This window comes from Exiguobacterium acetylicum (assembly GCF_019890935.1).
GTDB lineage: Bacteria > Bacillota > Bacilli > Exiguobacteriales > Exiguobacteriaceae > Exiguobacterium_A > Exiguobacterium_A abrahamii.
The window spans coordinates 37,501-145,000 of the sequence record NZ_CP082333.1; the positions used below are offsets into that span (position 1 = coordinate 37,501).

Consider the following 107,500-nt stretch of genomic DNA (forward strand, 5'->3'; position numbering starts at 1 on the left):
TTTCCCTCCAGAGTGGATCCTGAGTACGGCGGGACACGTGAAACCCCGTCGGAATCCGGGAGGACCATCTCCCAAGGCTAAATACTCCCTAGTGACCGATAGTGAACCAGTACCGTGAGGGAAAGGTGAAAAGCACCCCGGAAGGGGAGTGAAATAGATCCTGAAACCGTATGCCTACAAGTAGTCAGAGCCCGTTAACGGGTGATGGCGTGCCTTTTGTAGAATGAACCGGCGAGTTACGATAACGCGCGAGGTTAAGCCGATGAGGCGGAGCCGTAGCGAAAGCGAGTCTGAACAGGGCGTTCAGTGCGTTGTCGTAGACCCGAAACCAGGTGATCTACCCATGTCCAGGATGAAGGTCAGGTAACACTGACTGGAGGTCCGAACCCACGCACGTTGAAAAGTGCGGGGATGAGGTGTGGGTAGCGGTGAAATGCCAATCGAACCTGGAGATAGCTGGTTCTCCCCGAAATAGCTTTAGGGCTAGCCTCGAGGTTGAGAGTTCTGGAGGTAGAGCACTGATTGGACTAGGGGCCCCCACAGGGTTACCGAATTCAGTTAAACTCCGAATGCCAGCAACTTATACTCGGGAGTCAGACTGCGAGTGATAAGATCCGTAGTCAAGAGGGAAACAGCCCAGACCGCCAGCTAAGGTCCCAAAGTGTATGTTAAGTGGAAAAGGATGTGGCGCTGCCTAGACAGCTAGGATGTTGGCTTAGAAGCAGCCACCATTCAAAGAGTGCGTAATAGCTCACTAGTCGAGTGGCGCCGCGCCGAAAATGTAACGGGGCTAAACATACCACCGAAGCTGCGGATTCCGTAAGGAATGGTAGGGGAGCGTTCCAAACCGCTGTGAAGCTGTACCGGAAGGAGCAGTGGAGCGTTTGGAAGTGAGAATGCCGGTGTGAGTAGCGAAAAGAGGGGTGAGAATCCCCTCCGTCGAAAGCCCAAGGTTTCCTGAGGAAGGCTCGTCCGCTCAGGGTTAGTCTGGACCTAAGCCGAGGCCGAAAGGCGTAGGCGATGGATAACAGGTTGATATTCCTGTACCGCCGATCCACCGTTTGAACAATGGGGGGACGCAGGAGGATAGTGACGCATGCGGATGGAAGTGCATGTGCAAGTTTCAAGACCGTCTGATTGGCAAATCCGTCAGGCATCAAAGTCAAGGAACGATGCGGAGTCCCGTAGGGACGTAGGTCACGATTTCACACTGCCAAGAAAAGCCTCTAGTGAGGGGGAAGGCGCCAGTACCGTAAACCGACACAGGTAGGCGAGATGAGAATTCTAAGACGCGCGGGATAACTCTCGTTAAGGAACTCGGCAAAATGGTCCCGTAACTTCGGGAGAAGGGACGCTCTACATGAGTAGAGCCGCAGTGAATAGGCCCAAACGACTGTTTAGCAAAAACACAGGTCTCTGCTAAATCGCAAGATGACGTATAGGGGCTGACGCCTGCCCGGTGCTGGAAGGTTAAGGGGATGGGTTAGCGCAAGCGAAGCTTTGAACCGAAGCCCCAGTAAACGGCGGCCGTAACTATAACGGTCCTAAGGTAGCGAAATTCCTTGTCGGGTAAGTTCCGACCCGCACGAAAGGCGTAACGATTTGGGCACTGTCTCAACGAGAGACCCGGTGAAATCATAGTACCTGTGAAGATGCAGGTTACCCGCGACAGGACGGAAAGACCCCATGGAGCTTTACTACAGCCTGATATTGAGGCTTTGTGCATGATGTACAGGATAGGCGGGAGACGTCGAGCCCGGAGCGCCAGCTTCGGAGGAGTCACCCTTGGGATACCGCCCTTCATGCATAGAGTCTCTAACTCGCAGCCGTGATCCGGCTGGAGGACCGTGTCAGGCGGGTAGTTTGACTGGGGCGGTCGCCTCCTAAACAGTAACGGAGGCGCCCAAAGGTTCCCTCAGAATGGTTGGAAATCATTCGTAGAGCGCAAAGGCAGAAGGGAGCTTGACTGCGAGACCTACAAGTCGAGCAGGGACGAAAGTCGGGCTTAGTGATCCGGTGGTTCCGCATGGAAGGGCCATCGCTCAACGGATAAAAGCTACCCTGGGGATAACAGGCTGATCTCCCCCAAGAGTCCACATCGACGGGGAGGTTTGGCACCTCGATGTCGGCTCATCGCATCCTGGGGCTGGAGTAGGTCCCAAGGGTTGGGCTGTTCGCCCATTAAAGCGGTACGCGAGCTGGGTTCAGAACGTCGTGAGACAGTTCGGTCCCTATCCGTCGTGGGCGCAGGAAATTTGAGGAGAGCTGTCCTTAGTACGAGAGGACCGGGATGGACGCACCGCTGGTGTACCAGTTGTTCCGCCAGGAGCATCGCTGGGTAGCTACGTGCGGACGGGATAAATGCTGAAAGCATCTAAGCATGAAGCCCCCTCCAAGATGAGATTTCCCTTTGAGTAATCAAGAAAGACCCCTCAGAGACGATGAGGTAGATAGGTCACGGGTGGAAGCATGGTGACATGTGGAGCTGAGTGATACTAATCGGTCGAGGCCTTGTTCTAGCAGATGCTTGTTGATGACTTCAGTTTTGAGGGCGCGAGCCCGATCGTCTGGTGACGATAGCCAAGTGGTCACACCCGTTCCCATGCCGAACACGGAAGTTAAGCACTTGAACGCCGAAAGTAGTTGGGGGCTTCCCCCTGTGAGGATAGGACGTTGCCAGGCACTTGACCGATCTGCAGATTGCAGGTCGGTCTTTTTGTGTAATCATTTTAGAGGAAAAGGAGTTTTTTCATGAAACACGAACTTCCTATTGTACATGCACTTCAACGTCACTTAGATCGAACGCCCATCTCATGGCATGTTCCTGGTCATAAGAATGGAACATTGACAGCTCTTCCTGACTTCTTTAAATGGGACGTCACAGAATTACCTGGTCTAGATGATTTTCATCATCCGGAAGAGGCCATTGCAGACGCGATAGCTTTGCTGCAAAAAGTCTATGGTGCAAATGCGAGTCATTTCCTTGTGAATGGTTCGACCGTTGGGAACTGGGCGATGCTTGCCGCTACAGCAACAAGAGGAGAGCGTGTTTATGTACAGCGTAATTCCCATAAATCGGTGTTCAATGCGTTAGAATGGCTGGGAATCGAACCGATCTTTCTTGAACCAGACCTCCATGAGGAAACGGGAATCAGTGGACATGTTTCACGTGAAACATTAAAGGAAGCGTTTACGAAATACCCAGGAGGAGTCGGCGTGTTTATCACTTCACCGACCTATTACGGGGAAGCAGCTGATATCACGTCACTCGTTCAGCTCACAGCGTCGCACGGGCTCCCTTTATTAGTGGATGAAGCACATGGTGCACACTTCGGTGAAGCATTTGGTGTACGCTCTGCATTTGAATTAGGAGCAACTGCTGTTGTCCAGTCTGCCCATAAAACACTTCCAGCACTGACAATGGGAGCATGGATGCATGAACGATTTTCGGAAAAGATGAGAAGGAAATTACAGCGAGCACTTCAAGCGTTTCAGACCTCGAGTCCTTCATATTTACTGCTGGCTTCATTAGACTACGCCCGTTCCTATCGTGAACAATGGACAGTTAAGGGTATGTCAGAGGTTCAAGCTAGTCATGATGCATTCATCGAAGCACTTCAACGGTTTGATCATATGACGGTTCTTCGCTTCGATGATTGGTCACGGATGACATTAACGTATGAGGGATATTCAGGAGATGCGTTGCTGCACGCGTTACGAGCTGTTCAACTCGATGCGGAATTTGCTCTAGGGAATCACGCCGTCTGTATTTTGCCACTTCGTCCGCTCACAAAGTCTGAGCAGAATGACTGGGTCCACCGTGTCGAACGAGCCATTCAAATGATGAAATCAGAAGGAATTCCTTTGAAAAGGTATATCGAGCAACCAATTATGGGTAAAATACAGGTATCTGCTTTAGCTTGTTCTTATGAACAGTTAGAACAAGCAACAGGTACGTTCCGTCAGCTGGATGAGTGTATCGGTCATGTTTCACTCGAAACGATTATTCCGTACCCGCCAGGCATTCCGTTGATTGTCAGAGGCGAACTCATTACGGCGGAACAGGTACTACGTTTACGACATTATCAAACCGTAGCCGTTCATTTGCAAGGGGGCGAACAATTGCAACGAGGAGCGTTACGCGTCATAGAGGAAGGGTTTGAAGGATGAAAGGTACGTTCATTACTGTCGAAGGACCAGATGGTGCCGGTAAAACGACACAACTACAATTGCTTAGTGATGTGTTAAAAGAAAAAGGCTATAACGTCATGACAACCCGTGAGCCAGGTGGCACACGCGTTGGGAACGAAATTCGTTCGTTGATTTTGAATCCTGATTTTGAAGAGATGAAAGAGATGACAGAAATTCTGTTGTATGCAGCGTCTCGTGCCCAGCATGTCGAGGAATTGATTCGACCGGCGTTAGAGGCAGGCACAATCGTCTTATGTGACCGATTCGTTGATGCGTCACTTGCGTATCAAGGGTATGGTCTTGGACATCCGATTGATCTCGTGCGTCAAATCAATGATTCTGCAACAGGTGGGTTAGCGCCAGACCGAACGTATTTATTTGATTTAACGGTAACGGATTCTAAAAAACGAATGATGGACCGGGGAGCACTTGATCGAATCGAGCAGCGAGATGATGCGTTTCGTGCCCGCGTTTATGAAGGTTTCCAACAGATTGCAGTATCGGATCCAGAACGGGTGCAGATCGTACAAGCCAATCGATCGATTGAAGCGATTCATCAGGACTTAGTGGAAGATGTCATTACGTATTTAGAAGAAAAGGAGAGATTCTCATGAAAATGGTCATTACGATCGTTCAAGATAAAGATAGCTTACGTTTGGCGGAAGCACTTGTCGAGCATGATTTCCGAGCAACGAAACTGGCAACGACAGGTGGTTTTCTTAAAGAAGGGAACACGACGTTCATGATTGGTGTACAGAGTGAGCGTCTCGATGATTTGTTGCGATTGATCAAAAAGAACTGTTCAAGCCGCGAACAGATGGTTTCTCCAATCTCACCAATGGGTGGTCATGCCGATTCGTATATCCCGTACCCTGTTGAAGTCCAGGTAGGCGGGGCAACGGTCTTCGTCTTACCAATCGAAGGGTTTCATCAATTCTGATGCAGACGTTTCATGAATTGGAACAGACACAATCGGTCATTTCGACGATTCTTCAAAATTCGTTACGAAACGATCGAATCAATCACGCTTATATCTTCACCGGAGACTATGAGCCGCTTCTACTTGAAGCGGCTCACTTGTTCGCGAAAAGCCTTTTTTGTGAGGCCCCGGTTGATGTAGAGCCATGTGGTGTCTGTCGTAGCTGTCGGCGGATGGAAAGTGGCAACTTGGTCGATTATTATGAAATCGAACCAGATGGCGCGACCATCAAAAAAGAACAGATTCAACAATTGATGCATGATCTCTCACTCCGAGGACTTGAAGGTGATCGTCAGATTTATGTCATTACCCAGTCCCATAAGATGACTCCCCAAGCAGCAAACAGTTTGCTGAAGTTCTTTGAGGAACCAGGAGAAGGAAAAGTGGCCTTATTGTTGACGAATCAACCCCAGCTCCTTTTACCGACGATTCGATCGCGGGGACAGTTATTAAGTTTTCGTCCGGCGGATCGTCAAATGATTGGCGAGGTTTTATCTGAAAAAACGGGACGGGACCACGAGTTGACGCAATTGGCAGCGCGTGTCTATCCAAAAGTCGAGGATGCAGAAGAAGCATTACTCGAAGACTGGTTTGTAAATGCGCGAGCGTCAGTGTTACAATTGATGGAGGAATTAGCGAATCGTCCGGCTGATTTACCACTGTTCGTACAAGAGAAATGGATGGGACAATTCAAGAACCGTCAGGATGTCCGAATCGGTCTTGAACTCGTCACCTGTTTCTTCGAGGATGTCTTACGTCTGAAACTGAATCCGGCGTGGGAAGGTATGACCTATACGAATAGTAAACCCCAACTTGAACAGATGGGGTCCAAGAGCCAGACGACGATCACCCGCTGGTTGCAAGCTGTGCTTGCCGCAGTAAGACGGGTCGAAGCGAATGTTAATCCCCAATTAACAGTTGAGCGTCTCATGTTTGACTTACAGAAAGGGTAGAGCGACATGCTAGAAGTAGTAGGCGTTCGCTTTAAAGAAGCGGGCAAAATTTATTATTTTGCACCTGGACAAGAGTCATTATCACGAGGACAAGCAGTCATCGTTGAGACGGTACGGGGCATTGAATATGGCGAAGTGGTCATCGCCGATAAACAAATGGACGAAGAAGATGTGGTGTTGCCACTGAAATCCATTCTTCGGATTGCTGACGATAAGGATGCAATGATCGTCCGCGAAAATAAAGTCGCAGCGCTTGATGCGCATGCGGTATGTGTCGAAAAAATCCGTGAGCATAAACTCGATATGAAATTGGTCGATGTCGAGTACACGTTTGACCGTAATAAGGTCATCTTCTACTTCACGGCAGAAGGACGTGTTGACTTCCGTGAGCTCGTCAAAGATTTAGCGGCGGTCTTCCGGACGCGTATCGAACTTCGTCAAATCGGTGTTCGGGATGAAGCGAAGTTACTGGGAGGCATCGGTCCGTGTGGTCGTGTCTTATGTTGTTCATCTTTCCTCGGTGAGTTCGAACCGGTTTCGATCAAGATGGCAAAAGATCAAAACCTGTCGTTGAATCCGACGAAGATTTCAGGAGTATGTGGTCGTTTGATGTGCTGTCTGAAATATGAGAACGATACGTATGAAGAAATGCGCCGTGATTTGCCGGACTACGGAAAACGTTTGACAGTACCTGAAGGCGAAGGACGCGTCGTTGGTTTGAACATCCTCGATCAAGTCGTTCAAATCGAACTGAAGGATCGTTCCCGCGTCTTGACGTATTCAATGGAAGAACTATTATCCGTTGGTGCCGTAAAACCAAAACGACCAAAAGAATAACGGGGTGCATACGCGTGGAGAGAGTCGATAAAAAAGAAATCATTACGCGTGTCGATGCGATTGAGCAACAGATTCATTTGCTGACTGAGCATCTGAGCGTGTTAAAGGATCAGCTGGCTTACATGATGGAAGAGAACCAACATCTGTATCTGGAGAATCATCATCTTCGGGAAAAAGTCGAACGTGATGAACAACAGCCGGTCACGGAAGCGGAAGAAGCGGAAGCGGGCGTCGGTGCAGGCTACGATAATCTCGGACGATTGTACCAGGAAGGGTTCCACATCTGTAACTTGCATTATGGACAAGTACGAAAAGACGGCGATTGTCTCTTCTGCTTATCCATGTTAACGAAACATTGAGAGGCTGACTTCTACATGAGTCAGTCTTTTTTTCGGAAAGGAAGGCACGACATGTTTGAACTATTACCAGACGAACGACTTGATTATCTCTTAGGACAGGAAGGGAAGATCATTCAAAGTCCATCCGTCTTCTCGTATTCACTCGACGCGGCACTGCTCGCACGATTTGCGTGGGTCCCGATTCAACAGGGACGGATTGCCGATCTCTGTTCAGGAAACGGTGCAATTCCACTCTTTTTATCCTACCGGACGAAAGGGCAGATCACGGGTCTTGAAATCCAGCCGCGACTAGCGGAGATGGCACGACGGAGCGTCACCTTGAATGAACTGAACGACCGGATCGAGATGATTGAAGGGGACGTCAAAGAGGCGGGTACGCGTCTTGGATACGGCATCTATGATGCTGTCACCTGTAATCCGCCTTATTTTTTAGCAAACGAGACATCGAACCAAAACCAAAGTGAACATTATACGATTGCAAGGCACGAAGTCCTCTGTACCCTTGAAGACTGCATTCGAGGTGCATCTGATTTGTTGAAACAAGGCGGGAAAGCAGCGTTCGTTCATCGACCGGAACGACTGCTCGATATCGTCACCTTGATGCGAACGTATCGCTTGGAACCGAAACGGATGCAGCTGATTTATCCGAAAGCAGGGAAGGAAGCAAACATGCTGTTGATCGAGGGGATCAAGGATGCAAAACCTGGACTGAAGGTGCTCCCCCCATTCATCGTCTATGAAGCGGACAACTCCTATGCGGCTCAGATGAAGGAACTGTTCAATGTCTGAGCATGCAGTCTATATCGTTCGTTGCCAAGATGACACGTATTATACGGGTTATGCGGTAGACGTCACGCAACGCATCGCGACACATAACGCAGGTAAGGGTGCGAAGTATACACGTGCCCGTCTACCGGTCGTCCTCGTTCATCAGGAAGTTTTTGCGACGAAGTCAGAGGCAATGAAGCGGGAATATGCGATTAAACAATTAACCCGTTCACAAAAAGAACGTTTGATTCAAGGAGGAACCTCATGAAAGCGACGAGTAGCTATCAACAGCAAGGAGCCGGTCTCTATATCGTTCCGACACCCATCGGCAATTTAGAAGACATGACGTATCGAGCCGTCCGGATCTTACAGGAATCCGATATCGTCGCAGCAGAAGATACCCGGCAGACGATGAAACTGTTTCGACATTTTTCGATTGAGACGAAGCTTGTCAGTTATCATGAACACAATAAACAAACAAGCGGCGAACGACTCCTCGCTGACTTAGAAGCAGGAAAGCAAATCGCCCTCGTCTCCGACGCCGGTATGCCCGGTATCTCGGACCCGGGAAGCGACTTGATCCGCCAAGCGATTGCAGCAGATATCCCTGTCATCGTTCTTCCGGGTGCGAACGCTGCCTTGACCGCTCTTGTCGCGTCCGGATTATCGACGGAACGCTTTTTATATTACGGCTTTTTGCCACGGAAGAAAAAAGAACGCCGTGAAGCGTTGGAGCAGTTGAAATACGAAACCGGAACACTCGTCTTTTATGAAGCACCGCATCGATTGAAAGAGATGTTACAAGGGATCGAGGAAGTGCTTGGTGATCGCCAGGTGACGTTAGCCCGGGAATTAACAAAACGGTACGAGGAGTACATTCGGGGAAGCGTGAGTGAATTACGTGCTTGGGCAGCAGAAGACGTTCGAGGTGAGTTCGTCGTTCTTGTCGAAGGGTCAAATGAAGAACGACCGGATGCGGTCATCCAAGACAGTGATCCACTCGAGCAAATCCGTCGGTATATCGAAGAAGGCGAAAAGCCGAACGCGGCGTTGAAGCGTGTCGCAAAGGAACGGGGACTGGATCGTCAGGAACTATACCTTGCGTTTCACGAAGCAGATTAAAAAAAGGAAGCCCCGTCAGGAGCTTCCTTTTTTGCTTATTCGTTGCTTGCGTAATGACGATCGAGGAAATCTTTTAATTCAACGAGAACGCGTTGTGCGCCATCTGGTGAAAGAATCAATTTACCATCAGCCAATTTGAAGTTATCTTCTGATACTTCTCCTGTTACTTGGCAAGTCATGTTTGGTTTATATTTTTTAAGGATGATCTGTTCGTTGTCGACATAAATCTCGAGGGCATCCTTTTCTGCAATTTGAAGTGTACGGCGTAATTCGATTGGAATTACGACACGACCGAGCTCGTCTACTTTACGTACAATACCTGTTGATTTCATTTTGTTGTTCCTCCTTTGATGTCATGGATCTCTTTTTCTTTTGAAAAATCGTCAAAATTCGACATCGTTTCTATAGAATGTAGAATACTAGACTTTCCAAAAGTAGTCAACCAATCTGAATAGCTTGAAATCAAAATGTCATTTATTTCTCAAAAACACCATATTTGAAACGATTTATTAATACATTTTCCCTTTTTAAAGGAAATGAAACTATAGAGTGTGTTTTTTTGTAATTTGATGTCTGATGTCAAAAAATGTTTCGATTCGACAAAAAGTGAGTTTCGACATCAGTCCCGTAACAGCGTATAATAGCCTATAATGAAGATGGAAATCAGAGAACGGAGGAATAACATGGCAAAGACATTTTATATCACGACCCCGATTTATTATCCAAGTGCAAAACTACATATCGGTCACGCGTACACGACGGTGGCTGGAGATGCGATGGCACGGTACAAACGACTTCAAGGATTCGACGTCCGGTATTTGACAGGTAGCGATGAGCACGGTCAAAAGATCCAGGAAAAAGCAGCAGAAGCAGGGATCTCGGAACAGGCATTCGTCGACGGTGTCGTCGAACAGATTAAAGTCTTATGGGATCGTCTCGACATCTCGTACGATGATTATATCCGGACGACAGAACCACGTCACAAGAAAGTCGTTGAAAAAGTGTTCGAAACACTTCTTGAATCGGGCGATATCTATTTAGGTGAATACGAAGGTTGGTATTCGATTCCGGATGAGACGTACTATACGGAATCACAACTCGTCGACGGGAAGAGCCCTGACAGTGGACACCCGGTCGAACTCGTTCGCGAAGAATGTTACTTCTTCCGGATCAGCAAGTACGCGGACCGTCTGCTTGAGTACTTTGAAGCGAATCCGTCATTCATCTTGCCAGAATCACGTAAACACGAAATGATCAATAACTTCATTAAACCAGGTCTTCAAGACTTAGCGGTCTCACGGACGACATTCAACTGGGGTGTACAAGTCCCGTCGAATCCAAAACACGTCGTCTATGTCTGGATCGATGCGTTGACGAACTACATCTCGTCACTCGGTTATGGTACGGACGATCACGGTAACTTCGATAAGTACTGGCCAGCAGATGTCCATCTCGTCGGAAAAGAAATCGTTCGTTTCCACACGATCATCTGGCCGGCACTCTTGATGGCGCTTGACCTCCCATTACCGAAGAAAGTCTTCGCACATGGTTGGTTGTTGATGAAAGACGGAAAAATGTCGAAATCAAAAGGGAACGTCGTCGATCCGATTCCATTGACGGATCGCTACGGTCTCGACGCTCTTCGTTACTACCTCTTACGGGAAGTGCCATTCGGTTCGGACGGTATGTTCACACCTGAAGCATTCGTTGAGCGGATGAACTATGATTTAGCGAACGATCTCGGGAACTTACTCAACCGGACGATCGCGATGGTCACGAAATACTTTGATGGTGAGATCCCAGCCTATACAGGTAACGTGACACCGTTTGATGTGACACTGTCGGATCTTGCAAAAGAAACGGTCACGAAAGTCGAAGCATCGATGGAACACATGGAATTCTCTGTCGTACTGTCGAATATTTGGCAATTGATCAGCCGTGCCAATAAATATATTGATGAGACACAACCGTGGGTGCTTGCAAAAGACGAATCCAAAACGGCGGAACTCGGTTCTGTCATGGTGCATCTCGTCGGCGTCTTGCGTCACGTGGCGATCATGTTGCAACCGTTCATGACGCGTTCACCAAAAGAGATCTTCGCGCAACTGGGTCTCTCTGGACAAGCGATGGACTGGGCAGCGCTCGAGAAATTTGCAGACATCACACCAGGAACAAAAGTCGGTACAGCGACACCGATTTTCCCACGTCTCGACGTCAAAGAAGAAGTCGAAGCAATCGTCGACATGATGCGTCAAGCTTCTGCAGCACGTGTTGAGGAAGAAGAAGTTGAAGAAGAAGACGAAGATATTCGTCCAGAAACGACAATCGATGTCTTTGACCAGATCGAATTACGTGTCGGTGAAGTCGTGACGGCTGAAAAGATCAAAAAGGCGAAAAAACTATTGAAGCTACAAGTCGATATGGGCAAGGAAACACGCCAAATCGTCTCTGGTATCGCTCAGTGGTATGAGCCGGAAGATTTAGTCGGACGAAAAGTCATCGTCGTAGCGAACTTAAAACCGGTCACGTTACGTGGCGAACTCTCACAAGGAATGGTCCTTGCTGCTGAAAAAGCAGGAAAACTTGAACTAGCGACGGTCCCGTCAACGATGGCGAACGGCGCAAGCGTAAAATAAAACCGATGCCTGTGGACTTCATGTCACAGGCATTTTTTTAAAGAAGGAGTCGAACAGCTATGTTAATCGATACACACACTCACTTGAATGCAGACCAATTTGCGGACGACGTCCACGAGACGATCGAGCGGGCACGCGCGAACGGTGTCTCACCGATGATCGTCGTCGGATTTGATCATAAGACGATCGATCGTGCGATGGAACTCGTTGAAGCGTACGATGATCTTTATGCGGTCATCGGCTGGCATCCCGTCGACTCGATTGATTTTGATGAGGAAGCTTATCAAAAGGTCGAACGGTTGATGGATCACGAAAAAGTCGTTGCGCTTGGAGAAATCGGACTCGACTATCACTGGGACACGTCACCGAAAGATGTGCAGCAGGAAGCTTTCCGCAAACAGATCCGGCTCGCGAAGCAGAAAAAGAAACCAATCGTCATCCATAACCGGGAAGCGACAGAAGATACGTTACGGATCCTTGAAGAAGAGGATGCAAAAGAAGTCGGCGGGATTCTGCATAGCTACAGCATGAGTGCTGAATTATTACCACGATGCCTGGCAATGAACTTCTACATTTCACTCGGAGGTCCCGTTACGTTCAAGAATGCGAAGATGCCGAAACGTGTCGCGCAGGAAGTCCCGCTCGATCGTCTACTCGTTGAGACGGATTGTCCGTACCTGACACCAACACCGCACCGCGGTAAACGCAACGAACCGGCTTACGTCCGATTCGTCGCCGAAGAGATCGCGCAGCTCCGTGGCATGATGTATGCTGACGTCGAAGCAGCGACGACGGAAAATGCAAAACGGGTCTTCCGTTTGCCATGATGCGTTCGTTGACGTTCATTACGATCGGGTGCAGCCTGCTACTTGCGGCTGCGCTCGTCTATGGGATGATGGATCATCCACAAACCGTGACTGTCTTGATTGATGGCCAAGAACAACAAATTGAAACGACAGCTGACTCTGTTTATGGAGCACTTGAAGAAGCCGGTATTACGACGCGTGACAATGATGTGATTGAACCGGCACTCAGTGCCGACCTGCCGGAAAAACGATTAATTGTCATTCAGCGGGCGAAAGAAATCACGCTGATCATGGGCTACGGTGAGTCCCGTCGCGTTCGAACGCAAGCACGCCAAGTGAAGGACTTGCTGGCAGAACGTGGTATCAAAAAAGCGGATACCGATGATATTTATCCGTCGTCTGACGCTGTGTTGACGAACGGAATGACAGTTCGGTACCGGGAAGCTTTTCCCGTTGATCTCGTCGTCGGCGGAAAAGCCCGACAAATCTACACGTATGAGACGTCAGTTCGGGAATTGTTAGCACGGGAAGGAATCCGTCTGCAAAAGGAAGACCGGGTCGCTCCGGATCCCGATACCCGCGTGACGGAAGGGACGTTGATCACGATCAACACGACACGTCGTGCGACGTTGACGCAAGAACAGCTCGTGCCGTTTGAGATTGAAGAAGTCGAGGATCCAACTCTACCGGAAGGTGAACAACTCGTGACGGCATCAGGTCGTCCGGGTGTCCGAACGAAAAAGTATCAATTGACGCTCGCTGACGGTCTCAGTAAAGAGAAAAAACTGATTGGTGATCAAGTGACGCAAAAACCGATCAAACAAGTCGTCAAAGTTGGAACCAAGCCGGTTGAGACACCTGTTGAAGCACCTGTCTTCAACGAAGAACAGGCGACGAATCCGTTAGCTGAAACACCGAAAGCTGATGCAGATCTTGATTTTTCAAGTGCGAAGAGCTTGATGGTCGAAGCGACAGCGTACACGAACGACCCAGCTTCGAACGGCAGTCGTTTGTACAACGGACGTGCCTTGACCGCGACCGGGTATGACGTGACGGATACGATCACCTATCAAGGGATGCCGATCATCGCAGTTGATCCGAAAGTCATTCCGCTCGGAACGAAAGTCTACGTCGAAGGAGTGGGGCTTGCGATCGCTCTCGATACCGGTGGAGCCATCAAAGGCAATAAGATCGATGTCTTGGTAGACGGAGAACAAACTGCGAAGACGTTTGGTCGAAAACAACTGCAAGTCTGGGTCATTCCTAGTGCAACGGAAGCGGACACGTGACGCTTCCTTGTTTTTTTCGTGGAAACAGGTACAATTACGAGAGTGTTTGAAGAAGGTGGAGAGATCATGCGGAAACGCTTAAAAGAAGTCATCGTCGTCGAAGGACGAGATGATACGACACGATTACAAGAAGTCTTTGATGTCGATACAATTGAAACGAACGGCTCAGCCGTTAATGAACAAACGATGCAACGCATCGAGAAGGCACTGGAACGACGCGGTGTCATCATCTTCACGGATCCTGATTTTCCAGGAGATCGTATCCGTGCCAGAATCAATGAGCGCGTACCAGGCTGTAAACATGCCTATCTTCCGCGTGCTCAAGCAAAAGATAAACGAGGGAAAATCGGTGTAGAACATGCCTCACCTGCCGCAATCGAAGAGGCGCTCGCTGCTGTCTATGAGACGGAAGAAGCACCGGTTGCCGAAGTGACACGTGAAATGATTCTAGCAGCCGATTTGATTGGTGGACCAGCAGCCTCGATCCGTCGTCGTCGTCTCGGTCAGATTCTTGCGATTGGTGAACCAAATGCAAAACAACTCGTCAAACGCGTCGCATCGATTCGGATCACGCGGGCAGAATGGGAAGCGGCGTTGAAACAATTAGAGGAGGAAGAAGTTTGAAAGACATTGCTACATTGCACCGGACGAAGGAAATTTTAGCGAAACATGGCTTTTCGTTTAAAAAATCGTTAGGACAAAACTTTTTAATCGATTTAAACGTATTAGGAAACATCGTCGGGGCAGCTGGATTAACACCTGAAAGCGGCGTACTCGAGATCGGACCAGGAATCGGCTCACTGACAGAACAATCAGCGAAACAGGCGAAAAAAGTCGTCGCTCTTGAAATCGATCAACGGTTGCTACCGATTCTTGACGATACACTTTCACCGTATCCTCATACGAAGATCATTCACGGCGATGCCCTTGAACTGGATCTTTCGACGATCGTCGCAGAAGAGTTCACAAAAGAAGGCATCACTGACATTGCCGTCGTCGCGAACCTCCCGTATTACGTCACGACACCGATCATCATGCGGATTCTCGAAGCGAAAGCACCGTTTCGGACGCTTGTCATGATGATTCAAAAGGAAGTCGCTGAACGAATCGGAGCAAAACCGGGCACAAAAGCATACGGTTCTCTATCGATCGCGATTCAGTATTATGCAGAAGCTGAAGTCTGCTTCACGGTTCCAAAACAAGTCTTCATTCCGGCACCAAACGTTGATTCAGCTGTCATCCGTTTGAACATTCGAAAAGAGCCAGCGGTACAGACACAGGATGAGGTCCTCTTCTTCGAAATCGTTCGAGCAAGTTTTGCACAACGTCGGAAAACGATTTTGAACAACTTGACGACACACTTCGGGAAGACGGAAAAGACAGCGGTCGAAGCGGCATTGTTAGAAGCTGGAATCGAACCACGTCGTCGCGGAGAAACGCTCAGCCTGCAGGAATTCGCACAGTTAGCGGATGCACTTTTGCCAATTAAAAAACGTTGACGGATACGATTAGAACAGATATAATATTTCCCCTTTCTAATATTTATTTAATATGCTATAATAAATATTAGTGAGGTGAAGCGTATGCCAAAGACGTTGAACGAAATCAGACATGTTTTCGAAACACATGTTGGTGAAAGACTGACGCTAAAAGCAAGCGGCGGTCGTAAAAAGGTCGTAACCCGAATCGGAACGCTCGTTGAGACGTATCCTTCGGTGTTTGTAGTCAAGCTAGACGCAGAGCGCCACAATGTCGAGCGAGTTTCTTATAGCTACGCCGACGTGCTAACAGACTCCGTACAAATCGAATTTGCGAATTCGTAAACTTACCTTCCGAAGCGGACAAAATGTTCGCTTCTTTTTTTGTGGAAAGGTTGATACAATTCCTACAGGAAACGAACTAGAGGAGGAACGGCACGATGACGATTATTGTAAAGGCTCCGGCCAAGATCAACCTAGTCCTGGATGCGACGGCAAAGCGCCCGGACGGCTATCACGATGTACATATGGTGATGACGACAGTCGATTTGGCAGACCGTCTAGAATTGACGGAGCTGCCGTCAGGAGAAATTCGAATGAATGCCCAGCATGCTTACGTTCCGAATGACGAACGTAATCTTGCGTATAAAGCAGCAGCAATCTTAAAAGAAAAATACGACGTCAAGACAGGGGTCGAAATCTTCTTAGAGAAACACATCCCGGTCGCAGCGGGACTTGCTGGTGGTTCTAGTGACGCGGCAGCGACGTTACGCGGTTTGAACGAGTTATGGCAACTTGGTTTGACGCTTGAAGAGTTGGCGGAAGTCGGCGCAGCGGTTGGCTCTGACGTTCCGTTTTGTGTTATGGGTGGAACAGCGATCGCAACGGGTCGCGGAGAGAAGCTAGAAAAACTTGTCTCACCACCCCCATGTTGGGTCGTTCTTGCTAAACCGACGATCGGTGTCTCAACGGCTGACGTCTATGGTGCTCTCGACTTGAACACGGCAAAACGTCCGAACGTTGAAGCGATGATTGATGCGGTGAAGGCACAAGATTTCCAAGGCATCTGCCAATCACTCGGAAATGTTCTCGAATCGGTCACGTTGCCGATGCACCCGGAAGTCGAGCAGATCAAGGAATTCATGGCGAGCTGTGGCGCGGAAGGTGTCTTAATGAGCGGAAGTGGTCCGACGGTCTTTGCATTGACGGAACACGAGAATCGAGCACAACGTCTCTATAATGGATTACGTGGCTTTTGTAACGAAGTCTACGTCGTTCGTCTTTTAGGCGAAAACCATTGATAATATCCGTATGAAAATGATATATTCACTATTGAATATTCGGAATTACGGAGAGGTGGAACAAAACAAATGAAAATTCGGAGAAGTGGTCGATTGGTCGACATGACGCGATACTTGCTTGACCATCCCCATCATCTCGTCTCATTGACGATTTTTGCAGAACGCTATAAATCGGCGAAATCGTCGATCAGTGAAGACTTAGATATCGTCAGTGAGATGTTAGAACATGAGGGAACAGGTCGTCTCGTCACAGTACCAGGTGCTGCGGGTGGCGTCATGTTCATCCCGACGTGGAGCAGTAAGAAGGCGTTACCGTTCATCGATGATCTATGTGAACGTGTCGCACTTCCAGATCGACTGTTACCAGGGGGATACCTTTATTTGACGGACTTACTCGGGGATCCGAAGATGGTCAAACAAATGGGGCAAGTGTTTGCATCTGTCTTTAGCCAAAAGAAAGTCGATGTCGTCATGACGATCGCGACGAAAGGGATTCCACTTGCTTATGCGGTCGCTGAGCAACTGGGTGTGCCGTTCGTCATCGTGCGTTCGGATAGTCGCGTCACAGAAGGATCAACAGTCAGCATCAACTATGTCTCAGGATCTTCAAAAGCGATCCGGACGATGGCACTCGCGCGCCGGAGTTTACCACGCGGAGCGAACGTCTTATTGATCGATGACTTCATGAAAGCCGGCGGAACGATTCGCGGAATGATGAGTCTCTTGAGCGAGTTCGAAGCAAAGGTCGCAGGTGTGGGTGTCTTGATCGAGGCAGAGGGTGCCGAGAAGAAGATGGTCAACGAATACGTCAGCTTAATGAAATTAGCGGACGTCGACGTCGATCTTGGTCAAATTCAAGTCAAGCGTGGAAACGTCGATCACTATTTCTCGGAAGCAGAGACTACCTGAAATTGACAGCCGCATGGATTGTAACTATACTGTAATTATCAAACTTTTGGAAATTATGCGTAAAAAGATTGGGAAAGACTAAACCTTTGTTTGTTTTAAGCCGTAAGTAGAAGTAGACAACGAAGAGTTGTGACAACGGTTAAAGGGGTGCGGACAAAATGAACGTTACGGACGTTAAAATTCGTCGCGTCGTGGCAGAGGGTCGAATGAAAGCACTTGCCTCTATTACGCTCGACCACGAATTCGTGGTACATGATTTGCGTGTGATCGAAGGGAACAGTGGTCTCTTCGTCGCCATGCCAAGCAAACGAACGCAAGAAGGTATCTTCCGGGATGTCGCTCATCCAATCAATGCATTAATGCGAAAAAAGGTCGAAGATTCAGTACTCGAAGCCTATGCGGCACGTGAGGATCAAGAAGAAGGTCTCGGTTACGAAGTCTCTTCTGCCCAAACGACAGATCAAGCATAAGAAAAGACAGGTTTTCTCTTCTTGGGAAAACCTGTCTTTTTTCTCGCTTTTTCCTCAATTCCGCTTCGTCCCATCATTGAATAACGATGTCATTTTCGTTATAGTTGGAACGAGTGTACTATTTCAGAACGAAATCAACACTAATTTACGTGGAGGAGCGACAAGGATGAATCATTTCGCGGTAATTCTAGCAGCGGGTAAAGGAACTCGGATGAAATCGAAGCTTTACAAAGTACTTCACCCAGTCGCTGGGAAACCTATGGTACAGCACGTCGTCGATCAATTAGCGACGCTCGGCGTCAAGCGACAGGTCGTCATCGTCGGTCACGGTGCGGAATCCGTCAAAGAAGTGCTTGGCACATCGGTGGAATACGCACTTCAAAGTGAGCAGCTTGGCACAGGACATGCTGTTCAAATGGCAGAACCCGTACTCGGGAACGAACAGGGAGCAACACTCGTCGTCTGTGGCGATACACCACTCTTGACGAGCGACACACTAGCTTCATTGTTACAACATCATACGGAGACGAACGCAAAAGTGACCGTCTTGACGGCACTCGCTGACGATCCGACAGGTTACGGACGAATCGTGCGTGGAGAAGACGGAAACGTCTCGAAAATCGTTGAGCATAAGGATGCGAATGCAGAAGAACTCGCGATTCGGGAAATCAATACCGGTACGTATGTATTCGATAATGAGATGTTGTTCGCGACGCTGAAGCAGGTCAAGAACGATAACGCGCAAGGTGAGTATTACTTACCAGACGTGATTGAGATTGCAAAGGCAGCAGGCGAAACGATTGCAGCGTACGCGGCACCTACGTTCGAAGAAACGATTGGTGTCAATGACCGCGTCGCACTTGCACAAGCAGAAACATCGATGCGCAAGCGGACGAATGAGTACTGGATGCGTCAAGGTGTCACATTCGTTGATCCGTCTTCGACGTATATCGGACCGGACGTCACGATTGGTTCAGATACGGTTCTTTATCCAGGAACGCAATTGCTCGGTCAGACGGTCATCGGTTCAGAATGTACGATCGGTCCGAACTCGGACATCCGTAACAGTGAAGTGGCAGATGGCGCCACTGTCCGTCAATCCGTCGTCACGGATAGCAAGATTGGTCCGGCGGCACAAGTCGGTCCATTCGCGCATTTACGTCAGCAAGCGGTTCTCGGTGCGAACACACGCGTCGGAAACTTCGTTGAGATCAAAAAATCAACATTTGGTGAAGGTAGCAAATCAGCCCACCTGAGCTATGTCGGAGATGCGACGATCGGAGAGAACGTCAACCTCGGTTGTGGATCGATCACGGTCAACTACGATGGAAAAAATAAATTCCAGACGATCATTGAAGACGATGCCTTCATCGGCTGTAACGTCAACTTGATCGCACCGGTCACGGTCGGCAAGAACGCCCTTGTTGCTGCCGGATCAACCGTCACGGATGATGTGCCGGAAAACGGTCTCGCGATCGCACGGGAACGTCAAACGACGAAACCCGATTATCGTTAATTCATTACTTGTCGCTCTACTCGTCTAAACCCAAACAAATGGAGGCCACCTACACATGTCTACTGTCTTAGAACATGAAATTCGTATTTTCGCACTCAACTCGAACAAACCACTGGCAGAGGAAATCGCTAAAGTCATCGGAATCCCGGTCAGCGAAAGTTCAGTCAAACACTTCAGTGATGGCGAAATTTCGATGAACATCGAAGAAAGTGTCCGAGGGGATGATATTTACATCATTCAATCGACAAGCCAACCAGTCAACGAAAACCTGATGGAACTTCTCATCATGATCGATGCACTGAAACGGGCGTCTGCACGGACAATCAACGTCGTCATTCCGTATTACGGTTATGCGCGCCAAGACCGCAAAGCACGTTCACGTGAGCCAATCACGGCGAAACTCGTTGCGAACTTGCTTGAAGTAGCAGGGGCGACACGCGTCGTGACGATGGATCTCCATGCAGCACAAATCCAAGGGTTCTTCGATATTCCAGTAGATCAATTGATGGGTGTACCGCTTCTCGCTTCATACTTCGAGAAAAAGAACATCGATCCAAACGAACTCGTCATCGTTTCTCCAGACCATGGCGGTGTCACACGGGCACGTAAATTAGCAGAACAATTAAAAGCACCGATCGCGATCATCGACAAACGCCGTCCGAAACCGAACGTCGCAGAAGTCATGAACATTGTCGGTCAAGTCGATGGCAAGATTGCCATCATCATCGATGACATCATCGATACAGCGGGTACGATCACACTTGCAGCGAACGCTTTGATCGAAAACGGAGCGAAACAAGTCTATGCATGTTGTACACACCCTGTTCTTTCGGGTCCAGCAATGGAACGGATCGAGAACTCAGCGATCGAAGAACTCGTCGTCTTGAACACGATCGACTTGACACAACGCGAATGTGCAAGCAAAATCAAACAAATCTCTGTGGCACGCTTGCTTGCAGAAGCAATCATCCGTGTACACGAACAGAAATCAATCAGCCCGCTCTTCAGCTGATTGCTTGATGCATACGAACGACGTGGTCCGGTTTATTGAAATCGGACCCTTGTTCGTTTACTTTTTTTAATAGAAATGAGGAATCGATATGAAATGTATCGTCGGATTAGGGAATCCTGGTGCGAAGTATGCGAATACGCGCCACAACATCGGTTTTCTTGCGATTGATGCCTTAGCGGAGAAGCACGGGATCAAGCTTTCAGAATCGAAGTTTAAAGCCCTCTTCGGAACGGGAATGATAAACGGAGAACGTGTCGTGCTCGTCAAGCCATTGACGTATATGAACTTATCAGGTGAAGCGGTGCGACCGTTACTTGATTTCTATAAAATCGCGGTCGAAGATGTGCTCGTCATCTATGACGATCTGGACTTGCCGCTTGAGAAATTACGGTTGCGTTCAAAAGGCAGTGCAGGCGGTCATAACGGCGTCAAGTCGTTGATCCAGCACCTCGGTACGCAGGAGATCAAGCGCCTTAAGCTCGGCGTCGGTCGACCACCGGCACCCATCCAAGTCATTGACTGGGTGTTAATGAATTTTTCGAAGGCGGAGCAAGGAAGTTTGCAACACGTACTCAATGCGTCTGTCGATGTAGCGACGGACTTCATAGACACACCGTTTCTCGCTTTGATGAATCGGTATAACTGAACGCAACGCTTTGGGGTTCCAAAGCGTTTTTGCTGTCGTGTTTTAGGAGGAAGAAGATGAAACAATTACAAGAACTCTTACTAGCGATTCCTGAAATCAAGACGGTTCGGGAACGCTTCCGGGACGGTGTCAACGCCCAGTTGATCACCGGTCTGATGAACAGTGGGAAAGCATTGTTCGTCGCCGGGATTTATCAGGAAACGAAACGTCGGTTCGTACTCGTGACACATAACATGTTCCAAGCACAAAAATTGTACGATGATTTGATTGAACTCGTACCGGAAGAAGACGTCATGCTCTATCCGGTTGATGAGACGTTAGCAGCGGAACTTTCCTATGGCGCAAGTCCAGAACTGCGGGCGACACGGATCGAGACCCGGCATCGTTTACTGACGACGGACGACGGAATCCTGATCATTCCGCTCGTCGGTTTACGTCGATATGTTCCGGATGCACAGACGTTCCTGTCACACGTCAAACAAGTGAAGCCGGGCGACATCTTATCGATTCCGGACTTCGTCCAGGATTTAGTCGATGCGGGGTACGAACGGACAGCGACCGTGACGACGCCTGGTGAGTTTGCTGTTCGCGGAAGTATCATCGATATTTATCCGCTTACGGTCGAACGCCCATACCGGCTCGATCTATTCGACGAGGAAGTCGACTCGATCTATACATTCGATGCGGAGACACAGCGTTCGCTTGGCGTCGTCGCAGAAGCATGTTTGATGCCAGCGGCGGAACACTTTGCGACGAAGGATCAGTTGAAGGACGCGGGTGAAAAAGTCCGTCGTCTTTATGAGGCGACGAAAGAGCGCGTTCAAAGTACGGAGGTCCTCGCGGCACTTGAAGAGGGAATTGCTTATGACGTCGAGTTGCTAGAAAACGGCGATCGTCCGAAACAGTTCGCGAAGTATGCACCGATTCTCTACACGTCGACGCTACGTCAAGACGTGACGGGAAGCGTCTTGATCGTTGATGAAGTCGCACGGGTCGAAGAAGCGGCGGAAGTCCAGGATGCAGAGGAAGCAGAATGGATGGCGTCGCTCATTGAACGCGGACAAAGTGTCAGTGATTACGTCCTGTCGGTTCCGATGGCACATGTCTTTGAAGGACAGCCCTTGTTATACCTCTCGCTCTTACCGACCCGCCGGAGTGGGGTACCGGAAAGTGCGGCAATCCATTTCAGCATTAAACCGATTGCACCGTTCCATGGTCAGATGGAACGCCTGAAGCAAGAAGTCGAGCGATATCGTCGCGCTGACATGTGGATGGTTTTCTTAGCGAGTAACCGAGAACGTGCCGAGCGGATGCGTCAGACGTTGTCCGATTATGGGGTCGAAGCCTCGATCGTAACAAAAGAAGGCATCACTCGTGGTCAACCCGCGATCCTGATTGGGGGAATTCATGGTGGATTCGAGATGACGAATGCGCGTCTCGTCGTCATCACGGAAGAAGAAGTCTTCAAGCAACCAGCGCGTCGCCGGAAGCAAACAACGAAGCTGACGAACGCTGAACGGATCAAGAGCTACCAAGAATTGAAGACAGGTGATTACGTCGTTCATATTCATCATGGGATTGGACGATACCACGGCATCAAGACGATTGATGTAGCCGGTAATCATCAGGATTATCTCCATCTCGTTTACGCGGGAGAGGACTCGTTGTATGTTCCTGTCGATCAGATCGACTTGATTCAAAAGTATGTCGGCGCTGAAGGAAAAGAGCCGAAGATCTATAAACTCGGTGGAACGGAATGGAAAAAGGTCAAAGCGAAGGTTCAGAAATCGGTCGAGGATATTGCTGATGAATTAATCAAGCTTTATGCGGCTCGCGAGGCTGCCGTCGGTTTTGCGTTCCCAGAGGACGACGATAACATGCAAGCATTCGAGGCTTCGTTCCCGTATGAGGAAACGGTCGATCAATTGCGATCGATTGCTGAAATCAAGAAGGATATGGAACGTCCGCGTCCGATGGATCGTCTATTATGTGGCGACGTTGGATACGGGAAAACAGAAGTTGCGATTCGAGCGGCGTTCAAGGCGGTCATGTCTGGAAAACAAGTCGCATTACTCGTACCGACGACCGTCCTTGCGCAACAACACTACGAAACGATGCTTGAGCGATTCAGTGAATGGCCGATTCGTGTGTCGGTCATGAGCCGGTTCCGTTCGCCAGCAGAATTAAAGGCGACGAAACAAGGACTAAAAGAGGGAACGATCGATGTCGTCGTCGGGACACACCGTGTGCTGTCGAAAGACGTCCAGTTTGCTGATATCGGATTATTGATCATTGATGAAGAGCAACGATTCGGTGTGAAACACAAAGAGCGTCTGAAACAGTTGAAGACGAACGTTGACGTCTTGACGTTGACGGCGACACCGATTCCACGGACATTGCACATGTCGATGATCGGGATCCGCGATCTCTCGGTCCTTGAGACCCCACCTGAAAACCGTTATCCGGTCCAGACGTATGTCATGGAATACGACGGAATCGTCATGCGGGAAGCACTTGAACGAGAACTCGGTCGAGGGGGACAAGCGTTCTTCCTTTATAACCGGGTCGAAGGCATCGAGCGAAAGGCAGAAGAGATTCGCGCGCTCGTACCGGAAGCACGGATTGTCACGGCGCACGGTCGGATGACGGAAACCGAACTCGAGAGTCAGTTGATCGCATTCTTCGAAGGAGACGCGGATGTTCTTGTCAGTACGACGATCATCGAGACAGGAATCGACATTCCGAACGTCAATACGTTGATCGTTCATGACGCGGATCAAATGGGCTTATCGCAGCTATATCAATTGCGCGGTCGTGTTGGTCGATCAAGTCGCGTTGCTTATTCGTACTTTACGTACCGTCCGCAAAAACGATTGACGGAAGTCGCAGAAAGTCGTCTACAGGCGATCAAGGAATTCACGGAGCTCGGTAGCGGCTTTAAGATCGCGATGCGCGACTTATCGATTCGTGGTGCGGGGAACTTACTCGGTTCCCAACAATCGGGCTTCATCGACTCCGTTGGTTTCGATCTTTATTCGCAGATGCTCGCAGAAGCGGTTGAAGAACGCAAAGAGCGGATGAAAGGTAAAAAACGTGTCCAGAAATTCGTTCCCGAGTTCACGTTCAGTCTTGATGCGTATATTCCATCGCACTACATGACGGACTCCGAGCTAAAAATCGAGTTTTATAAACGTTTGAAATATGTCGATACCGTCGACAGTCTCGAACAACTTGAAACAGAGATGCTCGAACGATTCGGTGAGTTCCCTGATGAGGTTGCGCGTTTGATCCAATTGACACGGATGCGGATTTTTGCCGAACGAGCGCGTGTCGAACGCGTCAAACAAACCGATCCGAAAATCGAGATCGTCTTGTCGCTCCAATCTACACAGCAGCTTGACGTGGCGGACTTCGTCAAGTGGACCGTTCCGCTTGGACGTGGTCTAGGGATGGGACAACAAGAACAGAAACTCGTCTTGACGCTGAACCGCAACAAGCAGTCGACGCAACAGATGACAATGCAAGCAGAACAGTTGCTAGCAGAGCTTGATCGTCGGCTCGTCGCACGATGAATAGACGAACGATTGCGCAAGGCGCAGCACTGCTTGCAATCTCTAGTTATATCTCGAAACTGCTCAGCTTCTTTTACCGGATTCCGTATCAGAACCTTGCTGGTGACTTCGGACTGTACGTCTATCAGACGGTTTATCCCTTATTCGCGATAGCGGCAGCGCTTGGAATTTATGCGCTGCCCGTCATCGTGGCGAAGTTGACGCTTCACCACCCGGATGAGAAACGGGAAGTCCTTTGGTCGATTTTTTATGTCTTACTTGCGATGACGGTCTTTTTTGGTCTGCTCGGATGGTGGATTGCCCCGACACTCGCAGGCTGGTTTGGGGACGACAAACTCGTTGTTCCGTTGCGAGCTGTCACGTGTACATTTTATTTACTACCGGTGATTGCCGTTCTTAGAGGCATGTTTCAAGCAGATCTCGAGATGCGACCGACGGCTGTATCCCAAGTCTCTGAAAATGCCGTCCGTGTCGGACTCTTGTTGCTCGTGACCTATATCGGCGTCTCGATGCAGGCAGATCCGTACTGGATTGGTGCCAGTGCCCATCTGACAGCAATCGGCGGCAGCATCGTTTCGTTATTCGTCCTGTTACGTTTTGCGAAAGGGAAGATCGGTCGCCCTGTGTTTTCAGGTATTCATGTACGTCGGGTTGGGAAAGTGCTCGTGACAAGCGGGGTGGCGGTCAGTATCGCCTCACTTGCTTTATTGCTGATGCAATTGATCGATGGATTGACGTTCGTCAATCTACTTGGTAATACGACGGAGACGAAAATTGAAAAAGGGGTGCTCGATCGTGGGTATCCGTTACTCCAATTCGCAATTCTCTTTGCAACGTCGATGAGTCTTGCGAGTGTTCCGTCCTTATCAACCGCATATCGAAAGCATGATCCGCAGATGATGCGCAAACAACTCGAGACATTACTCCGTTCCGGTCTGTTGATTGCCGCTGCAGCGACGATCGGACTAATGGGTGTGATGCGTCCGCTCAATATTGCGTTATATCAAGATGACCAGGGAACAGCAGGGTTGATTTGGCTCGCGGCGACGGCATTTGCTGCTTCGATTGCGATGATGATCATCTCTTGTCTCCAGTCGGTCGATGCTGAAAAATATGCGCTCGTTGGTGTTCTTGTCGGATTAGGGGCGAAGCTCGTTCTGAATCTCTATTTCATTCCCCGATATGGTATGATCGGGGCGGGTATGGCGACATTTGGCGGCTTTGCCGTCATGGCGGCAGCACAATGGACTTTATTGAACCGAAAGTTCGGTCGCGTATCGGCAGGAAACACGTTCTACCGACGACTGGTCTTACCTGTGCTCGCCATGGGTGTGTTTCTGTATCTGATCGAAACGTTCTTCCAGCTGTTTGAGCTTGAGACACGAATCGGTGCGGCACTCGAAGTCGGCGTCCTTGTCGTCGGTGGTGCCATCATTTATGGCAGTATGGCATTACGCGTCCGTGCATTAACAGAACAAGAGTGGGCGCTATTGCCTTTAGGAGATAAGTTATATCAGATGTACCAACGTAGGAGGAGTATATGACACACCGAATTACGATCGTCGGCCTTGGCGTCGGCGAACTCGAACAATTGCCGTTTGGCATCTATCGATTATTAAAAAACACGACACAACCCGTCTATTTACGGACAATGGATCATCCAGTCGTTTCAGAACTCGCAGCAGAGGGAATGAACTTTACATCATTTGACTCAGTTTACGAACGACATAGTCGGTTTGAAGACGTATACACAGAAATCGTTGAGGAATTGCTTCGCCTCTCAAAGACGACGGACATCATCTATGCCGTCCCAGGTCATCCACTGGTCGCTGAAAGTACCGTCCAACAGTTATTAGAGCGAACGGACGCGGTCGACGTTGTAGGCGGACAAAGTTTTCTTGATCCGATGTTCGCGGCGCTTGGTGTGGATCCGATTGAAGGATTCCAGTTGCTTGATGCGACGGCGTTTGCCGTCGATGAAGCACAGATCCGTCAACATCTGCTGATTGGACAAGTCTATGATGCGCTCGTCGCCGGTGACTTAAAGGTTCAGCTGATGGAACGTTATCCGGACGAACATCTTGTCACTTTGGTCACGGCAGCGGGTACAAGCAAACAAACTGTCCAAAGTGTGCCGTTATATGAACTCGATCATGTGACGACGCTCAGTAACCTGACGACAGTCTACGTGCCACCAGTCACGGATGAGCAGACGTTAAACCGTGACTTCGCGACATTAAAAGAGATCATCGCGCGATTACGTGGTGAAGGTGGTTGCCCATGGGATCAAGAGCAGACACATGAGTCCTTAAAACGTCATTTAATCGAAGAATCTTACGAATTACTGGAAGCGATCGACCTTCAGGACGATAACTTAATGATAGAAGAGTTAGGAGACGTCCTTTTACAGGTCATGCTCCACGCACAAATTGGTCTAGATGAAGGGTATTTCGACATTCGAGATGTCATCGGAAGCGTCAGTGATAAGATGATTCGTCGTCATCCACACGTCTTCGGAGAAACGATTGTCGATTCTTCAGCAGACGTCGTTTCGAACTGGCAAGACATCAAAGCACAAGAAAAACCGGAGCGAACTTCCTTGCTCGATGGCGTAACAAAAGGAGCACCTGCCTTGATGCGCGCAGAAGATATTCAAAAGAAAGTGGCGAAAGTCGGTTTTGAATGGAGTGACGTCGAGGGTGCACTTGAAAAAGTAATCGAAGAGTTACGTGAATTGAAGGAAGCCGCACCAGAAGAACGACTAGGTGAATTCGGAGACGTTCTGTTTTCGATGACACTCGTTGGGAAATACCTTGGTCTCTCGGCAGAAGAGGGGCTACAACAGACGAATGATAAATTCATCCGTCGCTTTACGCGAATGGAACAGCTGGCGGATCGACCGCTCGTTGAGATGACGCTTGAAGAGCAAGATTCACTCTGGCATCAAGCGAAGCAGGAGGAACAGTCATGAGACTTGATAAATTTTTAAAAGTATCGCGTCTGATCAAACGACGGACGCTTGCAAAAGAAGTAGCGGATCAAGGTCGGATTACGATCAATGGTAATGTGGCGAAAGCAAGTAGCACGGTAGCAGCTGGTGACGAGATGACGATCCGGTTCGGAAATAAGATTGTCACGGTTGCGATTTCGAGCATTAAAGAACATGCTAAAAAAGAAGAAGCGTCTGATATGTATGAGATCATCCGTGAAGAAAAGGTGAATTCCGAAGAATCGATGTAATTTACCGGAAAAAGGAAGTATACTAAAGAGTGTCAGGGATGACCACTCAGAAAGAGGAGGGATGATATGCCAACACCGCTCGAATCAGGGCGTCCAGCGCCAAAGATCAAGCCGCTCAATGACCGTAAGAAGCAGTTGAGTCAGAATGCCATCGAAAACCGTCGACGCCTCAAAAATCGCTTTTTCCTGTGTCTGACCGTCTTTTTGCTCATCTTTTCCCTCATGGGGTGGTCATACATGGAAAAACGGCAATTGATCGCTGAACAAAAGCAGTCGTTTCAAGTCGCCGAACAAGAGCAGACGAAAGCAAAAAAAGAGACCGCCCGTCTGAAGGAAGAAATCAATCGCCTCAATGATAAAGAGTATGTAGCGAACTTAGCTCGGAGCGAGTTGCTCTATTCGAAAAAAGGGGAAACGATCTTCTACTTTTCACCGGAAGACTAATTGAAGGTTGCCGATTGATTGAAAAAAGAATGAATCACTCGTATAATAAGAAACGAATCAACTAAAAAGGAGCAATACAATTTATGTCGATTGAAGTAGGCAGCAAAGTGCAAGGGAAAGTAACAGGCATCACGAATTTCGGAGCGTTCGTTGAGTTACCAACAGGGAAAACTGGTCTTGTTCACATCAGTGAAGTGGCAGATTCTTACGTTAAAGACATCAATGATGTGTTGACGGTTGGTCAAGAAATCACCGTCAAAGTCTTAAGTGTTGAAAACGATGGTAAGATCGGTCTTTCCATCAAAAAAGCCGTCGATCGTCCAGAAGGCGAACGTCCTCGTCCTGCACGTCAGTTCGACCGTGGACCACGTCCAGCAGGACAAGATCGTGGACCACGTTCGTTCGATAACAAAGGACCACGTGGAGGCGGTAACCGTGGAGGCTTCAACAAAGGCGGCCGTGGTACACCACCACCGCGCAAAGAACAATCGTTCGATACGCTGATGTCTAGTTTCCTGAAAGATAGTGAAGATCGTCTTGCTACATTGAAACGTCAAACGGATTCAAAACGTGGCGGACGCGGCGCAAAACGTCAATAACTTGCTGACCTGTTCTTTATAAGAATAGAGATGGAATGACGCCGTTCATTCCATCTTTTATTTTTTTGAAATTATTTTTAGAAAAAGCGTTGACTTTCATTTGACCTGCCCGTATTATAGAAAATGTGCTTAAGACGCACGAGTTAAAAATATGGCGGTGTAGCTCAGCTGGCTAGAGCGTACGGTTCATACCCGTGAGGTCGTGGGTTCGACTCCCTCCGCCGCTACCATATTTTTTTGGCCCGTTGGTCAAGCGGTTAAGACACCGCCCTTTCACGGCGGTAACACGGGTTCGAATCCCGTACGGGTCATTCTCAAAAGCTATCTCTATTATATAGAGATAGCTTTTTTTAGGTTTTAACGGAAAGGGGGAAGTCGCTATGGAAGGTGTGCCGTTCGAACCACTTTTAGTAGGTGTGTCGGGAGGTTGTGATTCGATGGTACTCGTTGATCGGTTGTACAAAGAGGGCTACGATATCGCGATTGCTCATGTACATCATGGATTACGAGAAGCGTCCGACGAAGAAGCGCGCTTTATTAAGGAGTGGGCAACGTCCCGAAAGATCTCCTTTTTCATGACACGTTTAGAATGGACTGGACGTACGAGCTCTCAAGCAGCTTGTCGCGAAGAGAGATACGCGTTTTTTAAACGAATCATGGAAGAGACCGGGCGCTCGCGTCTGGTTCTCGCTCATCATCAAGACGATCAAATCGAGACGCTACTCATTCAGCTCATTCGTGGAGAAGCGCAAATTGATGGGATTCCGACGGTTCGTCCGTTTGGTAACGGTTGGTTGCATCGACCGTTGCTACATGAATCGAAGCAAATGTTGCTTGATTATGCGTTGCAACATGAAGTCCCGTGGAGAGAAGATGCGTCAAATGCAGAAACTACTTATTTGCGCAATCAAATCCGGCATACGATTGTTCCGCCACTCCGAGAAATTCGTCCGGAGTTTGAACAAGCAACAGCAGCGGCAGCACATGCGCGACAGCAAATCATGCGTGAGCAGGCGACATTCGTCGCGACGTATCTCGACCGGTGTAAGGAGGCGAACGGAGTTCCGATCGCACGTATTTTAGAATTACCGACGGATTTACAGCGGCTTGTCTTGCCGACACTAACAGGAGAAACGTTTTCTTCAGAAACGATTCGTCACTTTGTTACATGGCTTCGGGTGGATAAGGGCTCGGACGAAGTGTATTATGGAAACTGGAGGATGCGACGTGCATATGGCTTTTTGATGCAGGATCGTGTGATACGGTCAATGAATGACGATTTATCGTTTCAAGTAGGGGAGAATTTGGGAACGTATCATTATGGTGAACAAATGGTTCGCTTCTCAATCGGAAACCAAGGTATCCCGCTGGACGCGATTGCGTTCCCGTTGACGGTGCGTCCGCCACGTCCAGGAGATCGGATTCAGCTTGCTGTAGGTTCGAAAAAAGTCAGTCGAATTCTGATTGATGCTAAGGTTCCACGTTATCTCCGAGAACAGGTTCCGGTCGTCGTCGATGCAAATGGAGTGATTTTAGCCGTCATTGGACATCGAATTGCAATATTCGGGTCATTTGAACTCCTCGCAAAATCTTATTTAATGATAGAATGGTAATGTAGTGTTTATTATGGAGGAGGAATACCTAGCATGACCTTGATGAACGATATGGAAAAAGTACTGATTTCAGAAGAAGAGATCCAAAATAAAGTGGGCGCACTCGCCGGCGAATTGACAGCGGATTATCACGATCGTTTTCCGTTGCTTGTGTGTGTCTTAAAAGGCGCAATGCCGTTCATGTCTGATCTTGTGAAAAAGATGGATATGCACCTTGAAATGGACTTCATGGACGTTTCAACGTATCACGGTGGGACAACATCAACAGGTGAAGTCAAGATTGAAAAAGATTTGAACACATCGGTAGAAGGACGCGACATCTTGATTGTCGAAGATATCATCGACAGCGGATTAACGCTTGGCTACCTCGTTGACCTCTTCAAGTACCGGAAAGCGAAGTCCGTTAAGATCGTGACGTTGCTCGACAAACCAACAGGACGGAAGAATGACTTGCACGCAGATTACAGCGGCTTCGTCATTCCACACGAATTCGTCGTCGGTTATGGTCTCGATTACGAAGAGAAATACCGTAACCTTCCGTATGTAGGTGTCTTGAAACCTGCAGTCTACGGCGGCTAATTATTTTTAATCTCGTCTGTCCCATGATAAGATGAAACCAATTACAAAGCGCGCCCTGTCGCGCCAGGATTCGTATTCATCCACTAGAAAAACGAGATGGATGCGGAGAGGAGGCATAAGATGAACCGAGCAGTGAAGAATACCCTCGTGTTTGGGGTCATTTTTCTAGCTTTGATCTTGTTTCTGCAATACTTGCAGAGTCCAGTGAACAAAAGCAAAGAAATCAATTACACACAGTTTGTCGAGTCTGTTGAAAAAGGTGAAATCAAGACGGCTACCTTCCAATATGAAGGGCAGACGTATAATGTGACAGGAGATTTGCGTGAAAAAGATTCAACGTATGAGACAGTCGTACCGGCTGTTGATACGGAACTAACGGATCTCTATACGCAACTCAGAAGCCAAGGAGTCAAATTGGACTTTAAGGCAGCAGAAACGAATGGTGGTTGGATCGCGTTACTGACGACGATCGTTCCATTCATCATCATCTTCATCCTCTTCTTCTTCTTGATTAATCAAGCACAAGGTGGCGGTGGTGGCGGTCGCGTCATGAACTTCGGGAAATCGAAGGCACGCCTCTATGATACAGAGAAGAAAAAGATTACGTTTGATGATGTAGCCGGTGCAGACGAAGAGAAACAAGAACTCGTCGAAGTCGTTGAATTCTTGAAAGATCCGCGTAAATTCGCGAAACTCGGTGCCCGTATTCCGAAAGGGGTCCTCCTCGTAGGTCCTCCAGGTACAGGTAAGACGTTGCTCGCACGTGCCGCAGCTGGTGAAGCTGGCGTACCATTCTTCTCGATTTCAGGTTCTGACTTCGTTGAGATGTTCGTCGGTGTCGGGGCATCACGTGTCCGTGACTTGTTCGAAAACGCGAAGAAAAATGCACCATGTATCATCTTCATCGATGAAATCGATGCTGTTGGTCGTCAACGGGGCGCAGGTCTCGGTGGTGGACACGATGAGCGTGAGCAAACATTGAACCAACTTCTCGTTGAGATGGATGGATTCAGTGAAAACGAAGGCATCATCATGATCGCAGCAACGAACCGTGCTGATATTCTTGACCCAGCCTTACTCCGTCCAGGTCGTTTTGACCGTCAAATCACGGTTGACCGTCCAGATGTCGTCGGTCGTGAAGCAGTCTTGAAAGTTCACGCGCGGAACAAACCGCTCGATTCAACGGTTGATTTAAAAGCCATCGCACAACGAACACCTGGATTCTCAGGTGCGGATCTTGAAAACCTTCTAAACGAAGCAGCACTTGTTGCCGCTCGTGCAGATCGTGATAAAGTCTCAATCGTTGACCTCGAAGAAGCGATTGACCGCGTCATCGCTGGACCAGCGAAGAAGAGCCGGATCATCTCGCCGAAAGAGAAAAAGATCGTCGCATGGCACGAAGCTGGACATACGATCATCGGTGTCACGCTAGACGATGCGGATGAAGTACACAAGGTAACGATCGTTCCTCGCGGAAACGCGGGCGGATATGTCGTCATGTTGCCAAAAGAAGATCGTTACTTCATGACGAAGCCGGAACTCGAAGATAAGATTACTGGATTGCTCGGTGGTCGCGTCGCAGAGGACATCGTCTTCGGAGAAGTCTCGACTGGGGCAAGCAATGACTTCCAGCGTGCGACAGGTCTTGCACGGAAAATGGTCATGGAGTTCGGGATGAGTGAAAAACTCGGACCACTTCAATTCGGATCAGGTCAAAGCGGTAACGTCTTCCTCGGCCGTGATTTCCAAAACGAACAGAATTACTCGGATGCAATCGCACACGAGATCGATACGGAAATCCAAGCGATCATCAACCGCTGTTACCAAAAAGCGAAAGATATCCTAACTGAGAAGCGCGATCAGCTCGACTTGATTGCAACGACGTTGCTTGAAGTTGAAACACTTGATCAAAAACAAATTCACCATCTCCTAGAGACAGGCGAATACAAAAAACATGAACCAGAAGCAACGACTCCAAAAGCAGAAGAGAAAGCACCGGAATCGACAGATGCAACTGTTGATCAACCGACAGAGTCTCCAACGCAAATGGGTTCAGTCGTTGACGAAGGGAAAAATGTAGATACGGATACACCAGATACGCCGCGTCGCGACGATCAAGTGTAAACGGATGGAACGGATTCGATTGATATCGAATCCGTTCTTTTTTGTGGCAGACCGAGCGAATACACATCGGTAGGTGTGACCATACGAGCATGGTATAATCACAACGTATATAGTTCCGATCGTGAAACAACGGAATACAATAGAAGCATGAAAATTGAGAAGAAGCGGGGAAATAAGCAAATGATTTTAGTCATCGATGTCGGAAATACGAATATCGTCTTAGGTGTCTATCAAGGACAAGAGTTGATTGAGCATTGGCGGATTGCGACAGACCGAACACGGACGACGGACGAATACGGTATGCTCGTCAAAGCGTTGTTCCGTGACGCAGAGCTAAACGTGGAAGAAATCGAGGGAATCGTGTTATCATCTGTCGTACCCCCCGTCGTGTTTCCACTAGAAAATATGTGTGTACGTTACTTTAAACGCCGTCCGTTCTTGATTGGACCAGGAATCAAGACAGGACTGGATTTAAAAGTCGATAATCCACGGGAAGTGGGAGCCGATCGAATCGTCAACGCAGTAGCGGCGACGGCGAAATACGAGGGACCGATGATCATCGTCGATTTCGGAACAGCGACGACGTATTGTTACATCGATGCACAAAAACGGTATTACGGCGGCATCATCTCACCTGGTGTGATGGTTGCAACCGAGGCACTCTATAATAAGGCAGCAAAATTACCGCGAATCGAAATCGCGAAACCGCAGTCAGCCATCGGACGGAATACGATCCATGCGATGCAGTCGGGGACCTACTTCGGATATGTGGCACAGGTGGACGGACTCGTTCACCGGATGAAAGAAGAAATGGGAGAAGCGAAGGTCATCGCGACCGGCGGCTTAGCCCGATTAATCAGCGAGGAATCCACGATGATTGAGGTCGTCGATCCATTCTTGACGTTAGATGGATTACGGATTATCTACGAACGAAATAAGTGAGGGAATCAAGATGAAACGTGAAGAATTATTAGCACAATTAAAAGATGACTATTTAGTACGGGCGTTAGGCTTCAATGGAGAAGTCCGTGCGTTTGCAATCCGTTCGACGAAGACGGTCTATGAAGCACAACTGCGCCACCAGACGACACCTGTCGTCACAGCAGCGCTCGGTCGGACACTGACGATCGGTGCAATGATGGGTACGATGCAAAAAGGCGATACACGTGTCACATTAAAAGTCGAAGGCGATGGACCGATTGGGAAAATCATCGTTGATGCCGACGCAAAAGGTGTCGTACGTGGATATGTGAGTCGTCCCCGCGTCGAGATGGATACGTATGTCAATGCAGATGGTCTGACGAAACTAAAAGTCGGTGAAGCGGTCGGTCGCGGAAACATCTCTGTCATCAAAGACCTCGGGTTGCGTGACTTCGTCGGTGGTCAATCGCCGATTCAAACAGGTGAGATCAGCGAAGACTTCACGTATTACTTCGCTGTATCGGAACAAAGCCCATCGGTCGTTGGGGCTGGCGTTCTCGTTTATCCAGAAGACGAATCAGTCATTGCAGCAGGTGGCTTGATCGTTCAATTGATGCCAGGTGCATCGGAAGAGACGATTGCAGCACTCGAAAAACGTGTCGGAGCCCTTAAACCGATCTCGATTCTCGTCGGTGAGGAAAAAACACCGGAAGAAATGTTAGAACTCGTTCTCGGTGATTACGAACATCTTGATACGATTCCGGTATCATTCGAATGTACGTGTGATCGTGACAAATTAGCGACAGCGATCATCGCTCTTGGACCAGATGAGATTCAAGCGATGATTGATGAAGATGGCGGTGCGGAAGCTGTTTGTCACTTCTGTTCAGAGCATTATCACTATGACGTTCCGGAATTAGAGGAACTTCGCGAAAAATCACTCGAAAGAGCATAAGAGGGATCTAATATGGGGAATGTACAACCTAAGTACTTGTGGATGTTGATCTTCATCTTAATGTTGACGAATTTCATGACCGGTGCTTACGCCTTTATGGGTGAGCTCCCAAAGGTCGATTCTCCTAAAATCGTTCAAGACAGCATCGGCGGTCCGCTCGAGGATGTCGTCGCCGAAGTCGGTGATGAGAAAATCACGCGCGCGATGGTCTATCAGACGATGCGAACGGAACAGGAAAAACAGACGATTGATCGTTTGATTCAAGAAGCGGTCGAACGCCAGACGAAGGATGGAAAAAAGCCGGAAGTCAAACGCTTTGATTGACAGATTTCATCCAGTCCGCTGATAATTAGTTTATCGGATTACTTGGAATTCAAGCGGTTCACTAATGAGGAGGAATGGTCATGCGTATTGCGAATTCAGTATTAGATTTAGTCGGTCGGACCCCGATCGTCAAGTTACATCATCTAACGGGTCCTGAGGATGCAGATGTGTATCTGAAATTGGAGTACATGAACCCTGGATCAAGCGTAAAAGACCGGATCGCGCTATCCATGATTGAGGCTGCAGAAGAAGCGGGTCAACTGAAAGAAGGAGACACGATCATCGAGCCGACGAGTGGAAACACAGGAATCGGACTCGCGATGGTCGCTTCGGCGAAAGGATACCGCGCCATCCTCGTCATGCCGGAAACGATGAGCATGGAGCGCCGGACGTTGCTTCGCGCCTATGGTGCGGAATTGATTCTGACTCCGGGTCCTGAAGGGATGAAGGGTGCGATCGCTCGCGCGACAGCGGAAGCGGAAGAACACGGTTACTTCATGCCACAACAATTCAATAACGGTGCCAATCCAGTCGTTCATGAAAAAACGACAGGTCCTGAAATCGTCGAAGCGTTCGAAGGCATGCAACTCGATGCGTTCATCGCGGGAATCGGAACGGGTGGAACGATCACCGGTGCTGGTAAAGTGTTACGTGATGCTTTCCAAGGGATTGAAATCATTGCCGTCGAACCAACGGATTCACCGGTCTTATCAGGTGGTAAACCGGGACCACACAAACTGCAAGGAATCGGTGCTGGATTCGTGCCGTCGATTCTCGATACAGAGATTTATGATGGTGTTGAGCAAATCACGACGGAAGAAGCATTCGATCACGCACGCCGAGCAGCGAAGACGAATGGTGTCTTAGGCGGTATCTCGTCAGGTGCTGCGATTGCAGCGGCGCTCAAGACAGCGAAACGTCTCGGTAAAGGGAAAAACGTTCTCGCGATCATTCCTTCGAATGGGGAGCGGTACTTAAGTACACCGCTGTATCAAATCGAGGAAGAAGCAGACCAATCAAAGTAATCAACTGGACGTACACGGAAGTCATTCGGCTTCCGTGTACTTTTTTGCGTATAATGAGAGCAGAATAGTGTGAAGTGAGGGACGCGTATGCGACAGACGAAATACAAAGCAGTACCATGGACGAAAGAACAATTCTACAATCGATATGTTGAACAGACGAATGGCACAACGGGACACGTCTGGCTCGAAAGCGGTCGAATCGGCCGGTATACGATGGCGGCGACTCGTCCTGTCGGATACGTCCGGACAAAAGACGGAACGACGACGATTGAGACAGATGGAAAAGTCGAGACATCGACGGCGAATCCGTTTGATGTACTCGAACAGCTCCGCGTCGACCGTGAATCAGTCCGACCGGATGGAATGCCACCGTTCTTTGGTGGGTTTGCCGGATACGTCAGTTATGATGCCATCCGTTATTTAGAAAAGCTACCGGAACAAGCGACGGATGATCTGCAAACACCTGATCTGTCATTTTACTGGTACGATGAAGTCGCCGTGTTTGACGAAGAAACGAAGCAGTTGTTCATTGCCGTGACACGAGACACGGCAGAAGAAGCAGAGCGAGTTCTTGAAACGGAAGTCGCGCGTTGGTGCATCGAGACGGATGCACCTCAATTTACAGCGACTGGTTCGTCCGGCGAGCGAGAACGGGCTTTCGGGCAGGAAGCGTTCATGACAGCGGCACACCGGATTAAATCCTATATTGAGGACGGTGACGTTTTCCAAGTTAATTTGTCCGTGCGTCAACAAGAACCGCTTGGGACGACAGCGGAACATTTGTATGATGTATTACGACAAGTCAATCCTTCTCCATACATGGGTTACTTTGCGGATGAAGATTTAACACTCGTGTCCGCCTCACCCGAGTTGCTCGTCGAAAAAATCGGTGATGCGTTAGCGACACGTCCGATTGCCGGAACACGGCCGCGCGGGAAGGATGAAGCGGAGGATTTACGACTTGCGAAAACCTTACTCGATAATGAAAAAGAACGGGCAGAGCATGTGATGCTCGTTGATTTAGAGCGGAATGATTTAGGACGTGTCAGTCGTTATGGTACGGTTCATGTCGATGAGCTGATGGTGATCGAGAAATACTCGCACGTACAACACATCGTCTCAAACGTCAGAGGGGAAGTAGCTCCGGAACACTCTGGGAGTCAGGTGCTCGCTGCGATGTTCCCAGGTGGTACGATCACTGGCGCACCAAAAATCCGGACGATGGAAATCATTGAAGAACTGGAACCGGTCCGGCGTGGCATCTACACTGGGTCGCTTGGCTTCATCAGTTGGGCGGATGATGCCATTTTCAACATCTTGATCCGGACACTCGTCGCAAAAGACGGGATGGCATATATTCAAGCAGGTGCTGGAGTCGTCACAGATTCGGACGCAACACGTGAATACGAAGAGTCACTTAGTAAAGCCAAAGCGCTGTGGGTGACAAAAGAAACAGCGGAGGGAACGCAATGATTGTATTGATTGATAACTATGATTCCTTTACGTACAACTTAGTCCAGTATTTCGGCGAACTTGGGCAAGACATCCGGGTATTTCGCAACGACGCGATCACGCTTGCGGAAATCGAAGCATTGCAACCGGATCATCTGGTCATCTCACCGGGCCCCTGTACACCGAATGAAGCGGGGATCAGTCTAGAAGCGATTGCTTATTTTGCTGGGAAGGTACCGATACTAGGGGTCTGCTTAGGTCATCAAGCGATTGGGCAAGTATTCGGTGGTAAAGTCGTCCGCGCGAAGGAATTGATGCACGGAAAAGTCTCGCCACTGACGCATGACGGACAAGGCATCTTTGAACGGATCCCACAAGCGACGCCGGTGACACGTTATCACTCGCTCGTCGTGGAACGCGAGACATTCCCGGAAGTGCTTGAAGTGACGGCGGAAGTCGGTGGAGAGATCATGGCACTCCGTCACCGGACGTTGCCGATTCTCGGTGTCCAGTTCCATCCGGAAGCGATTTTGACGCGAGACGGGAAACAGATGTTAAAAAATTTCTTGGAGTTGACGCATTATGTATCTCTGGCATGACGGAACCATTAAACGAGAAGAAGAAGTACGCATCTCCCCGCTCGATCACGGATTCGTCTACGGGATGGGTGTATTCGAGACGTTTCGGACCTATAACGGACATCCGTTTTTGTTCGATGATCATATTGAACGCTTACGGATGAGTTGTGTCGCACTCGGAATCCAGCTAGCATATGACCGGGAAGCCTTACGGCAAGCGATCCAAGATTTATATGCAGCATATGAGGCGAACGATTTATACATTCGGTTGAACGTCTCGGCTGGTCCCCGCGAGATCGGTTTATCAATCGATCCTTACGACACGCCGACCGTGTTGATCTATGCGAAACCAATCGCTCCGCGAAAACGGGCGGAACGTGCACTCGAGACGATTCGTTTACCGCGCAGTACGCCGGAGACAGCATATCGCTTGAAGTCACATCATTACATGAACAATCTAGTGGCGAAACGCCAATTGTTCAATCCGGAAGCAGAAGGGTTGTTTTTGACGAAGGAAGGTCATGTCTGTGAGGGCATTACGTCAAACATCTTTTGGCGTTACGGAAGTACATGGTATACGTCACCGCTTGAAACCGGTGCACTGAACGGGATTACCCGTCAGTTCCTCATGCAACATGTACCGGTCGAAGAACGCTTGGCTTATTTACCGCAGCTCGAAGAAGCAGATGAGATCATCTATACGAATTCCGTTCAGGAAGCGGTCGCGATTTCGTCACTTGACGGACGCCCTTTCCCTGGAATCAACGGAACAGGATATGCACAAATCATGACGCTGTTCGATCAATCCGTCGAACAGGCGACGACAAGGAGAGAACAACGATGACTTACATCATGGGTATCTTGAACGTGACACCGGACTCCTTTTCGGACGGTGGACAATATGTCGATGTCGAGCAAGCGATGCGGCAAGCGCGTCAGCTCGTCGCGGATGGAGCAGATGCGATCGATGTCGGTGGAGAATCGACACGACCGGGTGCAGCATTCGTATCAGTCGAAGAAGAACTCGCCCGTGTTTTACCGATCATCAAGCGCATCAAACGAGAGCTGAACGTCCTCGTATCGATCGATACGTACAAACCGGTCGTCGCAGAGGCTGCTATTGAAGCGGGAGCAGATATCATCAACGATGTTTGGGGCTCGAAGTGGGGCGACCGTTCGATGGTCAACGTTGCTGCGCAGTATAAAGTACCCATCATTTTGATGCATAATCGGGAGACGGCGCATGGGACAGATATGCTTGCAGAAGTCCGGGCTGACCTTGAGGAATCGATTCGGTTAGCGAAACAGGCAGGCGTAGCGGAAGAGCACATTTGGCTCGACCCGGGGATTGGATTCATGAAGACGCATGAAGAGAACTTGTACCTGATGCGTCATCTATCGATCGTAACGGACTTCGGGTATCCGGTTTTACTCGGAACGTCCCGTAAATCAATGATCGGACTTGCGCTCGGATTACCGACAGAAGAACGACTCGAAGGAACGATTGCGACGGTTTGTTACGGGATTCAACAAGGATGTGACTGGATGCGTGTGCATGACGTCAAAGAAGTCAAACGGGCAGCGCAGATGATGGACATCATGTTGGCTGCGACGAAGGGAGAATAACGATGGATCGAATTCATGTAACAGGCATGCGTTTTTATGGGTACCACGGTGTATTTGCAGAAGAGACGAAACTCGGTCAACGCTTTAATGTCGATTTATCGATCGGACTTGCATTGGCAGAAGCCGGTCGGACGGATGATTTGACGAAAAGTGTCAATTACGCCGAATTGTATGAAGCGACGAAACGTGTCGTCGAAGGAGAACCGCTCCAACTCGTCGAAGCCTTGGCGGACCGTATTGCAAAAGCAGTTTTTGCGTTAGATGAACGAATTCAAGAAGCGTCGATCAAGGTCATCAAGCCGGATCCGCCGATTGCCGGTCATTATGAACATGTGGCGGTCGAGATCAATCGCCTTCGGGAGGACTATGCATGAAGCAAGCTTACATTGCACTCGGCTCGAACATCGGCGATAAAGCGGCTCACTTAAGAGCAGCGATTACTCGCCTGAGAGCATTACCGTCCGTTCATGATGTGAAGACCTCTTCCATTTATGAGACGGTACCTGTCGGATATCTCGAGCAGGATTTATTCTATAATATGGTCGTCGCAATTCAAACGACGGATGAGGCATCTGTCTTACTTGGGCGACTGCAGGAAATTGAACAGCTAGAAGGACGCGAGCGTCTGTTCAAAAATGGGCCACGAACGCTTGACTTAGATATTTTGCTATATGAGGAAGAACGCATTGATCTCGAAGGATTAACCGTTCCGCATCCGCGGATGCAAGAGCGGGCATTCGTCCTCGCACCATTACGTGAACTTGCAGCAACATGCGTCATACCCGGTCTTGGACAAAGCGTCGAGCAGTTGTATCAGCAGTTACCAGAGACAGAACGAAACGGTGTACGACGGTTAGGTGGGCTTTTAGAAGCGGAGGAACAATAATGGAATTTAACATTGGTGATGTCAAACTGAAGAATCAAGTCATCTTGGCACCGATGGCAGGCGTCTGTAATCCGGCGTTTCGGTTAATTGCAAAGGAATTCGGTGCGGGACTCGTCTGTGCGGAGATGGTCAGCGATAAAGGGATCTTGTACGAGAACGAACGGACGCTACAGATGCTGTACGTGGATGAGCGGGAAAAACCGCTCAGTCTTCAAATCTATGGCGGTTCGAAAGAGACGCTCGTTCAAGCGGCGCGATATGTCGAAGCGAACACGAATGCCGATATCATTGACATCAACATGGGCTGTCCCGTTCCGAAAGTCACGAAAAGCGATGCTGGAGCGAAATGGTTGCTTGACCCGGATAAGGTGTACGAGATGGTCCATGCGGTGACGCAAGCGATCGATAAACCGGTGACGGTCAAGATGCGGACCGGCTGGGACAGTCATCACATCTATTGTGTTGATAATGTCAAAGCGGCAGAAGCGGGCGGTGCGAAAGCCGTTGCCATCCACGGGCGGACGCGTTCGCAAAAGTATGAAGGGGTCGCAGACTGGAATATCATTGGGGAAGCGAAAAAAGCGGTCAACATCCCGATCATCGGAAATGGAGATGTTCAGACTCCGCAAGATGCAAAACGAATGATTGATGAGATCGGCGTCGACGGTGTCATGATCGGACGGGCCGCTCTCGGGAACCCGTGGATGTTGTATCAGACGATCCAGTACCTCGAATCAGGAACGCTTCCGGCAGAACCAACGGCGCGTGAGAAGATTGATATCTGTCTCTTGCACGCCACACGACTAGTCGCGCTAAAGGGAGAGGAACTCGCCGTACGCGAAATGCGGACACATGTCGCCTGGTATTTGAAAGGAATGAAGGGGAACGGTCGCGTTCGCAATGCGTTATTCAATATCGACACACACGCGGGACTCGTTGAACTGTTACAGCAGTACTTGCAGACACTCGAAGAAGACGTAGCATATGCCTAACAGGTAAAGTATAGTCGGACAGAGTCGTTTTGTGGTACGCTAGTTGCATTGAAGATGAGCGTATCGGTTTTCTAAAAAGGGCTGTCGGTCATTCCGACAGCTTTTTATTCGAGAGAATCGTCGTGAACCATTATTAAAAGGAGTGAAGACAGTGAGTCAGGATATGGAAATGAACGATCAAATGCAGGTGCGTCTCGGTAAGATGAACGCCATGCGTGAACAAGGTCTCGATCCATTCGGCGCACGTTTTGAACGTTCGACGGATACCGCGAGCATTCGTGCATCGTTTGGTGAACATACAAAAGAAGAGTTGGCTGAACTGAAACCGGAAGTTGCCATCGCGGGTCGTGTCATGACGACACGTCGTAAAGGGAAGGTTGGTTTTACGAACGTTCAGGATGTACAAGGTCAAATTCAGTTGTATGTCCGTAAAGATGATGTCGGTGAAGAGGCGTATGAGATCTATAAGACATGTGACTTAGGTGACATCGTTGGGATCCAAGGATACGTGTTCAAAACGAATGTTGGTGAACTCTCTGTTCACGTCACAGCATTTACGTTATTAACAAAAGCATTACGTCCGCTTCCGGATAAATATCACGGATTAAAAGATATCGAGCAACGTTACCGTCAGCGTTACCTCGACCTCATTACGAACCAAGAATCACGTGAGACATTCATCGCGCGGAGTAAAGTCATTCGTGGAATTCGTCAATATCTCGATAACCTCGGATACTTGGAAGTCGAAACACCAATGTTGCACACGATTGCGGGTGGAGCATCGGCTCGTCCGTTCATCACGCATCATAATGCACTCGACATGACGCTTTACATGCGGATTGCGATCGAGCTCCATTTGAAACGTTTGATCGTCGGTGGACTTGAGAAAGTCTACGAAATCGGTCGCGTGTTCCGCAATGAAGGAATCTCAACACGCCATAACCCAGAGTTTACGATGATCGAACTCTATGAAGCGTATGCGGATTATAAAGACATCATGAACTTAACAGAGAACCTGATCGCTCACGTCGCACAAGAAGTACTCGGTACGACACAAGTCACTTACGGAGAAGACGTCATCGATCTATCTGTCGGTTGGAAACGAGCACACATGGTCGATCTCGTTAAAGAAGCGACAGGTGTCGACTTCTTTGAACAGATTTCAAACGAACGTGCCCTCGAACTAGCACATGAACACGGTGTTGAGGTCCAGTCACACATGACGACGGGACATATCTTGAATGAGTTCTTTGAACAAAAAGTAGAAGAAACACTCGTTCAACCAACATTCGTCTATGGTCATCCTGTTGAAGTATCACCACTTGCGAAGAAAAATCCAGAGGATCCACGCTTTACGGATCGCTTTGAATTATTCATCGTCCGTCGTGAGCATGCGAATGCCTTCACGGAATTGAACGATCCAATCGATCAACGTGAACGTTTCGAAGCACAACTCGTCGAAAAAGAAGCAGGAAACGACGAAGCACATGAAATGGATACAGACTTCATCGAAGCACTCGAGTACGGTATGCCGCCAACGGGTGGTCTTGGAATCGGGATCGATCGTCTCGTCATGTTGCTGACGAATGCACCATCGATTCGTGATGTATTACTCTTCCCAACGATGCGTCACCAACAAAATTAATGAGTAGAGCTCCGTTCTTTCTATACTGTATAGAAGGAACGGAGCGTTCTTTTTGAAGTCAATGTGGGGATAAACGAGTCAAAAAACGGGTAAATAAAAGTTTTTAAATGTTTTTCTAATAAAATGCTTGTAGGATTCAAAAAGCCATGGTATATTACTTCTTGTGCCGCGAATGGTCGTGACACACAAAAATAAATATCAAAAAAGTTGTTGACAATCGGGTTGATAACTTGTTAAGATATTAAAGTCGCTGAAAACGACACGACGAACTTTGAAAACTGAACGATGAGGCAAAAATCGTATTCTACGGAATACAAAAACGAATGAAGCGCAAGCTTCGTCAATCGTGACTTCGGTCACAACAACGAGCAAGTCAAACACTTCATGGAGAGTTTGATCCTGGCTCAGGACGAACGCTGGCGGCGTGCCTAATACATGCAAGTCGAGCGCAGGAAACTGACGGAACTCTTCGGAGGGAAGGCAGCGGAATGAGCGGCGGACGGGTGAGTAACACGTAAGGAACCTGCCTCAAGGATTGGGATAACTCCGAGAAATCGGAGCTAATACCGGATAGTTCATCGGACCGCATGGTCCGTTGATGAAAGGCGCTCCGGCGTCACCTTGAGATGGCCTTGCGGTGCATTAGCTAGTTGGTGGGGTAACGGCCCACCAAGGCGACGATGCATAGCCGACCTGAGAGGGTGATCGGCCACACTGGGACTGAGACACGGCCCAGACTCCTACGGGAGGCAGCAGTAGGGAATCTTCCACAATGGACGAAAGTCTGATGGAGCAACGCCGCGTGAGTGATGAAGGTTTTCGGATCGTAAAACTCTGTTGTAAGGGAAGAACACGTACGAGAGGAAATGCTCGTACCTTGACGGTACCTTACGAGAAAGCCACGGCTAACTACGTGCCAGCAGCCGCGGTAATACGTAGGTGGCAAGCGTTGTCCGGAATTATTGGGCGTAAAGCGCGCGCAGGCGGCCTTTTAAGTCTGATGTGAAAGCCCCCGGCTCAACCGGGGAGGGCCATTGGAAACTGGAAGGCTTGAGTACAGAAGAGAAGAGTGGAATTCCACGTGTAGCGGTGAAATGCGTAGAGATGTGGAGGAACACCAGTGGCGAAGGCGACTCTTTGGTCTGTAACTGACGCTGAGGCGCGAAAGCGTGGGGAGCAAACAGGATTAGATACCCTGGTAGTCCACGCCGTAAACGATGAGTGCTAGGTGTTGGGGGGTTTCCGCCCCTCAGTGCTGAAGCTAACGCATTAAGCACTCCGCCTGGGGAGTACGGCCGCAAGGCTGAAACTCAAAGGAATTGACGGGGACCCGCACAAGCGGTGGAGCATGTGGTTTAATTCGAAGCAACGCGAAGAACCTTACCAACTCTTGACATCCCATTGACCGCTTGAGAGATCAAGTTTTCCCTTCGGGGACAATGGTGACAGGTGGTGCATGGTTGTCGTCAGCTCGTGTCGTGAGATGTTGGGTTAAGTCCCGCAACGAGCGCAACCCCTATCCTTAGTTGCCAGCATTCAGTTGGGCACTCTAGGGAGACTGCCGGTGACAAACCGGAGGAAGGTGGGGATGACGTCAAATCATCATGCCCCTTATGAGTTGGGCTACACACGTGCTACAATGGACGGTACAAAGGGCAGCGAGACCGCGAGGTGGAGCCAATCCCATAAAGCCGTTCCCAGTTCGGATTGCAGGCTGCAACTCGCCTGCATGAAGTCGGAATCGCTAGTAATCGCAGGTCAGCATACTGCGGTGAATACGTTCCCGGGTCTTGTACACACCGCCCGTCACACCACGAGAGTTTGCAACACCCGAAGCCGGTGAGGTAACCGCAAGGAGCCAGCCGTCGAAGGTGGGGTAGATGATTGGGGTGAAGTCGTAACAAGGTAGCCGTATCGGAAGGTGCGGCTGGATCACCTCCTTTCTAAGGAAAACGTCCCTTACGGGACATGCCCATCGTTCAGTTTTGAGAGCTCGTCTCTCAGTCTCGATAGAGACACTCGCACCTTGAAAACTGAAGACATCAACAAGACATCAAACTTTTAATTAACCATGTCATTTAAGACGTGTGTTCTTAGAATACCAACGCTAGATCAAGGTATGAAGGGCGTACGGTGGATGCCTTGGCACTAGGAGCCGATGAAGGACGCGACGAACAGCGATATGCTTCGGGGAGCAGTAAGTATGCTTTGATCCGAAGATTTCCGAATGGGGGAACCCACCATCCGTAATGGGATGGGACATGTTACGTGAATACATAGCGTAGCGTGAGGCAGACCCGGGGAACTGAAACATCTAAGTACCCGGAGGAAGAGAAAGCAAATGCGATTCCCTGAGTAGCGGCGAGCGAAACGGGAACAGCCCAAACCGGAGAGCATGCTCTTCGGGGTTGTAGGACACTCTATACGGAGTCAAAAAGGAAGACAGTAGGTGAAGGACCTGGAAAGGTCGGCCGAAGAAGGTGACAGCCCTGTAGCTGAAACTGTTTTCCCTCCAGAGTGGATCCTGAGTACGGCGGGACACGTGAAACCCCGTCGGAATCCGGGAGGACCATCTCCCAAGGCTAAATACTCCCTAGTGACCGATAGTGAACCAGTACCGTGAGGGAAAGGTGAAAAGCACCCCGGAAGGGGAGTGAAATAGATCCTGAAACCGTATGCCTACAAGTAGTCAGAGCCCGTTAACGGGTGATGGCGTGCCTTTTGTAGAATGAACCGGCGAGTTACGATAACGCGCGAGGTTAAGCCGATGAGGCGGAGCCGTAGCGAAAGCGAGTCTGAACAGGGCGTTCAGTGCGTTGTCGTAGACCCGAAACCAGGTGATCTACCCATGTCCAGGATGAAGGTCAGGTAACACTGACTGGAGGTCCGAACCCACGCACGTTGAAAAGTGCGGGGATGAGGTGTGGGTAGCGGTGAAATGCCAATCGAACCTGGAGATAGCTGGTTCTCCCCGAAATAGCTTTAGGGCTAGCCTCGAGGTTGAGAGTTCTGGAGGTAGAGCACTGATTGGACTAGGGGCCCCCACAGGGTTACCGAATTCAGTTAAACTCCGAATGCCAGCAACTTATACTCGGGAGTCAGACTGCGAGTGATAAGATCCGTAGTCAAGAGGGAAACAGCCCAGACCGCCAGCTAAGGTCCCAAAGTGTATGTTAAGTGGAAAAGGATGTGGCGCTGCCTAGACAGCTAGGATGTTGGCTTAGAAGCAGCCACCATTCAAAGAGTGCGTAATAGCTCACTAGTCGAGTGGCGCCGCGCCGAAAATGTAACGGGGCTAAACATACCACCGAAGCTGCGGATTCCGTAAGGAATGGTAGGGGAGCGTTCCAAACCGCTGTGAAGCTGTACCGGAAGGAGCAGTGGAGCGTTTGGAAGTGAGAATGCCGGTGTGAGTAGCGAAAAGAGGGGTGAGAATCCCCTCCGTCGAAAGCCCAAGGTTTCCTGAGGAAGGCTCGTCCGCTCAGGGTTAGTCTGGACCTAAGCCGAGGCCGAAAGGCGTAGGCGATGGATAACAGGTTGATATTCCTGTACCGCCGATCCACCGTTTGAACAATGGGGGGACGCAGGAGGATAGTGACGCATGCGGATGGAAGTGCATGTGCAAGTTTCAAGACCGTCTGATTGGCAAATCCGTCAGGCATCAAAGTCAAGGAACGATGCGGAGTCCCGTAGGGACGTAGGTCACGATTTCACACTGCCAAGAAAAGCCTCTAGTGAGGGGGAAGGCGCCAGTACCGTAAACCGACACAGGTAGGCGAGATGAGAATTCTAAGACGCGCGGGATAACTCTCGTTAAGGAACTCGGCAAAATGGTCCCGTAACTTCGGGAGAAGGGACGCTCTACATGAGTAGAGCCGCAGTGAATAGGCCCAAACGACTGTTTAGCAAAAACACAGGTCTCTGCTAAATCGCAAGATGACGTATAGGGGCTGACGCCTGCCCGGTGCTGGAAGGTTAAGGGGATGGGTTAGCGCAAGCGAAGCTTTGAACCGAAGCCCCAGTAAACGGCGGCCGTAACTATAACGGTCCTAAGGTAGCGAAATTCCTTGTCGGGTAAGTTCCGACCCGCACGAAAGGCGTAACGATTTGGGCACTGTCTCAACGAGAGACCCGGTGAAATCATAGTACCTGTGAAGATGCAGGTTACCCGCGACAGGACGGAAAGACCCCATGGAGCTTTACTACAGCCTGATATTGAGGCTTTGTGCATGATGTACAGGATAGGCGGGAGACGTCGAGCCCGGAGCGCCAGCTTCGGAGGAGTCACCCTTGGGATACCGCCCTTCATGCATAGAGTCTCTAACTCGCAGCCGTGATCCGGCTGGAGGACCGTGTCAGGCGGGTAGTTTGACTGGGGCGGTCGCCTCCTAAACAGTAACGGAGGCGCCCAAAGGTTCCCTCAGAATGGTTGGAAATCATTCGTAGAGCGCAAAGGCAGAAGGGAGCTTGACTGCGAGACCTACAAGTCGAGCAGGGACGAAAGTCGGGCTTAGTGATCCGGTGGTTCCGCATGGAAGGGCCATCGCTCAACGGATAAAAGCTACCCTGGGGATAACAGGCTGATCTCCCCCAAGAGTCCACATCGACGGGGAGGTTTGGCACCTCGATGTCGGCTCATCGCATCCTGGGGCTGGAGTAGGTCCCAAGGGTTGGGCTGTTCGCCCATTAAAGCGGTACGCGAGCTGGGTTCAGAACGTCGTGAGACAGTTCGGTCCCTATCCGTCGTGGGCGCAGGAAATTTGAGGAGAGCTGTCCTTAGTACGAGAGGACCGGGATGGACGCACCGCTGGTGTACCAGTTGTTCCGCCAGGAGCATCGCTGGGTAGCTACGTGCGGACGGGATAAATGCTGAAAGCATCTAAGCATGAAGCCCCCTCCAAGATGAGATTTCCCTTTGAGTAATCAAGAAAGACCCCTCAGAGACGATGAGGTAGATAGGTCACGGGTGGAAGCATGGCGACATGTGGAGCTGAGTGATACTAATCGGTCGAGGCCTTGTTCTAGCAGATGCATTGTTGATGACTTCAGTTTTGAGGGCGCGAGCCTTTCAAAAAAACGAAAAAAAGTCTTGACGTTATGTGAACATAATGTTAAGATAATAAATGTCTGGTGGCGATAGCCAAGTGGTCACACCCGTTCCCATGCCGAACACGGAAGTTAAGCACTTGAACGCCGAAAGTAGTTGGGGGCTTCCCCCTGTGAGGATAGGACGCTGCCAGGCGATACATATGGAGGATTAGCTCAGCTGGGAGAGCACCTGCCTTACAAGCAGGGGGTCGGCGGTTCGATCCCGTCATCCTCCACCATTTTTATTACACTTGCCGGTGTAGCTCAGCTGGTAGAGCAACTGACTTGTAATCAGTAGGTCGCGGGTTCGACTCCTGTTGCCGGCACCATTTTCATCTTCAATGATCACCAGAATTCAATTATGAATGAAGGTTCTACCTTTTATATCCCTGCCGGGGTGGCGGAACTGGTAGACGCACAGGACTTAAAATCCTGCGGGGGTTTCCCCGTGCCGGTTCGATTCCGGCCCTCGGTACCATTTTCATTTTGATGTTTGCTGTTTGATCCTTATATTCCGCACCCTTAGCTCAGCTGGATAGAGTACTTGACTACGAATCAAGGGGTCGGGAGTTCGAATCTCTCAGGGTGCATTTTCGGGAAGTAGCTCAGCTTGGTAGAGCACTTGGTTTGGGACCAAGGGGTCGCAGGTTCGAATCCTGTCTTCCCGACCATCTTCAATTTCATCCCTTTAATGGGGCCTTAGCTCAGCTGGGAGAGCGCCTGCCTTGCACGCAGGAGGTCAGCGGTTCGATCCCGCTAGGCTCCACCATTTTTATGACGAACTTTGAAAACTGAACGATGAGGCAAAAATCGTATTCTACGGAATACAAAAACGAATGAAGCGCAAGCTTCGTCAATCGTGACTTCGGTCACACAACGAGCAAGTCAAACACTTCATGGAGAGTTTGATCCTGGCTCAGGACGAACGCTGGCGGCGTGCCTAATACATGCAAGTCGAGCGCAGGAAACTGACGGAACTCTTCGGAGGGAAGGCAGCGGAATGAGCGGCGGACGGGTGAGTAACACGTAAGGAACCTGCCTCAAGGATTGGGATAACTCCGAGAAATCGGAGCTAATACCGGATAGTTCATCGGACCGCATGGTCCGTTGATGAAAGGCGCTCCGGCGTCACCTTGAGATGGCCTTGCGGTGCATTAGCTAGTTGGTGGGGTAACGGCCCACCAAGGCGACGATGCATAGCCGACCTGAGAGGGTGATCGGCCACACTGGGACTGAGACACGGCCCAGACTCCTACGGGAGGCAGCAGTAGGGAATCTTCCACAATGGACGAAAGTCTGATGGAGCAACGCCGCGTGAGTGATGAAGGTTTTCGGATCGTAAAACTCTGTTGTAAGGGAAGAACACGTACGAGAGGAAATGCTCGTACCTTGACGGTACCTTACGAGAAAGCCACGGCTAACTACGTGCCAGCAGCCGCGGTAATACGTAGGTGGCAAGCGTTGTCCGGAATTATTGGGCGTAAAGCGCGCGCAGGCGGCCTTTTAAGTCTGATGTGAAAGCCCCCGGCTCAACCGGGGAGGGCCATTGGAAACTGGAAGGCTTGAGTACAGAAGAGAAGAGTGGAATTCCACGTGTAGCGGTGAAATGCGTAGAGATGTGGAGGAACACCAGTGGCGAAGGCGACTCTTTGGTCTGTAACTGACGCTGAGGCGCGAAAGCGTGGGGAGCAAACAGGATTAGATACCCTGGTAGTCCACGCCGTAAACGATGAGTGCTAGGTGTTGGGGGGTTTCCGCCCCTCAGTGCTGAAGCTAACGCATTAAGCACTCCGCCTGGGGAGTACGGCCGCAAGGCTGAAACTCAAAGGAATTGACGGGGACCCGCACAAGCGGTGGAGCATGTGGTTTAATTCGAAGCAACGCGAAGAACCTTACCAACTCTTGACATCCCATTGACCGCTTGAGAGATCAAGTTTTCCCTTCGGGGACAATGGTGACAGGTGGTGCATGGTTGTCGTCAGCTCGTGTCGTGAGATGTTGGGTTAAGTCCCGCAACGAGCGCAACCCCTATCCTTAGTTGCCAGCATTCAGTTGGGCACTCTAGGGAGACTGCCGGTGACAAACCGGAGGAAGGTGGGGATGACGTCAAATCATCATGCCCCTTATGAGTTGGGCTACACACGTGCTACAATGGACGGTACAAAGGGCAGCGAGACCGCGAGGTGGAGCCAATCCCATAAAGCCGTTCCCAGTTCGGATTGCAGGCTGCAACTCGCCTGCATGAAGTCGGAATCGCTAGTAATCGCAGGTCAGCATACTGCGGTGAATACGTTCCCGGGTCTTGTACACACCGCCCGTCACACCACGAGAGTTTGCAACACCCGAAGCCGGTGAGGTAACCGCAAGGAGCCAGCCGTCGAAGGTGGGGTAGATGATTGGGGTGAAGTCGTAACAAGGTAGCCGTATCGGAAGGTGCGGCTGGATCACCTCCTTTCTAAGGAAAACGTCCCTTACGGGACATGCCCATCGTTCAGTTTTGAGAGCTCGTCTCTCAGTCTCGATAGAGACACTCGCACCTTGAAAACTGAAGACATCAACAAGACATCAAACTTTTAATTAACCATGTCATTTAAGACGTGTGTTCTTAGAATACCAACGCTAGATCAAGGTATGAAGGGCGTACGGTGGATGCCTTGGCACTAGGAGCCGATGAAGGACGCGACGAACAGCGATATGCTTCGGGGAGCAGTAAGTATGCTTTGATCCGAAGATTTCCGAATGGGGGAACCCACCATCCGTAATGGGATGGGACATGTTACGTGAATACATAGCGTAGCGTGAGGCAGACCCGGGGAACTGAAACATCTAAGTACCCGGAGGAAGAGAAAGCAAATGCGATTCCCTGAGTAGCGGCGAGCGAAACGGGAACAGCCCAAACCGGAGAGCATGCTCTTCGGGGTTGTAGGACACTCTATACGGAGTCAAAAAGGAAGACAGTAGGTGAAGGACCTGGAAAGGTCGGCCGAAGAAGGTGACAGCCCTGTAGCTGAAACTGTTTTCCCTCCAGAGTGGATCCTGAGTACGGCGGGACACGTGAAACCCCGTCGGAATCCGGGAGGACCATCTCCCAAGGCTAAATACTCCCTAGTGACCGATAGTGAACCAGTACCGTGAGGGAAAGGTGAAAAGCACCCCGGAAGGGGAGTGAAATAGATCCTGAAACCGTATGCCTACAAGTAGTCAGAGCCCGTTAACGGGTGATGGCGTGCCTTTTGTAGAATGAACCGGCGAGTTACGATAACGCGCGAGGTTAAGCCGATGAGGCGGAGCCGTAGCGAAAGCGAGTCTGAACAGGGCGTTCAGTGCGTTGTCGTAGACCCGAAACCAGGTGATCTACCCATGTCCAGGATGAAGGTCAGGTAACACTGACTGGAGGTCCGAACCCACGCACGTTGAAAAGTGCGGGGATGAGGTGTGGGTAGCGGTGAAATGCCAATCGAACCTGGAGATAGCTGGTTCTCCCCGAAATAGCTTTAGGGCTAGCCTCGAGGTTGAGAGTTCTGGAGGTAGAGCACTGATTGGACTAGGGGCCCCCACAGGGTTACCGAATTCAGTTAAACTCCGAATGCCAGCAACTTATACTCGGGAGTCAGACTGCGAGTGATAAGATCCGTAGTCAAGAGGGAAACAGCCCAGACCGCCAGCTAAGGTCCCAAAGTGTATGTTAAGTGGAAAAGGATGTGGCGCTGCCTAGACAGCTAGGATGTTGGCTTAGAAGCAGCCACCATTCAAAGAGTGCGTAATAGCTCACTAGTCGAGTGGCGCCGCGCCGAAAATGTAACGGGGCTAAACATACCACCGAAGCTGCGGATTCCGTAAGGAATGGTAGGGGAGCGTTCCAAACCGCTGTGAAGCTGTACCGGAAGGAGCAGTGGAGCGTTTGGAAGTGAGAATGCCGGTGTGAGTAGCGAAAAGAGGGGTGAGAATCCCCTCCGTCGAAAGCCCAAGGTTTCCTGAGGAAGGCTCGTCCGCTCAGGGTTAGTCTGGACCTAAGCCGAGGCCGAAAGGCGTAGGCGATGGATAACAGGTTGATATTCCTGTACCGCCGATCCACCGTTTGAACAATGGGGGGACGCAGGAGGATAGTGACGCATGCGGATGGAAGTGCATGTGCAAGTTTCAAGACCGTCTGATTGGCAAATCCGTCAGGCATCAAAGTCAAGGAACGATGCGGAGTCCCGTAGGGACGTAGGTCACGATTTCACACTGCCAAGAAAAGCCTCTAGTGAGGGGGAAGGCGCCAGTACCGTAAACCGACACAGGTAGGCGAGATGAGAATTCTAAGACGCGCGGGATAACTCTCGTTAAGGAACTCGGCAAAATGGTCCCGTAACTTCGGGAGAAGGGACGCTCTACATGAGTAGAGCCGCAGTGAATAGGCCCAAACGACTGTTTAGCAAAAACACAGGTCTCTGCTAAATCGCAAGATGACGTATAGGGGCTGACGCCTGCCCGGTGCTGGAAGGTTAAGGGGATGGGTTAGCGCAAGCGAAGCTTTGAACCGAAGCCCCAGTAAACGGCGGCCGTAACTATAACGGTCCTAAGGTAGCGAAATTCCTTGTCGGGTAAGTTCCGACCCGCACGAAAGGCGTAACGATTTGGGCACTGTCTCAACGAGAGACCCGGTGAAATCATAGTACCTGTGAAGATGCAGGTTACCCGCGACAGGACGGAAAGACCCCATGGAGCTTTACTACAGCCTGATATTGAGGCTTTGTGCATGATGTACAGGATAGGCGGGAGACGTCGAGCCCGGAGCGCCAGCTTCGGAGGAGTCACCCTTGGGATACCGCCCTTCATGCATAGAGTCTCTAACTCGCAGCCGTGATCCGGCTGGAGGACCGTGTCAGGCGGGTAGTTTGACTGGGGCGGTCGCCTCCTAAACAGTAACGGAGGCGCCCAAAGGTTCCCTCAGAATGGTTGGAAATCATTCGTAGAGCGCAAAGGCAGAAGGGAGCTTGACTGCGAGACCTACAAGTCGAGCAGGGACGAAAGTCGGGCTTAGTGATCCGGTGGTTCCGCATGGAAGGGCCATCGCTCAACGGATAAAAGCTACCCTGGGGATAACAGGCTGATCTCCCCCAAGAGTCCACATCGACGGGGAGGTTTGGCACCTCGATGTCGGCTCATCGCATCCTGGGGCTGGAGTAGGTCCCAAGGGTTGGGCTGTTCGCCCATTAAAGCGGTACGCGAGCTGGGTTCAGAACGTCGTGAGACAGTTCGGTCCCTATCCGTCGTGGGCGCAGGAAATTTGAGGAGAGCTGTCCTTAGTACGAGAGGACCGGGATGGACGCACCGCTGGTGTACCAGTTGTTCCGCCAGGAGCATCGCTGGGTAGCTACGTGCGGACGGGATAAATGCTGAAAGCATCTAAGCATGAAGCCCCCTCCAAGATGAGATTTCCCTTTGAGTAATCAAGAAAGACCCCTCAGAGACGATGAGGTAGATAGGTCACGGGTGGAAGCATGGCGACATGTGGAGCTGAGTGATACTAATCGGTCGAGGCCTTGTTCTAGCAGATGCTTGTTGATGACTTCAGTTTTGAGGGCGCGAGCCCGTCGTCTGGTGACGATAGCCAAGTGGTCACACCCGTTCCCATGCCGAACACGGAAGTTAAGCACTTGAACGCCGAAAGTAGTTGGGGGCTTCCCCCTGTGAGGATAGGACGTTGCCAGGCACTTGACCGATCTGCAGATTGCAGGTCGGTCTTTTTGTGTTTTCTAAAAAGCCTTATCAGTTGCATTTCTTTTTTTAGATGATTACTATTAAATCAAACAATAGTCAAAGATGGTCAGAGAGGTGGTGCCAATGCAAAACATCACAGATATCATCGAAGCCTATTTAAAGCAAATTTTACACGACGAAAAGACGATTGAAATCAAACGTCAAGAAATTGCACAACGTTTTGACTGTGTTCCATCACAAATCAACTACGTCATTAATACTCGTTTTACGGTCGAGAAGGGCTATTTTGTTGAAAGTAAACGGGGTGGCGGTGGATACATTCGGATTCAAAAAATCGTTGTGCTCGATAGTCACGATCTATTAGACGAAGTCAGTTCATGGATTGGTGATCATTTGACGGAACAAGCTGCAGAAGATTATTTGATTCGTTTGATGAACGAACAATTACTGACGCGGCGGGAAGCTATTTTGATTCAATCGCTGTTGCAAAAAGAGAGTTTGCCAATGGCGGTCGAAGATCAACACCGGATGCGTGCCCACTTGATGCGGACGCTTCTTCAAACCATGAAGCGACTCTAGTCGTCGGACATTGGAGGAATGCATGATGCGTTGTCAACGATGTGGCGAACGAGAAGCAATCGTCCGTGTCAAACTTCCACAAGAATCGGAAACCGATGAGAAGTTCTTATGCTCGGTTTGTGTGCGGGAGTTAGCACGTGAATATCAAGGGACGGCGTGTCCGTCTTGTGGTATGACCCGTCAACAATTGCTTCATCTTCGTAAAGTCGGTTGCCCGACTTGTTATTCATTTTTTAAAGACGAAGTCGACGGCATGGTTCGTCAGTTCCAACACGGTCATACGCAACATTATGGCTCACGGCCTGATGAGGAATCCGTTGAAAAACGATTGAACCAGCAGCTCAGTCGATTGAAAGAACAACTTAACCGCAAAATCTTAGCAGAAGATTATGAAGAAGCAGAAATCATAAAACAACAGATTGAGAGTGTCGAGGAGGATTTGCGTCATGTTTGAAGAGTTGCTCCAACACCCTTTAAGCGAATCGATGAATCAATCTTCTCCCTTTGACGACATCGTCGTTTCGACACGGATCCGGTTGGCGCGTAATACGACACGTTATCCGTTCTCAACGATGTTGTCAGAAGCACAAGCGAATGCGCTCATTGAAGAGACAGAACGCCAACTAAACGGGATGAAAGGGTTCCGGTTTGGTCGCGTCGATCAAGCAGATGTCCTGACGCGAACCGCTTTAGTAGAAAAGCATCTGATCAGTCCAGCGTTAGCAAGTCATCCACGGACAGGACTCTTCATTAGTGAGGATGAGCAGATCAGTGTCATGGTAAACGAAGAGGATCATTTTCGAATCCAGACATTATTACCTGGGCTACAGCTTGAAGAAGCGTTTCGGATCGCAAAACAAGTCGATCGTTTGATCAGTGAACGATTTAAAATTGCTTTTGATGACACGCTTGGTTATTTAACGACGTGTCCGAGTAACGTCGGAACAGGTCTTCGTGCTTCCGTGATGTTGCACTTACCGGGACTGGTCCTGACGAATCAGATTCAAGGCTATATCAAACACTTACGACAGCTCGGATTCGCGATTCGTGGGCGTTACGGCGAGGGAAGCGATGCCTCTGGTCGCATGTTCCAACTTTCGAACCAACGGACGCTTGGGGCAAGTGAAGATATGCTGATCACGGACTATCAATTTGCCGTCGAAGCATTAATTGAAGCAGAACAGGCAGCACGAAAAGGATTATTGGAGATGTATCAAGAAGAACTAGAGGACAGACTATATCGTTCCTACGGTGTCCTGACATCAGCTCGACTGATTACAGCGCGGGAAGCAACGGAACGACTATCGGATGTTCGCTTAGCAGACAGTCTGGGACTAGAAGTCAATCTTCCTCCAAATCTTTTTCATCAACTGCTCGTTTCATTACAAACAGGTTTTCTACAAAAGCATTTCGGGAAACAATTAACATCTAGAGAACGGGACATTGAACGGGCGAAACGAATCCGGACGATGTTAACCGAACAGACAAACAGGGATCACACACAAGGAGGTTTTGCATAATGATGTTTGGACGATTCACAGAACGTGCACAACGTGTATTGGCACTTGCTCAAGAAGAGGCAGTACGGTTGGGGCACCACAATATCGGAACAGAACACATTTTACTCGGACTTGTACGTGAAGGAGACGGAATCGCTGCGAAAGCCTTAACAGCACTCGGTCTCAGTTCAGATAAAATTCAGATGGAAGTCGAAGCATTGATCGGTCGCGGACAAGATGGTGCAACGACGATTCACTATACACCACGTGCGAAAAAAGTCATCGAGTTATCAATGGATGAGGCACGTAAACTAGGTCACTCTTACGTTGGAACAGAACACCTCTTGCTCGGATTGATTCGAGAAGGAGAGGGCGTTGCTGCTCGTGTCTTGAATAACTTAGGCATCAGTCTTTCAAAAGCCCGTCAGCAAGTACTCCAGTTGCTCGGGAACAGCGAAACGACAGCAAACGCGTCGCAAGCAGGTTCAGGTGTCGCAACACCAACACTTGATGGTCTTGCTCGTGATTTGACACAACAAGCGCGCGAAACACGTCTTGATCCAGTTATCGGTCGTGCGAAAGAAATTCAACGTGTCATCGAAGTCTTGAGCCGCCGGACGAAAAATAACCCGGTCTTGATCGGGGAACCAGGGGTCGGTAAAACGGCTGTCGTCGAAGGTCTCGCTCAACAAATCATCAACAATGAAGTACCGGAGACGTTACGCAATAAACGCGTCATGGTACTCGACATGGGGACACTTGTCGCTGGTACGAAATACCGTGGTGAATTCGAAGATCGTTTGAAAAAGGTCATGGATGAGATTCGTCAAGCGGGGAACATCATTCTCTTCATTGATGAGTTGCATACATTGATCGGAGCGGGTGGAGCAGAAGGTGCGATCGATGCATCGAACATCCTTAAACCATCGCTCGCACGAGGCGAACTCCAGTGTATCGGAGCAACGACTCTTGATGAGTACCGGAAATACATCGAAAAAGATGCGGCACTCGAACGTCGTTTCCAACCGATCCAAGTCGCAGAGCCAACAACGGATGAAGCAACACAAATCCTATTTGGTCTTCGCGATCGTTATGAAGCACACCATCGTGTGACGATCACAGACGAAGCGATTCAAGAAGCCGTCACATTGTCAGATCGATACATTTCGGATCGTTTCCTTCCGGATAAAGCGATCGATTTGATCGATGAAGCGGCATCGAAAGTTCGGTTGCGTTCATACACAGCACCACCGAACTTAAAAGAAGTCGAAGCAAAACTCGAAGGTATCCGCAAGGACAAGGATGAAGCGGTCCAAAGCCAAGAGTTCGAAAAAGCAGCAAGCCTCCGCGACACGGAACAAAAATTACGCGATGAGCTTGAGCGTTTGAAAGAGGAATGGCAGAATAAACAAGGCAACGAAAAACTTGAAGTCACAAAAGATGACATCGCACAAGTCGTTGCCAACTGGACAGGTGTACCGGTCACGAAGATCGCGGAAGAAGAGACAGATCGTCTCCTTCGCCTCGAAGAAATCCTTCACGATCGTGTCATCGGTCAAAATGAAGCCGTTAAATCGATTTCAAAAGCCATCCGTCGCGCACGTGCTGGACTGAAGGATCCAAAACGTCCGATCGGTTCGTTCATCTTCCTCGGTCCTACTGGGGTTGGTAAGACAGAACTCGCTCGTGCGGTTGCCGAAGCGATGTTCGGAGATGAGGATGCGATCATCCGAATCGACATGTCAGAGTACATGGAGAAACATGCAACGAGCCGTCTCGTCGGTTCACCTCCAGGATATGTCGGTTACGAAGAAGGCGGTCAATTGACGGAAAAAGTTCGCCGGAAACCATACTCAGTCATCTTACTTGATGAAATCGAGAAGGCGCACCCGGAAGTCTTCAACATTCTCTTGCAAGTACTTGATGATGGACGCTTAACAGACTCGAAAGGTCGGACGGTTGATTTCCGTAACACGATCATCGTCATGACATCGAACGTCGGTGCAAGTGCCCTTAAACGGAATAAATATGTCGGATTCGCTGTTTCGGAAGATACGGATCGCGAATACAAAGACATGAAAGATAAAGTCATGGAAGAACTCAAACGGGCGTTCCGTCCAGAGTTCTTGAACCGGATTGATGAAACGATCGTCTTCCACTCACTCGAGAAACAACACATCGAAGAGATCGTGAAGTTGATGGCGAAAACCCTTGAAAAACGTTTGGCTGAACAGGAAATTCATTTCGAATTGACACCAGCTGCCCTCTCGAAGATTGCCGATATCGGATACGATCCAGAGTACGGCGCACGTCCAATCCGTCGTGCCCTTCAACGGGAAGCGGAAGACCGGTTGTCAGAAGCATTGCTCGCAGGCGATATCCAAAAAGGAGAACGTGTTGCGCTTGATGTCGAAGAGAACGAATTCATCGTTCGCCGGAATCACGTGAGTTCTGCCGCAACGGAATAAGCACTGAGCACAGGGCCAGCTTTCGCACTTTCTGAGCGAAGCTGGTTCTTTTTTTGAAACAGAAAGGATGAATCGATTGGCTAAGTTAAAAACAAAATTCGTTTGTCAAAGCTGTGGAACCGAATCACCGAAATGGATGGGACGTTGTTCTGGATGCGGAGAATGGAACACGATGGTCGAAGAAGTCGTCGAAGAGAAAAAAGGACGGCGCGGTGCCGCTTTCGTTCATACGACGACAAAACAATTGAAGCCAGAGCGCCTCGCGAACATCGTCTCGCAAGAGGAGAGTCGCGTCTTTACCGGAAGTGGTGAATTCGACCGTGTCCTCGGAGGCGGTATCGTTCCAGGTTCGATGGTGCTTGTTGGAGGAGATCCGGGGATCGGGAAGTCGACGATCTTACTGCAGACGAGCGCACGTCTTGCCCAACGCGGCGAAAAAGTGCTTTACATCTCAGGAGAAGAATCGCTCAAACAAACTAAATTGCGCGCGGAACGGCTTGGCTTACCGACTCAGGATTTGTTCGTCCTGAGTGAGACGGATATGAACATGATTGAACGTGTCGTCGATGAAGAACAGCCACGTTTTTTAATCATCGACTCGATTCAAACCGTTTATATTGATGAAATCCAGTCTGCACCCGGGAGTGTGACACAGGTACGTGAATGTACGGCGATGCTGATGAAAATTGCGAAGAGTCGCGGTATTGCGATCTTCATCGTCGGTCACGTCACGAAACAGGGTTCGATTGCTGGACCACGTTTACTAGAGCACATGGTGGATGCCGTCTTGTATTTCGAAGGCGAACGTCATCATACGTTCCGGATTCTGCGTGCCGTCAAAAACCGATTTGGTTCAACGAATGAGATCGGAATTTTTGAGATGCGGGAGTCTGGTCTTGAAGAAGTCTTGAATCCTTCAGAAATTTTCCTTGAGGAGCGGACGTCCGGTGTATCCGGTTCGACGATCGTCGCTTCGATGGAAGGGACACGGACGGTCCTTGTCGAACTGCAAGCGTTGATTTCACCGACGTCATTCGGAAATCCAAGACGGATGGCGACCGGAATCGATCAAAATAAGGTGGCTTTATTGATGGCTGTGCTTGAGAAACGATCGGGTCTTCTCCTTCAGACACAAGATGCGTACCTCAAGGCAGCCGGTGGTGTGAAGCTTGATGAACCGGCGATTGACTTGGCGGTTTGTGTCGCGATTGCTTCTAGTTTCCGTGACAAGCCGACGCGTCCGACGGATGTCGTGATTGGTGAAGTCGGATTGACAGGTGAGGTTCGCCGTGTATCGCGAATCGAACAACGTGTAGCAGAAGCAGCCAAACTCGGTTTCACACGGGCGATCATTCCGAAAAATAACTTAGGCGGCTGGACGTATCCGGACGGGATTACGGTCGTCGGTGTCGAGAGTGTGGACGAAGCATTACGTGAAACCATTCCGTTTTAAGCTGGAATGACGCAAAAAATGGGGGAACTGTAATGGATATGTAAACAGTTTCCCCTCCTTCCGGCGTAGGTAGTTCAAATCAGTACATGTTACAATGAACTTAAAATAAGCAAAGGAGGTGAGAAGATTGAAAATCGTCATTCGGGTATTTTTTGCATTACTCGGACTTGCCCTCGGGATTTTGTTGCTTCCTCAGTTCTTCCAATTAATTGAAACGGCAACGAATACGACATTCCCCGCGTGGTTGATGAGCGAATACGTAACTGGAACGATTGGTGCACTCATATTCTTATTAATTGGATTATTCATTACGGATTCGGTAATTCGACTTCTCCGATTTTTAGAAGAACGGCTCGTCAAAGCCCCGGTAGCAGATCTCTTTTTTGGAACATTTGGTTTGTTGATTGGGTTGGTACTGGCTTTCCTCGTCAGTACATTGATTGATTTAGTAGGTATTCCTGTCCTCAGTAACGTCTTAACGATCTTCGTGACCGCGTTGTTCGGATATCTTGGCTTTACGGTCGGATATCGTAAACGTCATGAATTGACGAAAATCTTCTTACGCAGCAACCAAAGTGAGAAAAAGGCGACGCCAGAAGTCGTCGTTCCAGTTAAATCAAACAGTAAGGTACTCGATACGAGCGTCATCATCGACGGACGGATCACGGATATCACGAAGACCGGTTTCGTCGAAGGAAAGCTGATCGTTCCGCAATTCGTCATCGGTGAGTTGCAGTACATCGCCGATTCTTCGGACACGTTGAAACGAAATCGTGGACGTCGTGGACTCGATGTCTTAAAAGAATTACAAGAGATTCCTGGAGTCGAGGTCGAAATTTATGATGGCGATTTCGAGGATGTACCGGAAGTCGATATTAAACTGATTAAACTCGCGGAACTCGTCAAAGGGATCGTCGTCACGAACGACTATAACTTGAACAAAGTCTGTGAAGTCCGACATGTTCCTGTTCTTAACATCAATGACCTGGCGAATGCCGTCAAACAAGTCGTCATTCCAGGAGAAGAGATGACCGTTCTTGTCATCAAGGAAGGAAAAGAACAAAAACAGGGCATCGCCTATCTCGAAGATGGGACGATGGTCGTCGTCGAAGGCGGAAAACATCTGATTTCGAAAACGATTGGCGTTGTCGTCACGAGCGTCTTGCAGACATCGGCTGGACGAATGATTTTTGCGAAACCACAAGAAAAATGAGACACTATGCCTAGAGAGACATCGAGAGGCATTCGGATAGACCCCGTAACGGATTCGATTTCATGATCGAGTCCGTTTTCGGTGTGATGGAATGGATCACGATGATCAGTGAGAGAGAAAAGAGGGAATGGGATGTCTACAGCCACATATCGCGTCGTCATCCCCGCTGCCGGTGCCGGTAAGCGGATGGGCGCAGATCGTAATAAATTGATGCTTGAACTAAGAGACCGTCCAATCATCGCTTGGACACTGGATGTCTTCGAGGCAGATCCGACATGTACGGAAATCGTCCTTGCGATCAATCCACTAGAACAGGAATGGTTTACAAGTATTATCGCGTCTTATAAGACATCGATTAGACTTGTCGCGGGTGGTGCCGAACGTCAGGAAAGTGTGCTCCGTGGTCTTGAGGCGTTAGAAGGCGAAGGGATCGTTTTAATCCATGATGGTGCCCGACCGTTCATTTCACAAGCAGCGATTCAGGCGGTCGTCCAGGCGGCAGTCCTAGATCAGGCGGCGATTCTTGCCGTGCCGATTAAAGACACGGTCAAAAGGATTGAAGCGAATCACATCAGCGAGACCGTCCCGCGGGAACACCTGATGGCAGCGCAGACACCACAAGCGTTTGATCTTGCGACGATTCGCACAGTTCATGAAAAAGCGGCAACGAAATACCTAGGAACCGATGATGCAAGTTTGATAGAATGGGACGGAGGAAAAGTAACGATCGTCCACGGTCACTACGAAAATATCAAGATGACGACACCGGACGATCTTTGGTTCGGTGAAGCGATTCTAATGAAACGAGGGAAATGACGATGATTCGAATTGGACAAGGTTTTGATGTACATGCCTTTGCAGAGGATCGGAAATTGATTTTAGGCGGCATCGAGATTCCGCACACGAAAGGATTGCTCGGTCATTCGGATGCAGACGTCTTGTTACATACGATTGCCGACGCGGCACTTGGTGCAATCGCAGCAGGGGATATCGGAAAACATTTTCCGGATACGGATCCGGAATTCAAGGATGCCGATTCAGCAAAATTGCTGCAGCATGTCTACGCGCTCGTTAAACAACAAGGGTATGAGCTTGGCAACCTAGATGCGACAGTCATCGCACAGGCACCAAAGCTCCGTCCGTACATCGATACGATGCGAGCGCGGATCGCGGAATTGCTCGAAGCGGACATTGAACAGATCAATGTTAAGGCAACGACGACGGAATGGTTAGGTTTTACGGGACGAGAAGAGGGAATCGCTTGTCAAGCAGTGATTCTACTGAAACGAATCGAAGAATAAGGTATACTAGATAAGCGAATTTTAGTCGAAGGAGTGATTGGCAATGGCAGAAGTACGAGTACGTTATGCCCCAAGTCCAACAGGACACTTGCATATCGGGAATGCCCGGACTGCATTATTTAACTATCTCTTTGCGCGCCACTTAGGCGGTAAGATGGTATTACGAATCGAGGATACGGACCAAAAGCGGAACATCGCAGGCGGTGTCGAGAGTCAAATGAAGAACCTCGAGTGGCTCGGTGTCGATTGGGACGAAGGTCCAGGTCGCGGTGGTGAGTACGGTCCTTATTCACAAATGGAGCGTCTCGATATCTACCAAAAGTACACGGACGAGTTACTTGAAAAAGGACTTGCTTACCGTTGCTACATGACATCGGAAGAGCTCGAAGCAGAACGCGAAGCACAAATCGCACGTGGAGAAGCACCGCGTTATTCAGGAGCACACCGTAACCTGACAGCAGAACAAGAAGAAGCGTTCCGCGCAGAAGGTCGCACGCCATCGATTCGGATTCGTGTACCGGAAGATGTTACGTATACATGGAATGATATCGTTAAAGACGACGTCTCATTCGAATCAAAAGACTTCGGTGACTGGGTCATCGTCAAAAAAGACGGCATTCCGACGTATAACTTTGCCGTCGTCATCGACGATCACTTGATGGCGATCAGCCATGTTCTTCGTGGAGATGATCATATTTCGAACACACCGAAACAAATGATGATCTATGATGCGTTCGGTTGGGAATACCCGACGTTCGGTCACATGACATTGATCGTCAACGAATCACACAAGAAACTCTCGAAACGTGATCACTCGATCATTCAGTATATCGAGCAGTATAAAGAGCTCGGTTATCTCCCGGAAGCATTGCTCAACTTCATCACGCTTCTCGGTTGGTCACCAGTCGGCGAACAAGAAATCTTCACGAAAGAAGAGTTCATCGAAATCTTTGACGCAGATCGTCTCTCGAAGAGTCCAGCTGTCTTTGACCAAAACAAATTGGCTTGGATCAACAGCCAGTACATGAAACATCAATCGTTCGAAGAAGTATTCGAAGCCAGTCTTCCGTTCTTACAAGAAGCAGGTCGCGTCGAAGCGTCACCTTCAGAAGAAGAGCTTGCTTGGGCACGTGATCTCGTTGCGTTATACCGCGAACAGATGACGCATGGCGCGGAAATCGTCAAGCTTTCAGAGATGTTCTTTGAGGACGAAGTGGTGTATGATGAAGAGGCAAACACTGTCTTGAGCGGCGAGACGGTTCCGACTGTACTTGCAGAATTCGCGAATCAGTTACGTGCTCTCGAAGAGTGGACACCAGAAGCAATTAAAGCATCGATCAAAGCGACGCAAAAAGCGACTGGTCAAAAAGGAAAGAATTTATTCATGCCAATTCGTGTCGCGACGACAGGACAGACGCATGGTCCAGAACTCCCGAACACGATTCAATTACTAGGAAAAGACCGTGTGCTTGCACGGCTTGAAGCAGAATAACGAAAGCGTAGACGAGGAAAGTAACGATGCGTCTTCTTCTCCAGAGACAAGCTCGAATGGTGCGAGGGCTTGAAGAAGCGAATCATGAAATGCCCCTCTGAGTGCTGCCCGAAATCCGTGAGAGTAGGCGCAGACGTATCTCCGGCGTTAACGGACGTCGAGAGGGACGAGTCAATCGTCCAAACAGAGTGGGACCGCGCTTCGTTAGCGTCTCTGTGCAGCAATGCATAGAGGCGCTTTTTCTTATGGAGAGGAGAACGTATATGACACGGATACGAGAAGATATCCGCAATGTGTTTGAGCAAGATCCAGCTGCCCGCAGCACGTTAGAAGTCATTTTGACATACCCGGGCTTACATGCGATTTGGATGCATCGTCTGGCCCATCGACTCTGGAACGCAAAGTTCCGCTTGCTCGGTCGATTGATTTCGCAATTCAGTCGCTTTTTGACAGGCATCGAGATTCATCCAGGAGCGACGATTGGACGCCGATTCTTTATTGATCACGGGATGGGTGTCGTCATTGGTGAGACAACGATCATTGGTGATGACGTCACGTTGTTTCAAGGCGTGACGCTTGGCGGAACAGGGAAAGAAACAGGAAAGCGTCATCCGACGATTGAAGACGGCGTACTTGTCTCAGCAGGTGCCCGTGTCCTTGGTGATATCACGATTGGGGCATACTCAAAAATCGGTGCCAGTTCCGTCGTCTTAAAACACGTTCCTCCCAATGCGACCGTCGTCGGCATTCCGGGACGTGTCGTCATTCAAGACGGCATGAAGGTCGAAGCACCACTTGATCATCGTTTCCCGGATCCGGTCAGCGAATGCCAGGAGCGGATTGAAATGGAACTAGAAGTATTAAAACAAGAAATTGAACGGATTAAAGGAGGGCGACGTCATGATTCAACTGTACAACAGCATGACCGGAAAAAAGGAACCATTTAAACCATTAGAAGAAGGAAAGGTCAAGATGTATGTCTGTGGTCCGACGGTTTACAACTACATTCATATCGGGAACGCACGTCCAGCCATCGTCTTCGATACGGTCCGCCGCTACTTCACATACCGCGGATATGAAGTCAAATATGTCTCGAACTTCACGGACGTCGACGATAAGATCATCCGGACAGCGAACGAACTCGGAGAAGACTATCATGCGTTGACGAAACGTTTCATCGAGGCGTATCACGCGGACACGGGCGCCTTGAATGTCCAAAAAGCGGACATCCATCCGCTCGTCACGGAAACGATGGACGATATCATCGCCTTCATCGAAGTTCTCGTCGAAAAAGGCAATGCCTACGCATCAAGCGGAGATGTCTACTTCCGGACGCGTAGCTTCGATGATTATGGACAATTGAGCCAACAGTCGATTGATGAATTGCGTGCAGGCGCACGAATTGAAGTTGGAGAGAAAAAAGAAGATCCACTTGATTTCGTGCTCTGGAAAGCAGCAAAACCAGGGGAGCCGGCATGGACGAGTCCATGGGGCGAAGGACGACCAGGCTGGCACATCGAGTGCTCGGCGATGGCGAAGAAATATCTCGGGGAGACGATCGACATTCATGCTGGCGGACAAGACTTGAAGTTCCCGCACCATGAAAATGAGATCGCCCAGTCGGAAGCATGCAACTCGAAGAAGTTCGCGAACTACTGGATGCATAACGGGTTCTTGAACATCGAAAACGAGAAGATGTCGAAGTCGCTCGGTAACTTCCTGACGGTCCATGAAGCGATCCAAGCGGTCGATCCGATGGTGTTACGGTTCTTCATGTTATCGGTTCAGTATCGTCACCCGATCAACTACAGTCGGGAACTGATCGATCAAGCCGCGAACGGTCTCGCACGGATTCGGGAGTCGGTCGCAAACATCGAACACCGTCTTGACATGACGGCTGATCTCGGAACAGGTGACGAGAAGTGGTTGAATCGTCTAGCGGCGATCAAGGAACATTTCATCACATCGATGGATGATGATTTCAATACAGCGAACGCTGTGACGGATTTATTCGATCTCTCGAAAGAAGCCAACTTGTACCTCGGAGAAGCACATGTGTCGAAACAGGTGCTCGAACAGTTCCTCGCACTCTTCTCGGAATTATCAGATGTCCTCGGTGTCACGTTGACAGTCGACAAAGGCTTACTCGATGAAGAAGTCGAACAGTTGATCGAAGAGCGGAACACAGCCCGTCAAAATCGTGACTTCGCACGAGCGGACGCAATCCGCGATCAGCTGCGTGATCAAGGCATCTTACTGGAAGACACAGCGCAAGGGATGCGGTGGAAGCGCGGATGAAGAACTATAAACAACTGAATGCACTCGCGTTAGCGTACATGGGCGATGTCGTCTATGAGATTCGTGTGCGGGAGCGATTGCTCGAACAAGGTTATGTGAAGCCGGGCGAGTTGCATAAAGCAGCTGTCCGGTATGTTCGGGCACAAGCACAAGCGACGGTCGTGACGCACTGGTTGAACACGGATGCGCTGACGGAAGAAGAGGCAGCGGTCGTTCGGCGCGGAAAGAACGCGAAATCCGGTTCTGTCCCGAAGAGCACGGACGTCCACACGTATCGCTACGCGACAGCATTTGAAGCATTGCTCGGTTATATTTATCTTTCAGAAGGAGGGGATCGCCTTGAAGAACTCATCGGACAAGCGTTCGAACTACTCGAAGCCGAAAAAACAGACGAATCCTAAGGCTACCGGTGCGAAGCCGAAAACGAAGGCACAGCGCCCAGCACAAGAGAAACGAAAAGCTACTCCAGTCAAGGAACAGCCCGTCGTGATCGAACCGCTTGAAGAAGGACAAGATTTCTTGTCAGGTCGTAATCCGGTCCTAGAGGCATTGCGGAGTGGACGAGAGATGAACAAGCTGTTCTTGCAGGAAGGACAACAAAAAGGACCGCTTGCCGTCATCCATGCGATGGCGCAGGAAGCGGGCATCCAAATCCAGCTCGTACCACGTTCACGGTTAACCGGTTTAGCTGGAACGGAAAATCACCAAGGTGTCGTCGCAGCGGTTGCTGCGTATGAGTACGCTGAGATGGAAGATATCTTCGAGCTTGCACGTCAAAAGGATGAAACACCGCTCTTGATCATGCTTGATGAGCTCGAAGATCCACACAATCTCGGATCAATCTTGCGGACGGCAGATGCTGTCGGGGCACACGGGATCATTATTCCGAAGCGTCGCTCAGTCGGATTGACACAAGTCGTTGCGAAAGCATCAACAGGCGCGATTGAACATATCCCGGTCGTTCGCGTGACGAACCTCGCTCGGACGATGGAGGATCTAAAGAAACAAGGCATCTGGTTCGTGGGAACGGATGCACGTGAAAGTGACGACTACCGGACACTCGATGGGACGATGCCGCTCGGAATCGTCATTGGAAGTGAAGGAAAAGGAATGAGCCGGCTCGTCCGTGAGAAATGTGACTTCCTCGTCCACCTCCCGATGGCAGGACATGTCACGTCGCTCAACGCATCGGTGGCGGCTTCGCTATTATTATATGAAGTCTACCGGACTAGAAAGCCGTATGCGCGATGAAATATGATCGTCTCATCGTAGATGGCTACAATATCATTGGCGCATGGCCAGAATTTCGGACGTTGCGGGAGCAAGACTTTGAATTAGCACGGGAACGGTTGATTCATGCGATGGCGGAGTACCAAGCCGTCACAGGGATCAGCGTTACGATCGTCTTTGATGCCTATCTGCAACCGGGCCGTGAGTCTCGGATGCAAAAAAGTGGAATCGAGATCGTCTATACACGGGAGAACGAAACGGCAGATGAATGGATTGAAAAGACAGCTGCTGATTGGTTACAGGATATCCGGGTTAAGCTAACAGTAGCGACGAATGATTACACGGAGCAGTGGGTCATCTTCACGCTTGGCGCACTTCGTATATCGGCGCAGGAACTTAGACGTGAATGGAAAGCGGCAGTTGCCGTCATCAAGCAACAGACGACGTCCGCGAAGACAGCAGCTCAACCGCGCTCGAAGATTGATTTACCGGAAGACGTCCTCGCGCGTCTCGAGGCGATTCGTCGCCGAAAGAATTCAGATACATGATATGAACCATTCGCATGAGCGATCCACCGTTCTCCTTTATTCGGGAGAACGGTGGTTTTTTTATAGAAAAGATACATTTTGGATACAACAAAAGGGGTCATGCCAATTTTCATTGTCGTGCGACAGGTAATTATTGTATAATTAAAAACAATTGAACTATTCGTCAATGATGCTTGGAGGGATACAGGATGAGTTTGGTTTCGTTCGACCAGTTTGAGTGCATGACCGATGAAGCGCTTGTAGAACAAGCGAAAGAGTTCGATAACAGCGATGCGCTCGAATTTTTGATCGAGCGGTATCGAAATTTCGTACGTGCTAAAGCCCGTTCTTACTTTTTGATCGGGGCAGACCGGGAAGACATCATTCAAGAAGGAATGATCGGTCTCTATAAGGCGGTACGGGATTACCGAACGGATAAGCTCGCCTCGTTTAAAGGATTTGCCGAATTATGCATCACGCGACAGATGATCACTGCGATCAAGACGGCGACACGTCAGAAACATATCCCGTTGAACTCGTACATCTCGCTCGATAAACCGATCTATGACGATGAATCGGAGCGGACGTTACTTGATATCATCACGTCGACAGCACCTTCTGATCCACAAATCTTGATCATCAACCGGGAAGAATACGCAGACATCGAATCGAAGATGGATGAGATTCTGAGCGACCTCGAACGCAAGGTCCTCGCGCTCTATCTCGACGGACGGACGTATCAGGAAATCTCTGACGATCTCGATCGTCACGTCAAATCGATCGACAATGCCTTGCAACGCGTCAAGCGCAAGCTTGAGCGATATCTTGAAGCACGAAAGATGACGGTCTAACAGAGAGGTAGATTGACCGTAATCCCTTCCTATGCTACTGTATAACTAGCGCCTTACTAGCGAGACGCCGCTCATAGGCGTTTTTTTTTACGCTCTTTTTCGGAAGGAAAGTACCTTAACAGAAGAGAAGAGTGGCAAAGAAGGAGGACTTTGAGATGGCGAAGAAAGTAGGCCTTGCTTGTGATAATTGCGGTGCCCGCGACTATACGACGATGAAAAAAGAGGACGTCACTGTCCGCTTGGAATTGAAGAAATTCTGCCGTCGTTGTAACGCGCATACGATTCATAAAGAAGCGAAATAAGGCTTCATCTGTCCCGATTTATTACATCCTGGAGGGAAAGTACGATGAAATTTTTGCGTGACGTATGGAATGAATTGAAAAAGACGAGCTGGCCAAAACGGAAAGAGCTGACGAAATACACATTGACGGTCATCGGTATGGTGATCTTCATGGGTGTCTTCATCTTCGGCGTCGATTCAGGGCTTAGCGCATTGATGAGCTGGTTGATTAAGTAAAAAGAAGAGGTGGCCTACCATGGAGAAACAATGGTTTGTCGTCCAAACGTATTCCGGATTCGAAAACAACGTCAAGGCGAACCTTGAACGTCGGATTGAATCCATGAACATGGACGAAAAAATCTTCCGTGTACTCGTTCCGATTGAAACGGTACAAGAAGAAGTAACGAACAAAAAGGGAGAAACGAAAATCAAGGAACGTGAAGTCAAGATCTTCCCGGGGTATGTCCTCGTCGAGATGGTCATGACGGATGATTCTTGGTATGTCGTCCGGAATACTCCGAACGTCACGGGCTTCCTCGGATCAGTCGGCGGCGGTTCAAAACCGACACCACTCCTTCCGGAAGAAGCAGAAAACATCCTTGGATCAATGGGTCTCGTCGATCTGAAGAGCCGTTACGACTTCTCACTCGGACAAATCGTTCGAATCAAAGAAGGAGCTTTCGAAAATCTCGAAGGTACGATCGAGGAGCTTGATACAGATGCTGAGAAAATGAAAGTCTCTGTTGATATGTTCGGTCGTGAAACGAAGGTCGAGCTTGATTTCGCACAGGTCGATAAAATCGATTAAGTTTCCTATTGCGAATGTTTTGTTTTAATGATACAATTTTTCGTGTTTGATGTTGTGCTTATTTCGATAAATAACTCGTCGAATAGAATGAGTGGGAGGACGCGCAACGTCCAATTAAACCACATTAAAGAATTAAGGAGGTGTGTCTCGTGGCGAAGAAGGTTATGAAACTCGTAAAACTTCAAATTCCTGCGGGCAAAGCAAACCCAGCTCCACCAGTTGGACCGGCACTCGGTCAAGCAGGTGTGAACATCATGGGCTTCTGTAAAGAGTTCAACGCTCGTACACAAGACCAAGCCGGCTTGATTATCCCTGTAGTCATCACGGTTTTTGAAGATCGTTCATTCACATTCATCACTAAAACTCCTCCAGCAGCAGTTCTCTTGAAGAAAGCAGCTGGAATTGAGAGTGGTTCAGGTGAACCGAACCGTAAGAAAGTAGCGACTGTCAAACGTGACAAAGTTCGTGAAATCGCTGAAACAAAAATGCCAGACCTTAACGCATCATCTGTTGAAACAGCAATGTTGATGGTTGAAGGTACTGCACGTTCTATGGGTATCGTAATCGAAGACTAATGTCTTTTTGATTACCATGAACAACGATGAGGGTCGCAGGCGGATAGTTTCTTGAAGCCTGCTACCCTTTCATTATGTGGGAGGATTTTCCGCACAACCACAAAGGAGGAACCTAAAATGGGTAAGAAGTACAAAGAAGCTGCTAAGCTTATCGATCGTACGGTTTCATACGAACTCGCAGAAGCTGTAGATTTGACTAAAAAATCTGCAACTGCGAAATTCGATGAGACTATCGAATTGGCTGTTCGTCTCGGAGTAGATCCGAAGAAAGCAGACCAACAAATCCGTGGAGCAGTCGTATTGCCACACGGTACTGGTAAAACACAAAAAGTTCTCGTCTTCGCGAAAGGTGAGAAATTAAAAGAAGCGGAAGCTGCTGGAGCAGATTACGCTGGTGATGCTGAGTACATCAACAAAATCCAACAAGGATGGTTCGACTTCGACGTTATCGTCGCGACACCAGACATGATGGGTGAAGTTGGTAAACTTGGTCGCGTTCTCGGACCAAAAGGCCTCATGCCAAACCCGAAAACAGGTACAGTTACATTTGACGTCACAAAAGCAATCAACGATATCAAAGCTGGTAAAGTTGAGTACCGTGTCGACAAATCAGGTAACATCCACGTTCCTGTCGGTAAAAAATCATTCGATAACGAGAAACTCGTTGATAACATCAACACAGTTATCGAAACTCTCGTAAAAGTTAAGCCTGCTACTGCTAAAGGTGTATACCTTAAGAACATCGCGATCGCTTCTACAATGGGTCCTGGTGTAAAAGTATCTTCAGCTGACTTCGCGAAATAATTTCGTCTAAAACGAACTTGACAACGTTCTAAGAACGCTGTTACAGTATAAAACGTTGATATATTTCGACATACCGTAGACAGAAGGTGCTCACATGGGCATAAATCCTTCCGAGGTGTTCTTGCTCAGAGAGCCTGTTTGTTCAGGTATCCTTTTTGACGATTACGCCTCCTCTGCTCTGCAGACGGAGGCTTTTTATTTGAAATCGAGCAGCCCCTCGCACCGGTACATTTCATCTACCAGGAGGTGCAACAGAAATGGCAAACGAAAAAGTTATCGCTGTCAAAGCGGATCTCGTATCTGAGATCGCTGAGAAACTCCAAGCGAGCGCAGGAACAGTTGTCGTCGACTACCGTGGTCTCACAGTAGAAGAAGTCACTGAACTTCGTAAACAACTCCGCGAAGCGGGCGTTGAATTCAAAGTTTACAAAAACGGTCTCCTCCGCCGCGCGGCAGTTCAAAGCAACCTCGAAGGTCTTGATGAAGTCTTCACAGGTCCTAGTGCGATCGCCTTCAGCAATGAAGACGTTATCGCGCCAGCTAAGATCTTGAACGACTTCGCTAAAACGCACAAGGCTCTCGAACTTAAAGGTGGTATCATCGAAGGCAAAGTCACTTCAGTAGAAGATGTCAAAGCCCTTGCGGAACTTCCATCACGCGAAGGTCTCCTTTCGATGCTCCTCAGCGTGCTTCAAGCGCCAATCCGTGGACTCGCGGTGGCAACGAACGCAATCGCAGAGCAAAAAGAAGAACAATCTGCTTAATTTCTGCTTAGCGGGATAGGCAACCAACACAATTTTCACACCCCAACGTGGGCTAAATCAAAGGAGGAAAACCATAATGGCTTTCAACAAAGAGCAATTTATCGAAGACCTCAAGGGCATGACTGTTCTTGAACTTAACGAACTCGTAAAAACAATCGAAGAAGAATTCGGCGTATCAGCAGCAGCTCCAGTAGCAGTTGCAGGTGCTGGCGCAGGCGCAGCAGCTGAAGAGCAAACTGAATTCGACGTTATCCTTACTAACGCTGGATCTGGTAAAATCAACGTCATCAAAGCAGTTCGCGAATTGACTGGTCTCGGTCTTAAAGAAGCGAAAGCTCTCGTAGACGGAACTCCAGCACCAGTTAAAGAAGGCGTTTCGAAAGAAGACGCTGAAGCAATGAAAGCTAAGCTTGAAGAAGCTGGCGCTACTGTAGAAGTTAAGTAATTTTCTTCTTCCGTAGAAACAAAAGAAGCTCGCATTGCGAGCTTCTTTTGTTTTCATCTTTTACATGAGAGGGGAAGGAAACATGGCGGATCATTATTATACGAATGACCCTTCATCGAAACGAGATCCGAAGACGTGGGAATATGTCCTGCGTGGTCAGACGCTCCGCTTTACATCGGACCATGGTGTCTTTTCGAAGAACGGAATCGATTTTGGTTCCCGTCTGTTGATCGAGGCATTCACGGAACCGGCTGTAGCGGGAGACATCTTGGATGTCGGCTGCGGATACGGACCGATGGGCATCGCGCTTTCGAAGTCGACGGGTCGTCCGGCACACTTGATCGATGTCAATGAACGGGCGCTCGAACTAGCGGCAGACAATGCGCGCGCGAACGGTGTTTCCGTGACGACCGGTGTGAGTGACGGGTATGATGGGGTAGGCGAATCGACATTCGCAGCGATCGTGACGAATCCACCGATTCGGGCGGGAAAAACGGTCGTCCATCGTATTCTCCGGGAAGCGTATGATCACCTTGTCGTCGGCGGCGAGCTTTGGGTCGTCATTCAAAAGAAACAAGGTGGACCATCAGCGAAGAAGTTGATGGAAGACGTATTCGGTATGTGTGAGACAGTTACCCGCGATAAAGGGTACTCGATATTTAAATCAATTCGGTCTTGACAAATCGAAGGATTTGTCGTTGACCGCATGTTGTGTCTATGATAGTATTATAAAATGCCATTGGAGTGATTTTTGGATAAGATGTTTGAAAGCAGCTGGCGTTCTCGACTACAGATGATTGAGTAGACAAGACGTCGCTTTTTTGCGCTTATCAATCAAAAAATGGCTTCAATGTTCGATATTACACCCGTCCTTCTCTATAAGAATAAGTGGGTCTGAGAGGTGAATCAGTTGACTGGTCAACTTGTTCAGTACGGTCGTCACCGTCAGAGAAGAAGCTATGCACGTATCAGCGAAGTATTGGAACTTCCAAACTTAATCGAGATTCAAACGAATTCGTATGAGTGGTTCCTGCGGGAAGGTCTTCGTGAGATGTTTCATGACATTTCGCCGATTTCCGATTTCACAGGGAATCTCGTATTAGAATTCATCGACTACTCGCTCGGAGAGCCGAAGTATTCGATCGATGAATCGAAAGAGCGCGACGTGACCTATTCGGCACCACTACGCGTTAAAGTCCGTCTTCAAAATAAAGAGACGGGTGAATTGAAAGAACAAGAAGTCTTCATGGGTGACTTCCCGCTTATGACGGAGTCGGGAACATTCATCATCAATGGAGCGGAGCGCGTAATCGTTTCGCAGCTTGTTCGTTCGCCAAGTGTTTATTACAACAATAAGTTAGATAAGAACGGTAAGCGTGGATTCTCCGCAACAGTCATCCCAAACCGTGGTGCATGGCTCGAGCTCGAGACAGACGCGAAAGACATCGTTTATGTTCGCATTGATCGCACGCGTAAGATTCCAGTAACGGTTCTTTTACGTGCTCTTGGTTTCGGTACGGATCAGGAAATCATCGATCTTCTCGGTGATGATGAGTACCTCCGGAATTCACTTGAAAAAGATAATACGGAATCAACGGAAAAAGCCCTCATCGAGATTTATGAGCGTCTACGTCCGGGAGAGCCGCCGACAGTCGAAAACGCAAAAGCGTTGCTCGTATCGCGCTTCTTTGACCCGAAACGTTATGATTTGGCAAACGTTGGTCGTTATAAAATCAATAAAAAGCTTCATCTTAAGAACCGTCTCTTCGGTCAAAAACTTGCGGAAACGCTTGTTGATCCTGAGACAGGTGAAGTCATCGCGGAAGCAGGAACGGTCCTTGATCGTCGTATGCTCGATAAAGTCCTTCCATTCCTTGAAGGATCCGTTGGTTACATCGAAGCGACGCCTACAGGCGGCGTGACGCAGGGTGAGGCTTTCAACTTACAGTCAATCAAGGTGTTCGCACCGGACGATGCTGAAGGTGAACGCATCATCAATATCATCGGTAACGGTAACATCGATCGTGACATCAAGCACATCACGCCTGCTGACATGATTGCTGCCATCAACTACTTCTTCAACTTGTTGCATGAAGTCGGTACGACAGACGATATCGACCACCTCGGTAACCGTCGTCTTCGTTCAGTCGGTGAGCTGCTCCAGAACCAATTCCGGATCGGTCTCTCACGGATGGAACGTGTCGTTAAGGAACGGATGTCGATTCAGGATCAGAATGCGATCACGCCACAGGCATTGATCAACATTCGTCCAGTTATCGCATCGATTAAAGAGTTCTTCGGTAGCTCGCAGTTGTCTCAGTTCATGGACCAAACGAACCCGCTTGCGGAATTGACGCACAAACGTCGTCTTTCAGCACTCGGACCGGGTGGTTTGACACGTGAGCGCGCTGGTTTCGAAGTTCGTGACGTACACTACTCGCACTATTCTCGTATGTGTCCGATCGAAACGCCAGAGGGACCAAACATCGGTTTGATCAACTCCTTGTCTTCGTACGCGAAGGTCAATGAGTACGGCTTCATCGAAGCGCCATATCGTCGTGTCGATCCGGAAACGGGCGTCGTCACGGATGAAATCCACTACATGACTGCTGACGAAGAGGATCTCTACGTCGTCGCACAGGCAAACATGTTGTTGACGGAAGAGAAGACGTTCAAAGATTCACACGTCCTTTCACGTTTCCGTGGACAAAACTTGTCTGTCGAACCAGCACGTGTCGATTACATGGACGTTTCGCCGAAGCAGGTTGTATCTGCCGCAACGGCTTGTATCCCGTTCCTTGAGAACGATGACTCGAACCGTGCCCTCATGGGAGCGAACATGCAGCGTCAGGCCGTCCCACTTCTGAACCCGGAATCTCCGATTGTCGGTACAGGAATGGAGTACGTGTCTGCGAAAGACTCAGGAGCCGCTGTCGTTGCGAAGCACGCAGGGATCGCTGAGCGTGTCACGGCGCGTGAAATCCTTGTCCGTCGTACGACGGAAGTCGATGGCAACATCGTTGAAGGTGAACTCGACCGTTACAAGATTCAAAAATTCATCCGTTCTAACCAAGGAACGTGTTATAACCAAAAACCAATCATCAAAGCAGGCGACCCAGTCGATAAAGGCGAGATCCTTGCAGATGGTCCATCGATGGACGGTGGGGAACTTGCGCTTGGTCGTAACGTACTCGTCGGTTTCATGACATGGGATGGTTACAACTATGAGGATGCTGTCATCATGAGTGAGCGTCTTGTTAAAGACGACGTCTACACATCGATCCACATCGAAGAATACGAATGTGAGTCGCGTGATACGAAACTCGGACCGGAAGAAATCACACGTGATATTCCGAACGTCGGTGATGATGCCTTGAAAAACCTCGACGATCGCGGAATCATCCGCGTCGGTGCGGAAGTCAAGGACGGCGATATCCTCGTCGGTAAAGTTACGCCGAAGGGTGTAACGGAATTGACAGCGGAAGAACGTCTTCTTCATGCAATCTTCGGTGAAAAAGCACGTGAAGTCCGTGATACATCTCTCCGTGTACCACACGGTGGTGATGGAATCATCCTCGACGTCAAAATCTTCGACCGCGATAATGGAGACGAGCTCTCACCTGGTGTCAACCAGTTGATCCGTGCTTACATCGTTCAGAAGCGTAAGATTCACGAGGGTGACAAAATGGCGGGTCGTCACGGTAACAAAGGTGTTATCTCGCGTATCCTTCCAGAAGAAGACATGCCGTACATGCCAGACGGTACGCCAATTGACATCATGTTGAACCCACTTGGGGTTCCATCACGGATGAACATCGGGCAGTTGCTCGAGCTTCACCTCGGGATGGCAGCACGTCAACTCGGCATCAAAGTCGCATCACCAGTATTCGATGGTGCGCGTGAGGAAGATGTTTGGGCAACGATTGAAGAAGCAGGTATGGATCGCGACGCGAAGACTGTCCTTTATGATGGTCGTTCGGGTGAAGCGTTCGATAACCGCATCTCTGTCGGTGTCATGTATATGATTAAACTTGCTCACATGGTCGATGATAAACTTCACGCACGTTCGACAGGACCATACTCACTCGTCACACAACAACCGCTCGGTGGTAAAGCCCAGTTCGGTGGTCAGCGTTTCGGTGAGATGGAAGTATGGGCACTTGAAGCATACGGCGCAGCCTACACGCTCCAAGAGATCCTTACAATCAAGTCGGATGACACGATCGGTCGTGTTAAAGCGTACGAAGCAATCGTCAAAGGTGAGAATGTACCACAACCGGGCGTACCGGAATCGTTCCGAGTCCTCATTAAAGAGCTTCAATCCCTCGGTATGGACGTCAAGATGATGTCTGCTGATGATGAAGAGATCGAAATGCGCGACGAAGACGAGGACAATATCCCGAACGCGACTCCAGCACTCGAAGAAGTTCAAGCGCCTGTCGCACCAGTTGTTACTGAAGAGGAATAAGCGAAAGGGAGGTCCACCCCTTGGTAGATGTTAATAGATTTGAATATATGCAAATCGGCCTCGCTTCCCCCGAAAAGATCCGTTCATGGTCTTTCGGGGAAGTGAAAAAGCCGGAGACGATCAACTATCGTACACTCAAACCAGAGAAAGACGGTTTGTTCTGTGAACGTATTTTTGGTCCAACAAAAGACTGGGAATGTTACTGTGGTAAATACAAACGGATCCGCTATAAAGGAATCATTTGTGACCGCTGTGGCGTTGAAGTCACGAAGTCGAAAGTCCGTCGTGAGCGCATGGGTCACATCGAGCTCGCAGCACCGGTTTCGCACATCTGGTACTTCAAAGGAATTCCTAGCCGTATGGGACTCGTCCTCGACATGTCACCGCGTGCGTTAGAAGAGATCATCTACTTCGCGTCGTACGTCGTCACAGATCCAGGCGAATCGACACTTGAGAAGAAACAACTCCTTTCAGAGAAAGAATACCGTGCATATCGTGAGAAGTTCGGTCGTTCGTTCACTGCTGAAATGGGTGCGGAAGCAGTTCGTAAATTGCTCCGTGACGTGGAACTCGATAAAGAAGTCGCTGCATTACGTGAAGAGCTTCGTATGATTCAAGGACAACGTCGTACGCGTGCGATCAAACGCCTTGAAGTCCTCGATGCGTTCCGTAACTCAGGCAACAATCCAGAATGGATGGTGCTTGAAGTACTTCCAGTCATCCCACCGGAACTTCGTCCGATGGTTCAACTCGATGGCGGACGTTTCGCGACGTCTGACTTGAACGACTTGTACCGCCGCGTCATCAACCGTAACAACCGTCTCAAGCGTCTTCTTGACCTTGGCGCTCCGAACATCATCGTTCAGAATGAAAAACGGATGCTTCAAGAAGCAGTCGATGCTTTGATCGATAACGGTCGTCGTGGTCGTCCAGTCACTGGACCAGGTAACCGTCCACTTAAATCACTTTCACACATGTTGAAAGGGAAACAAGGACGTTTCCGTCAAAACTTGCTCGGTAAACGTGTCGACTACTCTGGTCGTTCGGTTATCGTCGTTGGTCCAAACTTGAAGATGTATCAATGTGGTCTTCCAAAAGAAATGGCCCTTGAACTCTTCAAACCGTTCGTCATGAAAGAACTCGTCTCTCGTGGCATCGCACCGAACATTAAGAGTGCGAAACGGAAAATCGAGCGCGTTCAACCTGAAATCTGGGATGTCCTCGAAGAAGTCATCCGTGAGCATCCGGTTCTCTTGAACCGTGCACCGACACTTCACCGTCTCGGTATCCAGGCGTTCGAACCAACGCTCGTCGAAGGACGCGCGATTCGCCTTCACCCACTCGTATGTACGGCATACAACGCCGATTTCGATGGTGACCAAATGGCGGTTCACGTACCACTTTCGGCAGAAGCACAAGCAGAAGCACGTCTTCTCATGCTCGCTGCACAAAACATCTTGAACCCGAAAGACGGTAAACCTGTTGTTACACCATCGCAGGATATGGTCCTCGGTAACTACTACCTCACGCTCGAGCGCGAAAACGCGATCGGCGAAGGTAAACTCTTCTCGACAGTGAACGAAGCGCTCATCGCTTACCAAAACGGTTATGCGCACTTCCATACACGTGTTGCGATTCCAGCCGGCGTTCTCAAGAACCCGACATTCACGGAAGAGCAAAACGAGAAATTATTGATTACAACAGTCGGTAAGTTGATCTTCAACGAGATCCTCCCAACGACGTTCCCTTACTTGAACGAACCAACGATGACGAACCTTCAAGAAGCGACGCCAGACAAGTACTTCCTTGAAAAAGGAACAGATGTCGCGGCAGAACTGAAGAACCGTCCGATCATCGACCCGTTCAAAAAAGGATTCCTTGGAAATGTCATCGCGGAAGTCTTCAAACGGTTTGAGACGACAGAAACAAGCCGCATGCTCGACCGCATGAAAAACCTCGGATTCAAACACTCGACTCGTGCCGGTATCACGGTAGGGATCGCGGACATCATCGTTCTTCCAGATAAACAAGAAATTCTTGTTGAAGCGCAGGACAATGTCGACCGCGTCATGAAATCGTACCGTCGTGGTCTCATCACAGAAGACGAGCGCTATGAGCGCGTCGTTAAATCGTGGAATGATGCGAAGGATGAAATTCAGTCTCGTCTGATGAAATCCCTCAACCGTCTCAACCCGATCTTCATGATGAGTGACTCCGGTGCCCGTGGTAACGCGTCGAACTTCACGCAGCTCGCTGGTATGCGTGGACTCATGGCCGCTCCAAGTGGACGGATCATCGAGCTCCCGATCAAATCATCGTTCCGTGAGGGTCTAACGGTACAGGAATACTTCATCTCGACACACGGTGCACGTAAAGGTCTTGCCGATACAGCCTTGAAAACGGCTGACTCGGGTTACCTGACTCGTCGTCTCGTTGACGTTGCTCAAGACGTCATCATCCGTGAAGATGATTGTGGAACGGATCGTGGTATCCGCGTCACAGCACTCCGTGAAGGAACGGAAGAGATCGAAAGCCTCTACGACCGCCTCGTCGGCCGTACGGCATTCGAAAACGTCGTTCACCCTGAAACAGGAGAAGTCCTCGTTTCAACGAACGAACTCATCGATGAAGACATCGCGCGTGTCATCACTGACGCTGGTGTCGATAACGTTGAGATCCGTACTGCCTTCACATGTAACACAAGCCACGGTGTCTGTAAGAAATGTTACGGACGTAACTTGGCAACAGGCAACGACGTCGAAGTCGGCGAAGCTGTCGGTATCATCGCGGCACAATCAATCGGTGAGCCAGGAACGCAGCTTACGATGCGTACCTTCCACACAGGTGGGGTTGCCGGGGACGATATCACACAAGGTCTTCCGCGTATCCAAGAGTTGTTCGAAGCGCGTAACCCGAAAGGTCAAGCGGTCATCTCGGAAATCGATGGTCAAGTCATCGACTTCACGGAATCGCGTGACAAACGTGAATTGACGGTCCAAGGACTCAGCGAAACACGCACATACACGATCCCATTCGGTTCGCGTCTACGTGTTCAGCTCGGGGACGAGGTCAAAGCTGGTCAAGTCTTCACGGAAGGTTCGATCGATCCGAAAGAACTCTTGAACGTTAAAGGTGTATCCGGCGTTCAGAACTACTTGCTTCAAGAAGTTCAAAAAGTATACCGGATGCAAGGGGTTGAGATCGGTGACAAACACGTCGAGGTCATGGTTCGCCAAATGATCCGTCGCGTACGTGTCATCGAGTCTGGTGAGACTTCACTCTTACCAGGTTCGCTCGTCGATATCAGCACGTTCAAGGAAGCTTGTAAAGAAGCGCTCCGTAACGGGAAAGCTCTCGCTTCGGCGAAACCAGTTCTTCTCGGTATCACGAAAGCGTCACTTGAAACAGATTCATTCCTATCGGCTGCGTCGTTCCAAGAAACGACTCGTGTCCTTACGGATGCAGCGATTAAAGGGAAGAGCGACTACCTTCGCGGCTTGAAAGAGAACGTCATCATCGGTAAGTTGGTTCCAGCTGGTACTGGGATGTCACGTTACCGTCAGATCGATCTCGAAGTGGCTGGCGAAGCACCTGTAGAAGCCGATTCTCCGGTAGAATAAAACGCCTTGACACGCCGGTATGGCGGTGCTACTATGATATAGTGTTGCCAACCGGCTGTGTTATTTTGGAGGATATCTTCATGTCTTACAAAAAAGTAGTCGGCGCAGATTTGAAGTTTGTCGGTCAAAAGCAAACGCTCAAAGCATTGCGATCTGGCAAGGCGTCGGAAGTGATCATTGCGGATGACGCAGATGAACACGTAAAACAAGCATTGCTCGATGCGGCGAAACAAGCTAACGTTCCAGTCGTGAATGTTCCTTCTAAGCAAGAGCTTGGAAAAGCTTGTGGAATCGATGTCGCAGCAACCGCTGTTGCCATTAAGAAAGTTTGATAATGCGTTTTGTGTGGCGATGGAATGCCTGAGCCACGCAAAACGTTTCATTATGACTTTCGATGAACCACCCGGCTCGGTGGTTTTGAAATTTGTCATGAATTCAGGAAGGGAGGATCTCAAAGATGCCTACTATCAACCAATTAGTCCGTAAAGGACGTCAATCAAAAGTTGTGAAATCAGATTCGCCAGCGCTGAACAAAGGGTACAACAGCTTCATTAAAGCTCGTACTGACATCAGCTCACCACAAAAACGTGGTGTTTGTACTCGTGTAGGTACAATGACTCCGAAGAAACCGAACTCGGCTCTTCGTAAATACGCACGTGTACGTTTGACGAACACAATGGAAGTAACAGCTTACATCCCAGGTATCGGCCACAACCTTCAAGAGCACAGTGTTGTTCTTATCCGCGGCGGCCGCGTAAAAGACTTACCAGGGGTACGTTACCACATCGTTCGTGGTGCGCTTGATACAGCTGGTGTTGACGGCCGTATGCAAGGTCGTTCGAAATACGGTACTAAACGTCCTAAAGTTAAAAAATAATCTAGATATCTTAAGATATCACCTCACTATATGAAAGGAGGGACTCGGAATGCCACGTAAAGGTCAAGCAGAACGTCGTGATGTAATGGCTGATCCGATCTACAACTCTAAACTCGTTACCCGCCTTATCAACCGTCTTATGTTAGATGGTAAAAAAGGTACTGCTCAACAAATCTTATACAAAGCTTTCGAAACTATCGCTGAACGTTCAGGTCGCGATGCAATGGAAGTCTTTGAAGAAGCGATGAACAACATCATGCCAGTTCTTGAAGTTAAAGCACGCCGTGTAGGTGGAGCTAACTATCAAGTTCCTGTCGAAGTTCGCCCAGAGCGTCGTACGACACTTGCACTTCGTTACCTCGTGAACTACTCACGTCTCCGTAACGAAAAAACTATGGATGCGCGCCTTGCTAACGAAATCATGGACGCTGCAAACAACACTGGTGCTTCTGTTAAGAAGCGCGAAGATATGCACAAAATGGCGGAAGCGAACAAAGCGTTTGCTCACTACCGCTGGTAATTCCGAAAATCACCACCTCATGCATGCCATTTTTAATGGAATTATGAGGTGGCTTTCGGGTATAGTCATGACGTGTGGCAACACACGACCACTAAACTAAAATGCGAAAGGAGAATGTTTAAAGATGGCAAGAGAATTCTCCCTTAAGAACACTCGTAACATCGGGATCATGGCTCACATCGATGCTGGTAAAACAACAACGACTGAGCGTATCCTGTATTACACGGGTCGTATCCACAAGATTGGTGAAACGCACGAAGGTGCTTCACAAATGGACTGGATGGAGCAAGAGCAAGAGCGTGGGATCACGATTACATCGGCAGCAACAACTGCTCAATGGAAAGGTAACCGCGTAAACATCATCGATACACCTGGACACGTAGACTTCACAGTTGAGGTTGAACGTTCACTTCGCGTACTTGATGGTGCGGTAGCAGTACTTGACGCTCAGTCTGGTGTTGAGCCACAAACTGAGACAGTATGGCGCCAAGCTACAACTTACGGCGTACCACGTATCGTTTTCGTTAACAAAATGGATAAAATCGGTGCAGACTTCTTGTACTCGGTCGGAACGCTTCGCGAACGCCTTCAAGCGAACGCACACGCGATCCAAATTCCAATCGGTGCGGAAGATGAATTCAAAGGAATCATCGACCTCGTCGAACAGAAAACATACATGTACGGTAACGATCTCGGAACTGACATCGAAGTGACTGACGGTTTCCCAGCTGATCTCGCTGATCAAGCTGAAGAACTCCGTGGATCATTGATCGAAGCAGTTGCGGATTACGAAGAAGAATTGATGATGAAATACCTCGAGGGTGAAGAAATCACAATCGACGAGTTGAAAGCGGCTATCCGTAAAGCAACTCTGACAGTTGACTTCTATCCTGTACTCGTAGGTTCGGCATTCAAGAACAAAGGTGTTCAGCTTATGCTTGACGCAGTTCTCGATTACCTCCCATCACCAATCGACGTAAAAGCGATCTCAGGTATCGACATGGATACGGATGAAGAAATCGTGCGTGAGTCTTCGGACGAAGCACCATTCTCTGCACTCGCGTTCAAAGTCATGACTGACCCTTACGTCGGTAAATTGACATTCTTCCGTGTGTACTCTGGTACAGCTTCGGCAGGATCGTACGTTAAAAACTCAACAAAAGGCAAACGTGAGCGTCTTGGACGTATCCTTCAAATGCACGCAAACAGCCGTGAAGAGATCCCGATGGTATACGCGGGTGACATCGCTGCAGCTGTAGGTTTGAAAGATACAACTACTGGAGATACGCTTTGTGCAGAGAAAGACAACGTCGTTCTCGAATCAATGACATTCCCAGAACCAGTTATCTCGGTCGCTATCGAACCAAAAACGAAAGCTGACCAAGATAAAATGGGTCAAGCCCTCGCTAAGCTTGCTGAAGAGGATCCAACGTTCCGCACTGAAACAAACCCAGAGACTGGTCAAACGATCATCTCAGGTATGGGTGAGCTTCACCTCGACATCATCGTTGACCGTATGCGTCGCGAATTCAAAGTCGAAGCAAACGTTGGTGCTCCACAAGTAGCTTACCGTGAAACGATCCGCCAAGCGGCGAAGATCGATTCGAAGTTCGCTCGTCAATCTGGTGGTCGTGGTCAGTATGGTCACGTCGTCGTAGAATTCGAGCCGAACGAAGAAGGCGCTGGCTTCGAGTTCAACAACAAAATCGTCGGTGGTGTTGTTCCACGTGAATACATCCCAGCGGTTGAGAACGGAATCGAAGAAGCACTTCAAAACGGTATCCTTGCTGGTTACCCGGTCGTTGACGTAAAAGCTTCACTCGTCTTCGGATCGTACCACGATGTCGACTCAAACGAGATGGCATTTAAAGTTGCGGCTTCAATGGCAGTCAAACAACTTAAAGATAAGAGCGGCGCTGTTATCCTTGAGCCAATGATGAAAGTTGAAATCGTCATCCCAGACGAATACATGGGAGACATCATGGGTGATGTTACATCACGCCGTGGTCGCGTAGAAGGTATGGAAGCACGCGGTAACGCTCAAGTTGTCCGTTCAATGATTCCACTTTCTGAAATGTTCGGATACGCTACTGGTCTTCGTTCACGCACACAAGGTCGCGGAACGTACTCGATGCACTTCGATCACTACGAAGAAGTACCGAAATCAGTTGCGGAAGAAATCATCAAAAAAGCGAACGGCTAATCCTTCACAGGTTGTCACGCTTTTATGATTAGTGTAAGCTAAGGAAGGTGTACGTTATCTTACGACTCACCTTCCTAGTTATAAAAAATTATTAGACACATAGAGGAGGAATTCAGAATGGGTAAGGAAAAATTCGACCGTTCTAAACCGCACGTTAACGTTGGTACAATCGGCCACGTCGACCACGGTAAAACAACTTTAACAGCAGCTATCTCAGCTGTACTTGCAAAAGCACAAGGTAAAGCTGCAACTAAGTTTGACCAAATCGATGGTGCTCCAGAAGAGCGCGAGCGCGGTATCACAATCGCAACAGCTCACATCGAGTACGAAACAGAAAAACGCCACTATGCACACGTTGACTGCCCAGGTCACGCTGACTATGTTAAAAACATGATCACTGGTGCTGCACAAATGGACGGCGCGATCCTCGTTGTTTCTGCAACAGATGGTCCAATGCCACAAACACGTGAGCACATCTTGCTTTCACGTCAAGTAGGTGTTCCTTTCATCGTAGTATTCATGAACAAAGTTGACATGGTTGACGACGAAGAGCTTCTTGAGCTCGTCGAAATGGAAATCCGTGAGCTTCTTTCTGAGTACGACTTCCCAGGTGATGACCTCCCAGTTATCCAAGGTTCTGCTCTTGGCGCGCTTAACGGCGAAGCTAAATGGGAAGAAAAAATTCTTGAACTCATGTCAGCTGTCGATGAGTACATCCCAGAACCAACTCGTGACACTGAAAAAGACTTCATGATGCCAGTTGAGGATGTCTTCTCAATCACTGGTCGTGGTACAGTTGCTACTGGCCGCGTTGAGCGTGGAGTTCTTAAAGTCAACGACGAGATCGAAATCGTTGGTCTTCACGAAGAAACTAAAAAATCAGTATGTACTGGTGTAGAGATGTTCCGTAAGCTTCTTGACTATGCTGAAGCTGGCGACAACATCGGTGCTCTTCTCCGTGGTGTATCACGTGACGACATCGAGCGTGGACAAGTTCTCGCGAAACCAAACACAATCACACCACACAAAAAGTTCAAAGCGCAAGTTTACGTTCTTTCTAAAGAAGAGGGTGGCCGTCACACGCCATTCTTCGCGAACTACCGCCCGCAGTTCTACTTCCGTACAACTGACGTAACTGGTATGGTTCAACTTCCAGAAGGTACTGAAATGGTTATGCCTGGGGACAACATCGAAATGACTGTTGAACTCATCGCACCAATCGCTCTTGAAAAAGAAACTCGTTTCTCAATCCGTGAAGGTGGCCGTACAGTAGGCGCTGGATCAGTTACAGAAATCGTTGAGTAATTTTTAAGACAAAGGTCTTCCGTCTCCCGTGGCGGAAGACCTTTTTTCATTTCTTTGAAAACAGTCTTGCAACATGGTCTGACATCTTATATACTGAGGAAAGTGTTTGTGCGAGTGGTGAGAGACTTGAATACATATTCTATTTTATTAGTGCTTGCATTCTTGCTGGTGATTCAGTATGATAGAATATGTTGGTCACAAACACAACGCGATGAAGCGGGAGGTTATGACACACCAGGCGGCATTGCCATGGCTAGTGTGGAAATTTCCGCGGAGAATGTCTATTTACGAAATAGGCGAAAAGGAGGGAAATAACATGGCAAATGAAAAAATTCGGATCCGTTTGAAAGCATACGATCACCGCGTGCTTGATCAATCGGCTGAGAAGATTGTCGACACAGCAAAACGTTCAGGTGCTACTGTATCTGGTCCGATCCCACTCCCAACGGAGAAAGCGGTCTACACAGTACTTCGTGCCGTTCACAAGTACAAAGATGCTCGTGAGCAGTTCGAAATGCGTACACACAAACGTTTGATCGACATCGTTAACCCAACACCGAAAACTGTTGATGCGCTTATGCGTCTCGAACTTCCATCGGGCGTTGACATCGAAATCAAACTTTAATTTTTCTTCTATAGATAGTTGATACTAGCCAGAAGATCAAAATCATTCAATATTAGGAGGTGTATCTCATGGCTAAAGGAATCTTAGGAACTAAACTCGGTATGACACAAATCTTCAACGAGTCAGGCGAAGTCGTCCCTGTTACTGTCGTTTCAGTCGAAGGTAACGTTGTTCTTCAATTGAAAACAACGGAAGTTGACGGTTACGAAGCAGTCCAACTCGGCTTTGGTGATATCAAAGAAGGTCGTCAAAACAAACCGCAAAAAGGTCACGCTGCGAAAGCAAACGCGACACCTAAGCGCTTCATTAAAGAAATCCGTACATCAGTAGCAGATTTCGAAATCGGTCAAGAGATTAAAGCAGATACTTTCGCTGCAGGCGAAATGGTTGATGTAACAGGTACGTCGAAAGGTAAAGGTTTCGCTGGTGCAATCAAGCGTCACAACCAATCACGTGGTCCAATGGCTCACGGTTCGCGTTACCACCGTCGCCCAGGTTCAATGGGTCCTGTTGCTCCTAACCGTGTATTCAAAGGGAAATTGCTCCCTGGACGCATGGGTGGAGAGCAAATCACTGTTCAAAACCTTGAAATCGTAAAAGTTGATGCAGAACGCGGCTTACTCCTCGTCAAGGGTGCTATCCCAGGCGCACGTAAGAGCCAAGTTGTCATCAAATCTGCGGTTAAAGGCAACTAATCCGTTTGCAAGGAAAGGAGGAATAACGAATGCCTAAAGTAGCTTTGCTTAACCAAACAGGTACACAAGTTGGAGACATCGAGCTCGCAGATGCCGTTTTCGGAATCGAGCCAAATGAAGCAGTCGTATACGATGCAATCGTCATGCAACAAGCTTCACGTCGCCAAGGTACACATGATACAAAAGGTCGCTCGGAAGTTCGCGGTGGCGGCCGTAAACCATGGAAACAAAAAGGTACTGGTCGTGCACGCCAAGGTTCGATCCGTTCGCCACAATGGGTTGGCGGTGGAACAGTCTTCGGTCCAACACCACGTTCGTACGCTTACAAACTTCCTAAAAAGGTTCGTCGTCTCGCACTTCGTTCAGCACTTTCTTCGAAAGTCGCTAACAACGAGTTCATCGTTCTTGAAGGATTGACAATCGATGCTCCTAAAACTAAGGACATGATCGCAGTATTCGCTGCTCTTTCAATCGAACGTAAAGTTCTCGTCGTTACTGCTGATTACAACGAGTCAGTCGTTCTTTCAACACGCAACATCCCAGGTGTCACAGTCGTTGACGCTGCAGGTGTAAACGTCCTTGATCTTGTCGCTCATGACAAAGTCATCATTACGAAGGACGCTGTTGCGAGAGTAGAGGAGGTGCTTGCATAATGGCACACACACACGACATTATCAAACGTCCTGTCATTACTGAACGTTCAGTAAACCAAATGGCTGAGAAAAAGTACACATTCGAAGTAGACGTGAAGGCATCTAAGACTCAAATCAAAGATGCAGTTGAAGCGATCTTCGGAGTGAAAGTTGACAAAGTCAACACATTGATCTCAAAACCAAAAGCAAAACGCGTAGGTCGTCACGCTGGTTACACAGCACGCCGCAAAAAAGCGGTCGTCACGCTTACTGCAGATAGCAAAGAACTCGATTACCTCGGTTAATCGGAACTCTGTAGAAAAGGAGGGAACTCTCGATGGGAATTAAAAAGTTTAAACCGACCACTAACGGTCGTCGTAATATGACTGCACTTGACTTTGCTGAGATTACGGCTTCACGTCCTGAAAAATCGTTAACTGAAAAGCTTTCGAAAAAGGGCGGACGTAACAACCAAGGTCGCTTGACAGTACGTCACCAAGGTGGCGGACACAAACGTAAATATCGTATCATCGACTTCAAACGGAACAAGGATGGCATCGCTGGTCGTGTCGCTACAATTGAGTACGATCCAAACCGCTCTGCTAACATCGCATTGATCCACTACATCGATGGTGAAAAACGCTACATCCTCGCACCGAAAGGCTTGAAAGTAGACATGCAAGTCATGGCTGGACCAGAAGCTGACATTAAAGTCGGTAATGCTCTTCCACTTTCAAACATCCCAGTCGGTACGTTGATCCACAACATCGAACTTAAGCCAGGTAAAGGTGGTCAGCTCGTTCGCGCAGCTGGTACTTCTGCTCAGCTTCTCGGTAAAGATGGTAAATACGCGATCGTTCGTCTTCAATCAGGCGAAACTCGTATGATCCTTGCTACTTGCCGTGCAACAGTCGGCGCTGTCGGTAATGAAGAGCACGAGCTCGTCAATATCGGTAAAGCTGGTCGTTCACGCTGGCTCGGAAAACGTCCTACAGTTCGTGGTTCTGTCATGAACCCAGTCGATCACCCACACGGTGGTGGTGAAGGGCGTGCTCCAATCGGTCGTTCGGGCCCACTTACTCCTTGGGGTAAACCGGCACTCGGATACAAAACTCGTAAGAAAAACAAAGCGAGCGATAAATATATCGTCCGTCGTTCTAAAAAATAATTACATGATTTCTGGACGGTTCGTAGGAACCGTTCCTGAATCATGCCAAAGGGAGGTACAACTATGGGTCGCAGCTTGAAAAAAGGTCCATTCGCAGATCACCATCTGCTCGCTAAGGTTGATAAAGCCAACGAAGCTGGTGACAAACATGTCATCAAAACTTGGTCACGCCGCTCGACAATCTTCCCAGAGTTCATCGGTCACACGATCGCTGTCTACGATGGTCGTAAACACGTACCGGTTTACGTGACAGAAGATATGGTCGGTCACAAACTTGGTGAATTCGCTCCAACACGTTCTTACAAAGGACATGCTGGAAACGATAAGAAAACGAAACGTTAATCTGAGGGGAGGTACTCATTATGCAATCAAAAGCATCGGCTAATATGGTTCGCATTGCTCCTCGTAAGGCACGTCTCGTAGTAGACTTAATCCGCGGGAAGCAAATCGGCGAAGCACTTTCGATTCTTGCTTACACGAACAAGGCAGCAACGCCAATCGTTGAGAAAGTATTGAAATCGGCAATCGCGAACGCTGAGCACAACTTCGACATGAACATCGAAAACCTCGTAGTCACTGAGGCTTACGTAAACGAAGGTCCAACGCTCAAACGTTTCCGCCCACGTGCAATGGGTCGCGCAAGCCGCATCAACAAACGTACGAGCCACGTTCACATCGTGGTATCTGAAAAATAAGGAGGGATTACCGTGGGTCAGAAGATTAACCCAACTGGTCTTCGCGTAGGTATCATCAAAGACTGGGAATCACGTTGGTTCGCAGATAAAGACTATGCTGATCTCCTTCATGAAGACTACGTAGTTCGTGAATATATCGAAAAACGTCTTAAAGACGCTAGTGTCTCTAAAGTAGAAATCGAGCGCGCAGCTAACCGCTTGAACATCTCACTTCACACTGCTAAGCCTGGTATGGTTATCGGTAAAGGCGGTTCTGAAATCGAAACACTTCGTAAAGACATCACTAACCTTGCAAAAGGCAAACGCGTTCACGTTAACGTCGTTGAAGTGAAAAACCCGGATGCAGTTGCTAAGCTCGTCGCTGAGAACATCGCTCGCCAACTTGAAGGTCGCGTATCGTTCCGTCGTGCTATGAAGCAATCAATCCAACGCTCAATGCGTTCTGGTATCAAAGGAATCAAGACTGAAGTTTCTGGTCGTCTTGGTGGCGCTGATATCGCTCGTTCTGAGAAGTATTCGGAAGGAACAGTTCCACTTCATACACTCCGTGCAGACATCGATTACGGTACTGCAGAAGCTGATACAACTTACGGCAAAATTGGCGTAAAAGTATGGCTCCACCACGGTGAAGTGCTTCCTACGAAAAAAGCAGCAGCAAACGAAGAATAATCCACATCCGTCTAGGGAAGGAGGCAACACAACATGTTGTTACCAAAACGTGTAAAATATCGTCGTGTTCACCGCGGCAACATGCGTGGTAAAGCGAAACGTGGTACTACAGTACACTTCGGCGAGTTCGGTATCCAAGCTCAAGAAGCTAGCTGGATCACTAGCCGTCAAATCGAATCAGCGCGTATCGCGATGACTCGTTATATGAAACGTGGTGGTAAAGTGTGGATCAAGATCTTCCCACACAAGCCATACACTAAAAAACCTCTTGAAGTCCGAATGGGTTCAGGTAAAGGTGCTCCGGAGGGCTGGGTAGCAGTCGTCAAACCGGGTAAAGTAATGTTCGAAATCGCAGGAGTATCGGAAGAGATCGCACGCGAAGCTCTCCGTCTTGCATCACACAAACTTCCAGTAAAATGTAAGTTCGTAAAACGTGAAGAAAATGGTGGTGATACGAATGAAAGCAACTGATCTCCGTCAGCAAACAACTGAAGAGCTTAACGGTAAAGTCGGTTCGTGGAAAGAAGAGTTGTTCAACCTTCGTTTCCAACTCGCGACTGGTCAGCTTGAGAACCCTGCTCGTATCCGTGAAGTGCGCAAGTCGATTGCACGCGCGAAAACCGTTCTTCGTGAACGCGAACTCGGCATCAACAACGCATAATTCACTCGGATTCTGAGAGGAGGAACACTCAATGGAACGCACTAACAACCGCAAAGTGTTAACTGGACGCGTCGTTTCTGACAAAATGGACAAAACGATCGTAGTTACAGTTGAAACAAAAGTAAAGCACAAGCTTTACGGCAAACGCGTAAACTACTCTAAAAAGTACAAAGCGCATGATGAAAACAACACAGCTAAAATCGGTGATGTTGTACGCATTCAAGAAACACGTCCATTATCTAAGGACAAACGTTTCCGTCTCGTAGAAGTCATTGAAGAAGCAGTAATCATCTAAACTCTAATTAGTTCGGGTGAATAAACATCCGGAGGGAGGTACAATCGTATGATTCAACAAGAATCTCGCTTAAAAGTAGCAGACAACTCAGGAGCTCGTGAAGTCTTGACGATCAAAGTCCTCGGTGGTTCTGGTCGTAAAACTGCTAACATCGGTGACGTTATTGTTTGTACAGTAAAACAAGCAACACCAGGTGGCGTTGTCAAAAAAGGTGAAGTTGTACGCGCAGTAGTCGTTCGTACTAAACGTGGCGTTCGTCGTAAAGACGGTTCGTACATCCGTTTTGACGAAAACGCAGCAGTCATCATCAAAGATGACAAAAGCCCACGTGGCACACGTATCTTCGGACCAGTCGCACGCGAACTTCGTGAAAAAGACTTCATGAAGATCGTCTCGTTGGCACCGGAAGTACTTTAATTCCAAAGAATTCCTACAAGGAGGTGCTCTAACGATGCATGTCAAAAAAGGTGATAAAGTTCAGGTTATGACTGGTAAAGACAAAGGCAAACAAGGCGTTGTCCTTACAGCTATGCCTAAAAAAGATCGCGTAATCGTCGAAGGCGTTAACATGATCAAAAAACACTCAAAACCTTCTCAACTCAACCCGCAAGGCGGAATTGTCGAGAAAGAAGCACCGATTCACGTATCGAACGTTATGCTCATCGACCCTAAGACAGGTAACCCAACACGCGTTGGTTTCACTGTGGTTGACGGCAAGAAAGTACGTATCGCTAAAAAATCGGGCGAAGCTTTAGATAAATAAGAAGATTTAAAGAAAGGAGGTCCACTTTCTGATGAACCGTTTAAAAGCTAAATACCAAGACGAAATCGTCAAAGTAATGATGGAGAAATTCAATTACAGTTCTGTAATGCAAGCGCCGAAAGTCGATAAAATCGTAATCAACATGGGTGTTGGTGACGCTGTTACGAACTCTAAGGCACTTGACATGGCAGTTGAAGAGCTTCAGCTCCTCACTGGTCAGAAACCACTCATCACGAAAGCTAAGAAATCAATCGCTGGTTTCAAACTTCGTGAAGGTATGCCAATCGGTGCGAAGGTTACACTTCGTGGCGAGCGCATGTACGAATTCCTCGACAAGTTGATCAACGTGTCACTTCCACGTGTACGTGACTTCCGTGGCGTATCGAAAAAATCTTTCGATGGCCGTGGTAACTACACGCTAGGCGTGAAGGAACAATTGATCTTCCCAGAGATCGACTACGATCGCGTATCGAAAGTCCGTGGTATGGACATCGTTATCGTAACTACTGCTAACACGGATGAAGAGTCACGTGAGCTTCTCACTGCACTCGGCATGCCATTCCAAAAATAAGGGAGGTCGACAACATGGCTAAGAAATCAATGATCGCACGTGAAGTAAAACGTCAAGCACTCGTTGAGCGCTACGCTGAAAAACGCGCAGAATTGAAAGCACAAGGCGACTACATCGGCTTGAGCAAACTCCCACGTAACTCTTCAGCGGTTCGTTTACACAACCGTTGTAGTATCACTGGCCGTCCACACGGTTACATTGGTAAATTCGGTATCAGCCGTATTAAGTTCCGTGATCTTGCTCATAAAGGTCAAATCCCTGGTGTTAAAAAAGCAAGCTGGTAATTCATTAAAGTTGTGAAAGGAGGTACATCGCATGGTTATGACAGATCCGATTGCAGATATGCTTACACGCATTCGTAATGCAAACATGGTTCGCCATGAGAAGTTGGAAATGCCAGCTTCTACAATCAAACGTGAAGTCGCTGAAATCCTCAAACGTGAAGGTTTCATCCGCGATGTTGAATATCTCGAGGACAGCAAACAAGGTACGCTCCGCGTATTCCTTAAATACGGCGCAAGCAACGAGCGCGTCATCACTGGACTCAAACGTATCTCGAAACCAGGTCTTCGCGTTTACGCGAAAGCTGATGAAATCCCGAAAGTACTCGGTGGTCTCGGAATCGCTATCGTTTCAACATCTAAAGGTGTAATGACTGACAAAGAAGCTCGCCAACAAAAAGTCGGCGGCGAAGTGATCGCATACATCTGGTAATACACGCATAAAAAGAACGGAGGTGTCTTAAATGTCACGTATTGGTAAAAAGCCAGTCGTCATCCCAGCAGGCGTTACAGTAACAGTTGAAAACAACACGGTTACGGTAAAAGGTCCTAAAGGGGAACTCTCACGCGAGTTCAGCCCAGCTATGGCGATTAACGTAGAAGGTAATGAATTGACTGTCACTCGTCCGAACGACGAGAAAGCAAACCGTACGATCCACGGAACGACTCGTGCGCTTATCGCGAACATGGTCGAAGGTGTAAGCAACGGTTTCGCTAAGACACTCGATATCCAAGGTGTTGGTTACCGTGCACAAAAGCAAGGTAACAAAATCGTACTCAACCTCGGTTACTCACACCCAATCGAGTACACTCCGGAACAAGGCATCGAAGTCGAAGTTCCTACGAATACGCAACTCATCGTTCGCGGAATCAGCAAAGAACGTGTTGGTCACGTCGCTGCATTGATCCGTTCGTACCGTCAACCTGAGCCGTACAAAGGTAAAGGTATTCGTTACAGTGATGAAGTCGTTCGTCGTAAAGAAGGTAAAACAGGTAAGTAATTCGCGAATGCGAATTGACCGGAAAGGAGTGGCATAAATGATCTCAAAGGCAGATAAAAACGCTACGCGTAAAAAACGTCATGGTCGTGTCCGTCGTACAATCATCGGGACTGCAACACGTCCACGTATGAACGTATTCCGTTCGAACAAGAACATTTACGTACAAGTCATTGACGATGCAACACATGCAACACTCGCATCTGCATCATCACTCGACCTTGAAAAAGGCAACACGACTGACGCTGCGGCAGCAGTTGGTAAGCTCGCAGCTGAGCGCGCTCTTGAAAAAGGTATCGAAACAGTCGTTTTCGACCGTGGAGGATATCTCTATCATGGACGTATCAAAGCTGTAGCTGAAGCAGCTCGTGAAGCTGGTCTCAAATTCTAATAGAAAAGGAGGGAACCTCTACATGCGCCAGTTAGAAATTAACATGGATCAACTCGAAGAACGCGTTGTTACCGTAAACCGCGTCGCGAAAGTAGTAAAAGGTGGCCGTCGCTTCCGTTTTGCTGCCCTCGTCGTCGTTGGTGACAAGAATGGTCACGTAGGTTTCGGTACGGGTAAAGCTCAGGAAGTGCCTGAAGCGATCCGTAAAGCAATCGAAGATGCTAAGAAAAACATGGTTAACGTTCCAATCGTTAACACAACAATTCCACACGAAGTCAATGGTGTATTCGGTGCAGGTCACGTCTTCTTGAAGCCTGCTTCTGAAGGTACTGGAGTCATCGCTGGTGGTCCAGTTCGTGCGGTTCTCGAATTAGCGGGAATCAACGACATTCTTTCAAAATCACTTGGATCAAGCACTCCAATCAACATGGTTCGTGCGACTGTCGAAGGTCTCACATCACTCAAACGTGCTGAAGAAGTTGCGAAACTCCGCGGTAAAACCGTCGAAGAACTTCGCGGTTAAGAAAGGGAGGGAAAACAGATGGCGAAACTCGCAGTTACCCTCACACGCAGCATGATCGGTCGTCCGGAGAACCAACGCGTTACTACTCGTACGCTTGGTCTCCGTAAGATGCACCAGACTGTTGTCGTACCTGACAACGCTGCTATGCGTGGGATGATTAACCACGTGTCACACTTAGTGACAGTAAAAGAAATTCAAGAGTAATAGTTCGATATAATTTTATGAGGAGGTGCCCCACTATGAAACTCCATGAATTGAAACCAGCTGCTGGTTCACGTTCAGAACGCAACCGTGTAGGTCGCGGTATGTCTTCTGGTAACGGTAAGACTTCTGGCCGTGGTCACAAAGGTCAAAAAGCTCGTTCAGGCGGTGGTGTTCGTCCAGGTTTCGAAGGTGGACAAAACCCACTTTACCGTCGTTTACCAAAACGCGGCTTCAACAACCCAACTCGTAAAGAGTTCGCGGTCATTAACCTTGACACACTCAACCGTTTTGAAGAAGGAACTGAAGTCACTCCAGAACTTCTTGTCGAGACTCGTGCAGTCAAAGGCATGAAAGACGGCGTGAAAATTCTTTCTAACGGTAAGATCGAAAAGAAACTAACAGTCAAAGCTCATAAGTTCTCCGACGCTGCGAAGCAAGCAATCGAAGCTGCCGGCGGTACGGTTGAGGTGATCTAATGTTTCAAGCGATCTCCAATATGTGGCGCGTAGCTGACATTCGTCGGCGCATTCTCTTTACCTTGGCATTGGTTATCGTGTTCCGGATTGGTGCACATATCCCGGTGCCGATGGTAAACACGGAAGTGTTCAAGATTGACCAGAATGGTATTCTTGGTTTCTTGAACTCGTTCGGCGGGAATGCTTTGCAGAATTTCTCACTCTTTGCGATGGGAATCATGCCGTATATCACGGCCTCGATCGTTGTCCAACTCTTACAGATGGACGTTGTTCCAAAGTTTGCCGAATGGGCAAAACAAGGAGAGGCGGGCCGTAAGAAGTTAGCAACGGTAACGCGCTATGGAACGATCGTACTCGGCTTAGTCCAAGCGTTTGGAATCGCGCTTGGATTTAACCGTATCTACCCAGGTCTTGTCGACGAACAGTTCGGCACCTGGACATACGTTATGATTGCACTCGTATTGACAGCGGGAACAGCATTCTTGATGTTCATCGGTGAACTCATCACGGAGAAGGGCATTGGTAACGGGATATCAATGATCATCTTCGCTGGGATCGTCGCGGGCTTCCCGAATGCATTCCGCCAGATTTACGAAACGAAGCTCCAAAATGCAGGGGATGCTTTGTTTGTAAACGTGCTTTATATCGTACTCTTGCTTTTAATCATCATCGCGGTCATCGTCGGAGTCATCTATGTTCAGCAAGCTGCACGTAAGATTCCGATTCAGTACGCTAAGCGTACGGTGAACCGGACACCAGTTGGCGGTCAATCGGCACACTTGCCGATCAAATTGAACGCTGCCGGTGTTATTCCAGTCATCTTCGCGGTGTCGTTCATGGTGACGCCACCAACGATTGCGAGTTTCTTTGCAAGTCCGGAGACGGCAACGAAGATCCGTGACATCTTCGACTATACGAGTCCAATCGGTATGTCGATCTATGTGGCACTGATCATCGCGTTCTCGTACTTCTACACATTCGTTCAGGTTAACCCGGAACAAATGGCAGAGAACCTTCAAAAACAAGGCGGATACATTCCTGGTATTCGTCCTGGTAAGCAAACGGAGCAGTACATCACGAAGATTCTATACCGTCTGACATTCTTCGGTTCACTCTTCCTCGCTGTCATCGCGGTGACGCCGACATTCTTTATTAAGTTTGCTGGCTTACCGAACTCGGTGCAGATTGGTGGAACGAGCTTGTTGATCGTCATCGGTGTAGGACTAGAGACGATGAAACAGATTGAAAGTCAATTGGTTAAACGACACTACAAAGGCTTTATCCGATAAGGCGGGAGGAAGGGGACCATCCCTTTCCTTTCTGTTGTGTCTATAGAGCTATAGAAGTGGAGGCTACCGACATGAATCTAGTATTGATGGGTTTGCCGGGTGCTGGTAAAGGAACGCAGGCTGCGAAAATCATCGAAGACTATGCGATCCCCCACATCTCGACAGGCGACATGTTCCGCGCGGCGATCAAAGATTCAACGCCACTCGGACAAGAAGCGAAATCATACATGGATAAAGGGGAACTCGTTCCGGACGAAGTCACAATCGGCATCGTACGTGAGCGTCTCGCCAAAGAAGACTGTGCAAATGGTTTTCTCCTTGACGGTTTCCCACGCACAGTGAAACAAGCAGATGCTCTTGAAGCATTACTTGAAGATCTGGGCAAACAAATTGATCACGTCATCCACATCGGTGTAGACCCGGAGAAACTTGTCCCTCGTTTGACAGGTCGCCGGATTTGCCCAACTTGCGGAGCAACGTATCATGTTCTCTACAACCCACCAAAAGTGGAGGGGATCTGTGATATCGACGGATCAGCACTTGTACAACGTGAAGATGACCAAGAGGAGACAGTACGTCGTCGCTTGGAAGTCAACGTCGCTCAAGCGCAACCTTTGATTGACTTTTACGCAGAAAAAGGGTATCTTCGTAATTTGGACGGTGATCGTCCAATCAACGATGTATATTCCGATGTTCAGGCACTCCTTGGTGATCAGTAATGATCATCACGAAAGCGCCGCGTGAAATCGACATCATGCGTAAAGCAGGACAAATCGTCGCCCGGACGCATAAGGAGCTTCAAGCTCACATTCGCCCAGGTATCACGACGGGGCAACTCGACGCGATCGCTGAACGCTATATTCGAAGTCAAGGGGCAACACCATCGTTTAAAGGGTATAATGGTTTCACGGGTAGCATCTGTGCTTCCGTGAACGAAGAGCTTGTCCATGGTATTCCGGGAGATCGTGTACTTCAGGACGGTGACATCATCTCGATTGACATCGGAGCAGAGTACAATGGGTATCACGGAGATTCAGCCTGGACATATCCGGTAGGTACAATCTCTGAAGAGACGAAGCGGTTACTTGACGTAACTGAAGAATCTCTGTATAAAGGATTGGAGCGCGCCAAAGCTGGCGTGCACCTGACAGATATTTCGCATGCGATTCAGTCACATGTTGAAGCTGCGAATTTTTCTGTAGTCCGCGAATATGTGGGCCACGGCGTGGGACAAAATTTGCATGAAGATCCGCAAATTCCACATTATGGACCACCGGGGAAAGGGCCGCGCCTGAAAACCGGCATGACACTGGCAATTGAGCCAATGGTCAACGTCGGGAAACGCTATGTTCGCACACTATCCGACAATTGGACGGTAGTGACAGTGGACGGTAGCATGTGCGCCCACTTTGAGCACACCATCGCCATCACAGACGACGGCTACGAGATCTTAACGGTCGATGCAGAGTGAGCTGTGCGCGTTATTGGTGTCACCTTTCTATAAGCCAGTATCCACTCGTGTTTGTGACCGATGATCTCTCAATGGCTCTTGTAGAAAGCCCCTAGCGCTACAAATCGTCTGGGCTCCCAATCAACTTTATAGAGAAAGGGGTATAATTGATGGCGAAACAAGATGTAATCGAAGTGGAAGGTACGGTTATCGAGCCGCTTCCAAACGCGATGTTTAAGGTGGAGTTAGAAAACGGCCACACGGTCCTCGCGCACGTCTCAGGAAAAATTCGGATGCACTTCATTCGGATCTTGCCAGGAGATAAAGTAACGGTTGAGTTGTCACCATACGACTTGACTCGCGGACGGATCACATACCGTTTCAAATAAAAACTCCGATTTTTTCAGGAGGAGGTATTCACAATGAAAGTAAGACCTTCGGTTAAACCGATCTGTGAAAAATGTAAAGTTATCCGCCGTAAAGGCAAAGTAATGGTTATTTGCGAAAACCCTAAGCATAAACAAAAACAAGGGTAATTAAACAAGGAGGTGCACACATGGCACGTATTGCTGGTGTAGATATTCCACGTGAGAAACGCATCGTCATCTCACTCACTTACATCTATGGTGTTGGTAAAACGACTGCTCAAAAAGTCTTGAAAGAAACTGGTATCTCTGAAGATACTCGTACTCGCGACTTGACTGAGGAACAATTGAACCAACTTCGTGATGGTTTAGACAAAATCAAAGTTGAGGGTGACCTTCGTCGTGAAATCTCACTCAACATCAAACGTTTGATCGAAATCGGTTGCTACCGTGGTGTTCGTCACCGTCGTGGTCTTCCAGTTCGTGGTCAAAACACTAAAAACAACTCGCGCACTCGTAAAGGCCCACGCCGTACAGTAGCGAACAAGAAGAAGTAAGGGAGGGTAAACTAAGATGGCAAAACGCAAACAGAACGTTCGTAGTAAACGTAAAGTCAAAAAGAATATTGAATCTGGTATCGTGCATATCCGTTCAACATTCAACAACACGATCGTTACGATCACTGATATGCAAGGGAATGCAATCTCTTGGGCAACTGCAGGTAACATGGGCTTCAAAGGCTCACGTAAATCGACTCCTTTCGCTGCACAAATGGCATCTGAAACAGCTGCTAAAACAGCAATGGATAACGGTATGCGTACTGTAGAAGTTAACGTTAAAGGTCCTGGTGCAGGTCGTGAAGCAGCTATCCGTGCTCTTCAAGCAATCGGTCTCGAAGTCACTGCAATCCGTGACGTTACTCCAGTACCACACAACGGTTGCCGCCCTCCAAAACGTCGTCGCGTGTAACCCGTCTTGTACTGCAGAGCGGGGATTCGAGTAGACTTTTGTTGATCGTTTGACCAAGCAAGGCAGTAGAAACGTACACAAGGCGGTTGGCGATTGAACGCGATGGCCAACATGACGATATTCAAGGAGGGGTTCAGATGATCGAAATCGAAAAACCGAAGATTGAAACGATCGAGTTAAGCGAGAATGCTACGTTTGGTAAATTCGTAGTTGAGCCGCTTGAGCGTGGATTCGGTACAACGCTTGGTAACTCATTGCGTCGTATCCTATTGTCTTCACTTCCGGGTGCTGCAGTCACTGCAGTCCAAATCGATGGCGTTCTTCATGAGTTCTCGACGATTGATGGCGTTGTAGAAGACGTTACCCAAATCATCTTGAACCTTAAGAAACTCGCCCTCAAAGTGTACTCGGAAGAAGAGAAAACGCTTGAGATCGATATTCAAGGCGCTGGTGTTGTCACTGCTGCGAACATTACGCATGACAGCGACGTCGAAATCCTCAACCCAGAACTTCACATCGCAACGCTTGCAGAAGGTGCATCACTTCATATGCGTCTGACAGCACGCCGTGGTCGTGGGTATGTTCAGGCTGAAGATAACAAACGGGACGATATGCCAATCGGTGTAATCCCAATCGACTCGATTTACACGCCAATTCAACGTGTAAATTATCAAGTTGAAAAAACACGTGTCGGTCAAGATGCGAGCTTCGATAAGTTGACGCTAGATGTTTGGACGGACGGTTCAATCCGCCCTGAAGAAGCAGTGTCACTCGGTGCGAAAATCATGACAGAACACTTAAACATCTTTGTTGGTCTTACGGACGAAGCGCTCCATGCTGAAATCATGGTCGAAAAGGAAGAAGATCAAAAAGAAAAAGTACTCGAAATGACGATCGAAGAACTCGATCTCTCAGTTCGTTCGTACAACTGTTTGAAACGCGCTGGTATCAACACGGTTCAAGAACTCGCGAACAAGAGCGAAGACGAGATGATGAAAGTCCGTAACCTCGGACGTAAATCACTCGAGGAAGTTCAAGCGAAACTCGACGAACTCGGACTAGGCTTGCGCAAAGAAGACTAATACTATTAATTGCACGAAGGAGGGAATCCATCCATGGCATACTCGAAATTAGGCCGTACAAGCTCACAACGTAAGGCACTTTTGCGTGACCTTGCGACTGATCTCATCATCAATGAGCGTATCCAAACTACAGAACAAAAAGCGAAGGAACTTCGTCCAGTCGTAGAGAAACTCATCACTTTAGGTAAACGCGGTGATCTCCACGCTCGTCGTCAAGTTGCATCGTTCGTTCGCCGTGAAGCTGCTGGTCAAAACGCAGAGGGCAAAGCACAAGACGCGATCCAAAAATTATTCGCTGATGTGGCTCCACGTTTTGCTGAGCGTCAAGGTGGTTACACACGCATCATGAAAATGGGACCACGTCGTGGTGACGGCGCAGAAATGGTCATCATCGAACTCGTTTAATCCTCATTAAATGATTCGCCATAAAAGGGCAGTGCGTATCCCGCTTCTGCCCTTTTGCTACAAAATGAAAGTATTGATTTGATGAAGGAGGAGAGATCATGGACAAGCTGATTGAACTGGAACAGGTCACCTATCGGTATCCGGAACAGGAGCAAGCAGCCCTACACGAGGTCTCTCTGACGATTCGTTCAGGTGAATGGGTCGCCATCGTTGGTCACAACGGCTCTGGAAAATCAACGCTGACGAAATTGTTTAATGGATTGTTGTTACCGGAGACAGGGACCGTTACGGTTGCTGAGCGCTTTTCAAGTGCGAATCCGGAACAACTGTGGGAGATGCGTCGAGCGATCGGCATCGTCTTCCAAAATCCAGATAATCAATTCGTTGGCACGACCGTGCGCGACGACGTGGCATTTGCTCTAGAAAACTGGGGTGTGCCACGCGAGGAAATGGTTCGTCGTATCGACGACAGTCTAGCGCGCGTTGGCCTTACGGATTTTGTTGATCGGGAACCCCATCAACTATCCGGCGGACAGAAGCAGCGTGTCGCAATCGCTTCGGCGCTTGCGATGCGCCCTGATGTTCTCGTGCTCGATGAAGCCACATCGATGCTTGATCCATTAGCACGACAAGAGGTCATGTCGACCGTTCAAGAACTCCATGCGACCCACCCAATGGCGGTCATCGCGATTACACACGAATTAGACGAAGTATTACGGGCTAGTCGTGTCATCGTCATGGATGCCGGGAAAATCGTATTAGAAGGATCCCCTCAGGAAGTCTTTCGTCATGCATCGTTCTTAGAAGACATCGGACTCGATGTTCCATTCGTTGTTCGGGTACAAGAACGTTTACGGGCGCAAGGTCTCTCACTCGAGGAGACGATACTAGATGAAAGAGAATTGGTGAACCGTTTATGCCAATCTTAATCCAGGAATTAAATTATACGTATCAACTCAATAGTCCGTTCGAACGAGTCGCGCTACGTGATGTGAATCTTGAGATTCCGTCAGGGGCGCTTGTTGCGTTTGTAGGGCACACCGGATCCGGGAAATCGACGCTCGTGCAGCACATCAATGGGTTGCTCAAGCCGACAGCGGGGAAGGTACAAGTCGATGACATCATCGTCGAACCGAAGAAAAAACAGGACCTCAAGCCATTAAGACGTCGCGTCGGGCTTGTTTTTCAATATCCGGAATATCAATTGTTCGAAGAGACGGTCTTAAAGGATGTCATGTTCGGTCCGATGAACTTCGGTCATGATGCCGCGACGGCTGAGCAATTAGCGAAAGAGGCATTACGGACTGTCGGACTCGATGAAGTCTTTTGGAGTCGTTCGCCGTTTGACCTGTCTGGTGGGCAAATGAGGCGTGTTGCAATTGCCGGCGTACTCGCTAGTCAACCAGACGTGTTGATCGTCGATGAGCCGACGGCAGGACTCGATCCGCAAGGGCGCAAGCATATGCTGAGTCTGTTTGCCCGGCTCCATGCAGAGACCGGTATGACATTGCTCCTGATCACGCACGACATGGATCAGGTGCTTGAGTATGCAGAGCGTGTCATCGTCATGGAAAACGCCCAGGTGGCGTTTGACGGACTACCGCTTGATCTGTTTAAAGAAGAGACATTGCTCGAGCAATTCCACCTCGATCTTCCGCACGTCTTATCGCTTGCTTGGCAAGTCGCTGATCGGCGTGGACTGCAACGACCGGAGATCCGGACGGAGACCGAATTGATCGAGTGGTTGATGACGAAAGGGGTGAGCGAATGATCGTCGGACAACATATTCCCGGTCAGTCGTACTTGCACCGGTCGTCGGCACTCGCGAAGATCATCTTTGCCTTTTGTTTCATTCCGCTCGTCTTTCTTGCAAACAATGCAGCAACGAACATCTTTTTACTCATCTTTACGTTCTTAGCACTCATGAGTAGTCAGTTACCACTTCGTTATGTTCTAAAGGGACTGCGACCGATTCTTTTCCTGATTGTCTTTACGTTCGTCATCCAGCTGTTCTTCACACGCGAAGGGGCTGTCCTCTTTGAGTTCGGCTGGCTCCGGATCTATGAAGAAGGACTGCGACTCGCGATCATCGTCTCATTACGCTTCTTCTATCTCGTTTCGATCACGACACTCGTCACGCTGACGACCTCACCGATCGAACTGACGGATGCGATTGAGTTGTTGTTAAAGCCGTTCAAGGTCGTTCGTGTCCCGACGCATGAGATTGCGCTCATGTTATCGATTTCGCTTCGGTTCTTACCAACCTTAGCGGAGGAGACGGAGAAAATCATGAAGGCACAGCAAGCACGTGGTGTTGATTTATCGGCAGGACCAATCAAGGAACGTTTACGGGCGATCATTCCGTTATTGATTCCGTTGTTCATCTCCGCCTTTAAGCGGGCAGAGGATCTTGCGACAGCAATGGAAGCGCGGGGATACCGTGGAGGAGAGGGACGGACACGTCTACGGGAATCCAAGTGGACGATGCGGGATACAGGTCTGATGATCCTACTCGTCCTCCTAACGATCAGTTTAGTAGGATTGCGAGGGATCGGTTAATGCGTCGTTTAAAATGTACGATTCAGTATGACGGAACCGGCTACGCCGGGTATCAGGTGCAACCAAACGGATTGACGATTCAAGAAGTGATTGAAACGACACTTGCGCGGATGCACAAACATCCCGTCAAGATCATCGGGTCGGGACGGACGGATGCGAGGGTGCATGCCTACGGGCAAGTCATTCATTTTGATACGGAACTAGCGATTCCACCGGAGAACGTCGTCAAGGCACTGAATACGCTCTTACCAGCGGATATTCGTGTCCGGAGCTGCGAGGAGGTCGAACCGACCTTTGAAGCGCGTTACGATGTCGTAGGGAAGGAATACCGCTATTTCGTCCGCCGCGAAGAAAATGCGTTTCGTCGGAATCTATCGGTTCATATTCCGTATCCGCTCGATCTCGAGCGCATCCGTCAAGGGATGGCACATCTCGTCGGCACGCACGATTTCAGTTCGTTCTGTGTCGCGAAGACGGAAACGGATAACCGGGTCCGGACGATTTACGAGGCAGAGTTGATGACAGTCGGTGACGAACTCGTCTTTCGGTTCCAGGGCAGTGGGTTTCTCTATAATCAAATCCGGATCATGGTCGGGACGTTACTTGACGTCGGACGCGGTCGTTTTGCACCAGAGGACATTAAAAAAATGTTGCTGGCAAAGGACCGGAACGTCGCAGGCGTGACGGCGCCTCCCCATGGACTCTATCTATGGGAAGTTTTCTATCCGGAGTGAAAAAAGGCAATTGACATTGGCTATTAAAAAACATACAATGTTTATTGGCATTTCATTTATTATGAAACCACAATCTTAGCCCCGTACACCTAAGATTATGATAGATTCACCTAGTGAATAAATGAAAAATCAAAAACAGAACTTTTAATTCCTTAGGAGGTATTTTACATGCGCACAACTTTCATGGCGAAAGCTACTGATGTAGAACGCAAATGGCTCCTTATCGACGCTGAAGGTAAAACACTCGGTCGCCTTGCGAGCGAAGTTTCATCACTTCTCCGTGGTAAGCACAAGCCTACGTTCACACCACACGTTGACTGTGGGGATAACGTTATCCTCATCAACGTTGAGAAAATCGTTTTAACTGGTAACAAACTCGACAAAAAAGTCTACTACCGTCACTCTGGTCATCCAGGCGGCTTAAAGCAGACTGTTGCACGCGATATGCTTGCTAACAAACCTGAGCGCATGCTTGAACTCGCGATCAAAGGGATGCTTCCAAAAGGTAGCCTCGGTCGTCAAATGTTCAACAAACTCCACGTCTACGCTGGAGCTGCACACAAGCACGAAGCACAACAACCAGAAGTTTACGAACTTCGCGGTTAATACGAATTTAGGAGGAACTACACGATGGCAGATGTACGTTACTACGGCACTGGTCGCCGGAAACACGCGGCAGCGCGCGTTTTCCTCGTTGCTGGAGACGGTAAAGTCACAGTTAACGGTCGCGATATCAGCGAATACTTCGGTTATGAGACATTGATCATGACTGCAAAAGAACCACTCGTAATCACAGAAACAGAAGGCAAGTACGATGTAATCGTAACGGTCAAAGGCGGCGGCTTCACTGGTCAAGCAGGCGCTATCCGTCACGGTATCTCACGTGCTCTTCTTCAAGCGGATCCAGAATTCCGCGGCGCACTCAAAGCGAAAGGCTTCTTGACTCGTGATGCTCGTATGAAAGAGCGTAAAAAATACGGTCTTAAAGCAGCTCGTCGTGCACCACAATTCTCGAAACGTTAATTCTTTTCGAATCCCTCTCACCCTTGTGGTGGGAGGTTTTTTTGTGCACTAAAAAACCGCTCTCCTGACGAGGTGTCAGAACAGCGATTCAAGTCAAGTCGACGGAGTGGAGCGTAATCGGTGCAATACCGTCAGAAGAAGATAGAGGATGACGATCGTCAGCGGGATGCTCCAAACAAAGAGAGATTGTATGAATTGGGTAGGTGTATGTGCCATCATTTGACCGACATGTCCCGTAAAAGAGGTTTCTTCACTTAAGACGGTTGCATTGTCCGGTAACTCCGTCTTGGTAGCGACAGTCGGTTGCAGCGTCAGATACAGGACGAAGCTAAGATGTAAAAGACAGGTGACGCTAAGTGTCCAAATGATGCGTTTTTTCATAGGATGCTCCTTTTGATATGAGTTAAAATCATTCTGCATTCCATAAGTATAGCGGATTTTGTTTTCGGGAACAGGAGACAAAGGGAGTGAGCATAGATGGCATTATCGATCAGCTGGTTACTCGAGCGAGCGAATCGGAAGTTGAATGCTTCGGGACTGTCGCGAGAAGTCGCCAAACGGACGCAAGAGGTCATTCGGGAGATGCATGCGCAAGGGATTTATGTCGGTGTCGCACAAGGGTACCGATCGATTGCAGAACAGAATCGGTTGTACGCACAGGGACGGACACTACCGGGCCCAATTGTAACGAATGCACGTGGGGGACAATCCAATCATAACCGCGGAATTGCCGTCGACCTCTTTCAATATTCCAAAGACGGTACACAAGCGCTGTTTCGAAACGACCAAAGCTTTCAAAAGATTGTTGCTGCGATGAAACGACGTGGCTTTTCTTGGGGTGGGGACTGGACGAGCTTTAAGGATTATCCACACTTTGAATTACTAGGAGTGTCTGAAGAAACGACGAATCGCTCTCGTGCGATCGTTCCGTATCCAGGTCGTCCGTTATATCAAGGTGCAGCCAATATGAATCCGCGGGATATCGAACGGATCCAACGTGCAGTCAAAGCAACCGTGACTCGGCGCTTTGATGCAGAGACGGCTCAGAAGGTGCGTGCCTATCAAACACGTCAAGGACTTGACGTTGATGGTGTCGTGGGTCCTCGTACATGGAACCGAATGTTCTAAAACGAGCGAATGATCGAGTAAAATGATGAAAACCGACACTGGACATGGAAAAGTCATCCTTTCCGGTGTCGAAATGTGCAAGCGCTCTCTTATTTTTGTTATACTAATAAGGATTAAATCGAACGTTTTCAGGGGGAAGGCACTATGTTGAATGAACAAGAAATTCGCGAGGTAGTCGGAACGCTCGTCGATCCGACGATTGACCGCCCGCTTGCAGATACGAACGGCATTCGTGACGTCCGGATTAAAGGTGATTATGTCAGTCTGAAAATCGCTTTAGCTCAATCTGGTTCTGGGGAGCAACTCGTGCTCCAACAGCAAATCGTCAAGGAACTGAAAGAAAAAGGATTCAAGACAGTGGGACTTCGTTTTGAAGCACTTGGTGATCACGGGATTCAAGCAGCTACGACACCATCAATTCTCAAACCAGAATCTGGTACGACGTTCATCGCGATCGCTTCTGGTAAAGGGGGCGTCGGGAAATCAACGGTTTCCGTTAACTTAGCAGTCGCCCTCGCACGAGCAGGGAAGAAAGTCGGGTTGATTGATGCCGATATCTACGGCTTTAGTGTTCCAGACATGATGGGAATCGAAACACGTCCGACTGTCGTGAACGACCGAATCGTTC

Annotated in this window: 112 protein-coding genes, 8 tRNA genes, 8 rRNA genes and 2 other annotated features (2 of these 130 running past the window's edge); of the genes, 126 read left to right on the forward strand and 2 right to left on the reverse strand. The window is 49.0% G+C overall.

The window, feature by feature from the left end:
- From K7G97_RS00225 to rsmI, 11 genes are all read left to right on the forward strand, one after another.
- Positions 1 to 2,519 (forward strand): 23S ribosomal RNA (locus K7G97_RS00225); it begins 395 nt to the left of the window's first position.
- A gap of 47 nt (positions 2,520 to 2,566) precedes the next feature.
- Positions 2,567 to 2,682: ribosomal RNA gene (rrf, locus tag K7G97_RS00230) — 5S ribosomal RNA — on the forward strand.
- Positions 2,683 to 2,751: 69 nt separating this feature from the next.
- Positions 2,752 to 4,170 carry an aminotransferase class I/II-fold pyridoxal phosphate-dependent enzyme gene (locus tag K7G97_RS00235; RefSeq protein ID WP_223041092.1) on the forward strand — a complete coding sequence of 473 codons (1,419 nt, stop codon included), beginning with the start codon at positions 2,752 to 2,754 and terminating at the stop codon, positions 4,168 to 4,170.
- Positions 4,167 to 4,805, forward strand: coding sequence for a dTMP kinase (gene tmk / locus K7G97_RS00240; protein WP_149426590.1), 639 nt, complete (start codon positions 4,167 to 4,169; stop codon positions 4,803 to 4,805). Before K7G97_RS00235 ends, tmk begins: the two co-directional genes overlap by 4 nt.
- Positions 4,802 to 5,131, forward strand: a complete 330-nt coding sequence (locus K7G97_RS00245) for a cyclic-di-AMP receptor (protein ID WP_023466519.1) — start codon at positions 4,802 to 4,804, stop codon at positions 5,129 to 5,131. The genes tmk and K7G97_RS00245 overlap by 4 nt, the downstream gene beginning before the upstream one ends.
- On the forward strand, positions 5,131 to 6,123 hold the full coding sequence (locus tag K7G97_RS00250; protein WP_050677360.1) for a DNA polymerase: 993 nt from the start codon (positions 5,131 to 5,133) through the stop codon (positions 6,121 to 6,123). Before K7G97_RS00245 ends, K7G97_RS00250 begins: the two co-directional genes overlap by 1 nt.
- Before the next feature lie 6 nt (positions 6,124 to 6,129).
- Complete coding sequence (locus K7G97_RS00255; RefSeq protein WP_029343044.1) at positions 6,130 to 6,960, forward strand: PSP1 domain-containing protein; 831 nt, start codon at positions 6,130 to 6,132, stop codon at positions 6,958 to 6,960.
- 8 nt (positions 6,961 to 6,968) lie between these two features.
- Positions 6,969 to 7,319, forward strand: a complete 351-nt coding sequence (gene yabA / locus K7G97_RS00260) for a DNA replication initiation control protein YabA (protein WP_119182633.1) — start codon at positions 6,969 to 6,971, stop codon at positions 7,317 to 7,319.
- A gap of 51 nt (positions 7,320 to 7,370) precedes the next feature.
- Complete coding sequence (locus K7G97_RS00265) at positions 7,371 to 8,108, forward strand: tRNA1(Val) (adenine(37)-N6)-methyltransferase (RefSeq protein ID WP_223041093.1); 738 nt, start codon at positions 7,371 to 7,373, stop codon at positions 8,106 to 8,108.
- Positions 8,101 to 8,355: a GIY-YIG nuclease family protein gene (locus K7G97_RS00270; RefSeq protein ID WP_023466528.1), complete on the forward strand. Its 255-nt coding sequence runs from the start codon at positions 8,101 to 8,103 to the stop codon at positions 8,353 to 8,355. Before K7G97_RS00265 ends, K7G97_RS00270 begins: the two co-directional genes overlap by 8 nt.
- Positions 8,352 to 9,209: a 16S rRNA (cytidine(1402)-2'-O)-methyltransferase gene (gene rsmI, locus K7G97_RS00275; RefSeq protein ID WP_195866262.1), complete on the forward strand. Its 858-nt coding sequence runs from the start codon at positions 8,352 to 8,354 to the stop codon at positions 9,207 to 9,209. The genes K7G97_RS00270 and rsmI overlap by 4 nt, the downstream gene beginning before the upstream one ends.
- A 35-nt stretch (positions 9,210 to 9,244) precedes the next feature.
- Here rsmI and K7G97_RS00280 read toward each other — a convergent pair whose 3' ends face one another.
- Complete coding sequence (locus K7G97_RS00280) at positions 9,245 to 9,541, reverse strand: transition state genes transcriptional regulator AbrB (RefSeq protein ID WP_023466531.1); 297 nt, start codon at positions 9,539 to 9,541, stop codon at positions 9,245 to 9,247.
- A 324-nt stretch (positions 9,542 to 9,865) separates the two neighbouring features.
- On the opposite strand from K7G97_RS00280, the gene metG reads away from it, so the two are divergent.
- The 113 genes from metG to rpsI all read left to right on the forward strand — a co-directional run bounded on the left by metG (position 9,866) and on the right by rpsI (position 105,744).
- Positions 9,866 to 11,845, forward strand: coding sequence for a methionine--tRNA ligase (metG, locus tag K7G97_RS00285; protein WP_262415777.1), 1,980 nt, complete (start codon positions 9,866 to 9,868; stop codon positions 11,843 to 11,845).
- 59 nt (positions 11,846 to 11,904) lie between these two features.
- Complete coding sequence (locus tag K7G97_RS00290; RefSeq protein ID WP_023466535.1) at positions 11,905 to 12,672, forward strand: TatD family hydrolase; 768 nt, start codon at positions 11,905 to 11,907, stop codon at positions 12,670 to 12,672.
- Complete coding sequence (locus K7G97_RS17565) at positions 12,669 to 13,940, forward strand: 3D domain-containing protein (RefSeq protein WP_223041095.1); 1,272 nt, start codon at positions 12,669 to 12,671, stop codon at positions 13,938 to 13,940. The genes K7G97_RS00290 and K7G97_RS17565 overlap by 4 nt, the downstream gene beginning before the upstream one ends.
- Before the next feature lie 66 nt (positions 13,941 to 14,006).
- On the forward strand, positions 14,007 to 14,564 hold the full coding sequence (gene rnmV, locus K7G97_RS00300; protein ID WP_023466539.1) for a ribonuclease M5: 558 nt from the start codon (positions 14,007 to 14,009) through the stop codon (positions 14,562 to 14,564).
- Positions 14,561 to 15,439, forward strand: a complete 879-nt coding sequence (gene rsmA, locus K7G97_RS00305) for a 16S rRNA (adenine(1518)-N(6)/adenine(1519)-N(6))-dimethyltransferase RsmA (protein ID WP_223041096.1) — start codon at positions 14,561 to 14,563, stop codon at positions 15,437 to 15,439. Before rnmV ends, rsmA begins: the two co-directional genes overlap by 4 nt.
- An 84-nt stretch (positions 15,440 to 15,523) precedes the next feature.
- On the forward strand, positions 15,524 to 15,763 hold the full coding sequence (locus K7G97_RS00310; protein ID WP_012368950.1) for a Veg family protein: 240 nt from the start codon (positions 15,524 to 15,526) through the stop codon (positions 15,761 to 15,763).
- A gap of 95 nt (positions 15,764 to 15,858) precedes the next feature.
- A complete protein-coding gene (ispE, locus tag K7G97_RS00315) occupies positions 15,859 to 16,719 on the forward strand; it encodes a 4-(cytidine 5'-diphospho)-2-C-methyl-D-erythritol kinase (RefSeq protein ID WP_023466542.1) in 861 nt (286 codons plus the stop codon).
- A 69-nt stretch (positions 16,720 to 16,788) separates the two neighbouring features.
- Positions 16,789 to 17,628: a pur operon repressor gene (gene purR / locus K7G97_RS00320; protein ID WP_223041097.1), complete on the forward strand. Its 840-nt coding sequence runs from the start codon at positions 16,789 to 16,791 to the stop codon at positions 17,626 to 17,628.
- Between the two features lie 158 nt (positions 17,629 to 17,786).
- Positions 17,787 to 18,098, forward strand: coding sequence for a septation regulator SpoVG (gene spoVG / locus K7G97_RS00325; protein ID WP_064301046.1), 312 nt, complete (start codon positions 17,787 to 17,789; stop codon positions 18,096 to 18,098).
- Between the two features lie 166 nt (positions 18,099 to 18,264).
- The gene (glmU, locus tag K7G97_RS00330; RefSeq protein ID WP_223041098.1) at positions 18,265 to 19,614 is read left to right on the forward strand and encodes a bifunctional UDP-N-acetylglucosamine diphosphorylase/glucosamine-1-phosphate N-acetyltransferase GlmU; all 1,350 of its coding nucleotides are present in this window, start codon (positions 18,265 to 18,267) and stop codon (positions 19,612 to 19,614) included.
- A gap of 55 nt (positions 19,615 to 19,669) precedes the next feature.
- The gene (locus tag K7G97_RS00335) at positions 19,670 to 20,626 is read left to right on the forward strand and encodes a ribose-phosphate diphosphokinase (protein ID WP_012368955.1); all 957 of its coding nucleotides are present in this window, start codon (positions 19,670 to 19,672) and stop codon (positions 20,624 to 20,626) included.
- A gap of 88 nt (positions 20,627 to 20,714) precedes the next feature.
- A complete protein-coding gene (gene pth, locus K7G97_RS00340) occupies positions 20,715 to 21,272 on the forward strand; it encodes an aminoacyl-tRNA hydrolase (protein ID WP_023466549.1) in 558 nt (185 codons plus the stop codon).
- Positions 21,273 to 21,328: 56 nt separating this feature from the next.
- Entirely contained in the window at positions 21,329 to 24,844 is a 3,516-nt protein-coding gene (gene mfd, locus K7G97_RS00345; RefSeq protein ID WP_023466550.1) for a transcription-repair coupling factor, read from the forward strand.
- A complete protein-coding gene (locus K7G97_RS00350; RefSeq protein ID WP_223041099.1) occupies positions 24,841 to 26,388 on the forward strand; it encodes a putative polysaccharide biosynthesis protein in 1,548 nt (515 codons plus the stop codon). Before mfd ends, K7G97_RS00350 begins: the two co-directional genes overlap by 4 nt.
- Positions 26,385 to 27,815, forward strand: coding sequence for a bifunctional methyltransferase/pyrophosphohydrolase YabN (mazG, locus tag K7G97_RS00355; protein ID WP_064301050.1), 1,431 nt, complete (start codon positions 26,385 to 26,387; stop codon positions 27,813 to 27,815). The genes K7G97_RS00350 and mazG overlap by 4 nt, the downstream gene beginning before the upstream one ends.
- Positions 27,812 to 28,084 (forward strand): RNA-binding S4 domain-containing protein, encoded by a 273-nt coding sequence (locus K7G97_RS00360; RefSeq protein WP_023466556.1) that lies wholly within the window; start codon positions 27,812 to 27,814, stop codon positions 28,082 to 28,084. Before mazG ends, K7G97_RS00360 begins: the two co-directional genes overlap by 4 nt.
- A 66-nt stretch (positions 28,085 to 28,150) precedes the next feature.
- Positions 28,151 to 28,528: an FtsB family cell division protein gene (locus tag K7G97_RS00365; RefSeq protein ID WP_023466557.1), complete on the forward strand. Its 378-nt coding sequence runs from the start codon at positions 28,151 to 28,153 to the stop codon at positions 28,526 to 28,528.
- An 83-nt stretch (positions 28,529 to 28,611) separates the two neighbouring features.
- On the forward strand, positions 28,612 to 29,127 hold the full coding sequence (locus K7G97_RS00370) for a S1 domain-containing RNA-binding protein (protein ID WP_023466558.1): 516 nt from the start codon (positions 28,612 to 28,614) through the stop codon (positions 29,125 to 29,127).
- Positions 29,128 to 29,280: 153 nt separating this feature from the next.
- Positions 29,281 to 29,357: transfer RNA gene (locus tag K7G97_RS00375), tRNA-Met, on the forward strand.
- Positions 29,358 to 29,366: 9 nt separating this feature from the next.
- Positions 29,367 to 29,438, forward strand: a tRNA-Glu gene (locus tag K7G97_RS00380).
- 69 nt (positions 29,439 to 29,507) lie between these two features.
- Positions 29,508 to 30,740, forward strand: a complete 1,233-nt coding sequence (gene tilS / locus K7G97_RS00385) for a tRNA lysidine(34) synthetase TilS (RefSeq protein ID WP_223041100.1) — start codon at positions 29,508 to 29,510, stop codon at positions 30,738 to 30,740.
- A gap of 33 nt (positions 30,741 to 30,773) precedes the next feature.
- Positions 30,774 to 31,319, forward strand: coding sequence for a hypoxanthine phosphoribosyltransferase (gene hpt, locus K7G97_RS00390; protein ID WP_223041101.1), 546 nt, complete (start codon positions 30,774 to 30,776; stop codon positions 31,317 to 31,319).
- Between the two features lie 120 nt (positions 31,320 to 31,439).
- Entirely contained in the window at positions 31,440 to 33,443 is a 2,004-nt protein-coding gene (gene ftsH / locus K7G97_RS00395) for an ATP-dependent zinc metalloprotease FtsH (protein WP_223041102.1), read from the forward strand.
- Positions 33,444 to 33,623: 180 nt separating this feature from the next.
- On the forward strand, positions 33,624 to 34,385 hold the full coding sequence (locus tag K7G97_RS00400) for a type III pantothenate kinase (protein ID WP_029343061.1): 762 nt from the start codon (positions 33,624 to 33,626) through the stop codon (positions 34,383 to 34,385).
- 10 nt (positions 34,386 to 34,395) lie between these two features.
- Positions 34,396 to 35,319 (forward strand): Hsp33 family molecular chaperone HslO, encoded by a 924-nt coding sequence (gene hslO, locus K7G97_RS00405; protein ID WP_023466563.1) that lies wholly within the window; start codon positions 34,396 to 34,398, stop codon positions 35,317 to 35,319.
- 12 nt (positions 35,320 to 35,331) lie between these two features.
- Entirely contained in the window at positions 35,332 to 35,643 is a 312-nt protein-coding gene (locus tag K7G97_RS00410; RefSeq protein ID WP_023466564.1) for a SurA N-terminal domain-containing protein, read from the forward strand.
- 80 nt (positions 35,644 to 35,723) lie between these two features.
- On the forward strand, positions 35,724 to 36,668 hold the full coding sequence (gene cysK / locus K7G97_RS00415) for a cysteine synthase A (protein WP_023466565.1): 945 nt from the start codon (positions 35,724 to 35,726) through the stop codon (positions 36,666 to 36,668).
- 87 nt (positions 36,669 to 36,755) lie between these two features.
- Positions 36,756 to 38,141: an anthranilate synthase component I family protein gene (locus tag K7G97_RS00420; RefSeq protein WP_223041103.1), complete on the forward strand. Its 1,386-nt coding sequence runs from the start codon at positions 36,756 to 36,758 to the stop codon at positions 38,139 to 38,141.
- Entirely contained in the window at positions 38,138 to 38,719 is a 582-nt protein-coding gene (locus K7G97_RS00425) for an anthranilate synthase component II (RefSeq protein ID WP_223041104.1), read from the forward strand. Before K7G97_RS00420 ends, K7G97_RS00425 begins: the two co-directional genes overlap by 4 nt.
- The gene (locus K7G97_RS00430; RefSeq protein WP_223041105.1) at positions 38,703 to 39,542 is read left to right on the forward strand and encodes an aminotransferase class IV; all 840 of its coding nucleotides are present in this window, start codon (positions 38,703 to 38,705) and stop codon (positions 39,540 to 39,542) included. Before K7G97_RS00425 ends, K7G97_RS00430 begins: the two co-directional genes overlap by 17 nt.
- On the forward strand, positions 39,539 to 40,324 hold the full coding sequence (gene folP, locus K7G97_RS00435) for a dihydropteroate synthase (protein ID WP_149426600.1): 786 nt from the start codon (positions 39,539 to 39,541) through the stop codon (positions 40,322 to 40,324). Before K7G97_RS00430 ends, folP begins: the two co-directional genes overlap by 4 nt.
- A 2-nt stretch (positions 40,325 to 40,326) precedes the next feature.
- Complete coding sequence (gene folB / locus K7G97_RS00440; protein WP_023466572.1) at positions 40,327 to 40,698, forward strand: dihydroneopterin aldolase; 372 nt, start codon at positions 40,327 to 40,329, stop codon at positions 40,696 to 40,698.
- Complete coding sequence (gene folK, locus K7G97_RS00445; protein ID WP_223041106.1) at positions 40,695 to 41,210, forward strand: 2-amino-4-hydroxy-6-hydroxymethyldihydropteridine diphosphokinase; 516 nt, start codon at positions 40,695 to 40,697, stop codon at positions 41,208 to 41,210. Before folB ends, folK begins: the two co-directional genes overlap by 4 nt.
- Positions 41,210 to 42,202 (forward strand): tRNA dihydrouridine synthase DusB, encoded by a 993-nt coding sequence (gene dusB / locus K7G97_RS00450; RefSeq protein ID WP_023466575.1) that lies wholly within the window; start codon positions 41,210 to 41,212, stop codon positions 42,200 to 42,202. The genes folK and dusB overlap by 1 nt, the downstream gene beginning before the upstream one ends.
- A 163-nt stretch (positions 42,203 to 42,365) precedes the next feature.
- The gene (lysS, locus tag K7G97_RS00455) at positions 42,366 to 43,847 is read left to right on the forward strand and encodes a lysine--tRNA ligase (protein ID WP_087682563.1); all 1,482 of its coding nucleotides are present in this window, start codon (positions 42,366 to 42,368) and stop codon (positions 43,845 to 43,847) included.
- Positions 43,848 to 44,228: 381 nt separating this feature from the next.
- Positions 44,229 to 45,790: ribosomal RNA gene (locus K7G97_RS00460) — 16S ribosomal RNA — on the forward strand.
- Between the two features lie 167 nt (positions 45,791 to 45,957).
- Positions 45,958 to 48,871, forward strand: a 23S ribosomal RNA gene (locus tag K7G97_RS00465).
- Positions 48,872 to 48,973: 102 nt separating this feature from the next.
- Positions 48,974 to 49,089: ribosomal RNA gene (gene rrf, locus K7G97_RS00470) — 5S ribosomal RNA — on the forward strand.
- Between the two features lie 9 nt (positions 49,090 to 49,098).
- A tRNA-Val gene (locus tag K7G97_RS00475) sits at positions 49,099 to 49,174 on the forward strand.
- 14 nt (positions 49,175 to 49,188) lie between these two features.
- Positions 49,189 to 49,264 (forward strand) — tRNA-Thr (locus K7G97_RS00480).
- 62 nt (positions 49,265 to 49,326) lie between these two features.
- Positions 49,327 to 49,413, forward strand: a tRNA-Leu gene (locus tag K7G97_RS00485).
- Positions 49,414 to 49,451: 38 nt separating this feature from the next.
- Positions 49,452 to 49,525 (forward strand) — tRNA-Arg (locus K7G97_RS00490).
- Positions 49,526 to 49,529: 4 nt separating this feature from the next.
- Positions 49,530 to 49,606 (forward strand) — tRNA-Pro (locus tag K7G97_RS00495).
- Positions 49,607 to 49,628: 22 nt separating this feature from the next.
- A tRNA-Ala gene (locus K7G97_RS00500) sits at positions 49,629 to 49,704 on the forward strand.
- Positions 49,705 to 49,828: 124 nt separating this feature from the next.
- Positions 49,829 to 51,390 (forward strand): 16S ribosomal RNA (locus K7G97_RS00505).
- A 167-nt stretch (positions 51,391 to 51,557) separates the two neighbouring features.
- Positions 51,558 to 54,471 (forward strand): 23S ribosomal RNA (locus K7G97_RS00510).
- Positions 54,472 to 54,517: 46 nt separating this feature from the next.
- Positions 54,518 to 54,633 (forward strand): 5S ribosomal RNA (gene rrf, locus K7G97_RS00515).
- The 16S, 23S and 5S rRNA genes sit together here with 6 tRNA genes alongside, the layout of an rRNA operon.
- A gap of 131 nt (positions 54,634 to 54,764) precedes the next feature.
- Positions 54,765 to 55,220 (forward strand): CtsR family transcriptional regulator, encoded by a 456-nt coding sequence (locus tag K7G97_RS00520; RefSeq protein ID WP_023466578.1) that lies wholly within the window; start codon positions 54,765 to 54,767, stop codon positions 55,218 to 55,220.
- Between the two features lie 25 nt (positions 55,221 to 55,245).
- Positions 55,246 to 55,674 (forward strand): hypothetical protein, encoded by a 429-nt coding sequence (locus K7G97_RS00525; protein ID WP_029343073.1) that lies wholly within the window; start codon positions 55,246 to 55,248, stop codon positions 55,672 to 55,674.
- A complete protein-coding gene (locus tag K7G97_RS00530) occupies positions 55,667 to 56,740 on the forward strand; it encodes a protein arginine kinase (RefSeq protein WP_195866116.1) in 1,074 nt (357 codons plus the stop codon). The genes K7G97_RS00525 and K7G97_RS00530 overlap by 8 nt, the downstream gene beginning before the upstream one ends.
- On the forward strand, positions 56,740 to 59,187 hold the full coding sequence (clpC, locus tag K7G97_RS00535; RefSeq protein WP_023466588.1) for an ATP-dependent protease ATP-binding subunit ClpC: 2,448 nt from the start codon (positions 56,740 to 56,742) through the stop codon (positions 59,185 to 59,187). The genes K7G97_RS00530 and clpC overlap by 1 nt, the downstream gene beginning before the upstream one ends.
- Positions 59,188 to 59,263: 76 nt before the next feature.
- Entirely contained in the window at positions 59,264 to 60,640 is a 1,377-nt protein-coding gene (gene radA, locus K7G97_RS00540; protein WP_029343076.1) for a DNA repair protein RadA, read from the forward strand.
- A 127-nt stretch (positions 60,641 to 60,767) separates the two neighbouring features.
- Entirely contained in the window at positions 60,768 to 61,853 is a 1,086-nt protein-coding gene (locus K7G97_RS00545; protein WP_023466590.1) for a PIN/TRAM domain-containing protein, read from the forward strand.
- A gap of 132 nt (positions 61,854 to 61,985) precedes the next feature.
- Complete coding sequence (gene ispD / locus K7G97_RS00550) at positions 61,986 to 62,669, forward strand: 2-C-methyl-D-erythritol 4-phosphate cytidylyltransferase (RefSeq protein ID WP_223041107.1); 684 nt, start codon at positions 61,986 to 61,988, stop codon at positions 62,667 to 62,669.
- A 2-nt stretch (positions 62,670 to 62,671) separates the two neighbouring features.
- A complete protein-coding gene (gene ispF, locus K7G97_RS00555) occupies positions 62,672 to 63,154 on the forward strand; it encodes a 2-C-methyl-D-erythritol 2,4-cyclodiphosphate synthase (RefSeq protein WP_029343079.1) in 483 nt (160 codons plus the stop codon).
- Positions 63,155 to 63,197: 43 nt separating this feature from the next.
- A complete protein-coding gene (gene gltX, locus K7G97_RS00560; protein ID WP_023466595.1) occupies positions 63,198 to 64,646 on the forward strand; it encodes a glutamate--tRNA ligase in 1,449 nt (482 codons plus the stop codon).
- Positions 64,646 to 64,864 (forward strand) — a binding site (T-box leader). Its footprint overlaps the gene before it by 1 nt.
- 9 nt (positions 64,865 to 64,873) lie before the next feature.
- Complete coding sequence (gene epsC, locus K7G97_RS00565) at positions 64,874 to 65,593, forward strand: serine O-acetyltransferase EpsC (protein WP_255343794.1); 720 nt, start codon at positions 64,874 to 64,876, stop codon at positions 65,591 to 65,593.
- Positions 65,547 to 66,944, forward strand: coding sequence for a cysteine--tRNA ligase (gene cysS, locus K7G97_RS00570; RefSeq protein ID WP_223041108.1), 1,398 nt, complete (start codon positions 65,547 to 65,549; stop codon positions 66,942 to 66,944). Before epsC ends, cysS begins: the two co-directional genes overlap by 47 nt.
- A complete protein-coding gene (locus K7G97_RS00575; RefSeq protein WP_023466600.1) occupies positions 66,941 to 67,345 on the forward strand; it encodes a Mini-ribonuclease 3 in 405 nt (134 codons plus the stop codon). Before cysS ends, K7G97_RS00575 begins: the two co-directional genes overlap by 4 nt.
- An 85-nt stretch (positions 67,346 to 67,430) precedes the next feature.
- A complete protein-coding gene (gene rlmB / locus K7G97_RS00580) occupies positions 67,431 to 68,195 on the forward strand; it encodes a 23S rRNA (guanosine(2251)-2'-O)-methyltransferase RlmB (protein ID WP_035399377.1) in 765 nt (254 codons plus the stop codon).
- Positions 68,192 to 68,722 (forward strand): NYN domain-containing protein, encoded by a 531-nt coding sequence (locus tag K7G97_RS00585; RefSeq protein WP_035399363.1) that lies wholly within the window; start codon positions 68,192 to 68,194, stop codon positions 68,720 to 68,722. Before rlmB ends, K7G97_RS00585 begins: the two co-directional genes overlap by 4 nt.
- A 188-nt stretch (positions 68,723 to 68,910) precedes the next feature.
- The gene (gene sigH, locus K7G97_RS00590; protein ID WP_029343084.1) at positions 68,911 to 69,552 is read left to right on the forward strand and encodes an RNA polymerase sporulation sigma factor SigH; all 642 of its coding nucleotides are present in this window, start codon (positions 68,911 to 68,913) and stop codon (positions 69,550 to 69,552) included.
- Positions 69,553 to 69,707: 155 nt separating this feature from the next.
- Entirely contained in the window at positions 69,708 to 69,854 is a 147-nt protein-coding gene (rpmG, locus tag K7G97_RS00595; RefSeq protein ID WP_023466603.1) for a 50S ribosomal protein L33, read from the forward strand.
- Positions 69,855 to 69,898: 44 nt separating this feature from the next.
- Positions 69,899 to 70,069, forward strand: coding sequence for a preprotein translocase subunit SecE (secE, locus tag K7G97_RS00600; protein ID WP_023466605.1), 171 nt, complete (start codon positions 69,899 to 69,901; stop codon positions 70,067 to 70,069).
- Between the two features lie 19 nt (positions 70,070 to 70,088).
- Positions 70,089 to 70,640 carry a transcription termination/antitermination protein NusG gene (gene nusG / locus K7G97_RS00605; protein ID WP_023466607.1) on the forward strand — a complete coding sequence of 184 codons (552 nt, stop codon included), beginning with the start codon at positions 70,089 to 70,091 and terminating at the stop codon, positions 70,638 to 70,640.
- 149 nt (positions 70,641 to 70,789) lie between these two features.
- The gene (gene rplK, locus K7G97_RS00610) at positions 70,790 to 71,215 is read left to right on the forward strand and encodes a 50S ribosomal protein L11 (protein ID WP_023466609.1); all 426 of its coding nucleotides are present in this window, start codon (positions 70,790 to 70,792) and stop codon (positions 71,213 to 71,215) included.
- 117 nt (positions 71,216 to 71,332) lie between these two features.
- Complete coding sequence (gene rplA, locus K7G97_RS00615) at positions 71,333 to 72,019, forward strand: 50S ribosomal protein L1 (RefSeq protein ID WP_064300983.1); 687 nt, start codon at positions 71,333 to 71,335, stop codon at positions 72,017 to 72,019.
- Positions 72,020 to 72,074: 55 nt separating this feature from the next.
- Positions 72,075 to 72,226 (forward strand) — a sequence feature (ribosomal protein L10 leader region).
- Between the two features lie 50 nt (positions 72,227 to 72,276).
- On the forward strand, positions 72,277 to 72,783 hold the full coding sequence (rplJ, locus tag K7G97_RS00620) for a 50S ribosomal protein L10 (protein WP_023466611.1): 507 nt from the start codon (positions 72,277 to 72,279) through the stop codon (positions 72,781 to 72,783).
- Between the two features lie 76 nt (positions 72,784 to 72,859).
- The gene (gene rplL, locus K7G97_RS00625) at positions 72,860 to 73,228 is read left to right on the forward strand and encodes a 50S ribosomal protein L7/L12 (RefSeq protein WP_023466613.1); all 369 of its coding nucleotides are present in this window, start codon (positions 72,860 to 72,862) and stop codon (positions 73,226 to 73,228) included.
- An 82-nt stretch (positions 73,229 to 73,310) separates the two neighbouring features.
- Positions 73,311 to 73,907: a class I SAM-dependent methyltransferase gene (locus K7G97_RS00630; protein WP_023466614.1), complete on the forward strand. Its 597-nt coding sequence runs from the start codon at positions 73,311 to 73,313 to the stop codon at positions 73,905 to 73,907.
- A gap of 231 nt (positions 73,908 to 74,138) precedes the next feature.
- Positions 74,139 to 77,696, forward strand: a complete 3,558-nt coding sequence (gene rpoB, locus K7G97_RS00635) for a DNA-directed RNA polymerase subunit beta (RefSeq protein ID WP_058705179.1) — start codon at positions 74,139 to 74,141, stop codon at positions 77,694 to 77,696.
- Between the two features lie 20 nt (positions 77,697 to 77,716).
- Positions 77,717 to 81,316: a DNA-directed RNA polymerase subunit beta' gene (gene rpoC, locus K7G97_RS00640; RefSeq protein ID WP_316499630.1), complete on the forward strand. Its 3,600-nt coding sequence runs from the start codon at positions 77,717 to 77,719 to the stop codon at positions 81,314 to 81,316.
- Positions 81,317 to 81,396: 80 nt separating this feature from the next.
- The gene (locus K7G97_RS00645; RefSeq protein WP_023466620.1) at positions 81,397 to 81,648 is read left to right on the forward strand and encodes a ribosomal L7Ae/L30e/S12e/Gadd45 family protein; all 252 of its coding nucleotides are present in this window, start codon (positions 81,397 to 81,399) and stop codon (positions 81,646 to 81,648) included.
- Positions 81,649 to 81,773: 125 nt separating this feature from the next.
- Positions 81,774 to 82,193 carry a 30S ribosomal protein S12 gene (gene rpsL / locus K7G97_RS00650; protein WP_023466621.1) on the forward strand — a complete coding sequence of 140 codons (420 nt, stop codon included), beginning with the start codon at positions 81,774 to 81,776 and terminating at the stop codon, positions 82,191 to 82,193.
- A gap of 49 nt (positions 82,194 to 82,242) precedes the next feature.
- Positions 82,243 to 82,713: a 30S ribosomal protein S7 gene (rpsG, locus tag K7G97_RS00655; protein WP_023466623.1), complete on the forward strand. Its 471-nt coding sequence runs from the start codon at positions 82,243 to 82,245 to the stop codon at positions 82,711 to 82,713.
- A gap of 124 nt (positions 82,714 to 82,837) precedes the next feature.
- Positions 82,838 to 84,916: an elongation factor G gene (fusA, locus tag K7G97_RS00660; protein ID WP_035413156.1), complete on the forward strand. Its 2,079-nt coding sequence runs from the start codon at positions 82,838 to 82,840 to the stop codon at positions 84,914 to 84,916.
- 117 nt (positions 84,917 to 85,033) lie between these two features.
- On the forward strand, positions 85,034 to 86,221 hold the full coding sequence (gene tuf / locus K7G97_RS00665) for an elongation factor Tu (protein ID WP_058266098.1): 1,188 nt from the start codon (positions 85,034 to 85,036) through the stop codon (positions 86,219 to 86,221).
- 316 nt (positions 86,222 to 86,537) lie between these two features.
- On the forward strand, positions 86,538 to 86,846 hold the full coding sequence (gene rpsJ / locus K7G97_RS00670) for a 30S ribosomal protein S10 (RefSeq protein WP_029343090.1): 309 nt from the start codon (positions 86,538 to 86,540) through the stop codon (positions 86,844 to 86,846).
- A 68-nt stretch (positions 86,847 to 86,914) separates the two neighbouring features.
- A complete protein-coding gene (gene rplC, locus K7G97_RS00675; RefSeq protein ID WP_058705174.1) occupies positions 86,915 to 87,541 on the forward strand; it encodes a 50S ribosomal protein L3 in 627 nt (208 codons plus the stop codon).
- 29 nt (positions 87,542 to 87,570) lie between these two features.
- A complete protein-coding gene (rplD, locus tag K7G97_RS00680; protein WP_023466630.1) occupies positions 87,571 to 88,194 on the forward strand; it encodes a 50S ribosomal protein L4 in 624 nt (207 codons plus the stop codon).
- Positions 88,194 to 88,478 carry a 50S ribosomal protein L23 gene (gene rplW, locus K7G97_RS00685; protein ID WP_023466631.1) on the forward strand — a complete coding sequence of 95 codons (285 nt, stop codon included), beginning with the start codon at positions 88,194 to 88,196 and terminating at the stop codon, positions 88,476 to 88,478. Before rplD ends, rplW begins: the two co-directional genes overlap by 1 nt.
- A 32-nt stretch (positions 88,479 to 88,510) precedes the next feature.
- A complete protein-coding gene (gene rplB / locus K7G97_RS00690) occupies positions 88,511 to 89,341 on the forward strand; it encodes a 50S ribosomal protein L2 (RefSeq protein ID WP_023466632.1) in 831 nt (276 codons plus the stop codon).
- 63 nt (positions 89,342 to 89,404) lie between these two features.
- Positions 89,405 to 89,683, forward strand: a complete 279-nt coding sequence (gene rpsS, locus K7G97_RS00695) for a 30S ribosomal protein S19 (RefSeq protein ID WP_012369013.1) — start codon at positions 89,405 to 89,407, stop codon at positions 89,681 to 89,683.
- Between the two features lie 20 nt (positions 89,684 to 89,703).
- Positions 89,704 to 90,036, forward strand: coding sequence for a 50S ribosomal protein L22 (rplV, locus tag K7G97_RS00700; protein WP_012369014.1), 333 nt, complete (start codon positions 89,704 to 89,706; stop codon positions 90,034 to 90,036).
- A gap of 12 nt (positions 90,037 to 90,048) precedes the next feature.
- Entirely contained in the window at positions 90,049 to 90,705 is a 657-nt protein-coding gene (rpsC, locus tag K7G97_RS00705; RefSeq protein WP_023466633.1) for a 30S ribosomal protein S3, read from the forward strand.
- A gap of 33 nt (positions 90,706 to 90,738) precedes the next feature.
- Complete coding sequence (rplP, locus tag K7G97_RS00710; RefSeq protein ID WP_012369016.1) at positions 90,739 to 91,176, forward strand: 50S ribosomal protein L16; 438 nt, start codon at positions 90,739 to 90,741, stop codon at positions 91,174 to 91,176.
- Complete coding sequence (gene rpmC / locus K7G97_RS00715) at positions 91,163 to 91,366, forward strand: 50S ribosomal protein L29 (RefSeq protein ID WP_012369017.1); 204 nt, start codon at positions 91,163 to 91,165, stop codon at positions 91,364 to 91,366. The genes rplP and rpmC overlap by 14 nt, the downstream gene beginning before the upstream one ends.
- 31 nt (positions 91,367 to 91,397) lie before the next feature.
- On the forward strand, positions 91,398 to 91,661 hold the full coding sequence (gene rpsQ, locus K7G97_RS00720; protein ID WP_023466634.1) for a 30S ribosomal protein S17: 264 nt from the start codon (positions 91,398 to 91,400) through the stop codon (positions 91,659 to 91,661).
- 48 nt (positions 91,662 to 91,709) lie between these two features.
- Entirely contained in the window at positions 91,710 to 92,078 is a 369-nt protein-coding gene (rplN, locus tag K7G97_RS00725) for a 50S ribosomal protein L14 (protein WP_012369019.1), read from the forward strand.
- 34 nt (positions 92,079 to 92,112) lie between these two features.
- The gene (gene rplX / locus K7G97_RS00730; protein ID WP_012369020.1) at positions 92,113 to 92,424 is read left to right on the forward strand and encodes a 50S ribosomal protein L24; all 312 of its coding nucleotides are present in this window, start codon (positions 92,113 to 92,115) and stop codon (positions 92,422 to 92,424) included.
- A gap of 31 nt (positions 92,425 to 92,455) precedes the next feature.
- A complete protein-coding gene (rplE, locus tag K7G97_RS00735) occupies positions 92,456 to 92,995 on the forward strand; it encodes a 50S ribosomal protein L5 (RefSeq protein WP_023466635.1) in 540 nt (179 codons plus the stop codon).
- A gap of 14 nt (positions 92,996 to 93,009) precedes the next feature.
- Complete coding sequence (rpsN, locus tag K7G97_RS00740) at positions 93,010 to 93,279, forward strand: 30S ribosomal protein S14 (RefSeq protein WP_023466636.1); 270 nt, start codon at positions 93,010 to 93,012, stop codon at positions 93,277 to 93,279.
- Between the two features lie 31 nt (positions 93,280 to 93,310).
- On the forward strand, positions 93,311 to 93,709 hold the full coding sequence (rpsH, locus tag K7G97_RS00745; protein WP_012369023.1) for a 30S ribosomal protein S8: 399 nt from the start codon (positions 93,311 to 93,313) through the stop codon (positions 93,707 to 93,709).
- Between the two features lie 31 nt (positions 93,710 to 93,740).
- The gene (gene rplF, locus K7G97_RS00750) at positions 93,741 to 94,277 is read left to right on the forward strand and encodes a 50S ribosomal protein L6 (protein WP_058705173.1); all 537 of its coding nucleotides are present in this window, start codon (positions 93,741 to 93,743) and stop codon (positions 94,275 to 94,277) included.
- 37 nt (positions 94,278 to 94,314) lie between these two features.
- On the forward strand, positions 94,315 to 94,665 hold the full coding sequence (gene rplR, locus K7G97_RS00755) for a 50S ribosomal protein L18 (protein ID WP_023466638.1): 351 nt from the start codon (positions 94,315 to 94,317) through the stop codon (positions 94,663 to 94,665).
- 22 nt (positions 94,666 to 94,687) lie between these two features.
- The gene (gene rpsE / locus K7G97_RS00760) at positions 94,688 to 95,188 is read left to right on the forward strand and encodes a 30S ribosomal protein S5 (protein ID WP_023466639.1); all 501 of its coding nucleotides are present in this window, start codon (positions 94,688 to 94,690) and stop codon (positions 95,186 to 95,188) included.
- An 18-nt stretch (positions 95,189 to 95,206) separates the two neighbouring features.
- A complete protein-coding gene (rpmD, locus tag K7G97_RS00765) occupies positions 95,207 to 95,392 on the forward strand; it encodes a 50S ribosomal protein L30 (protein WP_023466640.1) in 186 nt (61 codons plus the stop codon).
- A gap of 35 nt (positions 95,393 to 95,427) precedes the next feature.
- Complete coding sequence (rplO, locus tag K7G97_RS00770) at positions 95,428 to 95,868, forward strand: 50S ribosomal protein L15 (protein ID WP_035399353.1); 441 nt, start codon at positions 95,428 to 95,430, stop codon at positions 95,866 to 95,868.
- Positions 95,868 to 97,157 (forward strand): preprotein translocase subunit SecY, encoded by a 1,290-nt coding sequence (secY, locus tag K7G97_RS00775; RefSeq protein ID WP_023466642.1) that lies wholly within the window; start codon positions 95,868 to 95,870, stop codon positions 97,155 to 97,157. Before rplO ends, secY begins: the two co-directional genes overlap by 1 nt.
- Positions 97,158 to 97,228: 71 nt before the next feature.
- On the forward strand, positions 97,229 to 97,876 hold the full coding sequence (locus tag K7G97_RS00780) for an adenylate kinase (protein ID WP_023466643.1): 648 nt from the start codon (positions 97,229 to 97,231) through the stop codon (positions 97,874 to 97,876).
- Positions 97,876 to 98,628 carry a type I methionyl aminopeptidase gene (map, locus tag K7G97_RS00785; RefSeq protein WP_023466644.1) on the forward strand — a complete coding sequence of 251 codons (753 nt, stop codon included), beginning with the start codon at positions 97,876 to 97,878 and terminating at the stop codon, positions 98,626 to 98,628. The genes K7G97_RS00780 and map overlap by 1 nt, the downstream gene beginning before the upstream one ends.
- 149 nt (positions 98,629 to 98,777) lie before the next feature.
- Complete coding sequence (gene infA, locus K7G97_RS00790) at positions 98,778 to 98,996, forward strand: translation initiation factor IF-1 (RefSeq protein WP_012369032.1); 219 nt, start codon at positions 98,778 to 98,780, stop codon at positions 98,994 to 98,996.
- A 33-nt stretch (positions 98,997 to 99,029) separates the two neighbouring features.
- A complete protein-coding gene (rpmJ, locus tag K7G97_RS00795; RefSeq protein ID WP_003156543.1) occupies positions 99,030 to 99,143 on the forward strand; it encodes a 50S ribosomal protein L36 in 114 nt (37 codons plus the stop codon).
- Positions 99,144 to 99,163: 20 nt separating this feature from the next.
- Complete coding sequence (gene rpsM / locus K7G97_RS00800; protein WP_023466646.1) at positions 99,164 to 99,529, forward strand: 30S ribosomal protein S13; 366 nt, start codon at positions 99,164 to 99,166, stop codon at positions 99,527 to 99,529.
- 16 nt (positions 99,530 to 99,545) lie between these two features.
- Positions 99,546 to 99,941, forward strand: a complete 396-nt coding sequence (rpsK, locus tag K7G97_RS00805; RefSeq protein ID WP_023466647.1) for a 30S ribosomal protein S11 — start codon at positions 99,546 to 99,548, stop codon at positions 99,939 to 99,941.
- A gap of 137 nt (positions 99,942 to 100,078) precedes the next feature.
- Entirely contained in the window at positions 100,079 to 101,023 is a 945-nt protein-coding gene (locus tag K7G97_RS00810) for a DNA-directed RNA polymerase subunit alpha (protein ID WP_023466648.1), read from the forward strand.
- Positions 101,024 to 101,056: 33 nt separating this feature from the next.
- Positions 101,057 to 101,428, forward strand: a complete 372-nt coding sequence (rplQ, locus tag K7G97_RS00815) for a 50S ribosomal protein L17 (RefSeq protein ID WP_023466649.1) — start codon at positions 101,057 to 101,059, stop codon at positions 101,426 to 101,428.
- Between the two features lie 98 nt (positions 101,429 to 101,526).
- Positions 101,527 to 102,357 (forward strand): energy-coupling factor ABC transporter ATP-binding protein, encoded by an 831-nt coding sequence (locus tag K7G97_RS00820; RefSeq protein ID WP_029343095.1) that lies wholly within the window; start codon positions 101,527 to 101,529, stop codon positions 102,355 to 102,357.
- Positions 102,345 to 103,199, forward strand: a complete 855-nt coding sequence (locus tag K7G97_RS00825) for an energy-coupling factor transporter ATPase (RefSeq protein WP_223041110.1) — start codon at positions 102,345 to 102,347, stop codon at positions 103,197 to 103,199. The genes K7G97_RS00820 and K7G97_RS00825 overlap by 13 nt, the downstream gene beginning before the upstream one ends.
- Positions 103,196 to 103,987, forward strand: coding sequence for an energy-coupling factor transporter transmembrane component T family protein (locus K7G97_RS00830; protein ID WP_223041111.1), 792 nt, complete (start codon positions 103,196 to 103,198; stop codon positions 103,985 to 103,987). Before K7G97_RS00825 ends, K7G97_RS00830 begins: the two co-directional genes overlap by 4 nt.
- Positions 103,987 to 104,721: a tRNA pseudouridine(38-40) synthase TruA gene (gene truA / locus K7G97_RS00835; RefSeq protein WP_035399345.1), complete on the forward strand. Its 735-nt coding sequence runs from the start codon at positions 103,987 to 103,989 to the stop codon at positions 104,719 to 104,721. The genes K7G97_RS00830 and truA overlap by 1 nt, the downstream gene beginning before the upstream one ends.
- A gap of 168 nt (positions 104,722 to 104,889) precedes the next feature.
- Positions 104,890 to 105,327, forward strand: a complete 438-nt coding sequence (gene rplM / locus K7G97_RS00840; RefSeq protein ID WP_023466654.1) for a 50S ribosomal protein L13 — start codon at positions 104,890 to 104,892, stop codon at positions 105,325 to 105,327.
- A gap of 24 nt (positions 105,328 to 105,351) precedes the next feature.
- On the forward strand, positions 105,352 to 105,744 hold the full coding sequence (gene rpsI / locus K7G97_RS00845) for a 30S ribosomal protein S9 (protein WP_023466655.1): 393 nt from the start codon (positions 105,352 to 105,354) through the stop codon (positions 105,742 to 105,744).
- 93 nt (positions 105,745 to 105,837) lie between these two features.
- Here rpsI and K7G97_RS00850 read toward each other — a convergent pair whose 3' ends face one another.
- On the reverse strand, positions 105,838 to 106,125 hold the full coding sequence (locus tag K7G97_RS00850; RefSeq protein WP_223041112.1) for a hypothetical protein: 288 nt from the start codon (positions 106,123 to 106,125) through the stop codon (positions 105,838 to 105,840).
- A 96-nt stretch (positions 106,126 to 106,221) separates the two neighbouring features.
- Here K7G97_RS00850 and K7G97_RS00855 point away from each other — a divergent pair, with 96 nt between their 5' ends.
- Entirely contained in the window at positions 106,222 to 106,872 is a 651-nt protein-coding gene (locus tag K7G97_RS00855) for a M15 family metallopeptidase (RefSeq protein ID WP_223041113.1), read from the forward strand.
- A 144-nt stretch (positions 106,873 to 107,016) separates the two neighbouring features.
- A protein-coding gene (locus K7G97_RS00860; RefSeq protein WP_035413182.1) for an Mrp/NBP35 family ATP-binding protein crosses the window boundary here: on the forward strand, positions 107,017 to 107,500 show its beginning. 548 nt of this gene lie beyond the right edge of the window; the window shows 484 of its 1,032 coding nt (coding positions 1–484); it begins with the start codon at positions 107,017 to 107,019; the stop codon falls past the right edge of the window.

What these genes read in the sequence shown, in the direction of transcription:
- K7G97_RS00235 (WP_223041092.1), top strand. Translation starts at nt 2,752, where the DNA reads ATGAAACACGAACTTCCTATTGTACATGCACTTCAACGTCACTTAGAT.
- tmk (WP_149426590.1), top strand. Translation starts at nt 4,167, where the DNA reads ATGAAAGGTACGTTCATTACTGTCGAAGGACCAGATGGTGCCGGTAAA.
- K7G97_RS00245 (WP_023466519.1), top strand. Translation starts at nt 4,802, where the DNA reads ATGAAAATGGTCATTACGATCGTTCAAGATAAAGATAGCTTACGTTTG.
- K7G97_RS00250 (WP_050677360.1), top strand. Translation starts at nt 5,131, where the DNA reads ATGCAGACGTTTCATGAATTGGAACAGACACAATCGGTCATTTCGACG.
- K7G97_RS00255 (WP_029343044.1), top strand. Translation starts at nt 6,130, where the DNA reads ATGCTAGAAGTAGTAGGCGTTCGCTTTAAAGAAGCGGGCAAAATTTAT.
- K7G97_RS00265 (WP_223041093.1), top strand. Translation starts at nt 7,371, where the DNA reads ATGTTTGAACTATTACCAGACGAACGACTTGATTATCTCTTAGGACAG.
- K7G97_RS00270 (WP_023466528.1), top strand. Translation starts at nt 8,101, where the DNA reads ATGTCTGAGCATGCAGTCTATATCGTTCGTTGCCAAGATGACACGTAT.
- rsmI (WP_195866262.1), top strand. Translation starts at nt 8,352, where the DNA reads ATGAAAGCGACGAGTAGCTATCAACAGCAAGGAGCCGGTCTCTATATC.
- K7G97_RS00280 (WP_023466531.1), bottom strand. Translation starts at nt 9,541, where the DNA reads ATGAAATCAACAGGTATTGTACGTAAAGTAGACGAGCTCGGTCGTGTC.
- metG (WP_262415777.1), top strand. Translation starts at nt 9,866, where the DNA reads ATGGAAATCAGAGAACGGAGGAATAACATGGCAAAGACATTTTATATC.
- K7G97_RS00290 (WP_023466535.1), top strand. Translation starts at nt 11,905, where the DNA reads ATGTTAATCGATACACACACTCACTTGAATGCAGACCAATTTGCGGAC.
- K7G97_RS17565 (WP_223041095.1), top strand. Translation starts at nt 12,669, where the DNA reads ATGATGCGTTCGTTGACGTTCATTACGATCGGGTGCAGCCTGCTACTT.
- rnmV (WP_023466539.1), top strand. Translation starts at nt 14,007, where the DNA reads ATGCGGAAACGCTTAAAAGAAGTCATCGTCGTCGAAGGACGAGATGAT.
- K7G97_RS00310 (WP_012368950.1), top strand. Translation starts at nt 15,524, where the DNA reads ATGCCAAAGACGTTGAACGAAATCAGACATGTTTTCGAAACACATGTT.
- ispE (WP_023466542.1), top strand. Translation starts at nt 15,859, where the DNA reads ATGACGATTATTGTAAAGGCTCCGGCCAAGATCAACCTAGTCCTGGAT.
- purR (WP_223041097.1), top strand. Translation starts at nt 16,789, where the DNA reads ATGAAAATTCGGAGAAGTGGTCGATTGGTCGACATGACGCGATACTTG.
- spoVG (WP_064301046.1), top strand. Translation starts at nt 17,787, where the DNA reads ATGAACGTTACGGACGTTAAAATTCGTCGCGTCGTGGCAGAGGGTCGA.
- glmU (WP_223041098.1), top strand. Translation starts at nt 18,265, where the DNA reads ATGAATCATTTCGCGGTAATTCTAGCAGCGGGTAAAGGAACTCGGATG.
- K7G97_RS00335 (WP_012368955.1), top strand. Translation starts at nt 19,670, where the DNA reads ATGTCTACTGTCTTAGAACATGAAATTCGTATTTTCGCACTCAACTCG.
- pth (WP_023466549.1), top strand. Translation starts at nt 20,715, where the DNA reads ATGAAATGTATCGTCGGATTAGGGAATCCTGGTGCGAAGTATGCGAAT.
- mfd (WP_023466550.1), top strand. Translation starts at nt 21,329, where the DNA reads ATGAAACAATTACAAGAACTCTTACTAGCGATTCCTGAAATCAAGACG.
- K7G97_RS00350 (WP_223041099.1), top strand. Translation starts at nt 24,841, where the DNA reads ATGAATAGACGAACGATTGCGCAAGGCGCAGCACTGCTTGCAATCTCT.
- mazG (WP_064301050.1), top strand. Translation starts at nt 26,385, where the DNA reads ATGACACACCGAATTACGATCGTCGGCCTTGGCGTCGGCGAACTCGAA.
- K7G97_RS00360 (WP_023466556.1), top strand. Translation starts at nt 27,812, where the DNA reads ATGAGACTTGATAAATTTTTAAAAGTATCGCGTCTGATCAAACGACGG.
- K7G97_RS00365 (WP_023466557.1), top strand. Translation starts at nt 28,151, where the DNA reads ATGCCAACACCGCTCGAATCAGGGCGTCCAGCGCCAAAGATCAAGCCG.
- K7G97_RS00370 (WP_023466558.1), top strand. Translation starts at nt 28,612, where the DNA reads ATGTCGATTGAAGTAGGCAGCAAAGTGCAAGGGAAAGTAACAGGCATC.
- tilS (WP_223041100.1), top strand. Translation starts at nt 29,508, where the DNA reads ATGGAAGGTGTGCCGTTCGAACCACTTTTAGTAGGTGTGTCGGGAGGT.
- hpt (WP_223041101.1), top strand. Translation starts at nt 30,774, where the DNA reads ATGACCTTGATGAACGATATGGAAAAAGTACTGATTTCAGAAGAAGAG.
- ftsH (WP_223041102.1), top strand. Translation starts at nt 31,440, where the DNA reads ATGAACCGAGCAGTGAAGAATACCCTCGTGTTTGGGGTCATTTTTCTA.
- K7G97_RS00400 (WP_029343061.1), top strand. Translation starts at nt 33,624, where the DNA reads ATGATTTTAGTCATCGATGTCGGAAATACGAATATCGTCTTAGGTGTC.
- hslO (WP_023466563.1), top strand. Translation starts at nt 34,396, where the DNA reads ATGAAACGTGAAGAATTATTAGCACAATTAAAAGATGACTATTTAGTA.
- K7G97_RS00410 (WP_023466564.1), top strand. Translation starts at nt 35,332, where the DNA reads ATGGGGAATGTACAACCTAAGTACTTGTGGATGTTGATCTTCATCTTA.
- cysK (WP_023466565.1), top strand. Translation starts at nt 35,724, where the DNA reads ATGCGTATTGCGAATTCAGTATTAGATTTAGTCGGTCGGACCCCGATC.
- K7G97_RS00420 (WP_223041103.1), top strand. Translation starts at nt 36,756, where the DNA reads ATGCGACAGACGAAATACAAAGCAGTACCATGGACGAAAGAACAATTC.
- K7G97_RS00425 (WP_223041104.1), top strand. Translation starts at nt 38,138, where the DNA reads ATGATTGTATTGATTGATAACTATGATTCCTTTACGTACAACTTAGTC.
- K7G97_RS00430 (WP_223041105.1), top strand. Translation starts at nt 38,703, where the DNA reads ATGTATCTCTGGCATGACGGAACCATTAAACGAGAAGAAGAAGTACGC.
- folP (WP_149426600.1), top strand. Translation starts at nt 39,539, where the DNA reads ATGACTTACATCATGGGTATCTTGAACGTGACACCGGACTCCTTTTCG.
- folB (WP_023466572.1), top strand. Translation starts at nt 40,327, where the DNA reads ATGGATCGAATTCATGTAACAGGCATGCGTTTTTATGGGTACCACGGT.
- folK (WP_223041106.1), top strand. Translation starts at nt 40,695, where the DNA reads ATGAAGCAAGCTTACATTGCACTCGGCTCGAACATCGGCGATAAAGCG.
- dusB (WP_023466575.1), top strand. Translation starts at nt 41,210, where the DNA reads ATGGAATTTAACATTGGTGATGTCAAACTGAAGAATCAAGTCATCTTG.
- lysS (WP_087682563.1), top strand. Translation starts at nt 42,366, where the DNA reads ATGGAAATGAACGATCAAATGCAGGTGCGTCTCGGTAAGATGAACGCC.
- K7G97_RS00520 (WP_023466578.1), top strand. Translation starts at nt 54,765, where the DNA reads ATGCAAAACATCACAGATATCATCGAAGCCTATTTAAAGCAAATTTTA.
- K7G97_RS00525 (WP_029343073.1), top strand. Translation starts at nt 55,246, where the DNA reads ATGCGTTGTCAACGATGTGGCGAACGAGAAGCAATCGTCCGTGTCAAA.
- K7G97_RS00530 (WP_195866116.1), top strand. Translation starts at nt 55,667, where the DNA reads ATGTTTGAAGAGTTGCTCCAACACCCTTTAAGCGAATCGATGAATCAA.
- clpC (WP_023466588.1), top strand. Translation starts at nt 56,740, where the DNA reads ATGATGTTTGGACGATTCACAGAACGTGCACAACGTGTATTGGCACTT.
- ispD (WP_223041107.1), top strand. Translation starts at nt 61,986, where the DNA reads ATGTCTACAGCCACATATCGCGTCGTCATCCCCGCTGCCGGTGCCGGT.
- ispF (WP_029343079.1), top strand. Translation starts at nt 62,672, where the DNA reads ATGATTCGAATTGGACAAGGTTTTGATGTACATGCCTTTGCAGAGGAT.
- gltX (WP_023466595.1), top strand. Translation starts at nt 63,198, where the DNA reads ATGGCAGAAGTACGAGTACGTTATGCCCCAAGTCCAACAGGACACTTG.
- cysS (WP_223041108.1), top strand. Translation starts at nt 65,547, where the DNA reads ATGATTCAACTGTACAACAGCATGACCGGAAAAAAGGAACCATTTAAA.
- K7G97_RS00575 (WP_023466600.1), top strand. Translation starts at nt 66,941, where the DNA reads ATGAAGAACTATAAACAACTGAATGCACTCGCGTTAGCGTACATGGGC.
- K7G97_RS00585 (WP_035399363.1), top strand. Translation starts at nt 68,192, where the DNA reads ATGAAATATGATCGTCTCATCGTAGATGGCTACAATATCATTGGCGCA.
- sigH (WP_029343084.1), top strand. Translation starts at nt 68,911, where the DNA reads ATGAGTTTGGTTTCGTTCGACCAGTTTGAGTGCATGACCGATGAAGCG.
- rpmG (WP_023466603.1), top strand. Translation starts at nt 69,708, where the DNA reads ATGGCGAAGAAAGTAGGCCTTGCTTGTGATAATTGCGGTGCCCGCGAC.
- secE (WP_023466605.1), top strand. Translation starts at nt 69,899, where the DNA reads ATGAAATTTTTGCGTGACGTATGGAATGAATTGAAAAAGACGAGCTGG.
- nusG (WP_023466607.1), top strand. Translation starts at nt 70,089, where the DNA reads ATGGAGAAACAATGGTTTGTCGTCCAAACGTATTCCGGATTCGAAAAC.
- rplA (WP_064300983.1), top strand. Translation starts at nt 71,333, where the DNA reads ATGGGTAAGAAGTACAAAGAAGCTGCTAAGCTTATCGATCGTACGGTT.
- rplJ (WP_023466611.1), top strand. Translation starts at nt 72,277, where the DNA reads ATGGCAAACGAAAAAGTTATCGCTGTCAAAGCGGATCTCGTATCTGAG.
- rplL (WP_023466613.1), top strand. Translation starts at nt 72,860, where the DNA reads ATGGCTTTCAACAAAGAGCAATTTATCGAAGACCTCAAGGGCATGACT.
- K7G97_RS00630 (WP_023466614.1), top strand. Translation starts at nt 73,311, where the DNA reads ATGGCGGATCATTATTATACGAATGACCCTTCATCGAAACGAGATCCG.
- K7G97_RS00645 (WP_023466620.1), top strand. Translation starts at nt 81,397, where the DNA reads ATGTCTTACAAAAAAGTAGTCGGCGCAGATTTGAAGTTTGTCGGTCAA.
- rpsL (WP_023466621.1), top strand. Translation starts at nt 81,774, where the DNA reads ATGCCTACTATCAACCAATTAGTCCGTAAAGGACGTCAATCAAAAGTT.
- rpsG (WP_023466623.1), top strand. Translation starts at nt 82,243, where the DNA reads ATGCCACGTAAAGGTCAAGCAGAACGTCGTGATGTAATGGCTGATCCG.
- fusA (WP_035413156.1), top strand. Translation starts at nt 82,838, where the DNA reads ATGGCAAGAGAATTCTCCCTTAAGAACACTCGTAACATCGGGATCATG.
- tuf (WP_058266098.1), top strand. Translation starts at nt 85,034, where the DNA reads ATGGGTAAGGAAAAATTCGACCGTTCTAAACCGCACGTTAACGTTGGT.
- rpsJ (WP_029343090.1), top strand. Translation starts at nt 86,538, where the DNA reads ATGGCAAATGAAAAAATTCGGATCCGTTTGAAAGCATACGATCACCGC.
- rplC (WP_058705174.1), top strand. Translation starts at nt 86,915, where the DNA reads ATGGCTAAAGGAATCTTAGGAACTAAACTCGGTATGACACAAATCTTC.
- rplD (WP_023466630.1), top strand. Translation starts at nt 87,571, where the DNA reads ATGCCTAAAGTAGCTTTGCTTAACCAAACAGGTACACAAGTTGGAGAC.
- rplW (WP_023466631.1), top strand. Translation starts at nt 88,194, where the DNA reads ATGGCACACACACACGACATTATCAAACGTCCTGTCATTACTGAACGT.
- rplB (WP_023466632.1), top strand. Translation starts at nt 88,511, where the DNA reads ATGGGAATTAAAAAGTTTAAACCGACCACTAACGGTCGTCGTAATATG.
- rpsS (WP_012369013.1), top strand. Translation starts at nt 89,405, where the DNA reads ATGGGTCGCAGCTTGAAAAAAGGTCCATTCGCAGATCACCATCTGCTC.
- rplV (WP_012369014.1), top strand. Translation starts at nt 89,704, where the DNA reads ATGCAATCAAAAGCATCGGCTAATATGGTTCGCATTGCTCCTCGTAAG.
- rplP (WP_012369016.1), top strand. Translation starts at nt 90,739, where the DNA reads ATGTTGTTACCAAAACGTGTAAAATATCGTCGTGTTCACCGCGGCAAC.
- rpmC (WP_012369017.1), top strand. Translation starts at nt 91,163, where the DNA reads ATGAAAGCAACTGATCTCCGTCAGCAAACAACTGAAGAGCTTAACGGT.
- rpsQ (WP_023466634.1), top strand. Translation starts at nt 91,398, where the DNA reads ATGGAACGCACTAACAACCGCAAAGTGTTAACTGGACGCGTCGTTTCT.
- rplN (WP_012369019.1), top strand. Translation starts at nt 91,710, where the DNA reads ATGATTCAACAAGAATCTCGCTTAAAAGTAGCAGACAACTCAGGAGCT.
- rplX (WP_012369020.1), top strand. Translation starts at nt 92,113, where the DNA reads ATGCATGTCAAAAAAGGTGATAAAGTTCAGGTTATGACTGGTAAAGAC.
- rplE (WP_023466635.1), top strand. Translation starts at nt 92,456, where the DNA reads ATGAACCGTTTAAAAGCTAAATACCAAGACGAAATCGTCAAAGTAATG.
- rpsN (WP_023466636.1), top strand. Translation starts at nt 93,010, where the DNA reads ATGGCTAAGAAATCAATGATCGCACGTGAAGTAAAACGTCAAGCACTC.
- rpsH (WP_012369023.1), top strand. Translation starts at nt 93,311, where the DNA reads ATGGTTATGACAGATCCGATTGCAGATATGCTTACACGCATTCGTAAT.
- rplF (WP_058705173.1), top strand. Translation starts at nt 93,741, where the DNA reads ATGTCACGTATTGGTAAAAAGCCAGTCGTCATCCCAGCAGGCGTTACA.
- rplR (WP_023466638.1), top strand. Translation starts at nt 94,315, where the DNA reads ATGATCTCAAAGGCAGATAAAAACGCTACGCGTAAAAAACGTCATGGT.
- rpsE (WP_023466639.1), top strand. Translation starts at nt 94,688, where the DNA reads ATGCGCCAGTTAGAAATTAACATGGATCAACTCGAAGAACGCGTTGTT.
- rpmD (WP_023466640.1), top strand. Translation starts at nt 95,207, where the DNA reads ATGGCGAAACTCGCAGTTACCCTCACACGCAGCATGATCGGTCGTCCG.
- rplO (WP_035399353.1), top strand. Translation starts at nt 95,428, where the DNA reads ATGAAACTCCATGAATTGAAACCAGCTGCTGGTTCACGTTCAGAACGC.
- secY (WP_023466642.1), top strand. Translation starts at nt 95,868, where the DNA reads ATGTTTCAAGCGATCTCCAATATGTGGCGCGTAGCTGACATTCGTCGG.
- K7G97_RS00780 (WP_023466643.1), top strand. Translation starts at nt 97,229, where the DNA reads ATGAATCTAGTATTGATGGGTTTGCCGGGTGCTGGTAAAGGAACGCAG.
- map (WP_023466644.1), top strand. Translation starts at nt 97,876, where the DNA reads ATGATCATCACGAAAGCGCCGCGTGAAATCGACATCATGCGTAAAGCA.
- infA (WP_012369032.1), top strand. Translation starts at nt 98,778, where the DNA reads ATGGCGAAACAAGATGTAATCGAAGTGGAAGGTACGGTTATCGAGCCG.
- rpmJ (WP_003156543.1), top strand. Translation starts at nt 99,030, where the DNA reads ATGAAAGTAAGACCTTCGGTTAAACCGATCTGTGAAAAATGTAAAGTT.
- rpsM (WP_023466646.1), top strand. Translation starts at nt 99,164, where the DNA reads ATGGCACGTATTGCTGGTGTAGATATTCCACGTGAGAAACGCATCGTC.
- rpsK (WP_023466647.1), top strand. Translation starts at nt 99,546, where the DNA reads ATGGCAAAACGCAAACAGAACGTTCGTAGTAAACGTAAAGTCAAAAAG.
- K7G97_RS00810 (WP_023466648.1), top strand. Translation starts at nt 100,079, where the DNA reads ATGATCGAAATCGAAAAACCGAAGATTGAAACGATCGAGTTAAGCGAG.
- rplQ (WP_023466649.1), top strand. Translation starts at nt 101,057, where the DNA reads ATGGCATACTCGAAATTAGGCCGTACAAGCTCACAACGTAAGGCACTT.
- K7G97_RS00820 (WP_029343095.1), top strand. Translation starts at nt 101,527, where the DNA reads ATGGACAAGCTGATTGAACTGGAACAGGTCACCTATCGGTATCCGGAA.
- K7G97_RS00825 (WP_223041110.1), top strand. Translation starts at nt 102,345, where the DNA reads ATGCCAATCTTAATCCAGGAATTAAATTATACGTATCAACTCAATAGT.
- K7G97_RS00830 (WP_223041111.1), top strand. Translation starts at nt 103,196, where the DNA reads ATGATCGTCGGACAACATATTCCCGGTCAGTCGTACTTGCACCGGTCG.
- truA (WP_035399345.1), top strand. Translation starts at nt 103,987, where the DNA reads ATGCGTCGTTTAAAATGTACGATTCAGTATGACGGAACCGGCTACGCC.
- rplM (WP_023466654.1), top strand. Translation starts at nt 104,890, where the DNA reads ATGCGCACAACTTTCATGGCGAAAGCTACTGATGTAGAACGCAAATGG.
- rpsI (WP_023466655.1), top strand. Translation starts at nt 105,352, where the DNA reads ATGGCAGATGTACGTTACTACGGCACTGGTCGCCGGAAACACGCGGCA.
- K7G97_RS00850 (WP_223041112.1), bottom strand. Translation starts at nt 106,125, where the DNA reads ATGAAAAAACGCATCATTTGGACACTTAGCGTCACCTGTCTTTTACAT.
- K7G97_RS00855 (WP_223041113.1), top strand. Translation starts at nt 106,222, where the DNA reads ATGGCATTATCGATCAGCTGGTTACTCGAGCGAGCGAATCGGAAGTTG.